The 106,696-nt window shown below is 66.4% G+C and carries 90 protein-coding genes and 1 pseudogene; 59 read left to right on the top strand and 32 right to left on the bottom strand.

The annotated features are described in order from the left end of the window. Nucleotides 1-110 precede the first annotated feature (110 nt). Nucleotides 111-671 (top strand): annotated as a pseudogene (locus BM115_RS25685) (helix-turn-helix domain-containing protein); the annotation flags it as partial. Between the two features lie 609 nt (nucleotides 672-1,280). On the opposite strand, the gene BM115_RS25680 reads toward BM115_RS25685, so the two are convergent. The 3 genes from BM115_RS25680 to BM115_RS25670 all read right to left on the bottom strand — a co-directional run bounded on the left by BM115_RS25680 (nucleotide 1,281) and on the right by BM115_RS25670 (nucleotide 3,746). Beyond that, on the bottom strand, nucleotides 1,281-2,354 hold the full coding sequence (locus BM115_RS25680) for a LacI family DNA-binding transcriptional regulator (RefSeq protein ID WP_092301307.1): 1,074 nt from the start codon (nucleotides 2,352-2,354) through the stop codon (nucleotides 1,281-1,283). A 79-nt stretch (nucleotides 2,355-2,433) separates the two neighbouring features. Beyond that, nucleotides 2,434-3,210 (bottom strand): SDR family NAD(P)-dependent oxidoreductase, encoded by a 777-nt coding sequence (locus tag BM115_RS25675; protein ID WP_092301304.1) that lies wholly within the window; start codon nucleotides 3,208-3,210, stop codon nucleotides 2,434-2,436. After that, nucleotides 3,207-3,746 (bottom strand): VOC family protein, encoded by a 540-nt coding sequence (locus BM115_RS25670; RefSeq protein ID WP_092301301.1) that lies wholly within the window; start codon nucleotides 3,744-3,746, stop codon nucleotides 3,207-3,209. Before BM115_RS25670 ends, BM115_RS25675 begins: the two co-directional genes overlap by 4 nt. Before the next feature lie 195 nt (nucleotides 3,747-3,941). Here BM115_RS25670 and BM115_RS25665 point away from each other — a divergent pair, with 195 nt between their 5' ends. The 4 genes from BM115_RS25665 to BM115_RS25650 all read left to right on the top strand — a co-directional run bounded on the left by BM115_RS25665 (nucleotide 3,942) and on the right by BM115_RS25650 (nucleotide 6,833). Then, a complete protein-coding gene (locus BM115_RS25665; RefSeq protein ID WP_092301298.1) occupies nucleotides 3,942-4,904 on the top strand; it encodes a Bug family tripartite tricarboxylate transporter substrate binding protein in 963 nt (320 codons plus the stop codon). A gap of 68 nt (nucleotides 4,905-4,972) precedes the next feature. Then, nucleotides 4,973-5,407 carry an ester cyclase gene (locus tag BM115_RS25660; protein WP_092301295.1) on the top strand — a complete coding sequence of 145 codons (435 nt, stop codon included), beginning with the start codon at nucleotides 4,973-4,975 and terminating at the stop codon, nucleotides 5,405-5,407. An 11-nt stretch (nucleotides 5,408-5,418) separates the two neighbouring features. After that, nucleotides 5,419-6,234 carry an SDR family NAD(P)-dependent oxidoreductase gene (locus tag BM115_RS25655; RefSeq protein WP_092301292.1) on the top strand — a complete coding sequence of 272 codons (816 nt, stop codon included), beginning with the start codon at nucleotides 5,419-5,421 and terminating at the stop codon, nucleotides 6,232-6,234. Nucleotides 6,235-6,326: 92 nt separating this feature from the next. Beyond that, nucleotides 6,327-6,833 carry a 2,4'-dihydroxyacetophenone dioxygenase family protein gene (locus BM115_RS25650; RefSeq protein ID WP_092301290.1) on the top strand — a complete coding sequence of 169 codons (507 nt, stop codon included), beginning with the start codon at nucleotides 6,327-6,329 and terminating at the stop codon, nucleotides 6,831-6,833. A 239-nt stretch (nucleotides 6,834-7,072) separates the two neighbouring features. On the opposite strand, the gene BM115_RS25645 is transcribed toward BM115_RS25650, so the two are convergent. The 3 genes from BM115_RS25645 to BM115_RS25635 form a co-directional block, all read right to left on the bottom strand. Continuing rightward, nucleotides 7,073-8,728, bottom strand: a complete 1,656-nt coding sequence (locus BM115_RS25645; RefSeq protein ID WP_092301287.1) for a hypothetical protein — start codon at nucleotides 8,726-8,728, stop codon at nucleotides 7,073-7,075. Beyond that, on the bottom strand, nucleotides 8,725-11,364 hold the full coding sequence (locus BM115_RS25640; protein WP_143093941.1) for a hypothetical protein: 2,640 nt from the start codon (nucleotides 11,362-11,364) through the stop codon (nucleotides 8,725-8,727). Before BM115_RS25640 ends, BM115_RS25645 begins: the two co-directional genes overlap by 4 nt. Nucleotides 11,365-11,952: 588 nt before the next feature. Beyond that, complete coding sequence (locus BM115_RS25635; protein WP_177220015.1) at nucleotides 11,953-12,753, bottom strand: SDR family NAD(P)-dependent oxidoreductase; 801 nt, start codon at nucleotides 12,751-12,753, stop codon at nucleotides 11,953-11,955. A 44-nt stretch (nucleotides 12,754-12,797) separates the two neighbouring features. On the opposite strand from BM115_RS25635, the gene BM115_RS25630 reads away from it, so the two are divergent. Beyond that, a complete protein-coding gene (locus tag BM115_RS25630) occupies nucleotides 12,798-13,421 on the top strand; it encodes a MarR family winged helix-turn-helix transcriptional regulator (protein WP_255370984.1) in 624 nt (207 codons plus the stop codon). Nucleotides 13,422-13,461: 40 nt separating this feature from the next. On the opposite strand, the gene BM115_RS25625 is transcribed toward BM115_RS25630, so the two are convergent. Beyond that, complete coding sequence (locus BM115_RS25625; protein WP_092301275.1) at nucleotides 13,462-13,854, bottom strand: carboxymuconolactone decarboxylase family protein; 393 nt, start codon at nucleotides 13,852-13,854, stop codon at nucleotides 13,462-13,464. A gap of 150 nt (nucleotides 13,855-14,004) precedes the next feature. Between BM115_RS25625 and BM115_RS25620 the strand changes: the two genes are divergently transcribed. Beyond that, entirely contained in the window at nucleotides 14,005-14,895 is an 891-nt protein-coding gene (locus BM115_RS25620; RefSeq protein ID WP_092301272.1) for a LysR family transcriptional regulator, read from the top strand. A gap of 16 nt (nucleotides 14,896-14,911) precedes the next feature. After that, nucleotides 14,912-15,253 (top strand): DHCW motif cupin fold protein, encoded by a 342-nt coding sequence (locus tag BM115_RS25615; RefSeq protein WP_092301269.1) that lies wholly within the window; start codon nucleotides 14,912-14,914, stop codon nucleotides 15,251-15,253. A 68-nt stretch (nucleotides 15,254-15,321) separates the two neighbouring features. On the opposite strand, the gene BM115_RS25610 is transcribed toward BM115_RS25615, so the two are convergent. The 4 genes from BM115_RS25610 to BM115_RS25595 all read right to left on the bottom strand — a co-directional run bounded on the left by BM115_RS25610 (nucleotide 15,322) and on the right by BM115_RS25595 (nucleotide 24,154). Continuing rightward, on the bottom strand, nucleotides 15,322-16,725 hold the full coding sequence (locus BM115_RS25610) for an amidase family protein (RefSeq protein WP_092301265.1): 1,404 nt from the start codon (nucleotides 16,723-16,725) through the stop codon (nucleotides 15,322-15,324). A gap of 12 nt (nucleotides 16,726-16,737) precedes the next feature. Next, complete coding sequence (locus tag BM115_RS25605; RefSeq protein ID WP_092301262.1) at nucleotides 16,738-17,601, bottom strand: alpha/beta fold hydrolase; 864 nt, start codon at nucleotides 17,599-17,601, stop codon at nucleotides 16,738-16,740. A gap of 78 nt (nucleotides 17,602-17,679) precedes the next feature. Continuing rightward, nucleotides 17,680-22,860, bottom strand: a complete 5,181-nt coding sequence (locus BM115_RS25600; protein WP_092301259.1) for a trifunctional serine/threonine-protein kinase/ATP-binding protein/sensor histidine kinase — start codon at nucleotides 22,858-22,860, stop codon at nucleotides 17,680-17,682. Between the two features lie 127 nt (nucleotides 22,861-22,987). Next, complete coding sequence (locus tag BM115_RS25595) at nucleotides 22,988-24,154, bottom strand: mandelate racemase/muconate lactonizing enzyme family protein (protein ID WP_092301256.1); 1,167 nt, start codon at nucleotides 24,152-24,154, stop codon at nucleotides 22,988-22,990. Between the two features lie 111 nt (nucleotides 24,155-24,265). Here BM115_RS25595 and BM115_RS25590 point away from each other — a divergent pair, with 111 nt between their 5' ends. Further along, the gene (locus BM115_RS25590) at nucleotides 24,266-25,159 is read left to right on the top strand and encodes a LysR family transcriptional regulator (protein ID WP_092301253.1); all 894 of its coding nucleotides are present in this window, start codon (nucleotides 24,266-24,268) and stop codon (nucleotides 25,157-25,159) included. On the opposite strand, the gene BM115_RS25585 is transcribed toward BM115_RS25590, so the two are convergent. Next, the gene (locus BM115_RS25585; protein ID WP_092301250.1) at nucleotides 25,125-25,733 is read right to left on the bottom strand and encodes a TetR/AcrR family transcriptional regulator; all 609 of its coding nucleotides are present in this window, start codon (nucleotides 25,731-25,733) and stop codon (nucleotides 25,125-25,127) included. The two genes, BM115_RS25590 and BM115_RS25585, sit on opposite strands and share 35 nt — an antisense overlap. 69 nt (nucleotides 25,734-25,802) lie before the next feature. Between BM115_RS25585 and BM115_RS25580 the strand changes: the two genes are divergently transcribed. Continuing rightward, nucleotides 25,803-26,606, top strand: a complete 804-nt coding sequence (locus BM115_RS25580) for an SDR family NAD(P)-dependent oxidoreductase (RefSeq protein WP_255370983.1) — start codon at nucleotides 25,803-25,805, stop codon at nucleotides 26,604-26,606. 8 nt (nucleotides 26,607-26,614) lie between these two features. Here BM115_RS25580 and BM115_RS25575 read toward each other — a convergent pair whose 3' ends face one another. Both BM115_RS25575 and BM115_RS25570 read right to left on the bottom strand, forming a co-directional pair. Next, the gene (locus tag BM115_RS25575) at nucleotides 26,615-27,001 is read right to left on the bottom strand and encodes a hypothetical protein (RefSeq protein WP_092301334.1); all 387 of its coding nucleotides are present in this window, start codon (nucleotides 26,999-27,001) and stop codon (nucleotides 26,615-26,617) included. 117 nt (nucleotides 27,002-27,118) lie between these two features. Continuing rightward, a complete protein-coding gene (locus BM115_RS25570) occupies nucleotides 27,119-27,958 on the bottom strand; it encodes a hypothetical protein (RefSeq protein WP_143093940.1) in 840 nt (279 codons plus the stop codon). Nucleotides 27,959-28,394: 436 nt separating this feature from the next. Between BM115_RS25570 and BM115_RS25565 the strand changes: the two genes are divergently transcribed. Next, complete coding sequence (locus tag BM115_RS25565; RefSeq protein WP_092301331.1) at nucleotides 28,395-29,333, top strand: VirK/YbjX family protein; 939 nt, start codon at nucleotides 28,395-28,397, stop codon at nucleotides 29,331-29,333. 40 nt (nucleotides 29,334-29,373) lie between these two features. Here BM115_RS25565 and katG read toward each other — a convergent pair whose 3' ends face one another. Then, on the bottom strand, nucleotides 29,374-31,626 hold the full coding sequence (katG, locus tag BM115_RS25560; RefSeq protein WP_092301241.1) for a catalase/peroxidase HPI: 2,253 nt from the start codon (nucleotides 31,624-31,626) through the stop codon (nucleotides 29,374-29,376). 289 nt (nucleotides 31,627-31,915) lie between these two features. Between katG and BM115_RS25555 the strand changes: the two genes are divergently transcribed. From BM115_RS25555 to BM115_RS25535, 5 genes are all read left to right on the top strand, one after another. Then, nucleotides 31,916-32,389: an aminoacyl-tRNA deacylase gene (locus BM115_RS25555; protein ID WP_092301238.1), complete on the top strand. Its 474-nt coding sequence runs from the start codon at nucleotides 31,916-31,918 to the stop codon at nucleotides 32,387-32,389. A 147-nt stretch (nucleotides 32,390-32,536) separates the two neighbouring features. Then, a complete protein-coding gene (locus BM115_RS25550) occupies nucleotides 32,537-33,589 on the top strand; it encodes an alpha/beta fold hydrolase (RefSeq protein ID WP_092301235.1) in 1,053 nt (350 codons plus the stop codon). A 252-nt stretch (nucleotides 33,590-33,841) separates the two neighbouring features. After that, complete coding sequence (locus BM115_RS25545) at nucleotides 33,842-34,549, top strand: SDR family NAD(P)-dependent oxidoreductase (protein WP_092301232.1); 708 nt, start codon at nucleotides 33,842-33,844, stop codon at nucleotides 34,547-34,549. A gap of 91 nt (nucleotides 34,550-34,640) precedes the next feature. Beyond that, complete coding sequence (locus BM115_RS25540; RefSeq protein WP_092301229.1) at nucleotides 34,641-35,549, top strand: LysR substrate-binding domain-containing protein; 909 nt, start codon at nucleotides 34,641-34,643, stop codon at nucleotides 35,547-35,549. Between the two features lie 14 nt (nucleotides 35,550-35,563). Next, complete coding sequence (locus BM115_RS25535; RefSeq protein ID WP_092301226.1) at nucleotides 35,564-36,667, top strand: NAD(P)H-dependent flavin oxidoreductase; 1,104 nt, start codon at nucleotides 35,564-35,566, stop codon at nucleotides 36,665-36,667. Nucleotides 36,668-36,681: 14 nt separating this feature from the next. On the opposite strand, the gene BM115_RS25530 is transcribed toward BM115_RS25535, so the two are convergent. Next, nucleotides 36,682-37,605, bottom strand: coding sequence for a LysR family transcriptional regulator (locus BM115_RS25530; RefSeq protein WP_092301223.1), 924 nt, complete (start codon nucleotides 37,603-37,605; stop codon nucleotides 36,682-36,684). A 116-nt stretch (nucleotides 37,606-37,721) separates the two neighbouring features. Here BM115_RS25530 and BM115_RS25525 point away from each other — a divergent pair, with 116 nt between their 5' ends. The 6 genes from BM115_RS25525 (at nucleotide 37,722) to BM115_RS25500 (ending at nucleotide 45,434) form a co-directional block, all read left to right on the top strand. Continuing rightward, entirely contained in the window at nucleotides 37,722-38,810 is a 1,089-nt protein-coding gene (locus BM115_RS25525) for a tartrate dehydrogenase (protein WP_092301220.1), read from the top strand. A 144-nt stretch (nucleotides 38,811-38,954) separates the two neighbouring features. Further along, a complete protein-coding gene (locus BM115_RS25520; protein WP_092301217.1) occupies nucleotides 38,955-40,319 on the top strand; it encodes a dicarboxylate/amino acid:cation symporter in 1,365 nt (454 codons plus the stop codon). Between the two features lie 22 nt (nucleotides 40,320-40,341). Next, entirely contained in the window at nucleotides 40,342-41,616 is a 1,275-nt protein-coding gene (locus BM115_RS25515; protein WP_177220014.1) for a glycerate kinase type-2 family protein, read from the top strand. 13 nt (nucleotides 41,617-41,629) lie between these two features. Beyond that, on the top strand, nucleotides 41,630-43,048 hold the full coding sequence (pyk, locus tag BM115_RS25510) for a pyruvate kinase (RefSeq protein ID WP_092301214.1): 1,419 nt from the start codon (nucleotides 41,630-41,632) through the stop codon (nucleotides 43,046-43,048). A gap of 25 nt (nucleotides 43,049-43,073) precedes the next feature. Then, nucleotides 43,074-44,417, top strand: a complete 1,344-nt coding sequence (gene eno / locus BM115_RS25505; protein ID WP_092301211.1) for a phosphopyruvate hydratase — start codon at nucleotides 43,074-43,076, stop codon at nucleotides 44,415-44,417. Between the two features lie 78 nt (nucleotides 44,418-44,495). Continuing rightward, the gene (locus BM115_RS25500) at nucleotides 44,496-45,434 is read left to right on the top strand and encodes a tripartite tricarboxylate transporter substrate binding protein (RefSeq protein WP_255370985.1); all 939 of its coding nucleotides are present in this window, start codon (nucleotides 44,496-44,498) and stop codon (nucleotides 45,432-45,434) included. A 21-nt stretch (nucleotides 45,435-45,455) separates the two neighbouring features. On the opposite strand, the gene BM115_RS25495 is transcribed toward BM115_RS25500, so the two are convergent. Genes BM115_RS25495 through BM115_RS25475 form a run of 5 tightly spaced genes read right to left on the bottom strand, consistent with a single transcriptional unit; the run spans nucleotide 45,456 to nucleotide 51,797 of the window. Then, on the bottom strand, nucleotides 45,456-45,668 hold the full coding sequence (locus BM115_RS25495) for an acyl-CoA carboxylase biotin carboxyl carrier protein subunit (RefSeq protein ID WP_092301205.1): 213 nt from the start codon (nucleotides 45,666-45,668) through the stop codon (nucleotides 45,456-45,458). After that, nucleotides 45,668-47,089, bottom strand: coding sequence for an acetyl-CoA carboxylase biotin carboxylase subunit (locus tag BM115_RS25490; RefSeq protein WP_092301202.1), 1,422 nt, complete (start codon nucleotides 47,087-47,089; stop codon nucleotides 45,668-45,670). Before BM115_RS25490 ends, BM115_RS25495 begins: the two co-directional genes overlap by 1 nt. Then, on the bottom strand, nucleotides 47,086-49,203 hold the full coding sequence (locus BM115_RS25485) for an acetate--CoA ligase family protein (protein ID WP_092301200.1): 2,118 nt from the start codon (nucleotides 49,201-49,203) through the stop codon (nucleotides 47,086-47,088). The genes BM115_RS25490 and BM115_RS25485 overlap by 4 nt, the downstream gene beginning before the upstream one ends. 3 nt (nucleotides 49,204-49,206) lie before the next feature. Continuing rightward, the gene (locus tag BM115_RS25480) at nucleotides 49,207-50,193 is read right to left on the bottom strand and encodes a tripartite tricarboxylate transporter substrate binding protein (protein WP_092301197.1); all 987 of its coding nucleotides are present in this window, start codon (nucleotides 50,191-50,193) and stop codon (nucleotides 49,207-49,209) included. A gap of 56 nt (nucleotides 50,194-50,249) precedes the next feature. Next, nucleotides 50,250-51,797 (bottom strand): acyl-CoA carboxylase subunit beta, encoded by a 1,548-nt coding sequence (locus BM115_RS25475; RefSeq protein ID WP_092301194.1) that lies wholly within the window; start codon nucleotides 51,795-51,797, stop codon nucleotides 50,250-50,252. A gap of 165 nt (nucleotides 51,798-51,962) precedes the next feature. Here BM115_RS25475 and BM115_RS25470 point away from each other — a divergent pair, with 165 nt between their 5' ends. Then, the gene (locus tag BM115_RS25470; protein ID WP_092301191.1) at nucleotides 51,963-53,675 is read left to right on the top strand and encodes a sigma-54 interaction domain-containing protein; all 1,713 of its coding nucleotides are present in this window, start codon (nucleotides 51,963-51,965) and stop codon (nucleotides 53,673-53,675) included. Nucleotides 53,676-53,691: 16 nt separating this feature from the next. Here the strand turns inward: BM115_RS25470 and BM115_RS25465 are convergent, their stop codons facing one another. After that, the gene (locus BM115_RS25465) at nucleotides 53,692-54,117 is read right to left on the bottom strand and encodes a DUF1801 domain-containing protein (RefSeq protein WP_092301188.1); all 426 of its coding nucleotides are present in this window, start codon (nucleotides 54,115-54,117) and stop codon (nucleotides 53,692-53,694) included. A 208-nt stretch (nucleotides 54,118-54,325) separates the two neighbouring features. Here BM115_RS25465 and ybaL point away from each other — a divergent pair, with 208 nt between their 5' ends. Together ybaL and BM115_RS25455 are read left to right on the top strand one after the other, a co-directional pair. Beyond that, nucleotides 54,326-56,044 carry a cation:proton antiporter domain-containing protein gene (gene ybaL / locus BM115_RS25460; RefSeq protein ID WP_092301184.1) on the top strand — a complete coding sequence of 573 codons (1,719 nt, stop codon included), beginning with the start codon at nucleotides 54,326-54,328 and terminating at the stop codon, nucleotides 56,042-56,044. Nucleotides 56,045-56,220: 176 nt separating this feature from the next. Further along, nucleotides 56,221-56,970 (top strand): metalloprotease LoiP, encoded by a 750-nt coding sequence (locus BM115_RS25455; RefSeq protein WP_092301181.1) that lies wholly within the window; start codon nucleotides 56,221-56,223, stop codon nucleotides 56,968-56,970. Nucleotides 56,971-57,000: 30 nt separating this feature from the next. Here BM115_RS25455 and BM115_RS25450 read toward each other — a convergent pair whose 3' ends face one another. Then, entirely contained in the window at nucleotides 57,001-57,924 is a 924-nt protein-coding gene (locus tag BM115_RS25450; protein WP_092301178.1) for a LysR family transcriptional regulator, read from the bottom strand. A gap of 119 nt (nucleotides 57,925-58,043) precedes the next feature. On the opposite strand from BM115_RS25450, the gene BM115_RS25445 reads away from it, so the two are divergent. After that, complete coding sequence (locus BM115_RS25445; RefSeq protein ID WP_092301176.1) at nucleotides 58,044-58,472, top strand: VOC family protein; 429 nt, start codon at nucleotides 58,044-58,046, stop codon at nucleotides 58,470-58,472. Between the two features lie 101 nt (nucleotides 58,473-58,573). Here BM115_RS25445 and BM115_RS25440 read toward each other — a convergent pair whose 3' ends face one another. After that, complete coding sequence (locus BM115_RS25440) at nucleotides 58,574-59,569, bottom strand: LacI family DNA-binding transcriptional regulator (RefSeq protein WP_092301173.1); 996 nt, start codon at nucleotides 59,567-59,569, stop codon at nucleotides 58,574-58,576. Between the two features lie 214 nt (nucleotides 59,570-59,783). Here BM115_RS25440 and BM115_RS25435 point away from each other — a divergent pair, with 214 nt between their 5' ends. The 21 genes from BM115_RS25435 (at nucleotide 59,784) to BM115_RS25335 (ending at nucleotide 83,291) form a co-directional block, all read left to right on the top strand. Further along, the gene (locus BM115_RS25435) at nucleotides 59,784-60,914 is read left to right on the top strand and encodes an L-talarate/galactarate dehydratase (RefSeq protein ID WP_092301170.1); all 1,131 of its coding nucleotides are present in this window, start codon (nucleotides 59,784-59,786) and stop codon (nucleotides 60,912-60,914) included. 167 nt (nucleotides 60,915-61,081) lie between these two features. Next, entirely contained in the window at nucleotides 61,082-61,240 is a 159-nt protein-coding gene (napE, locus tag BM115_RS25430; RefSeq protein ID WP_092301325.1) for a periplasmic nitrate reductase, NapE protein, read from the top strand. Between the two features lie 86 nt (nucleotides 61,241-61,326). Beyond that, nucleotides 61,327-61,710, top strand: coding sequence for a chaperone NapD (locus BM115_RS25425; protein WP_092301167.1), 384 nt, complete (start codon nucleotides 61,327-61,329; stop codon nucleotides 61,708-61,710). Next, a complete protein-coding gene (gene napA, locus BM115_RS25420) occupies nucleotides 61,682-64,177 on the top strand; it encodes a periplasmic nitrate reductase subunit alpha (RefSeq protein WP_092301164.1) in 2,496 nt (831 codons plus the stop codon). Before BM115_RS25425 ends, napA begins: the two co-directional genes overlap by 29 nt. A gap of 30 nt (nucleotides 64,178-64,207) precedes the next feature. Next, nucleotides 64,208-64,681: a nitrate reductase cytochrome c-type subunit gene (locus tag BM115_RS25415; protein WP_255370982.1), complete on the top strand. Its 474-nt coding sequence runs from the start codon at nucleotides 64,208-64,210 to the stop codon at nucleotides 64,679-64,681. 19 nt (nucleotides 64,682-64,700) lie between these two features. Beyond that, nucleotides 64,701-65,291 carry a cytochrome c3 family protein gene (locus BM115_RS25410; protein ID WP_092301158.1) on the top strand — a complete coding sequence of 197 codons (591 nt, stop codon included), beginning with the start codon at nucleotides 64,701-64,703 and terminating at the stop codon, nucleotides 65,289-65,291. A 57-nt stretch (nucleotides 65,292-65,348) separates the two neighbouring features. Then, nucleotides 65,349-65,984, top strand: coding sequence for a cytochrome c biogenesis heme-transporting ATPase CcmA (gene ccmA / locus BM115_RS25405; protein ID WP_092301155.1), 636 nt, complete (start codon nucleotides 65,349-65,351; stop codon nucleotides 65,982-65,984). Then, nucleotides 65,984-66,649 carry a heme exporter protein CcmB gene (ccmB, locus tag BM115_RS25400; RefSeq protein WP_092301152.1) on the top strand — a complete coding sequence of 222 codons (666 nt, stop codon included), beginning with the start codon at nucleotides 65,984-65,986 and terminating at the stop codon, nucleotides 66,647-66,649. Before ccmA ends, ccmB begins: the two co-directional genes overlap by 1 nt. A 4-nt stretch (nucleotides 66,650-66,653) precedes the next feature. After that, the gene (locus tag BM115_RS25395) at nucleotides 66,654-67,415 is read left to right on the top strand and encodes a heme ABC transporter permease (protein ID WP_092301149.1); all 762 of its coding nucleotides are present in this window, start codon (nucleotides 66,654-66,656) and stop codon (nucleotides 67,413-67,415) included. An 18-nt stretch (nucleotides 67,416-67,433) separates the two neighbouring features. Continuing rightward, on the top strand, nucleotides 67,434-67,586 hold the full coding sequence (gene ccmD, locus BM115_RS25390; protein ID WP_092301146.1) for a heme exporter protein CcmD: 153 nt from the start codon (nucleotides 67,434-67,436) through the stop codon (nucleotides 67,584-67,586). Next, on the top strand, nucleotides 67,583-68,038 hold the full coding sequence (gene ccmE / locus BM115_RS25385; RefSeq protein ID WP_092301143.1) for a cytochrome c maturation protein CcmE: 456 nt from the start codon (nucleotides 67,583-67,585) through the stop codon (nucleotides 68,036-68,038). Before ccmD ends, ccmE begins: the two co-directional genes overlap by 4 nt. Continuing rightward, the gene (locus BM115_RS25380; RefSeq protein ID WP_092301140.1) at nucleotides 68,035-70,044 is read left to right on the top strand and encodes a heme lyase CcmF/NrfE family subunit; all 2,010 of its coding nucleotides are present in this window, start codon (nucleotides 68,035-68,037) and stop codon (nucleotides 70,042-70,044) included. The genes ccmE and BM115_RS25380 overlap by 4 nt, the downstream gene beginning before the upstream one ends. Further along, nucleotides 70,041-70,580 (top strand): DsbE family thiol:disulfide interchange protein, encoded by a 540-nt coding sequence (locus BM115_RS25375; protein WP_092301137.1) that lies wholly within the window; start codon nucleotides 70,041-70,043, stop codon nucleotides 70,578-70,580. The genes BM115_RS25380 and BM115_RS25375 overlap by 4 nt, the downstream gene beginning before the upstream one ends. Next, nucleotides 70,573-71,586 (top strand): cytochrome c-type biogenesis protein CcmH, encoded by a 1,014-nt coding sequence (locus BM115_RS27595; protein ID WP_369823542.1) that lies wholly within the window; start codon nucleotides 70,573-70,575, stop codon nucleotides 71,584-71,586. The genes BM115_RS25375 and BM115_RS27595 overlap by 8 nt, the downstream gene beginning before the upstream one ends. A gap of 133 nt (nucleotides 71,587-71,719) precedes the next feature. Then, the gene (locus BM115_RS25365; RefSeq protein ID WP_092301134.1) at nucleotides 71,720-72,427 is read left to right on the top strand and encodes a FadR/GntR family transcriptional regulator; all 708 of its coding nucleotides are present in this window, start codon (nucleotides 71,720-71,722) and stop codon (nucleotides 72,425-72,427) included. A 28-nt stretch (nucleotides 72,428-72,455) separates the two neighbouring features. Further along, entirely contained in the window at nucleotides 72,456-73,868 is a 1,413-nt protein-coding gene (locus BM115_RS25360) for an FAD-binding oxidoreductase (protein WP_092301131.1), read from the top strand. Between the two features lie 76 nt (nucleotides 73,869-73,944). After that, entirely contained in the window at nucleotides 73,945-75,153 is a 1,209-nt protein-coding gene (locus BM115_RS25355; protein WP_092301128.1) for an efflux RND transporter periplasmic adaptor subunit, read from the top strand. 25 nt (nucleotides 75,154-75,178) lie between these two features. Continuing rightward, nucleotides 75,179-75,892, top strand: coding sequence for an ABC transporter ATP-binding protein (locus BM115_RS25350; RefSeq protein WP_092301323.1), 714 nt, complete (start codon nucleotides 75,179-75,181; stop codon nucleotides 75,890-75,892). Between the two features lie 34 nt (nucleotides 75,893-75,926). Beyond that, nucleotides 75,927-77,081, top strand: coding sequence for an ABC transporter permease (locus tag BM115_RS25345; protein WP_092301125.1), 1,155 nt, complete (start codon nucleotides 75,927-75,929; stop codon nucleotides 77,079-77,081). Between the two features lie 22 nt (nucleotides 77,082-77,103). Then, nucleotides 77,104-78,270 carry an ABC transporter permease gene (locus BM115_RS25340; protein ID WP_092301122.1) on the top strand — a complete coding sequence of 389 codons (1,167 nt, stop codon included), beginning with the start codon at nucleotides 77,104-77,106 and terminating at the stop codon, nucleotides 78,268-78,270. A 146-nt stretch (nucleotides 78,271-78,416) separates the two neighbouring features. Beyond that, nucleotides 78,417-83,291: an ESPR-type extended signal peptide-containing protein gene (locus BM115_RS25335; protein ID WP_092301119.1), complete on the top strand. Its 4,875-nt coding sequence runs from the start codon at nucleotides 78,417-78,419 to the stop codon at nucleotides 83,289-83,291. Between the two features lie 74 nt (nucleotides 83,292-83,365). On the opposite strand, the gene BM115_RS25330 is transcribed toward BM115_RS25335, so the two are convergent. Next, entirely contained in the window at nucleotides 83,366-84,256 is an 891-nt protein-coding gene (locus tag BM115_RS25330; RefSeq protein WP_092301116.1) for a LysR family transcriptional regulator, read from the bottom strand. Between the two features lie 135 nt (nucleotides 84,257-84,391). On the opposite strand from BM115_RS25330, the gene BM115_RS25325 reads away from it, so the two are divergent. Further along, complete coding sequence (locus tag BM115_RS25325; protein WP_092301113.1) at nucleotides 84,392-86,398, top strand: FUSC family protein; 2,007 nt, start codon at nucleotides 84,392-84,394, stop codon at nucleotides 86,396-86,398. Nucleotides 86,399-86,431: 33 nt separating this feature from the next. Here BM115_RS25325 and BM115_RS25320 read toward each other — a convergent pair whose 3' ends face one another. The 3 genes from BM115_RS25320 to BM115_RS25310 are packed head-to-tail and all read right to left on the bottom strand — an operon-like array spanning nucleotide 86,432 to nucleotide 88,415. Continuing rightward, on the bottom strand, nucleotides 86,432-87,397 hold the full coding sequence (locus BM115_RS25320) for an SRPBCC family protein (RefSeq protein WP_092301110.1): 966 nt from the start codon (nucleotides 87,395-87,397) through the stop codon (nucleotides 86,432-86,434). Further along, nucleotides 87,381-87,737: an ArsR/SmtB family transcription factor gene (locus tag BM115_RS25315; RefSeq protein WP_092301107.1), complete on the bottom strand. Its 357-nt coding sequence runs from the start codon at nucleotides 87,735-87,737 to the stop codon at nucleotides 87,381-87,383. The genes BM115_RS25320 and BM115_RS25315 overlap by 17 nt, the downstream gene beginning before the upstream one ends. A 54-nt stretch (nucleotides 87,738-87,791) precedes the next feature. Continuing rightward, a complete protein-coding gene (locus BM115_RS25310; protein WP_092301320.1) occupies nucleotides 87,792-88,415 on the bottom strand; it encodes a TetR/AcrR family transcriptional regulator in 624 nt (207 codons plus the stop codon). A gap of 151 nt (nucleotides 88,416-88,566) precedes the next feature. On the opposite strand from BM115_RS25310, the gene BM115_RS25305 reads away from it, so the two are divergent. From BM115_RS25305 to BM115_RS25265, 9 genes are all read left to right on the top strand, one after another. Next, nucleotides 88,567-89,871, top strand: coding sequence for an alkaline phosphatase family protein (locus BM115_RS25305; RefSeq protein ID WP_092301104.1), 1,305 nt, complete (start codon nucleotides 88,567-88,569; stop codon nucleotides 89,869-89,871). A 64-nt stretch (nucleotides 89,872-89,935) separates the two neighbouring features. Beyond that, nucleotides 89,936-91,198 (top strand): cytochrome-c peroxidase, encoded by a 1,263-nt coding sequence (locus BM115_RS25300; protein ID WP_092301101.1) that lies wholly within the window; start codon nucleotides 89,936-89,938, stop codon nucleotides 91,196-91,198. Nucleotides 91,199-91,403: 205 nt separating this feature from the next. Beyond that, the gene (locus BM115_RS25295) at nucleotides 91,404-92,078 is read left to right on the top strand and encodes a CDP-alcohol phosphatidyltransferase family protein (protein WP_092301098.1); all 675 of its coding nucleotides are present in this window, start codon (nucleotides 91,404-91,406) and stop codon (nucleotides 92,076-92,078) included. Nucleotides 92,079-92,085: 7 nt separating this feature from the next. After that, a complete protein-coding gene (locus tag BM115_RS25290; protein ID WP_092301095.1) occupies nucleotides 92,086-92,913 on the top strand; it encodes a HalD/BesD family halogenase in 828 nt (275 codons plus the stop codon). Next, a complete protein-coding gene (locus BM115_RS25285) occupies nucleotides 92,910-93,911 on the top strand; it encodes a flippase-like domain-containing protein (RefSeq protein ID WP_092301090.1) in 1,002 nt (333 codons plus the stop codon). Before BM115_RS25290 ends, BM115_RS25285 begins: the two co-directional genes overlap by 4 nt. A 24-nt stretch (nucleotides 93,912-93,935) precedes the next feature. Then, nucleotides 93,936-94,721, top strand: coding sequence for a phosphocholine cytidylyltransferase family protein (locus BM115_RS25280; RefSeq protein WP_092301087.1), 786 nt, complete (start codon nucleotides 93,936-93,938; stop codon nucleotides 94,719-94,721). Continuing rightward, nucleotides 94,718-96,415 carry a phosphoenolpyruvate mutase gene (gene aepX, locus BM115_RS25275; protein WP_092301084.1) on the top strand — a complete coding sequence of 566 codons (1,698 nt, stop codon included), beginning with the start codon at nucleotides 94,718-94,720 and terminating at the stop codon, nucleotides 96,413-96,415. Before BM115_RS25280 ends, aepX begins: the two co-directional genes overlap by 4 nt. Continuing rightward, on the top strand, nucleotides 96,412-97,617 hold the full coding sequence (gene aepY / locus BM115_RS25270; protein ID WP_092301081.1) for a phosphonopyruvate decarboxylase: 1,206 nt from the start codon (nucleotides 96,412-96,414) through the stop codon (nucleotides 97,615-97,617). Before aepX ends, aepY begins: the two co-directional genes overlap by 4 nt. Beyond that, a complete protein-coding gene (locus tag BM115_RS25265) occupies nucleotides 97,604-98,671 on the top strand; it encodes a 2-aminoethylphosphonate aminotransferase (RefSeq protein WP_092301078.1) in 1,068 nt (355 codons plus the stop codon). The genes aepY and BM115_RS25265 overlap by 14 nt, the downstream gene beginning before the upstream one ends. 137 nt (nucleotides 98,672-98,808) lie before the next feature. Here BM115_RS25265 and BM115_RS25260 read toward each other — a convergent pair whose 3' ends face one another. Next, nucleotides 98,809-99,144 (bottom strand): helix-turn-helix transcriptional regulator, encoded by a 336-nt coding sequence (locus BM115_RS25260; RefSeq protein WP_177220013.1) that lies wholly within the window; start codon nucleotides 99,142-99,144, stop codon nucleotides 98,809-98,811. A gap of 62 nt (nucleotides 99,145-99,206) precedes the next feature. Then, nucleotides 99,207-100,814 carry a phospholipase D family protein gene (locus BM115_RS25255; RefSeq protein ID WP_255370981.1) on the bottom strand — a complete coding sequence of 536 codons (1,608 nt, stop codon included), beginning with the start codon at nucleotides 100,812-100,814 and terminating at the stop codon, nucleotides 99,207-99,209. Nucleotides 100,815-100,944: 130 nt separating this feature from the next. On the opposite strand from BM115_RS25255, the gene BM115_RS25250 reads away from it, so the two are divergent. Then, entirely contained in the window at nucleotides 100,945-102,024 is a 1,080-nt protein-coding gene (locus tag BM115_RS25250; RefSeq protein ID WP_092301073.1) for an alkene reductase, read from the top strand. Nucleotides 102,025-102,049: 25 nt separating this feature from the next. Here the strand turns inward: BM115_RS25250 and BM115_RS25245 are convergent, their stop codons facing one another. Beyond that, nucleotides 102,050-103,189: an aromatic ring-hydroxylating oxygenase subunit alpha gene (locus BM115_RS25245; RefSeq protein ID WP_092301070.1), complete on the bottom strand. Its 1,140-nt coding sequence runs from the start codon at nucleotides 103,187-103,189 to the stop codon at nucleotides 102,050-102,052. A 243-nt stretch (nucleotides 103,190-103,432) separates the two neighbouring features. Here BM115_RS25245 and BM115_RS25240 point away from each other — a divergent pair, with 243 nt between their 5' ends. Beyond that, nucleotides 103,433-105,379, top strand: a complete 1,947-nt coding sequence (locus BM115_RS25240) for a PAS domain-containing hybrid sensor histidine kinase/response regulator (protein ID WP_092301313.1) — start codon at nucleotides 103,433-103,435, stop codon at nucleotides 105,377-105,379. 19 nt (nucleotides 105,380-105,398) lie between these two features. On the opposite strand, the gene BM115_RS25235 is transcribed toward BM115_RS25240, so the two are convergent. After that, nucleotides 105,399-106,484, bottom strand: coding sequence for a flavodoxin family protein (locus tag BM115_RS25235; RefSeq protein WP_255370980.1), 1,086 nt, complete (start codon nucleotides 106,482-106,484; stop codon nucleotides 105,399-105,401). Nucleotides 106,485-106,696: the final 212 nt, after the last annotated feature.

Below are 106,696 nucleotides of genomic sequence, written 5' to 3'. Positions count from 1 at the left end.
GATGTAGCGGCTACATGCTAATGTCGGACTGCAGCTAGATAGAAATGTCGCCCCCTTAGCCAAGGCTGGCATTCTGGCGGTTTCCCGTCTGCGCAAGACCGGAGGCCGCCATGCCGATGCCCGAGTCCATCACGATGACGATGCGCGAATTCGACCGATTCAAGGTGATTCAGGCCGTGGTCGAACAAGGCCTGCCGATATGGCGCGCGGCCGAGAAGCTTGGCCTGTCGCGGCGACAGATCGAACGGCTGGCGCTCCGATATCGCAAGGACGGGCCCTGTGGGTTGGGTTCTCGCAAGCGTGGATGCAGCAGCAATCGGCAGCTTCCTCCTGGTCTGGAATCCCGCGTGCGCGGCCTGATCCGCGACAGCTACGCGGACTTCGGACCCACGCTAGCTGCCGAGAAGCTGCGGGAGCGCCATGGGATCGACCTGGCCAAGGAGACGGTGCGGCGGATCATGATCGACGCCGGCTTCTGGGTGCCGAGGAAGCTGCGCCCGCCCAAGGTCCACCAGCCGCACAACCGCCGGGCCTGCCTGGGCGAGCTGGTGCAGATCGACGGCAGCGATCACGCGTGGTTCGAGGACCGGGCGCCGGCGTGCACGCTGCTGGTGTTTGTCGACGACGCCACCGTCCGGCTAATGGAGCTGCTGTTCACGACGGCAAGTACACCAACTCGCTCGCCTTCTTCAGCCGCTTGCAGTCCGTCCTCGAAAGCGTAGTGAAGCTGAGATTCGCGCTTGGTTGGCAAGCCGGACTGGCTGACAATCGGCCAGGAAATCACAACAAGTGCTCCGTGCGAGGATCTGTGAACCCAGTCAGGCAGCTCGCTTCTGTAGCGAATAATTCGGCGAACGCCTCCAGCCGAGTCCTTGGTAGCGGTGACCTCCCAAGCCCTGACTCGCGTGTGAAAACGAGGTGACTGCGACCATCGTGACGAAAAACCATTTTGAGAAGCGCATCTGGATATGTAGGATTGATTTAGATGGAACTGTTGCGGCGGCAAATCCAAGCGGCCTCCTGGAGGTCTTATTCTTTTTGAAGTGTCGCGGGATGGCTCGATTTGTTCCAGATTCGTTGAGAGGCGTTGTTGCGCGGCCTCAGCCCTGGTGGCGCCCGCTGCAGTCGGCGCGATCCAGCAGCAACCGGCAGCTTTACGCTCAGCCCCTACCTGCTGAGCCTGCCGCTGGTACTGGCGGCGGTCATTCTGGTCGCGTGGTTCCGGCCACGCGATACGGGCCCGATGGTCGTGGCTTCGTCGAGGCACGCTGCGTGCCCCCTCAGGCCTTGGCTGCGGGAGGCGGTGCGCAGGACTCGCGCATAACGACTTGCGTGGTCAGCCGTACTTCCTGCCCCCCCTGCTCCTTCGCCTGTGCGCGCTCCGCGGCGCCGCCAATCGCTCGCAGCAGAATTTCAGCGGCGGCCGTGCCCACGGCCTCGAGGTCCCAACTGATCGCGGTGATCGCGGGCGAATACAGTTGGGGCAGATCGCCGTCGCCGACGCAGATCAGGCTGACATCGTGCGGCACCCGATGGCCGGTTTGTCGCGTTGCCTGCAGTACACCCGACAGGATGCGCGTGCCCAGGCAAATGAATGCCGTCGGCCGGGACTTTGCGGAAAGCAGGGCCAGCGCGTCGCTGAACGACAAATCCATGGCCGAGCGGCTGGCTCGGACGAGCGTTTCATCCACCGTCAGGCCACGCTCGGCCATCGCCGCGCGATATCCATCGATACGCTCGCGTCCGGGTCGCAAGGCACCGTCGGAGGTCATCAGCGCGATGCGCGTATGACCCAGGTCAAGCAGATACCGGCAGGCTTCGTATGCGCCGCGGAAGTGGTCGACGTGAACGCCCGATCCCTGCTCGCCGAAGTCGCGGTCCATGGCAACCACGGCCAGATCACGCGAGATCTGTTCAAGATAGTCGGCACGCTCTACTTCACAGGGCCCGAGAATCAGTCCATCGACGCGTCGCCGGCGGAACAGGTCCACCATCAGCTCTTCCTGCGCCTTGCTATTGTGAGTGTTTCCAACCACCATGGCGTAGCCTTCGCGCTGCAGGCGCATCTCCACCGCGGTAATGATGCGGGCATACAGGGGGTTGGCCAGATCGGAAACCAGCAGTCCCACCACGCCAGAAGTACCTGTGCGCATGCTCTGCGCGATCGGATCTGGTGCATACGCCAGCGCCTTCGCTGCGCGTTCGACGGCCTGGAGAGCCGCTTCGCTTACGGGACCGCTACGATTTAACGCCCGCGAGGCCGTGCCCAGCGACACGCCGGCCGCCCGCGCCACGTCACGAATCGTGACGCGGGCGGGCGTATCGGAACTAGGGGTGCGCGTTCGGCTGCTCATTTTTGATCCCGGGGCTTGCTAGCGGATGGCGGCAGTGCGGCCGGCTTCGCTCGCGATTATCGCCCAAATCCGCCCACATCTAGTACATCGCACGGCCGCCACTGATGTCGAAAACCGCCCCGGTGCTGAAGCTGCAACGCGCGGAGCACAGCCAGGCCGCCATCTCGGCGACCTCCTCGACGCGGACGAAGCGTTTCATCGGCACGCGCTCCAGCAGTCGCGCCTGCAGTTGCGCACGCTGGCTATCGTCGTAGACGCCGAAGATATCGGTGTCAGCCGCGCTAGGCGTGATGCAGTTGACCAGCACACCGGTTTCGGCCAATTCCTTGCCCAGGCTTTTGGTCATCGATATCAGCGCTGCCTTCGATGCAGCGTAGGCGCCGGCGAAGGGGTTGCCCTCCTTCCCGGCAATCGACGCCACATTAACCACGCGGCCATAACCGTGACTCACCATGAGGGGAACCACAGCCTGCGCGCACAGCAACCCGCCAAAGACGTTCACGTCGAAGACGCGCTTCCATTCATCGAGAGAGGCCTCGATCGTCGGGCCGCTGCGCCCCAGAATCGCGGCATTGTTGACCAGCGCCGTGGGCGCTCCCAGCGCTGCCGTGGACTGTGCCAGCGCGCGGTCGACCTGAGCGCGATCCGTGATGTCAACCGCGACAGACATCGCGTTTGCGCCACTTGCACGCAGCGATTGCACAGCCTCGTTGAGTTGCCCGGCATCGCGATCCCACAATGCTACGGAAAAACCCTCTGCGGCCAGACGGGCACCAATCGCCAATCCAATGCCACGCGCAGCGCCCGTCACCACCCCGACGCGTCGCCCCGCTTCCCTGCTTTCGTTGGCGGTCATTGCGGCGCTCCGATCCGGCGGATGGGATCAGCGCCGTCCCAGCCTTTGGCAGCGGCGGCAATCGACGCGAAATACTCGCCCTTGCCGCCCGCCATTTCCGAAATCTCCACGATGTTGCCCGGCAAGTCCGCGTGGACGTAATAGGCAAATCGGCCGCGCATGCCCATGCGGCCGCCGTGCCCCTCTACGTAGCCGCGCCCACGTAAGGCTTCCGCGTACTCGTCGAACCGGTCGTCTGTCCAGTAGGCGATATGCTGCATGCCCTCTCCTGCCCGCTTCAGGGAATCCAGATACAGCGACGGCGCTTCGTTGCGTTGCTGGATCAGCTCGATCTGGACGCCCCCTGAATTGGCAAGGGCGATAGACAGGTCTGGCAGTGCCGATGTCTTGCCGTAGTAACGGAACTCGGTGGTACCAACGGCTTCCTTGTAGAACCAGGGGCCGACGCCCAACACGTCGCTCCAGTGCCGCATGGCCTTCTCAATGTCGCGCACGACATAGCCAATCTGGCAAACGCCACCAAACAGCAAACTCATTGCCTCCCTCCCCAAAATTGGAAACGTTTCCAGTTCCAACTCTAGTCTGCGTTGCATTCAGATGCGACATAGAGTTTACCATGATTGCCGTGCCCCACATGGTCTACCAAACTTTCATGGAAACGTTTCCACATCGATTGGAACGCACTGAAGACGTCTGCATCGCAGAACGGACGGATACCCACGGAGACAGCCATGAACAGATTTCTCGCCAGCGCCCTGCTCGCCCTTGCCACCACCGCCGCCCAGGCCGGCGATGTCGCCACTTATCCCGATCGCCCTATCCGCATGCTGTTGCCCTTCTCCGCCGGCGGCGGCGGCGACATTCTCGGCCGCCTGCTCGCCGAACGCTTCGCGGCGCAACTCAAGCAGCCGGTAGTGGTGGAGAACAAGCCGGGTGCGGCTGGCACGATCGGTACCCACGCCGTCGCCACCGCAGCACCGGACGGCTACACGATCATGATCGGCGGCATGTCGACCCACCAGCTTGCGCCGGCCACGTACACGAAGCTGCCCTACGACCCGGTGCGCGACTTCCAGAGTCTGGGGGCGATAGGGAATTCGTCAATCGTGATGATTGCTGCCAATCAGTATCCAGCGAACAACCTCAAGGAACTGATTGCGCTGTCGCGCAAGGACAAGACGCCGATTCAGTATGCAAGCTGGGGGGCGGGATCCACGGGCCACTTCTGTGGCGAGGTCCTGAGCCAGAAGTCCGGCATACCGATGCAGCACGTGCCATACAAGGGCACGTCGCAGATTGTGACCGACATCCTCGGCAACCACATCTCTGTGGGCTTCGTCGATATGGTGACTGCCACCCCTTTCGTCAAGGAAGGCAAGGTCAAGGCGCTCGCTGTATGCACGCGACGTTCGCCTAGCTTGCCAAACGTCGCCAGCTACCAGGAACAGGGGGTGGACTTCGACCGCGAACTGACCTGGGTCATGTACGTGCCAGCAAAGACGCCAAAACCCATCGTGGAGAAATTGTCTCGCGTCCTGGAAACCACGCTCAAGGAGCATGACGTCGTCAACAAGCTGCTCTCGCTGGGTATCACTGCAAAGTATGTGCCCGGACCGGAGCAACAGGCTGTCAATGCCCGCGATATTCCCATGTGGAAGGCAATCGCGACGCAAGCGAACATCAAGCTGGATTGAGCGACCGGCCTCACACACAGCACCCGATCACCATTCGAATTCTCATCATCTACCACAGGAGATTTTTAATGTCAGCTACGCTCGACGCCGCACGCATCAAGACCGTGCGGGACCACATGGCTCTGGAATGTGTCCATGACTGGGATGCCGTCATCGATACGTTTGCCCACCCCCGCTACGAAATGCATGGCAGCGGCGTTGTCTTTGACGGCGAAACCGAGGTGCGCGGCTACTTTGATTCGTCGCGGATTCCCTTCCCCGACCTCAAGAACGAAATTATCGCCATTGCTGCCGTCGACCAAACGGTGCTCGTAGAGTTCTGGTTGCAGGGCACGCATCTCGGTCCGCTCCAGGCCAACGGCAAGACCTTCGCACCGACGGGCCGCACCTTCCGGGTTCGAATGGCCGCCACGTTCGAGTTTGCGCCGGGCTCGGACAAGATCATCTGCGAGCGCCCATACTCGGCGCCCGACGCCAAGCTGCGCGCGCTCGGCCTACGCTAAGGGACGCCGGCATGGGAGATTCAGCACTTGCAATCGCCAGTGGGCATGGCCGGCTGGCCGGTAAGGTCGCCATCGTCGTGGGCGCTGGCTCCAGTGGCGCGGACGTCAGCAATGGCTCTGCCGCGGCCATTGTCTATGCGCGGGAAGGCGCGCGCGTCCTCTGCGTAGACCGCGACACCAAAGCCGCGCAACGCGTTGTTGAGCAAATCCGCGAAGCCGGCGGCGATGCACTGCCGTTCGAGGCCGACGTATGCAGTAAGGCCCAGCTTGCAGCCATGGCCAGCTATTGCGCATCCGAGTTCGGACGCATCGATGTACTACATAACAATGTCGGTATCGAGATCGTGGCGGAGCTCGAGGATATCCGCGAAGAAGATTGGGATCGCGTCTTCGACATCAATCTCAAAGGCGTCATGCTGGCATGCCAGCAGGTAGTCCCTCGCATGGTGAAACAGGGCGGTGGTTCGATCGTAAACATTTCGTCGATCGCCAGCCGAAAATGGAGCCCGATGCCGTTTCTGGCTTACAACACGTCAAAGGCGGCGCTCAACCATATGACGCGTGTGCTCGCGCGCCGCTACGCTTCTGATCGTGTTCGGGCTAACGTCGTGGTCCCCGGATTGATCGACACACCACACGCCGCGCACCTGACCAAGGGTGACGCTGCGGCGGGACAAGCCGCACGCGACGCGCGAAATCTGCGTTGCCCGATGGGCCACCAAGGCACTCCATGGGACATCGCCTATGCGTCGCTGTTCTTGGCAAGCGATGAATCTCGCTACATCACCGGCACCGAGATTGCAGTCGATGGCGGACTTTATCTCTGAGCCACCCGGACTTCCGGACACTTTCAACATACCGGCGACGAGACACATCTATATCCGCGCGATTCGACTCGTCGCCTCAGGAGATTTGCATCATGGCATTGCCCAAGGTCTTTACCCATCAGGATCGACTGCTGTCCCTCAACATTCACGATGCAGTGGCGTTCCCAGGCTCGGAATCCGGCTCCACCATCGTCCCGCTCTTCCTCGATCGTGAGAGCGGTGTCTGGGTCCTGTACGGAAAATTCGAGCCAGGCACGACACTGCCGCCCCATTTCCACACCGGGACCGTCCACTTCTTCACGACGAAGGGCGAATGGAACTATGTCGAGTACCCAGAGGACCCGCAAACAGCCGGTAGTTACCTGTATGAACCGGGCGGCTCCATTCACACGTTCTCGGTACCGGCCGATGCCAAAGAGCCCGCTGAGGGCTTTATGGTCGTCTATGGCGCCAACGTAATCTTCAAGGACGGCGAATACCAGTCCGTGCGTGACGCCGGTGCGATCGAGGACGGCATTCTCAATGCCGCCAAGGCCATGGGGCTGCCAACCCCACGGTATATCCGGCCAACCGGCGGAGCCACGTTCTCGCGCGACTGAATTTTCACGCCCGTATGCTGTGTAGGAGTGTCTCAAGGGGCACGCCTCAAAAAAACTAACTTGATGGAGACAGAGCCCAGCAGCAATTCTGGTCCGATGCGCATTTCGTGGATGGCGAGAGCGGAAATCGATGCAGCGCAGCATGCGCCGAGCATAGGATGTCTTTCACTTGTTGCCATGCTACTCACGGCTTACCCCGTTCGGAGCACGCACACTCTGCTGCGATCGGCGCCGCCTCTCTACTTCGTCAACGCGTCGCGCCGTTTGCGCCAGTAACGGTCGAACAGGGTCGAGAGGTCCCCTTCCACCGCGCCGATCGAACACGCCTCACCCTGCGGCCGATGTGTGCCGAAGATGTCCCGCCCATTGATCGGAGCCGCCATGCATAGCGCATTGTCGCCACCGTTGCCGGCCGGACTCAGTGGACGCAGCGGTGCATAAAACGGCCCCAGTATCGGGAAAACACTGGGAATCGTGCTGCCGCAGGCATTGCCGGGAAACTGGAGGTTATGGCCAAGGTCGCGGAATGTGCGCTGCGCATCCGCGCCCCCGCAGGCGCCATTCCAGTTACCCAGCACGATGGTGTTGGCGAACTCGATGGCCGATGTATCACCACAAAGCTGGGCGTGCTGTACGGGACGGCTGCCATTACCGGCGATGGTGACGTTCAGGAATCGCACGTTGCCGCCATGGAACGCGCCAGCGCCCTGCTTTGCCGAGTTGTCGACAAGGATCGTGTTCGCAATCTGCCCCATGGCCGGCATGCACAGCGTCTGAATAGCGGCGCCGGTATTGGCGGTGTTCTGGCGAAACAGGCTGCCTCTGCTGTCGAGCCGCGCCTGCCGCGCGTAGATGGCGCCGCCCGCCGTACCGGCCGTGTTACCGACAAAGCCATCGACGCTGATCTCCACCAGCGCAGACTCTCCCGCATAGATTGCGCCGCCGGCACGGGTGGCGACGTTGCGCTCGAATCGGCTGTTTCGCACGCGCAGGCTGCCCTGCCGTTGCAAATCCCAGACGGCCGCGATGGCGCCCCCGCTGCCGGCCGCCTGGTTGGCGCGGAACGTCACCTTGCGCATGACCGCCGTGGCACCGTGTGTCTGGCGGATAGCGCCGCCATCGCCGCCGGCGCGATTGCGCTCGAACTGGCTGTCTTCCACGGTCAGCGCGCAGCGCGACAGGATGGCGCCGCCGTCCTGTGTATCGGCGTTATCGGCAAACCAGGCATTCCGGATGGTGACTTCGCAGTTTCCCGCCGCGCTGCCGCCAAAGCTGGCGTGGCCATTGCGCAGGAATTGGGTATCCGCAATGCGCACCGTGGTGCCCGGCCCCGTGGCCAGCACCTCGCCACCCTTGTTGTCGGTCAGACGACTGTTTTGCGAGATATCGAGTTCTCCTTCGGACACCACCAGCACGGGACCGGTATTCTCGGCAATCCAGGCATCGCGCAAGACGAGATTGCCCGCCAGCAGCCAGATCGGACGATCCGAGTTGCGGATGGTGGTCCCTGCCAGCAACGATACCGCTCCTTCCCCCGAAATCACGCTGCCTGGGTTGCCGCCCGATGTGCCACCCCCACGGATCGTGATACGTGTGAACGAGGCGTGTACACCGGCGCGGATCCCGAACATGCGGTGTCCGTTGCCATCGAGCGTGACCTTGCCCTCGCCGTCGATCACCACGTCCCGGCTGAGCGCATGCGTGGTGGTGAAGGCGATGGTCCCGGCGCAAGCAAACGTGATACGCCCGCCGGCCTGAAGCGCCTCGCTCAGGTCCGTGCGTGCATCACCAGGCCAGACGTCCTGGCCGCAGGCCGTGACGGTGGCATCGGCATGGGCCAGGCCCGCGACGAGCATTGGCACGATACCGTGCAACCACTTCGTAATCAGGTTCATGGCGGACCCAGCAGGATGAACATCGGGTTATCCAGCCGCGTGAAATCGAGCACGATCCTGCGCCGCGTCACCGGACTGGTGATCTCGACGCGGCCGTCGCCGCCCGATGTCATGGGCGCCACGCCCAGCGCGCCCGGGGCGGCGCCCGCGTGAGGCCAGTCATCGCGGTCCGGCTGTGCGGTGCCGTTGACGGACGTCACCTGTACGCAATCGAAACCGATACGCTGGCCGGTCGTGCCTCGCACCGACACGTATTCACCATTGCAGGCGGAGCCCGTGCCCATCAGCGGACCGGGCCCCGGATTCCGTTGCCGCGCGCGCGTGCTGAATGTCTCGAAGTCCATCTCCGCGCCGTCGACGATCTCGATCAGGCCGACGTTATCGAACGGGCCGAAACGCGAGTCGTTCCCTGCGCGCGGCTCGTTGTAGATGGCCATCCAGAACGTGGGACCGGCGTTGTAACCCGGGCACGCGGGATCGTCGGACCGGACCAGGAACCAGTTCGGGCGCTGGTCATCCGGCTTCATGCACGCTCTCAGGTCGTCTGGAATCATGAGATTGACGCCGCAAGCGAAGCCGTCCCAGACGCACAGGTTCTGGTCGTAGCTGGGGGCATGGCCCCCCACCTCCGCCCGCCTGCCATCGAAACGCAGGAAACGCTCCAACGAAGAACGGCGTGTATCCGATTCCCGAACGCGTTCCTTGCGGTCGAACAGCGGTGCGACGTGCGGGGGGCCGGCCAGCATCAGCGTCGTCGGCACCGCCGCGCCCAGGCCGTCTTGCGTGTCCTTGAGGATGGTGCCGTCAAGTCCATCGGTGGTCGTGTTCATCGGCATGCCCGTGGTCACGCCGCCGGCCGTGATCGTGAAACTGGCCCCGCTGGAAACGATCTCCCAGCCATCGTGGTGAATGCGCTGATGCACGAGCGGCGCATGGCCGCGTTCCATCGCCAACGAGAAGATGGCTTCGTCGGGCCGCCAGTATGACGTGGCCGCATAGATCGCCTGCGACGCGTACGCGCTGGTGGCCGCATAGGAATTGCCGCCGCCTGCCGGCAGGTTCAGCGATGGGCCGAAGTACAGCAGTCCCAGGGCGTGCAGGTAGTCGGCGCCCTCGCTGAGGTCGAACAATCCGTTGAACGGCCATTTTTTGGGATCGTGAGGCAGGCCATCGACGTGAAACAGGTACTCGCGCTTGCGGCGATATGGCACGATGCGCCGCCCTTCGTTGCTCGATATCGCATACTTCGCCACCGCATACTCAAGCGCAAGCTGCGCGCCAGTTCTGACATCGGGGTCCTTGGCAAAATCGGCAAGGTTCATGATCGCGGCCAGGCTGTATCGCTGATAGGGCCGGCTGTTGTATTCGAGGAAGTCGGCCTTCACCACGCGTTGGGTATGTTCCAGCAGCCATTCGCGTAGATTCTTCTGGTCGCTCGCATAGCCGGTGCCCCCATTCGACATGATGTACTGGTTGTTGAGGTACTTCGTGGTGTTGATCAGGAAGAGGTGATTCTCGGTTTCCGGAATCGTGAGCACCAGCGCGAGGGCAGCTGCCGTGGCGACCCCCGCGGCCACCACGCTTACCAGCACCAGCAGGAGCACGCCGCCAAGACCGGCAGTGAAGATGGTCACCGCCACCGCCGCAGCGATCAGGAAGATGATCAGCAGAATCCAGGCGAGGTCTTCCAGCGTGTTCGCCAGGTCTTCCATGAACCCGTCGAAGCCGTCGCGGTCGTCCGATCGCTCCTGCGGGCTGCCGACACTGCGCTCCTCGTTGCCGCATTCCCACAGGTGATAGCGCTCCTGCGCGGGGCCGCCATCGATATCGATCAATTGATCGTTGAGCCTGGTCCTCGCTTCCTGTGACAGGATGGGCCGCGCGCGGTCCAGCTCGGCTACGCGGATCAGGTCCTTCAACGTGGCGTCCCAGTCGCCGTGCGTCTTGCCCACGCGGCCCGCGCACAGCATCCCGTCCGTCCCCACCTGCTGGGTGCCCCGCGACATATTGAGCAGCGCCGTGTTGGCCTGCGCAATCAGACAGGCCGTGGCAATGCGGAAGGTCAGGTGTACGCGTCCGAAGTCTGTCGGAATGCTCGGGTCCGGTGGATCCTGCAGGACAGCCGATACGTTGTAGAAACCGGGCGTTGCGCATACGGGCGGCGCGAATCCCACCAGCTTCTGCTGCAGTGGCGCCACATCGGGCAGGCTGCCTTCTGGCGGGCTCACCAGCGCTTTCCAGATGGGATCGTCGAGGAACTTGTCTGCGGCAGCGATGCGGGTCGCTTCGTCAGTGGACCTGCACTCGTCCTCGAACAGCCGGCAGATCACGGTACGGTCGAACGTCACCGTTGCCGTACACCAGCCCGGTTCGAACTCCGCCAATGGCAAACGACGCCTGCCGAGCTGGCTCCACACGACCTTGCCGAGGACTTCGGCGGCCATGTCCTCGCTGCTGTCGTGCGCGCGGAAGCGATTGACGAAGTCGAGTTCCATCCCGCACGCCATCACCGAGATCACCCGGGTGCCGCGCACCGGCAACGTGTCGATGGCCTGCGTGACAAAGACCGGTGCCTCGGCCATCGGCACCTGATACTGCACCGTGTCGGGTGCCGCCTGCGTCAGGCCAGGTGCCACGGCCCACAACAAGCCGAGCGTCAGCCGTACAAGCCTTGAGCATCTTCTTTTTATCATTGGCGCCTCATCGTTCGGCACGCGGGGACGCGCGCGGCAAACGCCTGAGGGCCGCAGGCAATGAGAGCAGCTTAGAAGGTGGCGGCGAAAGCGCAAATTCGCGCGATTTCAGCCTGATCTGCGTGGAATTTTCGTCTAACGTCAGATTCTGATGTCATGCCCCGCGCGTTTCACGGGTCCCGGTTTGCAAGTTTCCCCTCTAGACGGACAAGGCCGATCCACCCCACAAATGACTGCTAAAGGCGAGGCCGATGCCCGCTATGGGTCGATCGCTGCCCGTGACTGCGAGCCTGGCTCCGCCGTGGCACCTCGTCATGCAACTGCCCCGCCCTGCTCCGGCTCAGGCGCCCCTGGCCAGCCCCACCACCCCATCCCCCTCGAAAGATCAACACCCCGCACAAAAAAACACGCTCGGACTGCATTGGCCGCTTTTTTTAATGTCGCACCCCTCCCCCACATCCTCCCAAGCTGACGGCCCTGCCGCCAAGCCAGGAGCGAAACTGCCCATGTCCGCGCAGACTGGTCCCCCGGTCAAGTCTTCTGATAGCGCGGGGCAGGCGTGCCAACCTGCGTTGCCGCGAATAACGCGGAACGTGCCGCATCGTACTTCGCCCACAGGCTCTCGTCGGCGACAGAGGGCCAGGTGACGGCTTCCCCGTTATCGAGGCCGACCAGCGCGGCGTCGACCATATCTTCCGCGCTCATCACGCTTTCCGGGCGGAGCGCGGACAGCGGCACGCCGGAGACACCTTCCGTCCAGATTTCGGTCGCGGTCGACGCCGGCAGCACCACTTGCACCTTCACGCCAGTGTTCGCGAGTTCGTCCTGAAGACCGCGAGTGAAAGCCAGCACGTATGCCTTCGTGCCGCTATAGACCGAGCTCACCGGCAGCGAGTGGACCGCCAGCACCGAAGCGATATTGATGATGACCCCATCGTTGCGCGATAGAAATCCGGGCAGCGCGGCGTGCGTAAGGCGCGTCAGCGACGTGATGTTCAACGCGATCTGCGACGTTGAATCGTTCACCGACGATTGCGCGAGCGGACGCAGTCGAGCGAAGCCGGCATTGTTCACGAGGACGCGCACGCGGGCATCGTTCGCCAGCACCGCCTCGACCTTGACGACGTCGGCCTCGTTCTCGAGGTCGGCAACCAGAACCTGAACTTTGACCCCGTGAGTCTCAGACAGCTTCTCCGACAGTGCGGCCAGTCGGTCGGCGCGCCGTGCGACCAGGACGAGGTCGTAGCCGCGAGCGGCCAGTCGATCGGCATAGATGGCACCGATGCCCGATGATGCGCCGGTTACGACGGCAGTTTTTCTGGAAGTGGACATGCATATCTCCGTTGAATTGAATGAGTGCTCAAGTATTTAATTGAGTGCTCAAGCTTATAGCGGCATCGCTGCTACTTGTCAACGGTGCTGTACTCAACCATTCTTACGGGATGGGAAAGAAACGTGATGAAGCCGCTACCGCGATTGCGGACGCAGGCGGTATGCCAGGTGAAGAAAAGAGCATTTTCGAGAAGCTGGTTTGCACCAACACCTCGCTCAGGCGCGCGGCACGCCGTCTGGGCAACCTCTATGACGATGCACTTGCGCCTCTTGGCCTGAAGGCAACGCAGGTGGGGCTATTGGCTGACATCGAGCGGCTGGCCTCCGCAGACGGGGGGCGGTCACCAACCTTGCAGGACCTCGCGGGCAAACTCGCGATTCAGATGTCCGCGGTGACGCATGCGCTCCGGCCTCTGATTCGGGATGGTCTTGTGGAATTGCATACGGACGAGCAAGACAAGCGGTCCAAGCGTGCATCCCTGACAGGCGTGGGTACCGCCCGCTTGCATGAAGCCATCGTCTATTGGGCGAAAGCGAACCAGCGTGTGGAGGAGGTATTGGGTAGTGATTCAGCTGCCACCCTGCGCGCACTCGCCGACCATGTCGCTTCCGATGCTTTCCTCGATGCGTATGTCGATGACCAGAATGCGACCGTCAAGCGTGCCTAGGCACGGTCGGTGTGCGGAACTCCGAGTCGGCGCCGCGACCTCAATCCAGTGGTAGCGGAATCCCAGTCTCCGCGAAGACCTCACGTACGACGGACAAACCGTTCAGTGCCGCCGGAAATCCCGCATATACCGCCATCTGCATCACAACCTCCACCACCTCTCGCGGTTTGCAGCCGACGTGCAATGCAGCTTGTACATGCACGCGAAGCTGCGGTAATGCACTGCCGAGTGCGCAAAGCGCTGCGACAGTTGCCAGTTCCCGCTCGCGCAAGCCGAGGCCGTTTCGGGCGTAGATGTCGCCGAACGGAAACTCAACCACGTAGCGCGCGAAGTCCGGAAACGATTGCGCCAGCGTTTCGACCACGTTCTGACCGGCAACCCCATCCACTGCAGCCAGCATCTGCAAGCCACGCTCGTAACGTTCTGGGTTCATAGGTCACCCCGTTGACAATTGCGCCGGGAAACAGCGGCCAGGGCAGCATGGTGAGTCAGGTTCATTGATCTTCTCCAGAAGAGTTGGTGCGGCAAATGTAGGGCACGCACCCGGGATGCGGAATGACCAAGTTTGTGATACCTTTTTGATATGTCTGATCGCCTCGATTCCCGATCCCTTTTGCTTTTCCTTGCCGTGGCGGACGCACTGAGCTTCCGGCAGGCGGCCGAGACGCTGCATCTTTCCCAGCCGCCACTGAGCCGGGCAATTCGAGAACTCGAAGAACGGTTGGGAACGCGGTTGTTTGACCGCAATACGCGGGGCGTGACGCTTACCGTCGCTGGGGAGAAGCTGCTCCCTTATGCGCGCAGCATTGCCAAATTGCTTCGCGAGGCTGAGGCAGCGCTCACGATTAAGGGTCTGCCGGCCAACCTCCGGCTTGGACTGACTAGCGCCGTGGAACCAGCCTGGTTCCACGGGCTGGCACAACGGGTGCAAGCCCGTCATCCCGGAACCATCGTCTCGACCTTCTCCGATACATCGCCCCGGCTCGTACGCCAGCTTCGCGCTGGCAAACTGGACGCAGCGTTCATCGCGCTGCCTACGGAAACGCACGAACTGGAGGTCCGGGAACTCGACCAACTGCCGATGGTCGTCGCGATACCGTCACGCCATCTTTTAGCCAAGCGCAGAAGAATTGGTCTCGCGGACCTGGCACGTGAGAAGGTCTTCTGGTTCGAGCGTGCGCGACAGCCCGCGTTCTTCGATCACTGCCAGACAGTTTTCTCCCGCCATGGTTTCGCCCCATCCAAATTGAGGGAGCCATCGGACCATCACGTTCTACTTGCTGATGTGGCGAATGGAAAGGGCATAGCCCTGCTGCCGAAATCGTTCACCGCATTACGACGCGCTGGCGTCGTCTACAGGTCATTGGTCGAGGGCGAGGAACTATCGGTTTGCATCGGCCTCGCTTCGCCCGCTGATCGGCAAGGCGTACGTGAAACTCTGGTAGAGGCGGCAATTGTGAACCGACACTCCTAGTACAAGGAACAACAGCATGAAGATGGATGCATTTGCATTTGGGACGACCAACTGGGCGGAAGTCGAAAAGACAGCGCACCAGGGGGAAACCGGCATGGCCTATTGGCGCACGCGATGCTTCGGTGAAAAGCCGAATCAGATTCGGGTGCGGATGGTGGAATACACCCCTGGCTACCTCGCGGACCATTGGTGCCAAAAGGGGCATGTCCTCTTCTGCATGGAAGGTGAGTTGGAAACAACGCTCGAAGATGGACGGAAATTTGTTTTGACGGCGGGCATGAGCTATCAGGTGGGCGACAACGCGGAGCCACATCAGTCTTATACCAAGACAGGCGCCAAGCTCTTCATTGTGGATTGAGCCACAGCAGGTTGACGGCGTCATTCGCATTTTCCGCGAATGTGGCTACCACGCGGGGCTCTCCTCCATCACTTGGTAAAGGGATCGATCGGCGAAGGCGGCGTGCCGCGCGCCTCGATCGCCTTGCCTGCCAGCAGGCACAGGTCCTCCCGAAAATGGCTGGCCACGATCTGTACGCCGACGGGCACCGAGTCGACCAGATTCGTGGAGACGACGAGCCCCGGCAGCCCCATCGCCGGGAGTGCCCGCATGGTCAGCTGCGCTTCCCAAACGCGCTGAAAGCCCGCCGCGCCCTGCATGTCGAGCCCGTCCGGGAACGGCAGCTCTCCCGATACAGGAAGCAGCAGCACCGGGTATTTGGCAAGGAAGGCGCGCCAATGACGCACCAGCGTGGTCCGGCGCACCAGCGAGCTGTTGACGACGTCACCGGGCATCGCACTGACCTTGGCACGCACGCCCTCGACCACGGCCCGCGCCCCGGGATCGCCATCCCGGGTAACAGCGTCGACGAGCGCCGGGAATCCATCGCCGAGCCACAGTCGCTCCTGAACTTCGGCCGCATCACGGATCAGCGGCGTGTCGTCGATCTCTTCGACCGTCCACCCCGCGTCCACCAGCCGCCGCGCCGCATCGCGCAGCGCAGCTTCCACTTCCGGGGCGATCTCCATGCCACCCGGGCGCAAACAGAGCGCCGCCCGCAACGCCGTCTCGGGACCCTGTAGCGGCACGGGCACCCACCACGGATCACGCACATCGGGCGCGGACATGGCCATCAGCGCAACTTCAAGATCCGCCACCGTACGCGCCATGGGCCCCGTCGCGGACATCAATTGGGCGCCGATCGGACGCTCGGGCGACGAGGCGTTGAACGCCGGCACCCTGCCGAACGACGGCCGCAATCCGTGGATGCCGCATGCGTACGCCGGGTAGCGGATAGAGCCGCCGATGTCGGTACCGAGCGCGATACAGCCGATCCCCGCGGTTACCGCCGCCGCCCCTCCCCCGCTCGATCCTCCAGGCGTAAGCGCAGGACTGCGCGGATTGCTTGTATGACCGTGGACCCGATTGTCGGTGAACCAGCGCAGCGCGAACGTGGGCGAGTTGCTGCGGCCAAGCAGGACGGCGCCCGCCCGCGCGAGGTTCTCGACGGCCGGACTGTTGTGCTGCGCAACCAGCCCCTCTTGCAGGCGTGTGCCGTTCGTCGTCGCAAATCCCGCGTGGTCGGTATTGATCTTCGTGGTGACGGGTACACCCGCCAACGGCCCCGGGTCCTCCCCGCGCGCCAACGCCGCGTCAACGGCATCCGCCTGCGCCAGGACCGACTCCGGGCGATGTGCGACCACCGCGTTGATCAACGGATTGACGGCATCCAGGCGTTCGAGCGCGGACGTTGCTGCCTCGCGGGCAGACACCTCACGATGCCGAATACGCGAGGCCAGTTCAGTTGCCGATAGGCGCCAAAGTTCAGTCATGATCCCTCCGTATTAGCTCGCGAAATAATTCGCCATTGCGTCGATGAACGCCGTCGGTGTCTCGGAAAATGGAAAATGGCCCGCGTCATCGAACTCCACCAGCACCGCGCCTGGAATGCCCCGGGCGAGGGCACGGCTGGCGCGCGGCGGGCACACCCAGTCGAACTTGCCGACCAGTACGAAGGTTCGGGCGGAGATGCTGCCCAGGAGAGGCCGCAAGTCATAGGACGGCGCAATCACCGTCATGAAATGCCGCATGATGTCGACCGAAGCGATGCTGAGCGCGGTGAGCGCAGGCGGCACGTCCATGTGGGACGGCGCCGCATAATAGGGACCGACCTCGCGGAAGAAGGCCTCGACGCTTTCGGCGGTAATGTCACCGGAAAACACCCGCGCCGCTACCGCCATCGTTTCGGGCCCGGCGCGCGAGGCCAGCGTCGGCGCCGGCTCTCCGTTATCGTCCGTAATCGGCTGCACGGTTGGCGAGCTGCTGCACAGTACCAGCCCCCGTACCAGCGCAGGATGGCGCAACGCCAAATGCATGGCGACAAAGCCGCCGGCCGAATGGCCAAACACATGAACCTGCCCCACGCCGAGATACGCGCACAGCGCCGCGACATCATCGGCCATCTGCTCAAGCGTGCAGGTATCCAGCGGTGGGCGTCCCGAGCGCCCCTGCCCTCGCAAGTCGACGTAAAGCAGTTGCACCTGATCGCGCAGCGCGGACAGCCCGGGCTTCAGGTAGCCATGGTCGAATCCAAGTCCCCCATGGATGACCACCAGCACCGGCTTTTCCACCAGTGTGCCCTGCTCCGGGCGAAATCCTTCGCCATCCACGTCAAAGAAGAGTTCGGTGCCGTTAAGCGTGGCCTGCATGCGTCCTCACAGTCGTTGCTGAATCAACGCACACAGCTTGACGGTTATCGACGCATCACCTTGTCGGGATAGACCGGATTATTTGAAATTGCACCAGATTGGGACGGAGAAGCGGAAGCTGGCGCCTGCTGCGCCGGCACTACAAACTTCAATCTTCCCGTCGTGAGCCTCCACAATCGACTTGCAAATGGAGAGGCCCATGCCCATCCCATATCCTTTTGTGGTGGCCAGAGAGTCGAAGATGTGCGCTGCGATCTCATCCGAGATGCCCCGGCCGGTATCGCTGACTGACACCCAGACCATATGGTGTTCATCAATATGGGTCTGGACTGCAATGCACTTCTCCCGCTCTTCCATGTCACTCATTGCCTCGAGTGCGTTGGTCAAGAGATTCATCACTACTTGCTGCAGCAATATGCGATCACCAGAGACAATCAAGGCATCCGTTGCGAAGGTGCTCGATAGCATTACCTTCTCAGCATCAATGCGCTCCCGCAAGACGTTGAAGACCTCGAGTATTGCCTCGTGGATATCCATGCTCGATTTATTCGGACGAGACTCCTTGACCATCGCTCGAATGCTTCCGATGATATTCGTCGCACGCTCGCTGCTTGCGGAGATCATCTCGAGCGCCGCCACGGCCTCCGAAAGGTCCGGAATCTCTCGATTCAGCCATCGAATTGCGGCGCGGGCACACGTGCTCACCGTGGAGATGGGCTGACTGACTTCGTGCACGATGAATGCCGCGAGTTCACCCAATTCTGTCAACCGCGCAGCCCGTGCCAATTTTTCCTGTGTCTCTCGGGCGTAACGGTCGGCTTCCGCGCGCCGAATATGCTCGGCTTCAACGTTCTCATACAACTTCGCGTTTTCCAGGGAAAATGCCACCTGAGATGCGAGAACCTCAAGGGTCCTCACACGCGTCGCATTGAAGACGCCTGCGATCAACGCATTCTCCACATACAGCAATCCTGTGAGTGAACCCTGCTTGAGGAGTGGGACACACATAATCGACCGCGATCTGTGTGCCCGAACATAGCTGTCGAGTCCGTATTGCGGGTCATCGCGCGCATCCTCAAGCACGACAGACTCCTTGCTGCGCAGCGTCAGGTAGGCGATGGGCGTCGCAATCAACTCCGGCGAGAGGACCGTCCGTACGAGATTCATTTCCAACTGTCCCTGTGCCAATTTTGCACGTGCCGCCACATACAACACGCCGTCTTCGAGCAAGCACAGCACCGCCCGCTCCGCGCCGGCATATTGCAGGGCATTCTGGAGGATGATCTTCATGACCTGTTGTAACGAGAACTCCCCCGACAAGGCCCGGACCGACCTCAGTACAACTTCCGTTTCGAAACGATCCTCGCTCCATAACAGTGAGTTCCCGAGTTCGCGAAACTCCGTGCTCCTTCCTGCTCTAAGCGCGGGAAACTCCACATCGAGGTGCCGAACCTTTGCATCCGCCCCCCAGCAAGCGTATGCACTCCTCGCCTGCTCCAGGTATCCCTGTTGCGCGGAGCGGAGCCCACAACGCGCTGCGAAACGAGATGCCAGCTCTCTGGCGACGCTCTGAATGTGCATATCGCGCGACTGATCCGCCAAGGCTATCGCCTCTTCATAGAGCGCGAGACTATTCGCCTTGTCCTCCATCAGCTCAGAAAGCTCCGCGGCGAGCAATTTCTCGCGCGAGAGAAAATTCTCGGGACAGGCCTCCGCCCAACACTGCATCTGCCGAACCCGATCTCGCACAAGACGCGTGTGAGCTTCGCGATCGGCAGGTGCGGCTGTCCTCGCCATGGCGATGCGCAATAGTCCGCTATAGAAAACAAAATCAGCATTCTCCAGAAAGGCGGGAGACGCCCATGCGGATGCGCTGGCGCGCGCTTCAGCCTCCATTGCCTTGGGCAGGTCTCCCCACAGGACCGCGACCTGCAGGCGGTACGTCCAAAATGCAAAAGCGGCAATGTCCCGATGGAACTTTCCACTGATACAGTCGCTCAGCAAATCGAGATACTCGACATTTGGATCGTGCATCCCGATATCGACGGGAACCCCCCTGAGCTCGCGGATCAACCACGCCTGTGCCATGAACGCGTCAACGACTAGCGCAAACGCAGCATCCCGCGCGAGTTTCAAACCGTCCTCGGCGATTTGTTGAGCCTCCGACAACGCACCACCACTGAACAGTAAATTCGTGACAATGTGCCGTCGGGAATAGACGGCGAACGTCATGTCACCCTGGCGGTCGGTGAGTGCCGTCGCCTCCTCCAGATGCCGCCTCGCCTCCGTGGCGGAGCCCGTCCAAGGAAGGCTGAGCGCACCGAAGCACATCTGAACACGACCGGCGTATAGATTCAGCCCTCGCTCCGCCGGGAGCCGCATCGCGAGTTCGCCGAAAACAGCGGTCGTCGCATAGTCCTCAAATCTGGCTCCAGCAATGAAGCTTAGACAGACGTAGGCATAACATGACGCATCGCAGTGTCCATATTCAAGACTGAGGTTGATCATTCGAAGAATGATCAATTCGGCGAGGTCCTGACTGGAAAACATCACCGCCGGTATGAGATCCGTCATCACGTCCATCGCATTTCGAACGCGTTCGTCGACCATAAGCTTCAGGTTGACGAGATCTTGAACACTACGGCTTCCGTAATGCTCTAGAAGTCGCCGATAGTCGGCCTCGACGCCTTCCAATCGATTGTCCTTCGAGAAGACGATGCCGGCCTCCTCTTCGAGATACCGGAATCCAACTTCCAGACCTTTATCGGGCTGGTCCAACGTCACATACATTGCGAGGCGTAGTCGAATAAGCTCTGCCCGGTGCCTGGAATCCAGTAGATCTTTCGATATCGCCGCGATTCGCTCTGATGCTTCAATAGTTCGCATACACACGAACTCGCACTCTCCAAGCCTCAATTCGATAACCGCGAGCAAGTCACCGTCGAGGTCGGCCCGATCTTTCAACAAATCCCGGGCATTGGCGAGGTACGCAATCGCCGCCTCATAGGCCGTCGCTTCCCTGGCCTTATTGGCAGCGTCAAGAATGATCAACGCGAACTGACGCCGTCGATGATCGGAAACCGGCAGCCTCGCCCTGGTCAAATGGTTCGCGACAACAAAAACACTGACCTTCAATCCATTCTTGACAACGTTTTCCCAAAGGTTGCTGCCAACTTCCAGATGTTTCTCCTGCCGTTCGAGATCGCCGAATGTTTCGTATACAGCGTCGCGAACCCGATCGTGCGTGAAGGAGTAGAGACCGTCGCTCAACACAATGAACTGCTTTTCAAGGGCTTCTCGCAGCGAAAGCTCGACCAGATTTTGTGGGCGGCACATCGCCGTAGACAGGATTTCAAGCGATGACGGCTCTGCGAGAATCGCCAGGTATTGCGTTGCCATCAGCGCGTCCTGGGCCAGACTCCCAACCCTTGTTGACAACAACTCGACCACGCTTGAGAGGTCTGATCTTGCTTCAAGTGCCGGCAGGGATGCCACCCATTCGCCGTTGCCCTCGTCGTAGACCATGACCTCATCGTCGATGAGTGATCTGACCAGCTGTATCGTGTGAAGCGGATTACCGCCGCCGCCGCGGTAAATGGCGCCCTCGAGTGCGGTGAGATTCCCGACATCATCTTCGTCCAGGACTGCACGCAGGAGCCCGCCCACTTCCCGTCCAGAGAGAGGTCCGAGTGTCATCCGCTCAACCATATCGGTCAGAACAAAGGGGCGCACGTGAGCCCCCTCGCTCTCGACTTTCCCGTCGCGCATTGCGCCGACCAACAAGACATGACCACAGAGCGGGTTCTGCAGCACATATTCAACAACCTCGAGCGTTGCTTCGTCGACCCACTGCAAGTCATCCAGAAACAATAAGAGCGGGCGCTCTTTCGAGGCGAACGCACGCAATAGCTTTGCGATGGCATCGAGGAAACGATGCCTTTCTGCGTGCGCCGACACAGCGGGATGGTGCGTGTGTTCTCCCAGGAGTCGGCTGAAATCCGGGAAAATGGTCGTGATGATCGATGATTCGTCGGCAAAGGCCTCGCGGAGCCTTCGCTGCAGTTGCGCATACTGCAGCGGAGGATATCCAAGCGCCGCTCTCAAGAGTGCGTGAAGGGCCCGGGACAAGCTGGCATAGGGTGTGACACCATCCCCAAGCTCGCATTTGCCTTGCGCAAACTCACAGGTTTTGCCGCCGACCTCCAACCTGAGACGATTGACTAAAGCGGTCTTGCCAATGCCCGCCGGGCCTTCCACTAACCATAATCTCCGCTTCTGGTCATCCGGCGTGCTTTGAATGGCATCGCGAAGACGCTCAAGCTCCGCCAGGCGACCCACCAGCCTTCCGGATCGGAACAGACTTGCACCCGATCGACGCCTTTGTCCCAAGGTTGCTGTTCGCGGATGATTCACTGTGGTCAGGGCAACCAGATCGTCAACAACATCGGAAGCCCGTTGATACCGCTCGCTTGGCTCCTTGGCCAGCAGTCGACATACAAGCTCAACGAGGCGCGCGTTGAAACTTCGTTTCAGATCAAGGAGCACATCTTCGTCAGGACGACGAGCGATATGCGCATGGATGAGCTCCGATGGCGAAACGCCAGGGAAAAGCACGCGGCCGGTCAGCATGTGGAAGAAAATGCAGCCCAGTGAATATAGATCTGAGCGTTCGTCGAAGACTCGATTGACCCGCCCAGTCGCTTCCGGGGCCATATAGTGCAGCGCCTCGCGGTCCATTTCCCGTTCCGTTCCGCCAGCGAATGCGGACAGCGTCGGCATCAAGGCTAGCGCACGAAAACCCGTCAACCTTGCACGTAGCTCGCCTGGATGCACCATGATGTTCGAAGGCGTCAATCCCCCGTGGACCAGGCCTGCGTCATGGACGGATGCCAGCGACGACGCCACGAGCAGTGCGTGGCGAATGAAAATCTCCGGCGGCGTGGCGCCTGAGATCAGGTCTTTCAGCATCTCGCCACCAGAATCGTGCAGCAGCAGAGCCGGGTTTTGATTATGTACGGTGAACCTTAAAGGGCGCAGTGCAATGCCGCCATCGAACTTGTCTCTGATGCTGTATTCGTAGCGCAGCTGCTCGAGGGAGGTTTCGGACACCGGGGCCACGGGTATCGCAGCGATTACCGACGAATCCACAAACTGTGCGCGGTAGAGTTCGATCGGACCATCGCGAAGCAACGTCAGCCTCGCGCCAGCCAGGCCTTCCGTCTCATTAATGAAATCTTTCAGAATCCTCTCCCGAGCCAATTGAACCCCTGAAGGGGCTGGGGCGCACCAACGCTTGTGGAGCGATGATACCCCCCAATCTCACCCGGTCACGGGCCGATTACTGATCCGCTCGGTTGCCTCCGTTTCGTTTATTTAACCGTGCGGCTTACGCCGACAGTTGCCGCATCACGCTGTACAGGTCCGACTTACCCTCGAAGCCGATACCCGGCAAGTCAGGCATCGTGAGGTAGCCTTTCTCTACCTTGACGCCGTCCGGAAAGCCGCCAAACGGTTGGAAGAGGTCCGGATAGCTTTCATTGCCGCCGAGGCCCAGGCCAGCGGCGATATTCAGCGACATCTGGTGTCCCCCGTGCGGAATGCAGCGGCTGGCCGACCAGCCGTGTTGCTTGAGCATGTCGAGCGTGCGCAGATACTCGACCAGGCCATAGCTCAGTGCACAGTCGAATTGCAACCAATCACGATCTGGACGCATGCCGCCATAGCGGATCAGATTGCGGGCGTCCTGCATCGAGAACAGGTCCTCACCGGTGGCCATGGGCTTGTCGTAGTAATTGCGCAGCGTGGCCTGGAGTTCGAAGTCCAGCGGATCGCCCGGCTCCTCGTACCAGAACAGGTCGTATTGCGACAGCGCCTTCGCATATTGAATAGCGGTGTCGAGGTCGAAGCGGCCATTCGCGTCCACCGCGAGTTTCTGGCCGTCCTGCAGCACGCTCAGGATCGAATCGATGCGGCGCAGATCTTCGTCCAATGACGCACCGCCGATTTTCTTCTTCACCACGGTATAGCCACGGTCGATATAGCTGCGCATCTCGTCCTTGAGCCTGCCGTGATCCTGGCCGGGATAGTAATAACCGCCGGCGGCATAGACGAACACCTTGCGGTCAGGCTGGCCGTTGCCATAGCGGTCCGCCAATAACTGGAACAGCGGTTTTCCTTCGATTTTCGCCACGGCATCCCAAATGGCCATGTCGATGGTGCCGATGGCCACGGAGCGCTCGCCATGCCCGCCGGGCTTTTCGTTCTTGAACATCGTGTCCCAGACCTTGTGCGGATCCAGGTTGTTGCCGGTGGCGTCCACCAGCGAATCGGGATCGGCTTCCATCAGGCGCGGGATAAACCGCTCGCGCATCAGCGTGCCCTGGCCGTAGCGGCCGTTCGAGTTGAAGCCGTAGCCCACCACCGGTTTGCCGTCACGGATCACGTCCGTAATGACCGCCACCAGGCTGAGGGTCATTTTGCTGAAATCGATATAGGCGTTGCGGATGGGCGAGCTGATGGGGAGCGTCTTCTCCCGGATTTCAACGATTCTCACGATGTGTCTCCTGATGCACAGATAGCACACGCATACGCGTGGGGAATCCGTAGCGTAGGCGGAGAACCATGCTCTAGAATTGAATCCAATTCAAAACATTATTAAATCCAAGTGAAAACTGACGTTGCCTCGGAGCTTGAGTTCTTTGTCCTGGTGGCCAAGCTGGGCAGCCTCTCGGGCGCGGCGCGGGAGCTGGATCTCACGCCTCCCGCGGCGACCAAGCGGCTTGCCATAATGGAGAGTCGCCTGGGCGTACGGCTGGTGAACCGCACGACCCGCAGCATCAGCTTGACGAACGAAGGCGAGACCTATCTCGCCTATGCCACACGCATCCTGGCGGACCTCAGGGAAATGGAGAACGTCGTATCGAGCAGCGGCGCCGAGCCACGCGGGCTATTGAAAGTGAATGCCTCACTGGGCTTCGGTCGAACCACCATCGCACCGCTGGTCTCGGAATTCGCACGGCGCTATGCGCACGTCGAAGTCCAGCTGGAAGTGACTGACCGCCCGGTGGATCTCGTCGAAAGCGGTTTCGACCTGGCGATCCGTTTTGGGACCCTGCCGGACACCCGCCTGGCCGCGCGGCGCATTATGTCGAACCGACGATTCCTTTGCGCGTCGCCGGGCTACCTGGAGCGGCATGGCACCCCAAAATCGCCGGCGGACCTTGCCCACCACCGCTGCATTGTCCATCGACAAAATGACGACGCCTACGGCGTATGGCGTCTGGAACATGACGGTCGTCAGGAGACCGTCAAGGTGGATGGCGCGCTATCGAGTAATGACGGAGATATTGTCCTGGGGTGGGCGCTGGACGGTCACGGCATCCTGATTCGCTCGGAATGGGATCTGGCCAAGTATCTCGAGAGCGGACGCCTCCGCGTCGTCCTGCCCGATGACAAGATCCCCGCCGCTGACCTGTTCGTGTATTACTCCCAGCGCCGGAATCAAACCGCCCGAGCCAGGGCCTTTATCGATTTCCTGGTCGAACAGTTTCAGGCGTAATCCCGGCCAGCAAGCAGAAAATCCCCTCCAGTTGGACGGCAAGGTCCTCCGGATCCGCTTCAGTCAGCCCCGCCATCTCAACCACCTGGCGCATGAGTTGAACGCCCGCAATCACGGCCAGCAGCATCGCGGCGCGTTGGCCAGCCTGGGGCCCGGGTAGCCGCGCGGCCAGCGGCTGTGCGAAAACCTGCTCGAACTTGCCGCGCAGAATCGCCGAAGCCTTCGGACTATTTGCCGAACGCAGCATGATCAGGAAACCGTCCATCGGCGTGACCTCGGGCATGGTCCGCGTCACCAAGCCGCGCGCCAGCGCCCTGCAAAACGCCTGCATGGCGGGCCGATCGTCCATGACCTCCGCCGTCACGATGCCGGGCGCGGCCAGCACCGTATCCACCACCTCCTCGAACAGTTGGTCTTTCGATCCGAAGTAACGATTGACCAGCATGGCCGTCACGCCGGCAGCCTCGGCGATCTCCCGAACCCCCACGTCATAGCCCGATGCCGTAAACGACTGTCGCGCGGCATCCAGGATGACCTGTCGCGTTGCAGCGCCCTTCTTGCCCAGTGCCTTCATAATTTCTACACTCGTAGACTTTCACGAAACAAAATTATACACTTGTAGAACTTTAGCCCACTGGAGTGGATGATGGATTTGCAAATCAAGGGAAAACGCACCCTGGTAACGGGCGCAACCGCAGGGATCGGTGAAGCGATAGCAAAGATGCTGGCCGCTGAAGGGGCGACCGTGATCGTGCACGGCAGGAACCGGGAGCGGGCGGATGCGGTGATCGCGGAGATCGAGGCCAGCGGCGGGATGGCCGGGTTGGCCCTGGGCGACCTCTCCACCGATGCCGGCGCCGATGCCGTCGCCACGCAGGTCCGCAAAGGCGGCCCTGTCGACATCCTGGTCAACAACGCGGGCCGCTACCAGCATTTGAACTGGACGACTGCCGTGCCCGACCAATGGACCGAGACCTTCGAGGCTAATGTCCTGTCCGCCGTGCGGATGATCCAGCGGTTCGTCCCCGCGATGCGCGAGCGCGGCTGGGGGCGCGTGATCCAGATCGGCGGCGGCCTGGCGGGCCAACCGGGGGCCGGCCTGCCGGACTACAACGCGTCGCTCGCCGCGCGCCATAACCTCGCGGTATCGCTGGCTCGCGAACTGAAGCGTACCGGTGTGACGTCGAACATCGTCGCCCCCGGGGCCATCCTTGTGCCGGCGGTCAAAAGCCTGCTCGAATCGATCGCGCCGCACCACGGCTGGGGAGTCAGCTGGGAAGAGATCGAGCGGGGCTGCGTCCGCGACATGGTGCCCAACGATGTCGGGCGCCTGGGCCGCCCCGAGGAGATCGCCGCCGCCGTCGCCTACCTGTGCAGCCGATACGCCGACTATGTCAACGGCGCCACGATCCGCGTCGACGGCGGCACGATCCGTTCGGTATCGTGAGACCTCCCCTAACCGTTCTTCGGCAGCATCGATCCCTTCCGCCGCCGGGAGGGCTTCGGCTCTACGCCCACGCGTGCATCCCGTTCGAACACGCGTGCCACCAGCCATTCGGCAGCTTCCTCGAACGCCGGATCGGTCTGGGGCACATACAGCCATTTGCCTAGCACCGGGTGCGGCCGCAAGGCCGGCATGTCCGCGATCAGCGCGGCGTGGTGCTCGTGGGAGGTGCAAACCAGCAGCCCGTTCCACGGGTCGTCGCGATCCGCCGCGATCAGGCACAGGTTCCCGTCGATGTAGGCGGCATCGCTGCCAAACATCCGTTTGCAGACGTAGGTGGGATCCCGCTCGAATGCATCGAAGATCCAGACAAGCGCGTTGCGGATGGCGGTGGGCATGGCGTGGGCGGTCAGGCGGGCAGGTGTGCCCGGCATAGGCTACCTGAGAATCCCCGGGCGGTGATCAGGCTCCCCGTTGCGGGGAGCCCTACTACTTTGTGCTTCGTCAGCGAGCGATCAACGGAGGCTGGTCAGCGTCTGCGTGTACGTCGTCATATACGTCGGATTTGCGAAACCCGTTGCATAGGAATAGTTCGACTGCCACTTGACGACGCGGCCCAGGTCCGGCGCCCACCAGCCCAGGATCGTCTCCTTGTAGGTGGCGTTGCCCGCGGCGCCATTGGGCAGCTGGGTGTCGTTCGAGTTGCTGTACGTGATCGTGAAAGCGAGACGCATGGCGTTGAACGTGCCAGCCGGCGTCGTGATGCTTTCATACGTTTCCACCTTGCCGACCACCGCGCCCTTTTCGGTGTAACCCATCTGGCAAGCGTAGTCCCACGCGCCGGTCCAGGTCTTGCCGATGTAGAGCGGCAGCTCATAGAGCGTGCGTTTGGGCGAATACGTGCACACATTGCCGTTGGTGTACGTGCGCGACAGGCGGTTGCGATCCAGGTCCTGCACGTAGCTGGTGTCCGGCGCGTTCGTGATGGCGTCGGCGCTGGTGATCATTGGCCGCCCGTTGCTCACGGAGGCGATGGTATAGGCCAGGTTCTCGGTCGTCGTGGTGCCGTTGAAGCGGACTTGCGTCTCCGCAAACGTCGCCACCTCGCCCACCTTGTACGCCACGCCGTTGTAGCGCTGCGGCGCCACGGCGATCTTCAGCGTGAACACCTTGGATGGATCGCTGACCTGCGTCGCCGTCAGGGTGATGGCGTCGCCCGTGGGGCTGACCAGATTGCCGGACCACTGGGTCTCGGTCAGCACCTGGTTGGTGACCGTCGTCTTGTCGCTCGTGATCACTGCCTGCCAGCGCACCGGCTGGCTGGTTTGCAGACGAATAAAGTCGCTCGACTGCACGTTCAGCGTGGTGCTTCCCCCCGCGCCGACGCTGGTGCGGCGGCGAGGATTTTAACGCTGTGTGTCCGATTTATGTCTTAAGCGACACATCCCCCCGAAGGAGGATTGCCGGAGGTATTCCCCAAAAGAAGGCATCCCCCGGGTATCCCCCTGTCAACCGGCAATATTTCAAAGCGTTACGAAATATTACGAGCTGGCCTGCACACCCCGCACGACAAGAAAAAAGTGACGGGCTAGCCATACCTGGCGCTCATTTTGGGCGTTGCGGACAGGGAAGCCATATGCGCAGCCAGTTCCCATCGAAGGAACGGCGCGTGAATCAGGGGAGCGTTAAGTCGTGCAAGCAACATTTTTGACCTTGCGGGGGCTTTCCCAAGCCGACGCAGCGGGACGTTTTGAGCATTTTCCGGCCCGGTATCTGAAATATTTGACTGCCGTGGCCTCGGTGTCGTCGATCTGTTACCCGTCGGGCAGCCGAAAGTGGCTGTCTCGACGTCTGCGGCTGCTGGCCGTGGCGGCCACGCGTGGCAATGCCGCCCGCCTGTGGTTGGGCGCAGCGGCGTCCTGCGTGCTGCTGCAACGGGTGGCCACGGCCCGGCCGTTGGTGCTGGAGAAGCCGTTCCGCCCGCTCGGCGCGCTGGGCCTGTGTTTCTACGAGCGCGCCCGGCTGATGATCGAGCACTACGCCGTCATGGCCGCGATGGTGCCGGCCTGCGTCTGCGACCGTATCTATATGTCAGGCGGCCTGACCTGGACCTCGGCGGACGGCGGCTACCAGCTGCGCCTGGCCGATCCCGGTCCCAATCCCAAGGAAGGCGAACTGGCGTTCTACTGGATCGACCAGGAAGCCGGCATCTGCCTCGCCCAACTGAGTTTCTACCTGCGCCAGGGCCCGGCCGGCCCCGAGGTGTTCATCGGCGGCCTGCAGGGCACGATGGGCGAGACCGCCCGGGAGCGCATCCGCATCGCCACGCGCGCCTGCGAGGGCCTGCGCCCCAAGGACGTGGTCATGGAAGCGCTGCTGGCCTTCGCCGGCCATATCGGCGCGCGCCGCGTGACGGCGGTGTCCCGGGCGAATCACGTCGGCCGCCAGCGCCATACGCCGCGCGAGATCCAGTGCGACTACGAGGGATTCTGGATGGAGTACCACGGCACGCCAGACGCCGCCGGCAATATCGAGATCCCCGTGCGGCAGCCCGAGCGCGACATCGCCGAAATCGCCTCGAAGAAGCGTTCCGCCTGGCGCCGCAAGCAGGCGCTGGCACAGACGGTACGGGGGGCGGTCAGCCAGTGGCTTGATGTCGATGGTGCCGAGGCGGCGAATACGCCGGCGGTGGCGGAATCGATGGGGCTTGCCGTGGGCGTGGCAGCCTGAGGCGGGGGCGCCGGACCCTTCGTCCGGCGCCCTTCCCCCCTTACTTCTTCAGGTCAAACCGGTCCAGGTTCATCACCTTGACCCACGCCGCCACGAAGTCCTTGGCGAACTTCTCCTTGCCGTCTTCACTGGCGTAGACCTCGGCCAGCGCCCGCAGCTGCGAGTGCGAGCCGAACACCAGATCCACGCGCGTGCCGGTCCAGCGGACCTTGCCGGACTTGTCGCTACCCTCGAACACATTCCGTGACACCGGCTTCCACTGCACGCCCATATCGAGCAGGTTGCGGAAGAAGTCGTTGGTCAGCGTTTCCGGGCGATCGGTGAACACGCCGTGGGCATCCTTGCCGCTCTGCACCTTCAACACGCGCAGGCCGCCGACCAGCGCCGTCATTTCCGGGGCGGTGAGGGTCAGCAGTTGCGCCTTGTCGATCAGCATGGCTTCGGCCGGTGCTTGCACCTTCGCGTCGAGGTAGTTGCGGAAGCCATCGGCCTTCGGCTCCAGGGCGCCCACCGACTGGACGTCGGTCTTGTCCTGCGACGCATCCATGCGGCCCGGCGTGAACGGCACGGTCAGTTTCTGGCCGCCCGCCTCCGCCGCCTTCTCGATGCCGGCGCCGCCCGCCAGCACGATCAGGTCCGCCATCGAGATCTTCTTGCCGCCCGACTGCGCACCGTTGAACGCGCTCTGGATGCCTTCCAGCGTCTTCAGCACCTTGCCGAGTTGATCCGGATTGTTGGCCGTCCAGTCCTTCTGCGGCGCCAGGCGGATGCGCGCCCCGTTGGCCCCGCCGCGCTTGTCCGAACCGCGGAAGGTCGACGCCGACGCCCAGGCCGTGGACACCAGTTCCGAGACCGACAGCCCCGAAGCCAGGATCTTCTGCTTGAGCCCCGCCACATCCTGGTCATTGACCAGCGGATGGTCCACCGGCGGGATCGGGTCCTGCCAGAGCAGTTCCTCGGCCGGAACTTCCGGGCCGAGATAGCGCGCGCGCGGGCCCATGTCGCGGTGGGTCAGCTTGAACCACGCACGGGCGAAGGCATCGGCAAACGCCTGCGGGTCGTCCTTGAAGCGCCGCGAGATCTTCTCGTAGATGGGGTCGAAGCGCAGCGACAGGTCCGTGGTCAGCATCGTCGGCTTGAGCTTCTTGGCCGGGTCATAGGCGTGCGGCACCGACTCCGGTGCGTCCTTGGCGATCCACTGATTGGCGCCGGCCGGGCTCTTGGTCAGCTCGTATTCGAAGTTGAAGAGGTTCTCGAAGAAGCTGTTCCCCCACTGCGTCGGCGTATTCGACCAGGTGACTTCCAGGCCGCTGGTGATGGTGTCCGGGCCGCAGCCAGTGCCGAACTTGTTGCGCCAGCCCAAACCCTGCAGTTCCAGTTCGGCGGACTCCGGTTCGTCGCCCACGTTCTCGGGGTGCGCGGCGCCGTGGGTCTTGCCGAAGCTGTGGCCGCCGGCGATCAGCGCCACGGTTTCCTCGTCATCCATGGCCATCCGGCCGAAGGTATCGCGGATGTCATACGCGGCGGCGATGGGGTCCGGATTGCCGTCGGGCCCTTCCGGATTGACATAGATCAGGCCCATCTGCACCGCGCCGAGCGGATTCTCGAGGTAGCGGCCGGGATCGGTCCGGCTGGATTCCTGGCCGTGCTTCTCGACGTCAGCCACCAGTACGCCACCATCGTCATCCTTGCCCGCCGCGCCCTTGCCATAGCGGACTTCGCCGCCCAGCCAGGTCTTTTCATTCCCCCAATACACGTCCTGGTCCGGTTCCCAGGTATCTTCGCGGCCCCCGGCGAAGCCGAAGGTCTTGAATCCCATGCTTTCCAGGGCGACGTTGCCGGACAGGATCATCAGGTCCGCCCAGGAAAGCTTCTGCCCGTACTTCTGCTTGATCGGCCAGAGCAGCCGGCGCGCCTTGTCCAGGCTCACGTTGTCCGGCCAGCTGTTGAGCGGGGCGAACCGTTGCTGGCCGCGCCCACCACCCCCCCGGCCATCGCCGATGCGGTAGGTGCCGGCGCTGTGCCAGGCCATGCGGATGAACAACCCGCCGTAGTGACCGAAGTCCGCCGGCCACCAGTCCTGCGAGTCGGTCATCAGTGCCGTCAGGTCTTTCTTGACCGCGGCGAGGTCGAGGGTCTTGAACGCCTCGGCATAGTTGAAGCTCTTGTCCAGGGGATTGGACTTGTCCGAGTGCTGGCTGAGCAGATCCAGCCGCAACTGCTGGGGCCACCAGTCCTTGTTGGTGGTGCCGCCTCCGGCGGCATGGTTGAAGGGACACTTTTCGTAAGACATGCGATCTCCTTTGGGGGGTACCCAACGCTAGTTCTAGTCTTTCCGCGTCGACGCTTCCACGTGGGCCTGCCTCGGCAAGCCTGCCGCACACAAAATATAGTTGAGAGCCGCCGTCAACCAAATGTGACGATTGCAATCGTCGCGATAGCGGCTTGCTATGGGCCACCCGGGTCACCTCCCCGGCCCCCCGCCATGCTCGGGTTAGCCCCAACCAAATGCCGTTCGGCGCTTGTCCTATAGTTCCCGTACTCCAGACAACTGTAGCGCCCCACGCTCGGAGGTTGCCCTCATGACCATGTCCACCGCCCTCGCAAGGTGCCTGAGCAAGACGCAGAGCGAGTTCGAGACCGTGCACCGGCACGGCAGCCCCGATGGCGCGGCGCCAGCCCGGCCGATATCGATTCCCGGCGACCGGCTGGCCCGCACGGTGCTGCTGGAGGACAACCGGGGCTACCTCGCCGCCGTGATCCCCGCCACCCATCACCTGAAACTCTCGGAAATCTGCGAACAGACCGGCCGCCAGTTGGCCCGGGCGCGTACGGAAGGCGTGCACGAGGTGTTCCGGGACTGCGACCCTGGCGCGCTGCCCCCGGTCGGCATGGCCTACGGCACGCAGACCTGGCTCGATGACAGCCTGATGACCCATCCCGATGTCTACTTCGAAGCCGGGGATCGCGACGAGGTAGTGCACATGAGCACCGAGCAGTTCGCCACCCTGATGGCCGGGGCCCGGCGCGGGCATTTCGCCCATCGACGGCTCTAGGGGAGCCCCGGTTTCTGCATCCGCGTGTCAGTCTGGCATCGCCATATACACAGCGATACAAAAACCGTGCATTCCGACACATGGCACTTGCCATGGCCTCATAGACTTCGTGTCAGTTCATCACTGACCCGAGGAGAGAGGAACAATATGTCGGAAAAAATCGATTTGCCCCGTCGTGGTTTCCTGGGCGCCGCCGCCGCAACGCTGGCCGCCGCGCAACTGACGCTGTCGCAGGCCGCACAGGCGCAGTCCGCCATCACCAAGGCCGCCACGCTGCCGGCCTCCAAGCCGGGCAGCCACACCAGCTTCGCTCCGCTCAAGCAGATCCAGGCCGGCGTGCTCAACGTAGGCTACGCCGAAGCCGGCCCGGCCAATGGCCCCGTGGCCCTGCTGCTGCACGGCTGGCCGTACGACATCTACGCCTTTGTCGATGTGGCGCCGCTGCTGGCCTCGCGCGGCTACCGGGTGATCATGCCCTACCTGCGCGGCAACGGGACGACCACTTTCCTCTCGCCGGACACCATGCGCAACGGCCAGCCGTCGGCGATTGCCGCCGACATGATCGCGCTGATGGACGCCCTCAAGATCCAGACCGCCGTCGTCGCCGGCTTCGACTGGGGCGCGCGTACCGCCGACATCATGGCCGCACTGTGGCCGGACCGTTGCCGGGGCCTGGTCTCCGTGAGCGGCTACCTGATCGGTAGCCAGGCGGCGGGCAAGGTGCCGCTGCCGCCCGAAGCCGAGCTGCAATGGTGGTACCAGTTCTACTTCGCCACGGACCGTGGCGCCGCCGGCTACCAGAAGTACACGCACGACTTCGCCAAGCTGATCTGGAAGCTGGCCTCGCCGAAGTGGGATTTCGACGACGCCACCTTCAACCGCAGCGCCACCGCCTTCAACAACCCCGACCACGTGGCCATCACCATCCACAACTACCGCTGGCGGCAGGACCTGGTCAAGGGCGAGCCGAAGTTCGACGATCTCGAGAAGCGCCTGGCCACGGCGCCGACCATCAGCATCCCGACCATCACCATGGAAGGCGACGCCAACGGCGCCCCCCATCCCAAGCCCAGCGCCTATGCCAGCAAGTTCACGGGCCGCTACGAGCACCGCGACCTGACCGGCGGCATCGGCCACAACCTGCCGCAGGAAGCGCCGGTGGCCTTCGCCCAGGCTGTGCTGGACGTGGACAAGCGCTAAGCGCTAAACGCCCAGCCCAGACATCAAGTAGTTCGATCTCCTAAGCTCCCCCTAAGCTCCCCTAAGCTCCCCTAAGCGCGCGCGTCCGGCTCCCCGCCGGCGCGCGTTTTTTTTGCCGTCCACCGCCCGTCCTCCCGACTTGTTCCCGCCACGCAAAACTGTTGATGTGGGCGATGCCTTCTTCGTTGGGGCCGGCTCCACTAGATTTGAGCCCAAGGCAAACACGCCGAACCCCTACCAGGAGAATCTGAAATGTCCTCGCAAAAAGTTGTCATCGTGACTGGCGCATCCCAAGGCATCGGCGCCGAATTGGTCAAGGCCTACCGTGCACGCGGCTACCGCGTGGTGGCCACGGCGCGCAATATCAAGCCGACCGACGATCCCGATATCGCCATCGTCCCCGGCGACATCGGCGACCCCGACACCGCCCGCCGCGTGGTGGCCACGGCGCTGGAAGCCTTCGGCCGCATCGACTCGCTGGTCAACAACGCCGGCATCTTCGTCGCCAAGCCGTTCACGCAGTACACCGCGCAGGACTACGCCGCCGTGACCAATGTGAACCTGTCCGGCTTCTTCCACATCACCCAGCTGGCCATCGCCGAGATGGAAAAGCAGCGCAGCGGCCACGTGGTCAGCATCACCACCAGCCTGGTCGATCACGCCATCGCCGGCGTGCCGTCGGTGCTGGCTTCGCTGACCAAGGGTGGCATCAACGCCGCCACCAAGTCCCTGGCCATCGAGTACGCCAAGACCGGCATCCGCGTGAACGCCGTGTCGCCCGGCATCATCAAGTCCCCGATGCATGCGCCGGAAACCCATGAGGCACTCGGCGCACTGCACCCGGTGGGCCATATGGGCGAAATGGGCGATATCGCCAACGCCGTGCTGTTCCTGGAGACCGCCCCGTTTGTGACGGGCGAGATCCTGCATGTCGATGGCGGCCAGAGCGCCGGCCACTAAGCGGCTGGTTACCCCAAGTCATTCCCTTGACTTGACGTTCTTCATTCACGATACTTCATCTACTTTCATTCTTGTTTGAAGAACGTAAATCGTGGAACTGGCAGAATTAGAGATCTTCCGGGCGGTGGCGCGTGAGCAAAGCATCACACGCGCCGCCAAACGGCTAGACCGGGTGCAGTCGAACGTGACCACCCGCGTGAAGCAGCTCGAAGAGAGCCTCGGTGTCAGCCTGTTCCAGCGCGATAGCAAGAAGATGTTGCTCACCCCGGAAGGCCTCCGCCTGCTCGACTATGCCGACCGCCTGCTGGCGCTGGCCGACGAGGCGCGGCAGTCGATGCGCACGGATGCGCCAAGCGGCCCGCTGCGGCTTGGTTCGATGGAAAGCTCGGCAGCCACGCTGCTGCCCCGCCCGCTCGGCGCCTTCCACGCGCGCTGGCCGGACGTGGCGTTGAAGCTGACCACGGGCACCTCGCAGGCGCTGGTCGATGCCGTGCTCGGCCATCGGCTCGACTGCGCCGTGGTGGCACATCCGGGCACGGGCGCGCCAGCCGACATCGAACTGACCGAAATGGGCGACGGCCTCGACGGCACCTACCTGCAAACCGAGGAACTGGTGCTGGTGCTGCCCGCCACGCACCCGCCGGTGCGCCAGCCGCAGGACGTCACGCTGCACCAGCTCGCCGCCTTCGCGCGCGGCTGCACCTACCGCCAATGTGCCGAAGACTGGCTGGAGCAGGCGGGCGACGACATGCGCCGCCGGCTCTCGGTGATCGACCTGCCGTCCTACCACGCCATCCTGGCCTATGTGGCCGCCGGGTCGGCGGTGGGCATCGTGCCGCGCTCGCTGCTGGCGGTGCATCGCGAAATGGCCCACCTCCAGACCGTGCCGGTCCGCACCGTCCACACTTTCCTGGTGAAGCGCGCCGGCTTTGCCACCTCGGCCTACACGGCGTTCCTGCGGGAATTGCAGCAAGGCCCATCCCCTTCATCGCCCACCTAACCTGAAGCCCAGCCATGAACACCGCCGCCCGCAATCTGGTTTCCCTCCTCAACCTCGCCACGCCGATCATCCAGGCGCCGATGGCTGGCGTCAGCACGCCGGCCATGGCCGCCGCCGTGTCCGAAGCCGGCGGCCTGGGCTCGCTCGGCGTTGGGGCGATGGACGCCGAAGGCGCCCGCAAGGTCATCCGCGAGACCCGCGCGCTGACCGCCAAGCCCTTCCATATCAACCTGTTCTGCCACGCCCCGGCCCAGGCCGATGCGGCGCGGGAGGCCGCCTGGCTGCAATACCTGACGCCGCAGTTCGCCGAATTCGGCGCCACGCCGCCTGCCGGCCTGCGCGAGATCTACAAGAGCTTCGTGGCCGACGAGGCGATGTATCAGATGCTGCTGGAAGAAAAGCCGGCGGTCGTCAGCTTCCATTTCGGGCTGCCGGCGCAGGAGAAGATCGATGCGCTGCGGGCCGCCGGCATCCTCCTGCTGGCCAGCGCCACCTCGCTGCGGGAGGCGCGCCAGATCGAAGCGGCGGGCATCGACGGCATCATCGCGCAAGGCATCGAGGCCGGCGGGCACCGTGGCGTGTTCGATCCGGAGGGCGATGACGAAGGACTGGGCACGCTGGCGCTGGTGCGGGTGCTGGTGACGCGTACCAGCCTGCCGGTGATCGCCGCCGGCGGCATCATGGACGGCGCCGGCATTGCCGCCGCGCTGGCACTGGGCGCGCAGGCCGCGCAACTGGGCACCGCCTTCGTGGCGTGCGATGAATCATCGGCAGACGCCGCCTACCGCGCCGCCCTGACCGCCGCCGAGCCGCGCGCCACCACGCTGACGCGGGCGATTTCCGGCCGCGCCGCGCGTGGCTTCACCAGCCGCTTCACCGCCCTCGGCGTGGCGCCGGGCGCCCCCGCGATTCCCGACTATCCCGTCACCTACGACGCCGGCAAGGCCCTGCACGCCGCCGCCAAGGCCAAGGGTGTCAGCGAGTTCGCCGCACAATGGGCCGGCCAGGCCGTACCGCTCGCCCGCGCCCTGCCCGCCGGCGCGCTGGTCGCCGAACTGACCGCCGAATTGCGCCAGGCGCTGGACCGGTTGAGCAGCCTGCGGGCATCGATCGAGTAGTCAAGCAAGCCTGATCAGGTTCCAAACTCGCTGAACTTCGAGCCGAGGAACTCCACGAACAGGCGGATGCGCGACGACAACTGGTGCCGTTGCTGGTAGACGGCATAGATGTTCGCCTCGGGGGTGGCGTAGTGCGGCAACACCTGCACCAGCCGCCCGCTGCGCAGGTAGCGCTCGATATCCCATTCGGCGCGCATCACGATGCCATGGCCCTCCAGCGCCCACTGCACGGCGATTTCGCCGTCATTGGTCGTCAAATTGCCACGCACATGGATCGCCTCGGTGCGCTGCTTGGCGCCCTTGCCCGAGGTCAGCCGCCACACCCCGTAGGCATCGCTGCCCTGCCGGATGCCGATGCAGTTGTGCCGCGCCAGATCCCCCGGCGTGGCCGGCACGCCGTGCTCGCGCAGGTATTTGGGCGAGGCGCACAGCAGGCGCCGGTTCGGGGCCAGGAATTTGGCGATGATCCGCGCGTCGGGCGGCTCCCCGAACCGCACGCAGACATCGAAGGCATCCTCCGTCAGCGGCGGCGGATCCGCCGACAGCTGGAGCTGCACATCGACATCGGGGTAGGTCCGGCTGTACTCGGCGATGACCGGCGCCACATGCATGCGGCCAAAGCCCAGCGTGGCGTTCACGCGCAGCAGGCCGCTCGGCCGCCCCTTGGCGCTGGTCAGCAACTGGCTCAGGTCGTCGATCTCGCCCAGGATGCGCCGCGCGTGCTCCAGGAACACCTCCCCCTCGGGCGTCAGCCCCATCCGGCGCGTGGTCCGCGTCAGCAGCGGCATGCCGATGCGCGCCTCCATCTGGGCCAGCCGCTTGCTGACCGCCGCCGTCGAGATCCCAAGATCCCGCGCCGCCGCGCTCAGGCTGCCCGCCGTGGCCACCGCCGCGAAAAAACCCAGTTCGGACGGTTGAATGCCGCTCATCGCGCTCATGGCATTGTTAATGTCAGGTTAAAGATGGTTTAACTTTAGCGTCGATCCAACACCGCGTCCACGGTCAAGAATCCGTCCCACGCACTACAGCGATGATTCTGACCAGGAGACACAAGATGAAGACGTACAAGATCGCCACGATCCCCGGTGACGGCATTGGCAAGGAAGTGGTTCCCGCCGGCCGTGAAGTGATGGAAGCGCTGGCCGCTGGTGGCGCCGGCTTCCAGTTCGAATTCGAAAACTTCGACTGGGGCGGCGACTACTACCGCCAGCACGGCGTGATGATGCCCGCCGATGGCCTGGACGCGCTGCGCGGCAAGGACGCCATCCTGTTCGGCTCGGCCGGCGACAACCAGATTCCCGACCACATCACGCTGTGGGGCCTGCGCCTGAAGATCTGCCAGGGCTTCGACCAGTACGCCAACGTGCGCCCGACGCGCATCCTGCCCGGCATCGACGGCCCGCTCAAGCGCTGCGCCCCGGAGGACCTGAACTGGGTGATCGTGCGTGAAAACTCGGAAGGCGAGTACTCGGGCGTGGGCGGCCGCGTGCACCAGGGCCACCCGATCGAGGCGGCCACCGATGTGTCGATGATGACCCGCGTGGGCGTGGAGCGCATCCTGCGCTACGCCTTCAAGCTGGCGCAATCGCGTCCGCGCAAGCTGCTGACCGTGATCACCAAGTCCAACGCCCAGCGCCACGCCATGGTGATGTGGGACGAGGTGGCCGTGGAAGTGGCCAAGGACTTCCCGGACGTGACCTGGGACAAGGAACTGGTCGATGCCGCCACCGCGCGCATGGTCAACCGCCCGAAGACGCTGGACACCATCGTCGCCACCAACCTCCACGCGGACATCCTGAGCGACCTCGCCGCCGCGCTGGCCGGCAGCCTCGGCATCGCGCCCACCGGCAATATCGACCCGGAACGCCGCTACCCGTCGATGTTCGAGCCGATCCACGGTTCCGCCTTCGACATCATGGGCAAGGGCCTCGCCAATCCGGTGGGCACCTTCTGGTCCGTGGTGATGCTGCTCGAACACCTGGGCGAAGACGCCGCCGCCAAGCGCGTGATGGCCGCCATCGAGGCCGTGACCGCCAACCCGGCCCTCCACACCGGCGACCTCGGCGGCAAGGCCACCACGGTCCAGGTGACCAAGGCGGTCTGCGACTACCTGGCCGCCAACAAGCAGGCCAAGGCGGCTTAACCCTCCCGCCCCCTCGCCGTCCCGGCATTTGGCCGGGCGGCCCTTGCGAGCCGGATCGCGGCTCGCGCTGCCCTGCGGACGCTAAAAAACGGCCATCAGAGCCGGTCCGCAGGCGCGCCAGATTCGAATGTGCAGGAGACAGCCATGATTCGAAAGCTACTGGGAAAGCTCTACGTCCAGGTGTTGATCGGCGTTGCCGCCGGTGTGGCACTGGGTGTCTGGGCACCCCAACTCGGCAGCGACCTCAAGCCGCTCGGCGACGTATTTATCAAGCTCATCAAGATGGTCTTCGCGCCGATCATCTTCGCCACCGTGGTGCTGGGCATCGCCCGCATGGAGAACATGAAGGAGCTGGGGCGGGTGGGCGTGCGCGCGCTGCTGTACTTCGAACTGCTGTCGACTTTCGCGCTGGTGCTCGGGCTGATCGTGGTGAATCTGGTGCAGCCGGGGCGCGGCATGAATATCGACCCGGCGCACCTCGACACCAAGGCCATCGCCACCTACACCCATGCGGCTGAAAAGTCACATTCGTTTATCGATTTCCTGATGAACCTGGTGCCGACCAGCATCATCGACGCGCTGGCCCGCAACGACATCCTGCAGATTCTGGTCTTCGCCACGCTGTTCGGCATCGCCCTGTCCCATATCGGCCCCCGCGCCAAGCCGGTGGTCGATTTCCTCGATTCCTTCGTGCACGGCATCTTCAGCGTGGTCGGCATGGTCATGCGGCTGGCCCCGCTGGCCGCCTTCGGCGCCATGGCCTTCACGGTCGGCAAGTACGGGCTGGGCTCGGTGGTCTCGCTCGGCAAGCTGATGGGGACGATGTACATCACGTGCTTCCTGTTCGTGGCCATCGTGCTGAACGGCGTGGCACGGCTCTCCGGCTTCAGCCTGTGGAAGTTCCTGCGCTATATCCGCGACGAGCTGTTCACGGTGCTGGGCACCAGTTCGTCCGAATCCGTGGTGCCGCAGCTGATGGGCAAGCTGGAGAAGGCCGGGGTGTCCAAGCCGGTAGTCGGGCTGGTGGTGCCCGCCGGGCTGACCTTCAACCCGGACGGCCAGTGCATCTACTACACCATGGCCGCCATCTTCATCGCCCAGGCCACCAACACGCCGCTCTCCCTGACCGACCAGTTCGTGGTGCTGGGGGTGCTGCTGCTGACCTCGAAGGGCTCCGCCGGCGTCACCGGCTCCGGCTTTATCACGCTGGCGGCGACGCTGGCCTCGCTGGGCACGATCCCGGTGGCCGGCATGGTGCTGCTGCTCGGCGTGGACCGCTTCATGTCCGAGGCGCGCGCCATTACCAACACCATCGGCAATGCCGTGGGCACGGTCGCCATCGCCCGCTGGGTGGGCGCGGTGGATCAGCAGCAGTTGCAGGACGCGCTGGACGGCAAGCTGTCCGATGACCCCGACGCGCTGATCCCTGACCAGCCCGAGCCGGCTACCTCCACGGTCGGCGCCCGGCTGGCCCGCATCGGCGATGCCCATGCCTCGCTCCTCCATTGATCCGATGACCCCGAGCCCCGCCATGGACACCCCCCAGGCCCGCCAACTGCTCCGCGAGATGTTCCAGGCGGCCATCCACGCCGCCCAGCCCGCGCGCACGCTGGCCGCCCACCTGCCCCCGCCGCCACCGTCTCCTGGCCGGACCATCGTGATCGGGGCCGGCAAGGCGTCGGCGGCCATGGCCCGCGCGCTGGAAGATGCCTGGCCCCATCCGCTGGAAGGGCTGGTGGTCACGCGCTACGGCTACGCGGTGGAGTGCGCGCGCATCGAGATCGTCGAGGCCGCCCATCCGGTGCCGGACGCCGCCGGCTTCCACGCCGCGCAGCGCATGCTGGAACGGGTGTCCGGGCTGACCGAGGACGACCTCGTCATCTGCCTGATCTCGGGCGGCGGCTCCGCGCTGCTGCCGCTGCCGCTGGCCGGCATGTCGCTCGCGGACAAGCAGGCGGTCAACCAGTCGCTGCTGAAGTCCGGCGCGACCATCACCGAGATGAACACCGTGCGCCGGCACCTGTCGGCGATCAAGGGCGGGCGCCTCGCCGCGGCCTGCCATCCGGCGCGGGTCTGCAACCTGCTGTTGTCCGATGTGCCCGGCGATGACCCCATCGACATCGCCTCCGGCCCCACCGTGCCGGACCCGACCACCCGGGCCGACGCGCTGGCCATCGTCCGGCGCTACGGCATCGACGTGCCGCCGCATGTGCTGGCCGTGCTCGATTCGGACGCGTCCGAGTCCATCAAACCCGGCGATGCCCGCCTGCCGCCCATCGACACCACGCTGATCGCCACGCCCCGGCTGGCGCTGGAAGCTGCCGCCGCCGTGGCACGCCGCGCCGGCCTGCGCGCCTACCTCCTGGGCGATGCCATCGAGGGCGAGGCGCGCGATGTCGGCAAGGTCATGGGCGGTCTGGCGCTGGAAGTGGCGCGGCACGGCCAGCCGTTCACGGCGCCCTGCGTGCTGCTCTCGGGCGGCGAGACGACCGTCACCGTGCGCGGCAACGGGCGCGGCGGGCGGAATGTGGAATACCTGCTCTCGCTGGCGCTGACGCTGCGTGGCGAACCGGGCGTGCATGCCATTGCGGGCGATACCGATGGCGTGGACGGCCAGGAGGAAATCGCCGGCGCGCTGGCCGGCCCGGACACGCTGGCGCGCGCCTGGCAACTCGGCATCCGCCCGCAGGACGCGCTGGCGGCCAACGATGGCCACGGTTTCTTCGAGGCGCTCGGCGATGCGGTTGTCACCGGGCCGACCTTGACCAATGTCAATGACTTCCGCGCCATCCTGATCGCGCGGTGAAGGGAGTAACAAGATGAGACGCACCCGCAATGCCAAGATCGTGGCCACACTGGGCCCCGCGAGCACGTCGCCGGAAGTCATCGACGCGCTGTTCGAAGCCGGCGCCGACGTATTCCGGCTCAACTTCAGCCACGGCAGCCACGCCGACCACAAGCAGCGGCTGGACACCATCCGCGCCGTGGAACGGGACCGTGGCCGCCCCATCGGCGTGCTGCTGGACCTGCAAGGCCCCAAGCTGCGCATCGGCACGTTTGCCGATGGCCCGATCCAGCTGGCCGCCGACGCCAGCTTCCGGCTCGACCTCGACGCCACCGTGGCCGGCACCGCCAGCCGGGTCAGCCTGCCCCACCCGGAAATCTTCGCAGCGCTGCAGGAAGGGACCGAGTTGCTGCTCGATGACGGCAAGATCCGCCTGCGCGTGGAGCGCTGCGGCAAGGACTTCGCCGAGACCACGGTGGTCAATGGCGGGACGCTGTCCGACCGCAAGGGCGTCAACGTGCCCGGCGTGGTGCTGCCCCTGTCGGCCATGACCGAGAAGGACCGGCGCGACCTGGAGTTCGGCCTGACGCTCGGCGTGGACTGGATCGCCCTGTCCTTCGTGCAGCGGCCCGAGGACATCCTGGAGATCAAGGACATCGTCAAGGACCGCGCGGGCATCGTCGCCAAGCTGGAGAAGCCGGCGGCCATCCAGAGCCTGGAGGCCATCGTCGCCGAATCGGATGCCGTGATGGTGGCGCGCGGCGACCTTGGCGTGGAGATGCCGGCCGAGCTGGTGCCCTCGCTGCAGAAGCAGATCCTGCGGGCCTGCCGCAAGGCCGGCAAGCCGGTGATCGTGGCCACGCAGATGCTGGAATCGATGATCGCCTCGCCGGTGCCGACCCGCGCGGAAGCCTCGGACGTCGCCACGGCCGTGTACGACGGCGCCGATGCGGTGATGCTGTCCGCCGAATCGGCCTCGGGCAGGTATCCGGTGGAGGCCGTGCGGATGATGAACAGCATCATCTCGCGCACCGAGTCGGACCCGCTCTATCACGATGCCATCCAGGCCTCCCACACCCCGCCGCGCGCGGAGGCCGCCGACGCCATCGGGCTGGCGGTGCGCCATGTGGCCGGGCTGCTGAAGTCCCCGGCGACGGTGGCCTACACCAGTTCCGGCTACTCGGCGCTGCGCATGGCGCGCGAGCGCCCCGAGGTGCCCATCCTCGGCATGACCCCCCGCATGGCCACCGCGCGCCGGCTGGCGCTGGCCTGGGGCGTACACGCGGTGCTGTGCCACGAGGTGGTCGATGTGGTCGAGATGACCGAATTAGCCAGCCAGACCGTGCGCAAGGAGGGCTTCGGCGCGGCCGGCGACTCGATCGTGATTTCCGCCGGGCTGCCCTTCGCGGTGGCCGGCACCACCAATCTGCTGCGGATCGCGCAGGTCCAGTAAGTTGCTATTTCGTTAGGAACCCCCCATGCCCATCATTCAGGACATTCGCGGCTACGAGATCCTCGACTCGCGCGGCAACCCCACCGTGGCGGCGCAGGTGCGGCTGTCGGACGGCTCGCAAGGCTTTGCAGCGGCGCCGTCGGGCGCCTCCACCGGCGCCCGCGAGGCGCTGGAGCTGCGCGACGGCGACAGCGACGGCAAACCCCGGCGCTACTTCGGCAAGGGCGTGCGCAAGGCCGTGGCCCATATCGACGTCGATATCGCCCGCACGCTGGCCGGCATGCCGGCGGCAGACCAGGCGGCGGTGGACGACTGCCTGATCCGGCTCGACGGCACGCCGGAGAAGTCCCGGCTCGGCGCCAACGCGCTGCTGGCGGTGTCGCTGGCCACCGCGAAGGCGGCGGCGGCTTCGGCCGGCGTGCCGCTTTATCGGACCATCGGAGGCCAGCGCCGCGACGCCCGCCTGCCGCTGCCGATGATGAACATCATCAATGGCGGGGCCCATGCCGACAACAGCGTGGACATGCAGGAGTTCATGATCCTGCCGGTGGGCGCCCCGTCGTTCTCCGAGTCCCTGCGTTGGGGCGCGGAGATCTTCCACACGCTCAAGGCGGTGCTCAAGGCGCAGGGGCTTTCCACCGCCGTGGGCGACGAAGGTGGCTTCGCGCCGGACCTCGCCTCGAACGAGCACGCGCTGGAGATCATCCTGCGCGCCATCGAACAGGCCGGGTTCCAGGCCGGGCGGGACATCGCGCTGGGGCTGGACGTCGCCAGTTCGGAGTTCCATCGCGACGGGCGGTACGAGTTGCAGTCCGAAGGCCGGTCCTATTCGGCGGACGGTTTTGTCGACCTGCTGGCCAAGTGGGTCGATCAGTACCCCATCGTCACCATCGAGGACGGCATGGCCGAGGGCGACTGGGCCGGCTGGCAGTTGCTGACCGAGCGGCTGGGCCAGCGCGTGCAGCTGGTGGGCGACGACCTCTTCGTCACCAACACGGCGATCCTGCGGCAGGGCATCGACTGCGGGGCCGCCAACGCGATCCTGATCAAGCCCAACCAGATCGGCACGCTGACCGAGACGCTGAACGCCATCGACATGGCGGAGGCGGCCGGCTACGCCTCGGTCATCTCGCATCGCTCCGGCGAGACCGAGGACACGACCATTGCCGACCTTAGCGTCTGCACGGCAGCCACGCAGATCAAGACCGGCTCGCTGTGCCGCTCCGACCGCGTCGCCAAGTACAACCGCCTGCTCTATATCGAGGCGGAACTGGGCTGCGCGGCCACCTTCGCGGGACGCGCCGCGCTGCGCGTACCGGGTTTGCAGGTGTTGCCGTCAGCGAGTGATCTCGCTATTAGTGAGCAATAAATCACAAATCATAAATACAGGAGACAGACCATGCCGACTTCCCAAACGCTTCCCCGCTTCCTCCGTGCCGCGCTGCTGATGCTGGGCGCCGGGGCCTCCGCCCTGTGCGTGGCGCAGGAATGGCCGACCAAGCCGATCAGCCTGATCGTGCCGTTCCCCTCCGGTGGCACCACCGACGTACTCGCGCGCGCCATCGGCGACCAGCTTTCCAAGAAGCTGGGCCAGCCCGTGATCGTGGAGAACCGGCCCGGCGCCGGCGCCACGGTGGGCGCGGACTACGTGGCCAAGGCCCGCCCGGACGGCTACACACTGTTGATGGGCGCCGTCCACCACACCATCGCCACCAGCGTCTACAAGAAGCTGCCGTACAACTTCCAGAAAGACCTGGCGCCGATCTCCACCGTGGCGATGGTGCCCAATGTGCTGGTGATCAATCCCGCCAAGACCCCGGCCAAGACCGTGGCCGAGCTGGTGGCGCTGGCCAAGAAGTCGCCCACCGAGTTCGCCTACGGCTCCAACGGCAACGGCACCGCCCAACACCTGATCGGCACGCAGTTCCAGACCGCCACGGGCGCCCCGCTGCTGCACGTGCCCTATAAAGGCAGCGGCCCGCTGACCACCGACCTGCTGGGCGGACAGGTGACGATGTCCTTCGACACGCTGACCCCGGTGCTGCCGCACATCAAGGCCGGCAAGCTGCGCGCGCTGGCCGTGACCACGGCCAAGCGTTCCAGCGTGCTGCCGGACGTGCCGACCATGGAAGAAGCCGGCCTGAAGGGCTTCGATATCGGCACGTGGTTCGGCATCCTGGCGCCGGCGGCCACGCCCAAGCCCATCGTCGCCCAGCTCAGCGCGAAGATCGTGGAAATCGTCAATTCGCCGGACTTCCAGCAGCGCATGCTGGCCGCCGGCGCCGAGCCGATGCCCAGCGATTCGGCAGCGTTCGCCAAGCGCATCGATGACGAGACCGCCAAGTTCGCCAAGCTGGTCAAGGATGGCAAGGTGACGATCGAGTAAGGCCCCCGGAGCCTTGGCGCGTTACTCGACCTCCACCACCGGCTGGCCCTCGGTCACGGCGTCGCCGGGCTGGACCAGGATGGCCTTGACCACGCCATCCGCCTCGGCTTCGAGCGGGATTTCCATCTTCATCGACTCGATGATCATCAGGACATCCCCGGCGGAGATGGTGGCGCCGGCTTCGATGGCGATGGAGGACACATGGCCGCTGACTGCGGCGTCGATCTGGGGCATCAGGCTGCTCTTTCGGTAAGGGTTTCGGGTTGCTTCGGCGTAGGCGTCTGGAGCGGCGTGGCCAGCACGCGCTGGGTCAGGGCCGTGTCGATGCGGGCATCGGCGAAATCGGGGTGGGCCAGCACGCGCAGCAGGAACGGCAGGTTGGTCTTGACCCCGGCAATCTGGAACGCCTCCAGCGCGGCACGCAGGCGCCGGATGGCGTCGGCGCGGTCGCTGCCGGTGGCGATGACCTTGGCGATCATCGGGTCGTAGTACGGCGTCACGCGCTGGCCCTGCGCGTAGCCGGTCTCCACGCGGATGCCGGGCGCCTGCGGCGGCACGAAGGTGTCCAGCGGCCCCGGCGACGGGAAGAAGCGCACCGGGTCTTCGGCGTAGACGCGGGCCTCGATGGCGTGGCCCTGCTGGCGCGTGGGGGCCGGCAGCACGGCGTCGATCCGCTCGCCGCAGGCCAGCCGGACCTGCGCGGCCACGATGTCGATGCCGGTCACCTGCTCGGTCACCGCATGCTCCACCTGGAGCCGCGTGTTCATCTCCAGGAAGACAAAGCCGGTCTCGGGTGTGTGCAGCATCTCCACGGTGCCGATCACGTCGTAGCCGACGTGGCCCAGCAGCGTGGCCAGCCGCTCGCGCATGGCGGCCACCGCCTCGCCCGACAAGCCCGGCGCGGGGGCTTCTTCCAACACTTTCTGGTGACGGCGCTGCACCGAGCAGTCACGCTCGCCCACAATGCGCACGCCGCCGTAGCGGTCCGCCAAGACCTGGAATTCGATGTGGCGCGGCTGCTCCATCAGCTTTTCCAGATACAGCTCCGCCTGCCCGAAGCTGCGCTGCGCCACCGAGCGGGCCTGCTGCCAGGCGGCAGCCAGCCCCTGCGCATCGCGCACCGGCAGCATGCCGATGCCCCCGCCACCGCCAGCCGGCTTGATCAGCACCGGGTAGCCGATCTGCTCGGCGGCGGCAGCCACGACGGCCATGTCGTCCGGCAGCACGCCGGAACTCGGCGCCATCGGCATGCCGTGGCCGGCCATGAAGTCGCGCGCCTGCGTCTTGTGGCCCAGACGGCGGATCCAGGCGGGCGACGGGCCGATAAAGCAGAGCCCCGCCGCCTCCACCCGTTCGGCGAAGTCGGCGTTTTCCGACAGGAAGCCATAGCCGGGGTGCACGCCGTCCGCGCCGGTCTCCCGGGCGACATCGAGCAGCTTTTGCTGATGCAGATAGCTGTCCAGCGGCGCCGCCTCGCCGATGCGCACGGCCATATCGGCCTCGCGCAGGTAGGGCAGGCCCGCGTCGGCGTCCGAGTAGACCGCCACCGAGGCGATGCCGAGCTGGCGCAGCGCGCGGATCACGCGTGCTGCCACGGCGCCCCGGTTGGCCACCAGCACGCGGCGCAGCGTGCGGACCTTGATGGTGTCGTTCATGCCGTCTCTCCTGCGCGGATCACCACCGCATCGACCAGCACCGGCGCCACCGCCCCACGGGCGACGATCACCGGGTTGGCATCGACCGAATGCACCGTGCCGCGCGCCGCGACCATCCAGTCGCCCAGACGAACCAGCATGTCGGCCAGTTGGTCGAGGTCCACCGCTTCCATGCCGCGCAGCGCGGCGAACGCCGGGGCGATGCGCAGCCGGCCGATGGCGGCCCGCGCCTGACTGGCCGTGAACGGCGCGACGAGGAATTGCACGTCCTGCAGCGCTTCCACCAGCACGCCACCCTGCCCGACCATCACCACCGGGCCGTAGGCCGGATCGATATGGGCGCCCACGGCCAGTTCGAACGCGCCGCGTTGCTGGCGCGCCAGCAGCACGCCGCCGTGGCGGACTTCCATCCTGTGCAGGATCTGGTCGATCTCGTCGAAGGCAGCCACGGCGGCGGCCTCGCCGGACAGGTTCAGCTTCACCAGCCCGTGCTCGGATTTGTGCGTGATGTCCGGGGACACACCCTTGGCGACCACCGGCGCGCCCAGTTCTGCCACGGCACGGCGTACGTCATCGGCGCTCTGGCAGAGGCGATGCGCCACCACGGGCAGGCCCGCCGCCGCGAGTTCGGCCAGGCTGCGGACTTCATCGAGGGCATGGGCGGGGGACGCGTGCGTCAGTACTCCTGCCGGCACGCCAGCCGGCAAGGGCGCGGCCAGCGCCGCCTCGCGGCGTTCGCCATATTCGGCCAGCAGCGCCAGCGCCTGCATGGCGGAGCGCTCGCTGTCGAACACCGGCACGCCCTGCGCGCGGAACGCCTGCGCCACCCACTCCTGATTGGCGCTGACCGCCACCGGCACGCCGCTGGCCGAAGCAAAGCGCCCGGTCTGTGCGGAGAAATCGTCGAAGTCGTAGCCTTCGCCGCCAATCGGAAAGCCGACGAAGATCAGGTCGGCCTGCCGCTGGGCCGCCACGGCGTCGAGCGTCTGGCCATAGATCTGCGGCTGGCCGAGCAACGCGGTGGTCATGTCGATGGGATTGCGCGCCGAGACATAGCCGGGCAGCACGGTGCGCAGCGCGGCGGTGCCGGGTTCGTCGAACTGGCACAGGTCCAGCCCGTGGGACTCCGCCGCGTCCGCCGCCAGCACGCAGGTGGCGCCCGAGTTGCTGATCGCCACCACCTTGCGGCCACGCGGCCGCTGGCCGCCCGCGAAGATCTGCGCGTACTCGGACAACTCCCGGAAATCGTTCACGCGCAGGATGCCGTGCTGACGCAGGAAGGCATCGGCCAGCGCGTCCTCGCCGGCCATCGCCCCGGTGTGGGAGCTGGCGGTCAGTTGCCCGGCGCGGGTCCGGCCGGCCTTGACGGCGAGGATCGGCACATCGCGCGCATGGGCGATCCGTGCGGCCTGCGCCAGCACGTCGGGGTCGCGCAGGGATTCCACGTACAGCAGCATCACGCGCACGGCGTCATCCTCGGCAATCGCGCGCAGCGTTTCGGCGGCGGTCACGTCGGCCTCGTTGCCCGTGGCCACCATGTAGCGCACGCCGATGCCCTTGCGGCGCAGCCCGCCATAGACGATGGACGAGCCCGCGCCGCTCTGGCTGACGATGGCCACCGGGCCGTCCTGCGGCGCTTCCTCGTTGATCATGGTCGAGAAATGCAGCACGGCGCCGGTGGCGAAGTTGGCCACGCCCTGCGTGTTCGGCCCGAACAGCCGCAGGCCGCCGGCGCGGGCCCGCGCCACGAGCCGCTGCTGCTGCGCCGCGCCGGCCTCGCCCAGTTCGGCAAAGCCCGACGAATAGATCACCGCGCCCTTGGCCCCCACGGCGATGCATTGCTCGATGGCCTGCTCGGCCTCGGTGCCGGCCACGCTGATGACGACCACATCGGGCGAGTCCGGCAGCGCGGCCAGGTCGGGGTAAGCCGCCAGGCCCTGGATCTCGGCCCGCTTGGGGTTGACCGGGTAGATGCGCCCGGCATAGCCGTGGCGCCGCATATAGTCGATGGGCCGGCCGCCGGCCTTGATCGGGTTGTCGGACGCGCCCAGCACCGCCACCGAGCGCGGCGCCAGCAATGACAACAACGAAGCTTGCTCCTTGGTATCCGCCATCGCTCAGTCCACCTTGACCTTGGCCTCGATGGCCACGCGCTTCCATTTGTCGAGTTCGGCCTGCACGAAGCTGCCGAACTGCTCGGCGTTGAGCGCGCCGGGGCTGGTGCCGTTCTGGGTCAGGTAGGTCTTGGCCTCGGCGCTGTTCATGCTCTTGACCGCTGCGTGGTTCAGCTTCTCCACCAGCGCGCGCGGCAGGTTGGCCGGGCCGTAGAAGCCGATCCACGTGGTGGCTTCGTAGCCGGGCACGCCCTGCTCGGCAATGGTCGGCACGTTGGGCAGCGCCTCGCTGCGCCTGGCCGAGGTCACGCCGATGGCCTTGACCTTGCCGTCCTTCACGTACGGCGCCATGGTCATCACGTCATGGAACAGCGCGGGGATCTGGCCGCCCAGCAGGTCGGCCAGCGCCGGGGACGCGCCCTTGTACGGAATGTGCGTCATCGGCACCTTCGTCATCAGCCGCAGCAGCTCCCCGGACATATGCGTGGCGCCGCCAATGCTCGACGAGCCGTAGGACAGCCCCTCGGTCTGCTTCTTCGCATAGGCCAGGAACTCGGGGAGATTGTTGGCCGGCACCTTGTTGTTGACCACCAGCACGTTGGGCGTGGTGGCCAGCAGCGCGATGTTCGTGAAATCCTTCGACGCGTTGTACGGCAGCTTGGGCCGGATGGCCGGGTTGATCACGTGGTGCGTGGCCGAGACCAGCAGCGTGTAGCCGTCCGGGTTGGCGCGCGCCACGATCTCGGTGCCGATCTGCCCGCTGGCGCCGGCGCGGTTGTCCACCACGAAGGGCTGCTTCAGCTCGGCCTGCATGTCACGGGCGATGCGGCGCGCCAGCAGGTCGGTCATGCCGCCCGCCGGGAACGGCACGACGATGGTGACGGGCTTGGCGGGCCAGTTCTCCTGCGCGAAGGCCGGCGCGGCCAGCGTGGTGGCCAACGTGGTGGCCATCAGGCCGAGACACAGCGAAGGTAGGGATCTGCGTTGCATGCGGTTTGTCTCCTGATTCTTTTTTTAGGATTTTGGCTAGGGGTTGCCGAACGCTTTCAAGGCCGGATGCCGAACTTGCGCACCCCCGCCTCGCGCAGCGGCGCGGCGAGGTTGGCGAACTCGCACAGCAGCGCCCGCGTGTCGCGCGGGTCGATGATGTCCTCGATCACGAAGGCTTCCGCGCTGCGGAACGGCGAGGTCAGGCTGCGCACCCGCTGCTCGATCTCGGCCCGCTTCTGCACCGGGTCGTCGGCGCCCTCGATCTCGGCCTTGTAGGCCACCTCCAGCCCGCCCTCGATCGGCAGCGAACCCCAGTTGGCGGACGGCCACGCATAGCGGAAGTTGAAGCGACCCATGTGCTGGTGCCCCGCCGCCGCCACACCGTAGGCGCGGCGCACGATCACCGAGCACCACGGCACGGTGGCCTGATAAACCGCCGCCAGCGCGCGCACGCCGTAACGCATGATCCCGGCCTTCTCGGCCTCCAGCCCGATCTGGAACCCGGCGATATCGACGAGGTTGACCACCGGCAGGTGGAAGGCCTCGGCCATGTCCAGGAAGCGGGTGAATTTCTCGGCCGTGGGGCCGTCCCAGCCGCCGCCGTAGTAGTACGGGTCGCTGGCGACCACGGCCACGGGCCAGCCATCCAGCCGCGCCAGCCCGGTGACGATGGCGCGGCCCCAGTGCTTGCCGATCTCGAAGAACGAGTCCTGATCGACCAGCGCCTGCACGATCGGCCGGATCTTGTAGACCTGGCGGCTTTCGCGCGGGATGGCGGAGAGCAGCCATTCGTCGCGGCGGCGCGTGTCGTCGGCGGGCGCGGCGCGCGGCGGCAGCTCATACACGGACGGCGGCAGGTAGGACAGGAAGCGGCGGGCCCGGTCGAAGGCCTCTTCCTCGCTCGCCACCTCGTCATCGACCACGCCGTTGCGGGTGTGGATCTGACTGCCGCCCAGCTCGTTCTTTTCCAGGATCTGGCCGATGCGCGCCACCACGGGCGGGCCGGCGTTGAACAGTTGCGTCGTGCCCTTGACCATCACCGAGTAGTGGCTGGCCGCCACGCGCGCCGCGCCCATGCCGGCCACCGAGCCCAGCGCCAGCGACACCACCGGCACCACCGACATGTTCTCCACCACGTGCTGCCACACCTTCATGGTGGGGATATTGGTGTAGCCACGGTTCTCGATATTGCGCACCGAGCCGCCGCCGCCCGTGCCATCGACCAGCCGCACCATCGGCAGGCGCAGGTCGTGGGCCATCTTCTCGGCGTGGATCAGCTTGTCGCCCACCGCGCCGTCGTTGGCGCCGCCGCGCACCGTGAAGTCATCCCCGACCAGCACGGCGGGACGGCCACCCAGATGTGCGCGACCCATCACCAGATTGGCCGGGGTCAGGCCCACCAGCCGGCCATTGCTGTCGTACTGGCCGCTACCGGTGAGCGCGCCCACCTCGCGGAAGCTGCCGGGGTCCGCGATGGCCTCGATGCGCTCGCGCACGGTGAGCTTGCCGGCGTCCTTGTGGCGCTTGACCTTGTCGGGTCCGCCAAGCTCGGCGGCCAGTCGCTTGCGATAGGCCAGTTCGTCGATTTCCGGCTGCCAGGACATGTGTCTCCTCTGTGTCTTCGGGCTTATGGGTATGGGTGTTATCCGAGAGCTAACGCACTACCCGTGCCAGCCATGAAGCACATTGATTTCATTGCGATTTTTTCGACTGGCCGGTAGAGTGTCCGGCACGAGGACACTCAGATGTCCCGCATGGAGACACAATCAATGTCGTCAGTGAAGACACAAAGCCTGGGCGCGCTGGTGCTCGGGCCGGACGGCGAGACCCTCGCCGCCTCGGGCACAGCACGCAATCCGGCCATCGCCCGGGCCGCGCAGGCCGGCGTGGCCGCACTGCCCCCCGCCGAGAACCACCATGCCGGCCGCATTTTCGATATCGAGGTCGATGGCGAGCGCCATATCGGGCTGGCCTTGCTCGATGCCAGCCAACAGACCATCCTGCTGCGCCGCGCGGCGGCCGGGGCGGCGCTGTTCGACTTCCTCGGCGCAGTGCCGTTTGCGGACGCCATCCTCGAACACTTCCTGACCAATCCCTATCAGGCGATCACGGTGGTGGACCACACGGGGTGTATCCGCTTCATCAGTCCCGTCCATGAGGCGTTCTTCGGCCTGCGCACTGGGGAAGGCACGGGGCGCCCCGCCGAGCAGGTCATCCCGAATTCCCGGCTGGGCCACGTGGCGGCGACCGGCAAGGCCGAGATCGGCCAGCTTCAGCGGATGAATGGCGTGACGCGCGTGGTGAACCGGGTGCCCATCGTTGCCGATGGCAAGACGGTCGGCGCGATCGGACAGGTCCTATTCAAGGAGCCGGAGGCCATCGGCCGGATGCACAAGGAGGTGGAGGAACTGCGCTCGCAGCTGGCGCACTACCGGCGCGAACTGCACGGGCTGCGCCAGCGCGACTCGGGAGTGGGCCTGCTGATTGGCGAGAGCGCGCCGATGCAGCGGCTGCGCCGGGAGATCGAGACCGTGGCGCGGCTCGACGTGCCCGTGCTGGTGCTGGGCGAGTCCGGCACGGGCAAGGAACTCGTCGCGCGGGCCATTCACAGTACCGGCCGTGGCGGCCACGGCACGCAAAGCGATGACGAAGGAACGCAGGCCGCGCCGCTGGTCAGCCTGAACCTGGCCGCGTTCCCGGCCACGCTGATCGAGGCCGAACTGTTCGGCCATGCGGCGGGCGCCTTCACGGGCAGCCATCGGCATGGCCAGCCCGGCAAGCTCGAACAGGCAGCCGGCGGCACGCTGTTCCTGGACGAAGTCGCCGATATTCCGATGGAGATGCAGGTCAAGCTGCTGCGCGTGCTGGAAGACCGCATGGTCGAGCGGCTCGGCAGCCGGCAGGCGCGGCGGGTGGATTTCCGGCTCGTGACCGCCACCAACCGCGACATTCAGGCGCTGATCGACGGTGGCCGCTTCCGGCTCGACCTCTACTACCGCCTCAGCGGCGTGGTGCTGCGCGTGCCGGCGCTGGGCCAGCGGCTGGAGGACATTCCCGCCCTGCTCCATCACTTCGTGCAGGCGTTCTGCCAGCGCAACGGCGTGCCGGTGCCGCAGGTCATGCCCGATGTGGCGCGGCACCTGGCCTCGCGGCGCTGGCCCGGCAATGTGCGCCAGCTACGGCAGAAGATCGAGGAAGCGCTGGTGTTCTGCGACGGCAGCCGGCTCCGGGTGCAGGACTTCGCCCGGGGCGAGGAAAACCATATGGCGACCATGGTGGCGCCGGCAACGCACCCGCTCGGGCAGGTCTTCGCGCCCGAGGATGCCCCGGCCCCGGCGGCGGCCCGGCTGCGCGACCTCGCTTATGACGCCGTGCTGCAGGCCATCGCCCGCCATGGCGGCAACAAGAAGCAGGCCGCGCTGGAACTGGGCATTTCCCGCTCCCATCTATATAAGATGCTCGAGCGCGGCGGCGAAGCCTGAACCGGGAATTCCGGAACTAGGCCTTGCCCTGGTTCAGCGCCACGGCGGCACGGATCAGGGCCTTCAGCGCCTTGGCATCGATCTTCTCGCCCTCGCGGAAGTCGATGGCGCGCCGGGTGTTGCCGTCCAGGCTGGAATTGAACAGGCCGGACGGGTCGTCCAGCGAGGCCCCCTTGGCGAAGGTCATCTTCACCGCGCTCTTGTAGGTCTCGCCGGTGCACAGGATGCCGTCGTGGGACCACACCGGCACGCGCCACTTCCATTCCTCCACCACCTCGGGGTCGGCTTCCTTCACCAGCGCGCGCAGGCGGGCGAGGGTTTCGCCGCGCCAGTCGCCCAGTTCCGCGATCCGGGCGTCGATCAGGGCTGCCGGGGACTCGTCCGCTGGCGCGGTGGCCTTGGTTGCGGTCTTGGCCGGGGCTGTGGTCTTCGTCTGGGTCATTCCCGCCTCTCCTCTCGTATTTATCCGCCTTTTGGTGCGTGTATGGTTGTCGAAGTGGCGCACCTTGCCAAGCCCCCGCTGGCGGGCGCTGGCCGGAATCTGCCCGTTTTTTCATGGGCCCCGCCGTCGAGGCCGGGCACCTGCCGTTACAATTGCCCCTCGCCCCAGCATTTCACTGGCCGCTTGCGCAGCACCCCGCAGACGACGCATGGACCACGACTTCACCCTCATCACCACCATCGCCGCCGGCTTCGGCATCGCCCTCGTGCTTGGCTTCCTGGCCGAACGCGTCAAGATTCCCGCCCTGGTCGGCTACCTCGTCACCGGCATCATCATCGGCCCCGGCACGCCGGGCTTCGTCGCCGATGTTCATCTGGCCTCGCAATTATCCGAAATCGGCGTGATGCTGCTGATGTTCGGCGTCGGCCTGCATTTCTCGCTGCGCGACCTGCTCGCGGTAAAACGTATCGCCATTCCCGGGGCAGTGGTGCAGATGGCGATTGCCACCGCGCTGGGCATGCTGGTGGCGTGGATCTGGGACTGGAGCCTGGGCACCGGGCTGGTCTTCGGCCTCTCCCTGTCGTGCGCGAGCACGGTGGTGCTGCTCAAGGCGCTGGAAACCCGCAACGTGCTGGAAACCATGAACGGGCGCATCGCCGTGGGCTGGCTGGTGGTGGAAGACCTCGCCACGGTGCTGGTGCTGGTGCTGCTGCCGCCGCTGGCCGGGCTGCTCGGCGGCACAAACGCCGCGCCAGACCAGGGCGCGCAGGCGCTCGGCTTCACCATCCTCCAGACGCTGCTCCAGGTGGTGGCGTTTATCGCGCTGATGCTGGTGGCCGGGCGGCGCATCCTGCCGTGGCTGCTGTGGCAGGTGGCCAAGACCGGCTCGCGCGAGCTGTTCACGCTGGCCGTGGTGGCCGTGGCGATTGGCATTGCCTATGGGGCGGCCGAACTGTTTAACGTGTCGTTCGCGCTGGGCGCCTTCTTCGCCGGCATGGTGATGCGCGAGTCGGAGTTCAGTCATCGCGCCGCCGAGGAATCGCTGCCGCTGCGCGACGCGTTCTCGGTCCTGTTCTTCGTCTCGGTGGGCATGCTGTTCAAGCCGGCCATCCTGATCGAGCAGCCGCTGCACGTGCTGGCCGTGGTCGCCATCATCGTGTTCGGCAAGTCGCTGGCGGCCTTCGCGCTGGTGCTGGCCTTCCGCTATCCGCTCAATACGGCGCTGACGGTGTCCGCCAGCCTGGCGCAGATCGGCGAATTCTCGTTCATCCTGGCCGGGCTGGGGGTCACGCTGGGGCTGCTGCCGGAGGAAGGCATGAGCCTGGTGCTGGCCGGCGCGCTGATTTCCATCGCGATCAATCCCCTGCTGTTTGCCGGCGTGGAGCCGCTGCGAAAGTGGATTCTCAAGCGATCGGCGCTGGCGCGGCGGCTTGAGCAGCGCGGCGACCCCTACGCCGAGCTGCCGATGACCACCGAGCGCAAGTTTCTGGAAGGCCAGGTGGTGCTGGTCGGCTACGGCCGCGTGGGCAAGCGGATTGCCCAGGCGATGCAGGAGCGCGGCATTCCCTTCGTGATTGCGGACGAGAACCGCGAGCGTGTGGAGTCCCTGCGCCGCGCGGGCTTCGCGGCGGTCTCGGGCAATGCGGCCGACCCGGCGGTGCTGATCCAGGCCCATATCGCCCACGCGGCGATGCTGGTGATTGCCGTGCCGGAGCCGCTCTACGTGCGCCAGATGGTGGAAACCGCCAAGACGCTGAACCCCAACGTGGAGATCGTGCTGCGCACGCATAGCGAGGACGAGTCCGCGCTGCTGCGCAAGGAAGGGCTCGGCACGGTGTTCTATGGCGAGGAGGAACTGGCCAAGGGCATGACCAGCCATGTACTGGGGCGCTTCGTGCCGCGCGGCGCGCATGAGGCCACGGCTTGAGTCGCGTCAGGATCGATTCACGATTACCTCAGGATTGATGCGATTGGCAGAAATCCGATTTCCTTAGCCAGCGTGCGGAAACACGGCGGACCTTGATCTGGATGCGGGTTCGCCCGCGATGAAGTGGCATAGCCTCCCATTCCCGGGAAACTCCCGCCACTACCTCGCGAACCGCTATGAAAGGCTTCCTCGTACTTCCGCTGCTCACCAGTGCCCTGCTCGCCGGTTGCGCCGGCACCGATGTCAACAGCCTGGTCACCGCCGGCACCTCGCTGGCGCAGGCCGCCACCCTGACCGACGCGGAGGTGAAATCGCTGTCGGACCAGGCCTGCGCCGAGTCCGACCAGACCAACAAGACCGCCGGCCCCCGCACCAACTACGCAAAACGCCTCACCAAGGTCATGGCCGGGCTGAAGAACAGCGATGTGCCCAATCTCAACGTGCGGGTGTACCTGACCAAGGACGTCAACGCCTGGGCCATGGCCAACGGCTGCGTGCGGGTCTACAGCGGCCTGATGGACATGATGAGCGACGACGAGGTCCGCGGCGTGCTGGGCCACGAACTCGGCCACGTGGCGCTGGGCCACAGCAAGAAGGCCATGCAGGTGGCCTACGCCGCCACCGCCGCGCGCAGTGCGGTCGGCGCCACCAACGGCGCCATGGCCGCGCTGTCTTCCTCCCAACTGGGTGAACTCGGCGAAAAGCTGGTCAACGCGCAGTTCTCGCAGGCGCAGGAGACCGCCGCCGACGACTTCGCCTTCGACCTGTTGACCAAGAACAAGGCCAATACCAAGGCGCTGGTCACCGCGTTCGAGAAGCTGGCCAAGCTCGATGGCGGCAAGTCGAGCATGTTCGGCTCGCATCCGGGCTCGGAGGCGCGCGCCAAGCATATCGAGGGCCGCATCAGCAAGGTCGCATCGAAGTAAGACCCGTACGATCAATACGAAAAAAGGGGCCTAGGGCGTGGCGATGCCGCGCAACCGGGCCTCCAGCGGGGCGAGCCGCTCGCGCAACAGCGCCTGCAACTGGCGCACCGCCGGCGAGAACTGCTTGCGATGCGGGCAGATCAGGCTGAGCGGCGCGCTCTCGCCCGGCTGGTGCGGCAGCACCACCTCCAACGTGCCCGCTTCCACATCCGCGCAGACATCGAGCCAAGACTTGTAGGCGATGCCCTGCCCCGCCACCGCCCAGCGGCGCGCCACGTCGGCATCGTCGCAGATCATCGCCCCGTTCACCGCCACCAGCCGACGCTTGCCCTCCACCGGGAACACCCATTTGTCATAGAGGCGCCCGCCCAGCAGGTACAGCACGCAGCGGTGGCGCAACAGGTCGTCCAGGCTTGCCGGCCGCCCGTGCGCGGCCAGATAGTCGGGCGATGCCACCAGCACGCGGCGGTTCTCGGGGGCCAGCGGCAGGGCCACATAGCTGGCGTCCTCGGCCAGTCCGTAGCGGATGGCCACGTCGACCGGCTCCCGGAACACATCGCTGACGCGGTCCGAGAGCAGCAGCCGCAGTGACAGGCGCGGATGGCTCGCGCAGAACGCCGTGATCCACGGCAGCAGCACGTTGCGGCCGACATCGGACGGCGCCGACACCTGCAGGACCCCGCTCAGATCCCCCTCCTCGCTCCGGGAACGCTCGTGGCCTTCGTGCAGCAGCGCGAGCACATCGGTGGCGTACGGCAGGTATCGCTCGCCCTCGGCCGTCAGCCGCAGGCTGCGCGTGGAGCGCACGAACAGGCGCAGGTCCAGCTCCCGTTCCAGCCGCTGGATGGCGGCGCTGACCTGCCCAGGCGGCAGATCGGCTTCGCGCGCGGCGCTGGAAAAGCTGCCGAGCGCGGCACTGCGGACAAACAGGGTCAGGTCCTCGAGTCTGAGCATCGGATCATCACGATTTGGGGGCGCGGGGGTGCGGAAAGCGCATTCTGCCGCATCCCCGCTGATTGGGCTGAGGCGGGCGGATCGGAGGTAAGCTGTCGCACCGAAAACGGAGACAGCCCATGAAACCCTATATCACCTTGATCACGCTGGGCGTGGACGATCTGGAACGCTCGCTGCGCTTCTACCGCGATGGCCTCGGCCTGCCGACCGCCGGCATTATCGGGCAGGAATTCGAGCATGGCGCCGCCGTGTTCATCGACCTGCAAGGCGGGACCAAGCTGGCGCTGTTCGCGCGCGAGAACCTCGCCCGCGAGGCCGGCCTGCCGGTGGCGCCGCCCAGTGCCACCGAGTTCTCGATGGCCCACAACGTGCGTAGCGAGGCCGAGGTCGATGCCGTGATGGCACAGGCGAAACAGGCCGGCGCGACCATCACCAAGCCCGCGCAGAAGACCTTCTGGGGCGGCTATGCCGGTCACTTCCAGGACCCGGACGGCCACCTGTGGGAAGTGGCGTACAACGTCCACCTGCTGCCGCCGGACGGGATGTGACAGTGGACCGGCCTAGCGTGCCGGCTGCAAAGGTTGCGCCGGCTGATACGGTTCGAGCCGCGCCGGGCAGAGCACCTTCATCGGCGCACTGATGCAGCGTCTTACGTGGTGCCCCGCTCGATGATGCGGAAGCCCACGTCGATCACCGACTCGGGCACCGGCTCGCCCCGAAAACGCGCCAGCAACTGCCGCGCGGCCAGTTCGCCGATCTGCGCGCCATCCACGTGGACGGTGGTCAGCGGCGGGTTCATATGCGCGGCGAAGTCGGCGTCGCCGAAGCCGCAGATCGCCAGATCCTGCGGCATGCGCAGCCCGCGCGCGTGTGCTTCGATCATCACGCCTTGCGCGAGCTGGTCGGAACTGCAATAGATTGCCTCGATGTCCGGGGCCTGCGCCAGCAGGTCGGCCAGCGCCTTGCGGCCGTATTCAAGGCTGCTCGGGGCGGGCACCACCACGGTCGGCACATCGTGGCCCACCGTGGACAGGAAGCCCTCGCGTCGCACGGCGGCCCGCTGGTCGTCGCCGGTGGCGATGGCCAGCCGGCGCCGCCCCTGCCCGAGGAAGTAGCCGGCGATGGCGCTGCCCACCTTGAGGTGCGAGAAGCCCACCGCCATGTCCACGGGCCGATCGCTCAAATCCCATGTCTCCACCACCGGAATGCCGGCGCGGCGCAACTGGTCGCGCGCGGTCTGCGAATGGATCAGGCCGGTCACCACGATGCCGTCCGTGCGACGGCTGATCATCGTGGCGAGCAGCGCCTCCTCCCGGGCGTGATCGTAGCCGGTCTGGCCGAGGATCAACTGGTAGCCGGCGGCGTCCAGCGCATCGGTCAGCGCCTTCACGGTCGGCAGGAACTGCTGCACAGCGATGTTCGGCACCAGCGCGGCCACCATCAGGCTCTTGCGGGACTTCAGCCCGCCGGCCAGCAGGTTCGGGATGTAGCCGGTCACCGCCACGGCCTCGCGCACGCGCGCGATGGTGGCCTCGGACACCATGCCCGGATTGCTCAACGCCCGCGAGGCGGTAATCAGCGAGACGCCGGCCTGCCGGGCGACATCATGGAGCGTGACGGACTTCGACGCTGGAGCTTGGGGCATGCGGGTTCTGGCGGGTTTAAGCGGATTGGATGGAGATACGATGTCGGCCGACGGGTTGACCCAGTCGTATGACAACGTTAGCATTCTACCGACGATTGCCTGAACTGGCGCGCATCCCGGCCATAAACAACGATCACGTGGCCAATACGACGCATCCCAGCCGGGCATTCCGCCCTTGAATGACAACGTTGTCATACCCTGAAAAGGAACCCGCATGTCTCCCGATTCGATCGCCTGGATCCGCCTCTCTTCCTGCTACCTGCCGCTCGCCACCCCGATCAGCGACGCAAAGGTGCTGACCGGCCGACAGAAGCCGATGACCGAGGTGGCCATCCTGTTCGCCGAAATCCAGACCGCCGATGGCCACGCCGGGCTCGGCTTCAGCTATTCCAAGCGGGCCGGCGGCCCCGGCCAGTACGCCCACGCCTGCGAGATCGCCCCGGCCCTGCTGGGCGAGGACGCCAGCGACATCGCCAGGATCTGGGACAAGCTGTGCTGGGCCGGCGCCTCGGTGGGACGCAGCGGCCTGTCCACGCAGGCCATCGGCGCGATCGACGTGGCGCTCTGGGACCTGAAGGCGAAGCGCGCCGGCCTCTCGCTGGCCAAGCTGCTGGGCGCCCACCGGGACGCCGTGCGCTGCTACAACACCTCGGGCGGCTTCCTGCACACCCCGCTGGACCAGCTCAAGGTGAACGCGGCGGCGTCCGTCGAGCGCGGCATTGGCGGCATCAAGCTCAAGGTGGGCCAGCCAGACCGCGCCGAAGACCTGCGCCGCGTGGCCGCCGTGCGCGAGCACCTGGGCGATGCCCTGCCGCTGATGGTCGATGCCAACCAGCAGTGGGACCGCCCCACCGCGCAGCGCATGTGCCGCACCTTCGAGTCGTTCAACCTGGTCTGGATCGAGGAACCGCTGGACGCCTACGATCACGAAGGCCACGCCGCGCTGGCCACGCAGTTCGACACCCCCATCGCCACCGGCGAGATGCTGACCAGCGCCGCCGAACACTGGGACCTGATCCGCCACCGCGCCGCCGACTACCTGATGCCCGACGCGCCGCGCGTGGGCGGCATCACGCCGTTCCTGAAGGTGATGGCGCTGGCCGACCACGCCGGGCTGATGATTGCGCCGCACTTCGCCATGGAACTGCATGTGCATCTGGCGGCAGCGTATCCGCGCGAGCCGTGGGTCGAGCATTTCGACTGGCTCGAACCGCTGTTCAACGAGCGGCTGGAGATCCGCGACGGCCGCATCACCGTGCCCACGCGCCCCGGCCTGGGCGTCTCCATCAGCGAGCAGGCCCGCGCCTGGACCCGCGCGCAGACGGAGTTCGGCGCCCAGCCCTGAGCCTCGCCCCGGGGCGGTCTCTGACTTATCAGAGATCGCCCGATACACGCCCTCCGCACGACCCACACACATCACGCCGTGCCATATTGGCCCAATGCGCGCTTGACACCACCGGATGCGCTTCCTTAAATGATCCCGTCCCCACGAAATCCATGCCGGACTTTGCGATGGCTGTCGCCGACGATCCGCAGCGCAAGAAAGAAGAACTCCGGAGCTTCCTGTTCCTGACCGCCGTGATGGTGCCGGTGCTGACCGTCATCGTCGTGGCCGGGTACGGATTCATCGTCTGGATGACCCAGCTCGTCAGCGGCCCGCCCACGCATTGATTGGCATGGACCGACGTCGCCCGGTGGGGTGACGCCTGCAGTTCCTGTAGCACTGAACGACGCGGCCTGCTGCCGCAAGGACAGTCATGCCAGGTACCACGCATTCCACCCCCGAGCCGCCACTCCCCACGGCGCAGCCGGGAGACACCCGCGCAGAGAGCCCCGATGACGCCGATGCGCAGCAGTGGCACATCGCCGGCGTGCTCGTGCACACCCAGCCGGCGAGCCTCGATGCCGTGCGCGGCGCCATCGCCGGTTTGGCCGGTGCCGAGATCCACGCCGCCAGCGACGCCGGCAAGCTCGTCGTCACGCTGGAAGCCCCCACCTCACGCGCCATCGCGGCGCATCTGACGTTCCTCCATCAGCTGGACGGCGTGCTGGCGGCCACCCTGGTCTACCAGCACAACGAGGATGCGTGCGACATGGACACGGAGATTGTCGATGAAAGTCACTCGCCGGGACTTTATTAAGCAGACGGCCGTGGCCGCCACCGCCTCGGTGGGCGGCATTCCGCTGGGCGCGGACGCGGCCAACTTCGTCACGGACAGCGACCTGACCCGCCTGAAATGGGACAAGGCGCCCTGCCGCTTCTGCGGCACCGGCTGCGGCGTGACCGTGGCGGTCAAGGAAAACAAGGTGGTGGCCACCCAGGGTGACCCGCTGTGCGAGGTCAACAAGGGCCTGAACTGCGTGAAGGGCTACTTCCTGTCCAAGATCATGTACGGGCAGGACCGGCTGACCAAGCCGCTGCTGCGCATGAAAAACGGACAGTACGACAAGAACGGCGAGTTCCAGCCCGTGACCTGGGACAAGGCGTTCGACGTGATGGCCGCCCAGTTCAAGCGCGTGCTGAAGGAGAAAGGCCCCACGGCGGTCGGCATGTTCGGCTCGGGCCAGTGGACGATCTGGGAGGGCTACGCCGCCTCCAAGCTGATGAAGGCCGGTTTCCGCACGAACAATATCGACCCGAACGCCCGTCACTGCATGGCCTCCGCCGTGGCCGGCTTCATGCGCACCTTCGGCATGGACGAGCCGATGGGCTGCTACGACGATATCGAGGTGGCCGACGCCTTCGTGCTGTGGGGCTCGAACATGGCCGAGATGCACCCGATCCTGTGGACCCGGGTGACGGACCGCCGCCTCTCCGCGCCCAAGACCCGCGTGGCGGTGCTGTCTACCTTCACCCATCGCTCCTACGAACTGGCCGACCTGCCGATCATCTTCACGCCGCAGACCGACCTGGCGATCCTGAACTACATCGCCCACTACATCATCACCAATAACAAGGTCAACAAGGACTTCGTCAACAAGCACACGGTGTTCAAGCAGGGCGTGACCGATATCGGCTACGGGCTGCGCCCGGACCACCCACTGCAGAAGAAGGCCAAGAACGCGGCCGACCCCAACGCCGCCACGCCGATCACGTTCGACGATTTCGCCAAGTTCGTGGCGAAGTACGACGTGGCCACCGTCAGCAAGCTCTCCGGCGTGCCGCGCGACAAGCTCGAACAGCTGGCCGCCCTCTACGCCGACCCGAACATCAAGGTCGTGTCTTTCTGGACCATGGGCTTCAACCAGCACACGCGCGGCAGCTGGGCCAACAACATGGTCTACAACATCCACCTGCTGACCGGCAAGATCGCCACGCCGGGCAACAGCCCGTTCTCGCTGACCGGCCAGCCCTCGGCCTGCGGCACCGCGCGCGAGGTGGGCACGTTCTCGCACCGGCTGCCGGCGGACATGCTGGTGGCCAACCCCAAGCACCGCGAGACCGCCGAACGGATCTGGAAGATCCCGGCCGGCACCATCCCCGAAAAGCCCGGCTACCACGCCGTGCTGCAGAACCGCATGCTCAAGGACGCCAAGCTCAACGCGTACTGGGTGCAGGTGAACAACAACATGCAGGCGGCGGCCAACCTGATGGAGGAAGGGCTGCCGGGCTACCGGAACCCGGAAAACTTCATCGTGGTCTCGGACGCCTACCCCACCGTGACCGCGCTCGCGGCGGACCTGATCCTGCCTGCCGCCATGTGGGTAGAGAAGGAAGGCGCCTACGGCAACGCCGAGCGGCGCACCCAGTTCTGGCATCAACTGGTCGATGCCCCCGGCGAGGCCCGTTCGGACCTGTGGCAGTTGGTGGAGTTCTCCAAGCGCTTCAAGATCGAGGAAGTCTGGCCGGCGGACCTGATCGCCAAGATGCCGGAGGTCAAGGGCAAGACGCTGTTCGATGTGCTCTACCGCAACGGCCAGGTGGACAAGTTCCCGCTCAAGGAAGTCAACCCGGACTACCACAACGATGAAGCCAAGGCGTTCGGGTTCTATATCCAGAAGGGGCTGTTCGAGGAATACGCGAGCTTCGGCCGGGGCCACGGCCACGACCTGGCCCCGTTCGACGCCTACCACGAGGCGCGCGGCCTACGCTGGCCCGTGGTCAACGGACGCGAAACCCTGTGGCGCTACCGCGAGGGCAGCGACCCCTACGTGAAGGCCGGCACCGGCTTCCAGTTCTACGGCAACGCGGACGGCCGCGCGGTCATCTTCGCCCTGCCCTACGAGCCCGCCGCCGAGTCGCCGGACAAGGAATACCCGTTCTGGCTGGCCACCGGCCGGGTGCTGGAGCACTGGCATTCCGGCTCGATGACCCGGCGGGTGCCCGAGCTGTACCGCGCCTTCCCCAACGCCGTGGTGTTCATGCATCCCGAGGATGCCAAGGCGATGGGACTGCGGCGCGGCGTGGAGGTGGAGGTGGTGTCCCGGCGCGGGCGCATGCGCTCCCGGATCGAGACGCGCGGGCGCGACCAGCCGCCGCGCGGGCTGGTCTTCGTGCCGTGGTTCGACGCCAGCCAACTGATCAACAAGGTGACGCTGGACGCCACCTGCCCGATCTCGCTCCAGACCGACTTCAAGAAGTGCGCGGTCAAGATCGTGAAGGTATAGGGGGGCCACGCCATGCGATCAACAGTCTGGATGGGTTGGATCCTCGCCAGCCAGTTCGTGCTGGCCGGCGCGCAGGCCCAGTCCGAGGGAAAGGGGCTGACCGACGCCATGCGCGGTCCCACGCCCATCGGCAGCGAGTCCAAACCGCCCCTGCTCTACCCCACCGAGAACAAGGACGTGCGCCGCACCCGCAACTACACCATGCAGCCGCCGACCATCCCGCACAAGATCGACGGCTACCAGCTCGACAAGGACTACAACCGCTGCATGTTCTGCCACGCGCGCACCCGCACCGAGGAGACCCAGGCGATTCCGGTCAGCATTACGCACTACATGGACCGGAACAACAACGTGCTGGCCGATGTCTCGCCCCGGCGCTACTTCTGCACCCAGTGCCACGTGCCGCAGGCCGACGCCAAGCCGCTGGTCGGCAACACGTTCACGGACGTGGAGACCATGCTGAAGAAACCGGCGGCGCCCAAGGGCACTGCAGCCAAGAAATAAGACCTGGCGGACTAGCGCGATGCTCGACCTGCTCAAACGATACTGGCGCACCATCAACCGGCCCAGCGCGTATTTCAGCCTCGGCTTCCTCACGCTGGGCGGCTTCATCGCGGGCGTGGTGTTCTGGGGCGCGTTCAACACGGCGCTGGAGTTCACCAATACCGAGAAGTTCTGCACCGGCTGCCACGAAATGCGCGACAACGTGTACCAGGAGCTGCAGGGCACCATCCACTTCACCAACCGCAGCGGCGTGCGCGCCAAGTGCTCGGACTGCCACGTGCCGCACAACTGGACCGACAAGATGGCCCGCAAGATGCAGGCATCGAAGGAGGTCTGGGCCAAGATCTTCGGCACCATCGACACCCGCGAGAAGTTCCAGGCCCATCGGCTGGAGCTGGCCCAGCACGAGTGGGCGCGCTTCAAGGCCAACGACTCGCTCGAATGCCGCAACTGCCACGACTACCAGTCGATGGACTTCACGCGGCAGAGCCCGCGCGCCCAGGCCATGCACTCCACCTACCTCGCCAACAAGGAGCGGACCTGCATCGACTGCCACAAGGGCATTGCGCACCGGCTGCCCGATGTCTCCAAGGCCGAGGGCAGCGAATGACCCACGCCGCGCGCGCCCGTTCCCGCTCCCGACCCCGTTCCGGCTGAGGCCCGCCCCATGCTCGCGGCCCACCAGCTCGCCTTTGCCCGCGCCGGCCGCGCCGTGTTCCATGGCATCGACATCGACCTGGCGCCGGGACAGGCCATCGCCCTGACCGGGCCCAATGGCAGCGGCAAGTCCACGCTGCTGCGGGTGCTGGCCGGGCTGCTGGTGCCGCTGGCCGGCGCCGTGACCTGGCAAGGGCGGCCCGTGCGCGGTGGCGATCCGGACTATGGGCGAGCGGTGGCCTACCTCGGCCACCACAATGGGCTCGATGCCGAGATGAGCGCCACCGAGCAACTGGTCTACGCGGCGCGGCTGGCCGGCCACCGGGTCACGCCGGAGGCAGCGCGGGCGGCGCTGGCGGACGCCGGGCTCGCGCGGATGGCCGATGCGCGCCTGCGTACGCTCTCCCAGGGCCAGCGGCGGCGTATGGCGCTGGCGCGGCTGACCCTCACACCGCGCCCGCTGTGGCTGCTGGATGAGCCGCTGGCGGCGCTGGACGCCCCCGCCGCCGACCACTTCCGCACCCGCCTCGACGCCCATCTGGCCGCCGGCGGCATGGCCGTGATCGCCCTGCACGGCCCGCTGGCGCTGCCACTGGCAACGGCGCGCGGCAGGCTGCGCGGGCTCGCGCTGGAGGGCACCGCCTGATGCATGCCTTCGGCGCCACGCTCGTCCATGACCTGAAGCTGGCCTGGCGCCGGCGCGACGGCCTTGTCGCCACGCTGGTGTTCTTCGTCATCGCCGCCAGCCTGTTCCCGCTCGCCATCGGCCCCGATCCGCAGCAACTGCGCGCGCTGGCGCCCGGCATCCTGTGGGTGACGGCGCTGCTGGCGTCGATGCTGTCGCTGTCGCGCCTGTTCGCCGCCGATCATGCCGAAGGCAGCCTGGAGCAGATGCTGCTGTCCCCGGCGCCGCTGGCGCTGCTGGTGCTGGCCAAGATCTGTGCGCACTGGCTGACCAGTGGCCTGCCACTGCTGGTGCTGACGCCGGTGCTGGCGCAGCAGTACTCGCTGCCGGCCGGGGCCACGTGGATGCTGGCGGCGTCGCTGCTGATCGGCACGCCGGTGTTGAGCCTGATCGGCGCGGTGGGCGCGGCGCTGACGCTGGGCGTGCGCGGCGGCGCGGTGCTGCTGTGCATCCTCGTCCTGCCGCTCTGCGTGCCGGTGCTGGTCTTTGGCGCCGGGGCCGGCGCGGCGGCGGATGCCGGGCTCGACGTCATGCCGCAGTTGTCGCTGCTGGGCGCCTGCCTGGCACTGGCGCTGTGCCTGTGTCCGCCGGCCGCCGCTGCCGGCCTGCGCATTGCCATGGAGTGAGACGATGGGACCCTCGGCCGACTTGCCCCGCTCCGCCAGACTGCCCCAGCCCTCCCGGTCGCGCTGGCTGACCTACGCCTCCCCGGCCCGCTTCGACCCGCTGGCCCGGCGGCTGGTGCCATGGTTCGCCGTGGCGGCAGCGCTGCTTCTGATCGCCGGGCTCTACCTCGGCTTCGGCGTGGCGCCGACGGACGCCCAGCAGGGCGAGGTCTATCGCATCATCTTCATCCACGTGCCGGCAGCGTGGATGTCGATGTTCATCTACCTCGTGATGGCCAGCTACTGCGCGCTGGCGCTGGTGCTGCGCACGCGGCTCTCGTCGATGATGGCCTCCGCGCTGGCCCCCACCGGCGCGCTGTTCACCTTTATCGCGCTCTGGACCGGCGCGCTGTGGGGCCAGCCGACCTGGGGCACGTGGTGGGTCTGGGACGCCCGGCTGACCTCCGAACTGATCCTGCTGTTCCTCTACCTCGGCTTTCTCGCGCTGGAAAACGCCATCGACGACCCGCGCCGCGCCGAGCGTGCCTGCGCGGTGCTGGCGCTGGTCGGCGTGGTGAACATCCCCATCATCTATTTCTCGGTGCAGTGGTGGAACACGCTGCATCAGGGCGCGTCGGTGAGCCTGACCGCCGCGCCATCCATGGCGCACCCCATGCTGGCCGGCATGCTGCTGATGACGCTGGCCTGCTGGATGTACACGATTGCCGTGGCGCTGGTGCGCGTGCGCTGCATCCTGCGCGAGCGCGCCGAGCCGCGGCTGATCTAACGAGAACCGGAGCCGATCATGCTGAACCTCCTGCTGTCTTCGCCCCATCTGGGCTATGTGGCCGGCGCCTTCGGGGTGGCATTTGCCGCGCTGGGGCTGGAAATGATGCTGCTGGCGCGGCGCGCGCGGGCCGCGCGGCGGCTGGCGGCTGGCGACGCACCGCGCGCATGACCACCCGGCGCCGTCGCCTCGGCTGGCTGCTGGCCGCGCTGGCCTGCGCCGGCGTGGCCACGGCACTCGTGCTCAACGCGTTCCGGGGCAACCTCGTCTTCTTCTTCAGCCCGACGCAGGTGGCCGCGCAGGAAGCCCCGGCCGGCCGGGCGTTCCGGCTGGGGGGGCTGGTCGAGACCGGCTCGCTGCGCCGCGAGGGCGACGGCATGACCATCCGCTTTATCGTCACGGACACCATGCGACAGGTGCCCGTGGTCTATCGCGGCCTCCTGCCGGACCTGTTTCGAGAAGGCAAAGGCGTGGTGGCGCGTGGCCAGTTGCGCGACGGCGTGTTCCAGGCCACCGAAGTGCTGGCCAAGCACGACGAGAACTACATGCCGCCCGAGGCCGCCGAGGCCCTGAAGCAGGCCGCCCAGACCAAGGCACGCATCCCGGAGACCACGCCACGATGATCGTCGAACTCGGTCACTTCGCCCTGATCCTCGCGCTGTTCGTCGCCGTGATGCAGGCGGTGCTGCCGATTGCCGGCGCCGCGCGGGGTCCCGGCGGCGACGCCACGCTGATGGCCGTGGCCCGCCCCGCCGCCGTCGCCCAGGCGCTGCTGGTGATGGCAGCCTACGGCGCGCTGACGCTGGCCTTCCTCGACAACGATTTCAGCGTGCGCTACGTGGCGGCGAACTCGAACACCGCGCTGCCGGCGATCTATCGCGCGGCGGCGGTCTGGGGCGGGCACGAGGGCTCCATGCTGCTGTGGACGCTGATGCTGGCGCTCTGGACGCTCGCCGTGGCGCGCTTCAGCCGCGGCCTGCCGCCGGCGCTGCGGGCCCGCGTGATCGGTGTGCTGGGCGCCATCAGCGTGGGCTTCCTGCTGTTCCTGCTGTTCGCCTCCAACCCGTTCATCCGCCTGCTGCCGCCGGCCATGGAGGGGCGCGACCTGAACCCGCTGCTGCAGGACCCCGGCATGGTGTTCCATCCGCCCCAGCTCTATATGGGCTATGTGGGCTTTGCCGTGGTCTTCGCCTTCGCGGTGGCTGCGCTGCTGGGCGGGCGGCTGGACGCCGCCTGGGCGCGCTGGGCGCGGCCGTGGACCACGCTGGCGTGGAGCTTCCTGACCATCGGCATCCTGCTCGGCAGCGCCTGGGCCTACTACGAGCTGGGCTGGGGCGGCTGGTGGTTCTGGGACCCGGTGGAGAATGCCTCGTTGATGCCCTGGCTGGCCGGCACGGCGCTGATGCACTCGCTGGCCGTCACCGAGAAGCGCGGCGCCTTCCGCGCGTGGACCGCGCTGCTCGCCATCTTCACGTTCTCGCTGAGCCTGCTCGGCACCTTCCTGGTCCGATCGGGCGTGCTGACCTCCGTACACGCCTTCGCCGTGGACCCGACGCGCGGCGTGTTCATCCTCGCCCTGCTCGGCGCCATCACGGGCGGCGCGCTGGCGCTCTATGCCTGGCGCGCGCCGCGGGTGTCGGTGCGCGCGGCCTTCGCGGCGGTCTCGCGCGAATCCTTCCTGCTCGCCAACAACGTGCTGCTGGCCGTGGCGGCGGCCACGGTGCTGCTCGGCACGCTCTACCCGCTGCTGCTGGACGTGCTCGGCCTCGGCAAGATCTCGGTGGGGCCGGCCTATTTCGAACAGGTCTTCGTGCCGCTGATGGCGCCGGCCGTGCTGCTGATGGGCGTGGCCCCGCTGGTGCGCTGGCGCCACGCCGCCCTGCCCGACTTGGCCGCGCGGCTGCGCTGGGCCGCCCTCGGCAGCCTGCTGGTAGCCCTGGCGCTGCTGGCGACGCTGCGCACGGCCTCCGCGCTGACCGGGCTCGGGCTGTGGCTGGCTACCTGGTGCGTGGCCAGCGGGCTGACCAGCCTCGCCAGCCGGCTGCGCCATCGTGGCCGATCGGCGCTGCGGCAGTTGCCGGCCGGGTATTACGGGATGCTGCTCGCGCATGTCGGCGTGGGCGTGTTTATCGCCGGGGTGACGCTGGTGAAAAGCCAGGAAAGCCTGCGCGAGTTGCCGATGCGCGCCGGCGAGGTGGTCAGCGTGGGCGGCTACACGTTCCGCTTCGAGGGCGTGGCGCCGGTGCGCGGCCCGAACTACGCGGCGTTCCGCGCCAAGCTGGTGGCCAGCCGCGACGGGCAGACGGTGGCCACGCTGGCGCCGGAACGGCGCGTCTACCGCAGCCAGGACATGCCGACCACCGAGGCCGCCATCGATAATGGCTTTACCCGCGACCTCTATGTGGCGATCGGCGAACAGGTGGCCGACGGCCAGTGGGCGGTGCGGCTCCACGTGAAGCCGTTCGTCGGCTGGATCTGGGGTGGCTGCGTGCTGATGGCGCTCGGTGGTCTGCTGGCGGCTTGCGACCGGCGCTATCGACGTCGGACGGCCGAGGTGGAAGCGGAGGCCGCGCCCCCGGCCCCGCGCCCCGCCGTGCCGCTGGCCACCACCCGGGAGCCGCTGCGATGACGCGCTTTCTGCTGCCGCTGGCCGTCTTCCTCGCCCTGGCCGCCGCGCTGGCCGCCGGGCTGCGGCACGATCCGCGCGAACTCCCATCGGCCATGGTCGGCAAGCCCGCGCCAGCGTTGCAGTTGCCGCTGCTGAAGGCTTCCAGCGATGTACGCGCCACATCCGACCTGAAAGGCAAGGTGTGGATGCTGAACGTGTGGGCGTCGTGGTGCACCGCGTGCCGCGTCGAACATCCCGTGCTGACCGACTTCGCCGGGAAGTCCGAGGTGCCGCTGGTCGGCCTGAACTACAAGGACCAGCCCGACGCCGCGCGCGACTGGCTGCGGCGCATGGGCGATCCGTACGTGGCGTCGCTGGTGGACGCGGATGGCAAGGCCGGCATCGACCTGGGTGTGTATGGCGTGCCGGAAACCTATGTCATCGACCGAGCCGGGGTGGTGCGCTATCGACAGGTGGGGCCGGTCACGCCGCAGGTGCTGGAGCAGAAGATCCTGCCGCTGCTGCGCACGCTGGAACGGGAGCCCGGCCATGCGTAGAGTCGCGCTCGCCTGCCTGCTCTGGATGGCGTGCGCCGCCCACGGCGCCGAAGACGCCGCCAAACTGGACGCCCGCGTGCATGCGCTGGCGGAACAGCTGCGCTGTCTGGTCTGCCAGAACCAGACGCTGGCCGATTCCAACGCCGACCTCGCGGTGGACCTGCGCGCCCAGATCCGGGAGCAGCTACGCAGCGGCGCGAGCGAGACCGCCGTGAAGGACTTCCTCGTGCAGCGCTATGGCGACTTCGTGCTCTACGACCCGCCGGTGCGACCATTGACGTGGCTGCTGTGGTTCGGGCCGGCGCTGCTGGTGCTCGGCACTGCGGTGGTTGTGGTGCGGGCGCGGCGGCGGCATCGGGCGGTGTTCCGGCCTCGTACTGATCGGCCAGAATCGTTCGATAGTGGTCCGCCGCCGGGACGGTCCCGTTGGGTGGTCGCCGCCTCGCTGGCCCTGCTGCCAGGCGGGGCGATGCTGCTCTACCTCCACCTCGGCAACCCCGGCATGGTCCGCGCGGCGTGGGCCAGTGCGCCGGCCACGCTGCCGACTGGCGATGGGCATACGGTCGACATGCAGCAAATCGACGCCATGGTGTCCCGGCTGGCCCTGCGCCTGCGGCAGGAGCCGGGCGATGCCAACGGCTGGTACATGCTGGCGAGGTCTTATACGGCGCTGGAACGGTTTGACGACGCGGCGGCGGCCTACGCGAAGGCCGTGGTGCTGGTGCCGGATGCGGCGGCGCTGCGGGCCGACTATGCCGATGCGCTGGCCAGCGCGGCTGGGGGGCAGCTGGAGGGGGCGCCGATGGAGCAGGTGCGGGCGGCGCTGGCGCTGGATGGGGATGAGCCCAAGGCGCTGGCCCTGGCGGGGACGGATGCGGCTGAGCGGGGGGCGCTGCCTGAGGCGATTGGGTATTGGGAGCGGTTGTATCGGTTGCTGCCGGCGGATTCTGAGACGGCTCGGAGGGTTAGGGGGAATTTGGAGGCTGCGAGGGGGGCGGTTCGTTGATGGATGGTGTTGGCTTTTGTTGGCAACGGCATGTTTCACATCGCCCTGCGGGCGCTGCGACTCCAAAAGCCAACACCACATCAGCGTTTACCCCAAGTTTTCATATAACCATAAAAGGGTAACGTCTCACCCCATGCAGACGACCCGCCCGATCACCCTCACCGAACGCGTCATCCAGCAACTCCGCGCGGAGATTGCGGACGGCGTCTACCCGGTCGGCGCCCGCCTCCCCACCGGCAAGCAGCTCGCCGAGCAATACGGCGTCAGCACCGCCGTCATCCGGGAAGTGACCGAGCATCTCCGCTCGCAGGGGATGATCGAAAGCCGTCAGGGGCTCGGCAGCACCGTCCGTTCCCGCGTCAGCGACGCTGGATTCCGCCTGTCCGGCCAGGCTGGCGCCGACGCCGCCGATCTGGCGGCGATCTACGAGCTGCGTCTCGATCTGGAAAGCGCCGCCGCCGCGATGGCCGCGCGTCGCCGGACCGACGACGATCTCCGGCGTATGGCCGACCTGCTCGGTACCCTCGCCGCCCAGTTGCACGACATCGACCGGGGTGCCGAATCCGACACTCAGTTCCACGTGGCCGTGGCCACCGCCACCCACAACAAGTACTACCAGGACCTGCTCCAGTACCTGAACCTGCAGCTCCATCACGCCGTGCGCACCGCGCGCGGCAATTCCCAGCAGCAGCCGGGGCTGCCCGAGCAGGTGCATGGCGAGCATGTGGCGATTTTCGAGGCGATCCGCGCGGCGGACCCCGAGGCCGCCCGGCTGGCCGCCGCCGCCCATCTTCGCAATGCCGCCGCGCGGCTTGGCCTGCCGCTGCGGGCCGCCGCCTGAACCCCCTCTATATATAAATAGGTATCCCATGTCCGACGCCGCCTTCCTGCAACGCCTGACCGACACCCTTGGCCCCGACGTGGTGGCCACCGCGCCCGATGACGTGGCGCCGTGGACCAGCGACTGGCGCGGCCTCTACAAGGGCCAGGCCCAGGCCGTAATCCGGCCGCGCACGACCGAGCAGGTCTCCCGGGCGCTGGCGCTGTGCCAGCAGGCCGGCGTGCCGGTGGTGCCGCGCGGCGGCAATACCGGCCTGTGCGGCGGTGCCGCGCCGGACAACCGGTCCGTCAACGTGATCCTGAGCCTGGACCGCATGGACAAGATCCGGTCGATCGACACCATCGCCAACACCATGGTCGTGGAGGCCGGCTGCATTCTCGGCAATCTGCGCCGTGCCGCCGAGGAGGCCGACCGGCTGTTCCCGCTGTCGCTGGCGGCCGAGGATTCGTGCCAGATCGGCGGCAATCTCGCCACCAACGCCGGCGGCGTGAACGTGGTGCGCTACGGCATGACGCGCGAGCTGGTGCTGGGCGTGGAGGCGGTGCTGCCCGATGGCGAGGTCTTCCACGGCCTGCGCACGCTGCGCAAGGACAACACCGGCTACGACCTCAAGCAACTGCTGATCGGCTCCGAAGGCACGCTGGGCGTGATCACGGCTGCCGCGCTGCGCCTGCTGCCGCGCGCCGACTCGCGCGCCGTGGTGCTGGCTGCCGTGGAATCGTCCGAGCAGGCGCTGAAGCTGTTCTCGCTGCTGTTCGCCCGTTGCGGCGCCCGGCTTCAGGCTTTCGAGTTCTTTACGGGCGACTGCCTGGAACTGGTGCTGACCCATGCCGAAGGCGTGCAGGCGCCCTTCCCGGAGCGCCATCCGGCCTACGTGCTGGTGGAAATCGCCGACACGGCGCCCGAGGACGTGCTCAACGCCCTGCTGGAATCGGTGATTGGCGACGCGCTGGAGCAGGGTCTCTGCCTCGACGCGGCGGTCTCGGCCTCGCTGGCCCAGTTGCAGAGCCTGTGGCGGCTGCGCGAGGAGATCTCCGAGGCCCAGCGCGCCGACGGGCTGCACCTGAAGCACGATGTTTCCCTGCCGATCGAGCGGATTCCGGCCTTCATGGCGTCGATGGAGGCCCGGCTGCTGGCCAGGCACCCCGGCATCCGCCCGTTCATCTTCGGCCATTTTGGCGACGGCAACCTGCACTACAACCTGTCGCGCCCGCTCGGCGCGGACGCCAAATGGGCGCTCAACGAGGGCAAGGCGGTCAGCGAGGACGTGCTGGACGAAGTGGCCCGCTACGACGGCAGCATCAGCGCCGAGCACGGCATCGGCCAGCTCAAGCGCGACGCGTTCCTGGCACTGAAAGACCCGCTCGAACTGCGCCTGATGCGCGCCATCAAGCAGGTGTTCGACCCCAGCGGCATCATGAATCCGGGCAAGCTGCTTTGATTCCGCGCAGGCGCCGGCGTCGGGATCACACGGCGCTATACTGTCAGCCCTTTTCCGCACCCTATCGGTTGAAAAATTGGCTGATCAAGACCTGAGCAGGCTGAAGATCGATCGCAGTGCCATGGCGCCCGCGCCGCGTGGGCGCCGCCGCTGGCTCCGCTACGCGGCCATCGCCGTGGTCGTGCTGGCCGTGATCGGCATTGGCGCCCGGCTGGCCGGGCCGCAGGCGGTGGAGGTGGTCACCGTCTCCAGCGCCTACCCCTCCCAGAACTACACGCTGCTGAACGCCACCGGCTACGTGGTGCCGCAGCGCAAGGCGGCGCTGGCGTCCAAGGCGCAGGGCCGGCTCGAATGGCTGGGCGTGCTGGAGGGTTCGCGCGTCAAGAAGGACGAAATCATCGCCCGGATCGAAAGCCGGGACGTGGAGGCGTCGCTGGCCCAGGCCCGGGCGCAGGTGCAGGTGGCGCAGGCCAACCTGCAACTCCAGCAGGCCGAACTGCGCGATGCCGAGGTGAACCTGCGCCGCTCCGAGACGCTGCTGGCGCCCAAGGCCATCTCGGTGCAGCAGTACGACGCCGACCTGGCCCGCTACAACAAGGCGAAGGCGTCGATCAACAACTCGCAGGCGTCCATCACCTCCGCCCAGGCCAACGCCCGCTCGGCGGAGGTATCCGTCGAGCAGACCGTGATCCGCGCGCCGTTCGACGGCGTGGTGCTGATCAAGCACGCCAACGTCGGCGACAACATCACGCCGTTCTCGGCCGCCTCGGACACCAAGGGCGCGGTCGTGACCATTGCCGACATGGAGACCCTCGAAGTCGAGGCCGATGTGTCCGAGTCGAACATCGTCAAGATCATCGTCGACCAGCCCGTGGAACTGCTGCTGGATGCCCTGCCCGACCTGCGCATGGCCGGCCGGGTGTCGCGCATCGTGCCGACTGTGGACCGCTCGAAGGCCACCGTGTTGGTCAAGGTGCGTTTTGTCGACCGTGACCCGCGCGTGCTGCCGGACATGAGCGCCAAGATCGCCTTCCTCTCCAAGCCTGTGCCGCCCGAGGACCGCAAGGCGCTGGTCGCCGTGCAGCCGGCCGCCATTGTCGAGCGCGACGGCAAGCCGGTGGTGTTCCAGGTGGTGGATGGCAAGGCCAGGCAGGTGCCGGTGACCAAGGGCGCCCGCGTGGGCGAGCTGGTGGCCGTGCAGGGCGTGAAGCCCGGCGACACGCTGGTGCTGGCGCCGGCCGACAAGCTGTCCGATGGCAGCAAGGTCTCCGTGGCGAAGAAGTGACGTGACGACCGACGTGACAACCGCCGTGACAACTAATCCCGCCGCCCCCCGCCCCGCTGAGCCGCTCGTCGCCATCCGCCACCTCGCCAAGTCGTACCGGCGTGGTGCGCAGACGGTGCCGGTGCTGTCCGACATCACACTCGACATTGCCGAGGGCGATTTCATCGCGCTGATGGGGCCGTCCGGCTCGGGCAAGAGCACGCTGCTGAACCTGATCGCCGGCATCGACCGCCCGGACAGCGGCGAGTTGCGCGTGGCCGGGGTGGACATTGCCGGGCTGCCGGAATCCTCGCTGGCCGACTGGCGCGCCGCGCACGTCGGCTTCATCTTCCAGTTCTACAACCTGATGCCGGTGCTCACCGCGTACGAGAACGTGGAACTGCCGCTGATGCTGACGCGCCTGTCGCGCCATGAGCGGCGGGAGCGCGTGGAGATGGTGCTGGGCATGGTCAATCTGGCCGACCGGATGGACCACTACCCGTCCGAGCTGTCCGGCGGCCAGCAGCAGCGCGTGGCGATTGCCCGCGCGCTGATTACCGACCCCACGCTGATCGTGGCCGACGAGCCCACTGGCGACCTCGACCGCACCTCCGCCACCGAGATCCTGGCCATGCTGCAACGGCTCAATGCCGACGCCGGCAAGACCATCATCATGGTCACCCACGACGCCCACGCGGCCGAGGCGGCGCGCTCGCTCGTCCATCTGGAAAAGGGCGAACTGCTGGCCGGCCGGCGCTAGTTTCAGCATTCCAGGACATCAGGACCCCATCGCCATGTACCTGCCCCGGCTGATCGCCCGCAACGCCATGCGCCACAAGCTGCGCACGGCGCTGACCGTGCTCGGGCTGGTCATCGCCGTGCTGGCCTACGGGCTGCTCCAGACCGTGGTGGATGCCTGGTACGCCGGCGCGGCGGCGGCGTCCAACGCGCGGCTGGTCACGCGCAACTCGATCTCGCTGGTGTTTCCGCTGCCGCTGAGCTACGAAAATCGCATCCGTGGCGTGGAGGGCGTGACGCAAGTCGCCCGCTCAAGCTGGTTCGCGGGCACCTATCGCGACCCCAAGAACTTCTTCGCCCAGTTCGCCGTCTCGGACAACTACATCGATCTGTATCCCGAACTGATCCTGCCGCCCGAACAGCGCGCGGACTACCGGCGCGACCGCCGGGGCGCGCTGGTGGGCCGGCAATTGGCCGACCAGTACGGCTTCAAGATCGGCGATGTCATCCCGCTCAAGGGCACGATCTACCCCGGCACGTGGGACTTCGTCGTGCGCGGCATCATGGAAGGCCGCGATGAGTCCACCATCACGCGGCAGATGCTGTTCCACTACGAGTACCTGAACGAAAGCATCCGCAAGAAGGCCGTCGGCAAGCCGGATCAGGTGGGCGTGTTCATCCTCGGCATCGACAACCCGGACAATGCCGCCGCCGTCTCCCGCCGCGTGGACGACGTCTTCCGCAACTCGCTGGCCGAGACCATGACCGAGACGGAGCAGGCGTTCCAGCTCGGTTTCGTGGCGATGTCCAACCAGATCATCGCGGCCATCCGCGTGGTGTCCTACGTGGTGATCGTGATCGTGATGGCCGTGATGGCGAATGCCATGGCGATGAGCGCCCGCGAGCGGACCACCGAATATGCGACGTTGAAAGCACTTGGCTTCGGGCCGGGCTTCCTGGCGATGCTGGTGTTCGGGGAGTCGATGGTGCTGTGCATGATCGGCGGCGCCATCGGCATATTACTGACCCCACCGGCCGCCAATCTGTTCAAGTCGACGGTCGGCAATGTGTTCCCGGTGTTCACCGTGTCGCACGAAACCGCCGCGATGCAGGCGGCCTGCGCACTCGTCTGCGGCGTGGCGGCGGCCATCGTGCCGGCCGTGCAGGCGGCGCGCGTGCGCATCGTCGAGGGCCTGCGGGCCATCGGCTGACCGGCCCGGCCCCCTCCCCCACATGGTCATCCCACTCCACTACATCGCACGCAACGTCTGGGCCCGGCGGCTCACCACCGCGCTCACGGCGGGCGGGCTGGCGCTGGTGGTCTTCGTCTTCGCGGCGATGCTGATGCTCGACGCCGGCCTCAAGCAGACGCTGGTGACCACCGGCGAGGCGGACAACGTGGTGCTGATCCGCAAGGGCGCCGAAACCGAGATCCAGAGCGCGATCACCCGCGACCAGGCGGCGGCCATGGAGATGCACCCGGCCGTGGCGATGAACAAGGAGGGTCGGCCGATGGCCTCGCGCGAGGCCGTGGTGCTGATTTCGCTGACCAAGAGCGGCGCGGCCTCCCCGGCCAATGTGGTGATCCGGGGGATATCGCCGCAGGGCGTGACGCTGCGCCCGCAGGTACGTATCACGGCCGGGCGCGTGTTCCGGCCGGGTTCGTCGGAGATCATCGTCGGCAGCAGCATCGCCAAGGGCTTCGGCAACGTGCGCATTGGCGACCACCTGCGCTTTGCCCAGCGCGACTGGACCGTGGTGGGCCATTTCGACGCCGGCGGCAGCGGCTTCGACTCCGAGATCTGGGGCGATGTAGACCAGCTCATGCAGTCGTTCCGGCGCACCAGCTATTCGTCGATGGTGGTGCGCCTGGGCCAGGCGGACGGCTTCGACAAGTTCCGGGCCGACATCGACGTGGACCCCCGCCTCGCCAACGAGGCCAAGCGCGAGCAGCAGTTCTACAGCGACCAGTCGCGCGCGCTCTCCACCTTCATCAACATCCTTGGGCTGACGCTGACCACGATCTTCTCCGTGGCGGCGATGATCGGCGCCATGATCACGATGTACGCCTCGGTGGCCAATCGCGTGGGCGAGATCGGCACGCTGCGCGCGCTGGGCTTCCAGCGCACCAATGTGCTCGCGGCGTTTCTTATCGAGGCGGTGCTGCTGGGCTTTGTCGGCGGCGTGGCCGGGCTGGCCTGCGCGGCGCTGATGCAGTTTGCGTCATTTTCGACGACGAACTTCCAGACCTTCGCCGACCTGTCGTTCCGTTTCCTGCTCACGCCGGGCATCGTCGTCAAGACGCTGCTGTTCTCGATGGCGATGGGCTTCATCGGCGGATTCCTGCCAGCGCTGCGCGCGTCGCGCCTGAATATCGTGGATGCGCTGCGCGCGCGTTGAACGGAAACCCGTTCGGGTGATCGGATAGATCCGGATCGAAACCGGGTCGGGGGGGCCCCCCCGGCGTCTCCCGGTTTCTAAAGTTTCTACCATTCAGCGCAGACCGCTTCATTTCTACCCTCCATGCACACTCATGGAGAGCAGAAATGAACACCACCTATCGCGCAGTCTTTAACGAATCCCTTGGCACCTGGGTTGCCGTTTCCGAAATCGCCAAGTCCCACGGCAAGCGCAGCAGCGTGCGCAAGGCACTGACTGCCTTGGCCGTGGCGGCAAGCCTGATGGGCATGCAAGGCATGGCCAATGCCGGCGAGATTGACGCGGAAGCGGCCGTGCTCGCCCAGCCCACGACTTCCCAAGACATCCAGTCGGCCGACGCGGCCGCCTGCGAGCCCGAACTCGACGCCGCCGGCCTGCCGATTGTCGATACTTGCAAGGAAACTGCGACGTCTGGCGATCAGAAGCTCGTCATCGGCGCTGGCGTTGTCACCGGCCTCGGCGGCCTCGCGGCCCTGCTCAATGGCGGTGGCGGCAGCCACGCCAGCGCACCGGCCCCGGCGATCGCTCCCGACATCGCCCCGGTGATCGCTCCGGTCGTCGCCCCCGACGCCGAGCCCGCACCCAGCCCTGCCCCGCTTCCCGGCGTTCGCATCGTCAATGCCACAGACACCCAGGTCTCTGCCGGCCAGATCGGCACGGAAATCGAGAGCGACAACGCCACGGTCATCAACGCCGGCCAGGTATCGGCCACCGGCGAGGGCGCCGTCGGGACATCGGTGACCGGCGACGGCGCAACGGTGGTCAACGAAGGCAGCGTGACGGTCGCCGAAGGCGGCACCGGGACTCGCGTCGACGGCTCGAACGCCACGATTACCAATACCGGCAACGTTTACACCGCGGGTACCGGTTCGATCGGGACGCTTGTCAATGGCGACGACGCCATCGTCACCGACGCCGGACAGAACACCATCACGGACGGCGCCACGGGCGTCTCCGTGAACGGCGACCGTGCCGAGGTCAACCTGATTGGACAGATGACGGTGGGCAACGATGCTACCGGCGCGCAGCTGAACGGCAACGAGGGCCATATCGTCATCGGCAGCGCCGGTCAGGGCGCGGCTACGACAAACGTCACGGTAGTCGGTGGTAACGCCACCGGCGTCAAGGTGGCCGGCACCGGTAATACGATCACGCTGCACGGCGGCATCACCGTAGACAAGGACCAGAGCGCCCCCGATGCGGCCGAGCGGTTTGCGGAAACCGCCACGGGCCTGGCCGTCACCGGGAGCAGCAACACCGTGATTCTGAACGGGCAATTGCACGTCGTGGCCGATGGCGAAGAGATTGAAGCCTTCGTTGCCCGTGGTGGAAGTGGCGCGGCGGAGTCGCTCAACGGGGTGATCGTGTCCGGAGACGTGGCCGGCGCAGAAAACACCAACAAGGTGTTCCTGAATGGTGGCGTGTCCTTGACGGGCGAAAAAAATGCCTTGACCGGGGCAGCCGGCAGTGCGCAGTCCGCAGGCAGCAGCATCTACGCGCCGCTCGTTACCGTCGACGGCAACAGCGAACTGCACATCTCGGGTCACTCCAGCATCGAGGGCAGCGGCACGTTCTCCCCGAAACTGATCACGGCCAGCAACGGCGCCCGCATCATCTGGGAGAACGGCGACCTTAACGCCGATACCAGCCGGTACAGCACCCACGAGATGTATGACAACGGCGGCACGGCCCTGATCGATGTCCGCAGCGGCGCCAGCCTGGACATCAAGGATTCAGCCCATGTCCAGGCTGGCACCCAGACCCACTTCATCGAGGCACGGGGCACGGGCAGCCGGGTCAACAACGAAGGTACGATCGACCTGACGAAGGTAAACGAGGATGCCCCGGTCACGGGCACAGGTACCCACGTCTCCACGGTCGCCCTCTTCGCTTATGAAGGCGCCAGCGCAACAAATAGCGGCACGATCTCGCTCAACAGCGATGATGCCGAAGCCGTCCTCGAAGGCAACGGCGACTGGGAGTGGGTCAACTATCATGCCGTTCAGAGCGGCATGATGGGGATGATCGCGAGCAATGCGGGCAGCACCGCCGTCAACACCGGCACGATCACCGGCCATGGCTACCGGCTCTACGGCATGGGTGCCATCGAGGGCGCCGTGCGCAACGAGGGCAAGATCGACCTCCAGCCGAAGTCGGATATCGCCTTTGCTCGCGCCGACGACTACGGCGCCGGCATGTACGCAGGCACCGACCGCGTCAGTCTGGGCACGGCCACCAATGCGCCCGGAGGCACCATCACCATGCATAACGCTGGCATCGGCATGGTTGCCCAGAAAGGTGCGACTGTTGTCAACCAAGGCGCCATCAACCTCGTCGCGGACGAGGGCGCAACGGCGCGCGATGGACAGTTGATCGGCATGGCCGCCTACAACGGTGGCACCGCCATCAACGACACCACGGGCGTCATCAACATCGAGACCGGTGCGGGCCGGGCCTTCGACGTTGACGGCACCAGCCTGATCGTCAATCGGGGCAGCGTGAACTTCAACGGCCAGACCATGGACCCGAGCGACTCGCATATGGGGGCGACGCCGAACACGGCCACGCCACTTGCCGGCGTCATTGCCGGAACAGGCCAGTCGGTTACGCTGGATGACCCCCTGGGTTATGTCGCCGCCAACCATCTCACCAACTATGGCGCAGTGACCAACGCCGCCACGCTGGACATGCGCGGCAAATGGCTGCTCAACCAGCAAGGCGCCAGCTTCTCGTCGCCGTCGAACTCGCTGGCGCTGGGTTCTTTCGAGAACAAGGGCACGCTGGCGGCCGGCGCGGTGCGGAGCGGCACGGGGTACAACCGGGCCGGTGCCACGATGAATGTGGAACTGCTGACGCTCGCTTCGAACGCCACCTTCTTTAACGAAGGCAACTTCCACGGCAGCGCAACGGCGGCGTCCTATACCAACAACATCGTCAATACCGGCGATTGGACAGTGAGCGCGGGCAATGCCATCCAGGGCCGCCTCAACGTCTTCAATCAACAGGGCGGCACGCTGCGCAATACGGCGCCGGGCACAGGCGCGCTGGTCAACATCAGCTCCCTGCCTGGCGGCCAGCCGTTCAACAACGCCGGCACGATCACGGCCACCGACGGCTACAGCGCCCTCAAGACCGCCAATGGCGACGCGACCGCCAATCCGAACAACTGGCTGGTCAACCGTTCGACGGGCGTGATCAACGGCATGATGAACGGCACCGAGAAGGCACTGATCAGCATGGGCCGCGCCACCAGTTTCGGCAACGAAGGCACGATCAATGTGCAGGGCAACGGGGCGGTGGGCATCCTGGGCGTCAATTCGGGTTACACCACCCACATCATCAATGCCGGCACCCTCAACGTCGGCACCGAAGCCGGCAAGGCGGACGGCACGAACGGCACCGGTCTGGTCGGCATCAAGGGCACCAACACCGCGAACCAGATCTACAACAACACCACGGGCGTCATCAACGTCTACGCCAACAATTCGTACGCCTTCGGCGGCAATGGCAAGGTCGTCAACAACGGCACCGTGAACCTCGAGTGCGACACCGGCTGTGCGATCTTTGCGCCGGGCAGCGCCGCGGCCATCACTGGCAGCGACAAGGCCATCGTGGCCCAGACCACAGCGCCCTCGCAGGGCACCGTGCCCACGCCGGCAGCCGAAGCGCCCCGCATGGTGCTGCGCGGCTACCAGGTCGGCACCAATGCCAACGGTACGGCCGGCACCCTGCGCGGCAGCCATCTGGACGTCTCCGAGGTCAAGGTCGACACCGCCTTCGCCGCCGGCACCGCCGCCAAGGCGGTCACCTTCGACAACGTGTTCCAGGGCACTGATATCACCGGCGCCCAGAGCATTCAGTCCGACAGCGCCGTCTGGACCGCCAACGCCGCCCAGGACGCCAAGGGCATCGACGTGACGATGACCAAGAACGCCTACCAGGACGTGGTGACCGACGCCAAGCTCAAGGACGCCGCCGCCGCCCTCGAAGGCGCCTACTCCAACAACGCCGTGTTCCAGAGCCTGAACCTGGCCACCGCCGCCGAAGTCACCAAGGGCGTGAGCCAGCTCACCGGCCAGGGCTTCGGCCAGGCCATGAACCAGGCCAAGGTGCTCAGCAACCGCTTCAACGTGCTGGCCGACAACGTCAAGGAAACCCCGAGCGGCCTGGGCTTCAACATGGTCACCCGTGGCACCCCCGGCGCCCGCCTGGCTGGCTCCGAGTACGACATGGCCGTGCTGTCCTCGCGCTTCAGCGTGGGCGACCAGGGCAAGGTGGCCGTGCGCTACGGCGTGGCCAACCTGGCCAGCATCGACGCCGGCTCCAACGCCGCCGCCAGCAACGGCCTCTCGGGGGTGAGCCAGTTCGCCGGCGTGCAGTACGTCAACCCGATCGCCGCCGGGCTGGAACTCTCCGGTGACCTGCAGTTCGAGCAACATCGGCTGGAATCGAGCCGCTCGCTCAACTACGGCAGCGTCAACGAGACCGCTTCCTCGAAGAACGGCCAGGACAAGTACCGCGCCAACTTCGTGGTGGGCAAGCCGGTGGAAGTGGCGAAGGGCTTCACCGTCACGCCGATGATGGGCCTGGACATGCGCCAGACCCGCGACCACGCGGTGAACGAGCAAGGCGCCGGGGCCTACAACCTCAACGTCTCGGGCGCCACCACCACGGCGATGGACGCCATCGGCGGTGTGAAGCTGGGCTATCAGCACGCGAACGGCCTGAACGCCAGCGTGCGCCTGCAGGGCGGGCCGAACCTGTTCTACGGCGCCGGCCAGCGCCAGGCCAGCCTGGCTGGTGCCCCGGATGCGCGCTTCGCGCTGCCGGATGCCACCCAGCGCAGCCGCTTCAACTACAACAGCACGGTCAGCGTGGGCTACGCCAAGAACCTGCTCAACCTGTCCGCCAACGGCTACACGGCCGACCAGGACGGCGTGAAGGACTACGGCGTGATGTTCAAGGTGGTCAAGCAGTTCTAAGACGGATCCGAATCCGCCTCTCCATGCGGTGACTTCGGCCGGGCGCCTTGCCCGGCCTTTTTTCGTTTACCCGATTACCCGATCACCTCTTCGCAGACCGCCAGCCACGCGCGCGCCGCGTGAGACAGGTAGCGGCCCGGCGGCCAGACGTGGGCCATCGCCCAGTCCATGGTCGGCTCGGTCAGCCGAGCCATGGCGAGGGTGTCGGCGGCATCCAGCCGCGCCAGCAGCGGTTCGGGCAGAAAGGTGGTGCCGAGGCCGGCGGCGGCCATCGACACCAGGAAGTCCCAATGGCCGCTCTGCGCCACCACGCGCGGCGCCATGCGGGCCGTGGCAAACGCCTGGCGCAGCTTGCGGGTCAGCGAGAACTCGTCGGTCAGCAGCACCAGCGGCGTCTCGCGCAGCGCGTCGAGCTTCACCGTCCGGCCGCCCGCCCAGGGCGCGCCGCGCGGGCCCACCACCCAGATCGGATACCGCGCGAACTCGCGCGTGGCGAGATCCAGCCCGCTGTCGCCGGGCAGCACCGTGGCGCCCACTTCAAGTTCGCCCTTCGCCACTTGCTGCTCGACCACCTGCCCGCCATGCTCGGACAAGGTCAGTTCGAGATTCGGATACCGCTGACGGAACGCGCTGACCGCAGGCGAGAAGAACAGGTTGACCATCGGCGGCAGGCCCACGGTCAGCTGCCCGCGCCCGAGTGACGACAGATCCGCCACTTCCAGCGTCAGCCGATGCACCACGCCAAGCGCCTCCTGCCCACGGTCGTAGACCACCCGGCCCACATCGGTCAGTCGCACGGACTTCCCTTCGCGGATCAGCAGCGGCTGGCCCACCTCGTCCTCCAGCTGACGCACCATCTTGCTGATGGTGGACTGGGTGACGTACAGCGACGCCGCCGCCTGCGTGAAGCTCTTGAGCCGCGCGGTTTCCACGAAGTAGCGCAGCGCGCGGATGTCGATGGGCATGGCATTCCCCGGGATCGATTGATATGAAAATTCCGACTGGAGCGACGAATTTTAAATCATGCAGGGAATGATCGCCAGTTCGCTACACTGCCCCGCAACGCTCCCACACACTTCCGCCCCCGGACGATTCCCATCATGGCTGGCTGGCCGCATGCCCGACAGTGGCTGTTCTCGCTGAAGGCATTCGCGGCCGCGATGCTGGCGCTCTATATCGCCCTGTCCTGCGGCCTGCCGCGCCCCTACTGGGCCATGGCCACGGTCTACTTCGTCTCGCATCCGCTCACGGGCGCCACGCGCTCCAAGGCTGCCTATCGCGTGACCGGTACGGTGCTGGGCGCCACCGCCGCCGTGGTCACGGTGCCCGCGCTGGTCAATATGCCGATTGTGCTGACGGGCGCCATTGCGCTGTGGATCACGGGGCTGGTCTACCTCTCGCTGCTGGAGCGCGGCCCGCGCAGCTATGTGTTCCTGCTGGCCGCCTACACGCTGCCCATCGTGGCGCTGCCGGCCGTGAGCCATCCGGGGGAGATTTTCGATGTGGCGGTGGCGCGCATCGAGGAGATTGTCATCGGCATCGTCTGCGCGGGGCTGGTCGGGGCGATCGTGCTGCCGGCCAAGGTGGCGCCGGCGCTGCGCGAGCGCGCCGGGGAGTGGATTCGCGATGCCCGGGCCTGGGCGGCCGACATCCTCGCTGCCGACCCGCACGCCAGCGCCAGCCGCCACCGGCTGGCGGCGGACATGCTCGCGCTGGACCAGATGATCGCGCACCTGTCGTTCGATACCGAGAGCCGGCACACGCTGCACCACGCGCGGGCGCTGCGCGAGACCATGTCGCGGCTGATGCCCACGCTCGCCGCGCTGGACAGCGTGCTACGGGCCAAACCGCGCGCGCCGCACGCCAACCGCGCCCTGCAAGACACGGCCGATTTCCTGCGCGGCCGGATGGACGACTTGCTAGCCACCTGCGACGCCCTCCAGCACGGCATCGGCGACCGTCCCACGCAAGCCGTCCCGCCAGCCTCGGCGCGCATCGCCCCGTCAGAAAGCCCCACGGCAAGCCGCTATCACGATCACGGCATGCTGCTGTTCGGCGCGGCCTCCACGGGTCTGGCCGTGTTCTGCGCGGGGCTGATCTGGGTGTTTTCCGGATGGGAGGATGGGGGCGGACCGGTGGCGGTGGCGGCCATCGCGTGCTGCTTCTTCGCCACCCTCGACGAACCGCGCCGCGTGACGCCGGTGTTCGCGCGTTGGAGCCTGGCGTGCCTGGGCGTGGCGTCGTACTACCTGTTTCTGGTCGTGCCGCACGCGCAGACCTTCGAGGCGCTGGTCGGCATGCTCGCCCTGCCCTACCTCGGCATCGGCCTGCTGATCGCGCGGCCCGGCTTCCAGTTGATTGCGATGCTGCTGTCGGTCAACACGGCCTCGTTCGCCAATATCCAGAGTATTTACGATGCCAACCTGCTCGGCGCCTTCAACACGAGTCTGGCGAACGCGGCGGCGATGCTGTTCGCGCCGCTCTGGGCGACGCTCGCGCGGCCGTTCGGGGCGCATGTGGCCGCGCACCGGCTGATCCGCGCGAGCTGGCAGGATCTGGCGCAGGCCGCCACGTGGCGCGGCGACCCCGCGCCGGTGGGCGCGCGCATGCTGGACCGCTTCGGGCAACTGATGCCGCGCCTCGGTGCCAGCGCGGACCGGCTGGCCTCGGACGGCTTTACGGAATTGCAGGTGGGCTATTGCACGCTGACGCTGCAGCAGGCGCTGCCGACCTTGCCGCCCGCCGCGCGCAAACCCGTGCGGCGCGTGTTGAGCGGGGTGGCGCGGCACTATCGCGGACGGCTGCGGACGGGCGAGGCGGTGCCAGCGCCGGCGCAGTTATCGGCTCGGATCACGGAAGCCCTCGGCGCGGTTGCGGATGTACGTGACAACGCTGCCGTAATCAGCGCGCTGGTGGTGTTACGCGTGACGCTTGTCCACGGTGAGGACGAGGTGATATCGCGCATTCCGCGCAATCCCTCTCCCCCGGCCCCTCTCCCGCAAGCGGGCGAGGGGAGCAAACCGCCGTCCGTTGACGGGCCGAGGGGGTGCTCCCCTCTCCCTCCGGGAGCGGGGCGGGGGAGAGGGCAGGCGGCTCAAGATGCGTGATCGCATCGAGAAAGCGTGCGAGAGAAAACCCCTTCACACAACCGCCCCCGCCAGATACTGCGCCAGCGCGTCGAGCAGCAGCCCTGAGCCATGCTCCCGCGAACCCGCATCGTCATAGCCATCGAGAAAAGCGCCCTGCTCCGTCATGACGAGCCGCGTGCCATCGTCGACCGGCTTCATCTCGAAGGTGGCCAGCGAGACGGAAATCTTGCGCTCGCCCATATGCATCTCGTAGGCGTAGACCAGACGCTCGCCGGGCACCACATCGTAATAAATGGCATCGAAGGTCGAGACCAGCCCGTTGGCCCAGCCGCCCTTCAGGTGCTCGCGGCCACCGGGGCGGGCATCCATGGTCCGCGCCAGTTCCTGATAGCCATCGCCACCCCGGAACCATTGCGCCTTGGCCTTCGGGTCGGTCAGCGCCCGGAACACCTGCGCCGGCGTGGCCTTGAAGGTGCGCTCGATGCGGAAGATGCCGTGCACCACCGAGCGCTCGGCGGGCGGCGCATCGGCCATACGGGCCACTTCCACCTCCAGGCGGTCCAGCGTCTCGGCCCAGCCCTGCGCGGCGCCGCGCGTGAAATTGCCGGCGACCGGGTCCAGCAGCGTGTAGCGCTGCTCGACATCGAGCTGCGTGCCGCCGCAGACGTTCTCGAACGACACCGTGGTCAGGGCGTTGAACAGTGCGGCGCCGTCGCCGTCGACCACGGTCATGTCGATCACCAGCCGCGCGTTCGGCAGGATTTCGACAAAATGGCCGCGCACCCAGTGCGATTGCCCATCCGGCGCGCGCATGCAGTAGTCGAACTTGCCGCCCACGCGGGGCTCGACCTCGGCCTCGGGAATCGTGAACCCTCGCGGGCAGAACCAGTGCTTGACGTGCTCGGCGGACGTCCACGCCTGGAACACGAGTTCCTTGGGTGCGTTGAACGCGCGCGAGACCGTCAGTGGGCGCGGTTGCGCCAATTGGGTTGCCGTATCTTCAGTTGCCGTCGCCATCGGGGGTTGCCTCCTTCTTCATGGTTTCCAGGTATTCGCCCAGGCGGTCGAAGTGGCCTTCCCACTCGGCCCGCCGGGCGCTGATCCACTGCTCGGCCTGACTCAGCGCGTTCGGCGCCATCCGGCACGTGCGTACCCGCCCGACCTTCTGCGACTGCACCAGCCCGGCCTGTTCCAGCACGGCCAGGTGTTGCATGACGGCCGGCAAGGACATCGCCAGCGGCCGGGCAAGGTCGGTCACGGACGCGGGGCCGCGTGACAGTTGCACCAGCAGGGTCCGGCGCGTGGTGTCGGCCAGCGCCTGGAACGTCATATCGAGAGGATCGGATTGGTTAAGCATGTGCTTTAGTATAGCGACGGCAAATAGTTAAGCAAGGACTTTAGCAATAAATCTTCAGGCGGGTTGGCGAGAAGCTTGCTGCGCCTGTAGCGCGGCGATGCGCGCCAGCACGGCGGGCAGTTCGGGGGGCGGCGTGAGCTGGCCGATCAGCCACTGCACGGCATCGGCGACCTTGTCGGCGTCGTAGTCGGCGGAAAAGCTGTGGAGGGTCGCGCCGTGGAGGAACAGCCGGAGCGCGAGCAACTCCGGCTGCGACGGGTCGTTCGGGCCCTGCCCGAACAGCCGCGCCGGCACGGTGGCCAGCAGCGGGCCGATGGCCTCGGCCAGCCGGGTATCGCCACGCGCGGCCATCCAGACTTCCAGGATGGCCAGCGAGGTGTGGCGCTGGCGGCGGTTCACCAGCGCATGGAGCATCAGGTGCAGGCGCACGCGGGATGGCATCGGCCCGAGCGCGGCCAGGCGCGCGGCCTCGGTATCGATCAGCTGCTCGACCATCGCCGGCAGCAGCGTGTAGCGCCCTTCCGGGAACTGATGCCGCAGCGAGCCGCGGCTGATGCCAGCCATTTCGCAGACGCGCGCCTCCCCAAAGGCGGCATAGCCCTGTTCGATCAACAACTGGGTGGCGGCATCGATCAGCGCCTGTCTGGTGGACGCGCTGCGCTCGGCTTGGGTCGGCATGGCCGCGATTGTAGCCACATCGCCCTGCGTCGCCATTGATTCCTCAACTGTCACAAAACAAACATACAAGTTTGTTTATATCTGGCCCGCGCGCGGCAAGAGAGCCCATGGTCCGGCCGCGCGCGCACCCACGACAACAAGGAAATTCCGAATGATCAAGCTCCCCCGAGCCGGCTGGCTGGCCGCCTTGCCCGCCGCCGCCTGCGCCGCGCTGGCCGCGTTGGCTATCTCCGCCTGCGGTTCCGACGACAACAAGAGCACCACCACCACGCCGCCTGCCGCCGAAGTCCCGGCCCCGGTCGTGCCGAGGACCATTCAGTCGGTGCGCCACGTGTTCGTGATCACGCTCGAGAACCAGAACTACGCCACCACCTTCGCGGCGGACTCGAAGGCGCCCTACCTCTCCAAGACCCTGGTTGCCCAGGGCGCGCACCTCCAGCAGTACTTCGGCACCAGCCACGTCAGCCTGGGCAACTACATCGCCATGATCAGCGGCCAGTCGGTCACCGCCGACACCCAGATGGACTGCATGGTCTACAAAGACTTCGCGCTGACCGGCATGGCCGACCACGGCCAGGCCATCGGCACGGGCTGCGTCTATCCGGCCTCGATCAAGACGCTGCCTGACCAGCTCAAGGCCGTGAACCTGACCTGGAAGGGCTATATGGAGGACATGGGCAACGACCCGGCCCGCGAATCCGCCACGTGCGGCCACCCGGCGCTGAACGCCACGGACGCCACCCAGTCGCCCCAGGCCGCCACGGCCGGCGGCGTGCCGGCGGACCAGTACGCCACGCGCCACAACCCGTTCGCCTACTTCCACTCGATCACCGACTCGCCGGACTGCGCGACCAGCGTGGTCAACCTGAACAAGCTGACCGACGACCTGAAGACCGTGGCCACCACGCCGAACTTCACGTTCATCACGCCCAACCTCTGCAACGACGGCCACGACTCGCCGTGCGTGGACGGCGCGCCGGGCGGCCTGGTCTCGGCCGATGCCTTCCTGCAGAAGTGGGTGCCGATCATCATGGCTTCGCCGGCCTACCAGCAGGACGGCCTGATCATCATCAATTTCGATGAAAGCTCGTACTCGTCGCAGGCCATCGACACTACCACCACGCCGCCGACGCTGAACATGATCTTCTCCGGCCAGACCTGCTGCAACCAGCAACCCGGCCCGAACGTCACGTTCCCGATCACGCAGAGCTTCCCGGCCTCGGTGTCGCACTATCCGTACGACATCAACCTGGTCACCCAGAGCCATGGCGGCGACCGCACCGGCGCCGTGCTGCTCTCGCCGTTCATCAAGCCGGGCACGGTGTCCACCACGCCGTACAACCATTACTCGATGCTCAAGAGCCTGGAAGACATCTTCCAGGTGGGCGGCTACCTTGGGTACGCGGCGCAGGACGGGCTGGTGAGCTTCGGCACCGATATCTTCACCAACCTTTGATCGTCATCTGATCGACCACTGACTGCCGCCGGGTTGCGCAAGCGCCCGGCGGCTTGCCGTTGCCATGACCCTCGATACCGGATTGCCGCGCCGCCTGGGCGCCCTGCTGTGGCTGGCTATGTGTGTGAGCCTGCTGGCTGCCTGCCAGCCGCGTGATGTTGCCACCCCGGCCGCCGCCGCGTCAGCCCCCGCCCCCGCCAAGCCCGACGCCGCCACGCTGGCCAGCCTCGGCAAGGCGATTTTCTTCGACCCCACGCTGTCTGCCTCGGGCCGGCAATCGTGCGCGAGTTGCCACGATCCCGCCCACGGCTACGGCCCGCCCAATGCGCTGGCCGTGCAGCTTGGCGGCCCGGACCTCACCCGCCAGGGCAAGCGCGCCACGCCCTCTCTGGCGTACACCCTCAATCGCACGCCGATCTGGCACAAGGTGCAGGTCGCCAGCCTCAGCGAGCGCCTGACCGAGACCGATAGCCCGCCCACGGGTGGCCTGATGTGGGATGGCCGCTTCAACAGCCTGCGCGAGCAGGCCGGCGGCCCGCTGCTGGATCCGGACGAGATGGCGAACCCGGACCGCGAAGCCGTCGTAGCCAAACTACGACGTGCTGCCTATGGCGACGCCTTCCGCGCCGCCTTCGGCGCCAATGTGTTCGACGATCCCCAGCGCGCCTTCGATGCCGCCACCCAGGCCCTCGAGCGCTTCCAGCTCGACGACCCCAGCTTCCATCGCTACAACAGCAAATTCGACGCCTTCCTCGATGGCGAAACCACCCTCAGTGCCGCCGAGACACGCGGTTTGCGGCTGTTCTCGGCCCCGGCGAAAGGCAACTGCGCGGCCTGCCATCGCATCGACAAGGGCGCCGACGGCTCCCATCCGCTGCTGACCGATTACCAGTTCGCCGCGCTCGGCGTGCCGCGCAACCCGGAGATCGCCGCCAACGCCAATCCGCAGTATTACGACCTCGGCCTGTGCGGCCCGAAGCGCACCGACCAGGCCGCCCAGCAGGGCTACTGCGGCATGTTCAAGACCCCCACGCTGCGCAACACGGCGCAGCGCGGCGCGTGGTTCCACAACGGACGCTTCCACAATCTGGAAGACGTGGTGCGCTTCTATGTCGAGCGCGACCTGAAACCGGCCAAATGGTATGGGCGCGATGCGCGTGGCCGCACCGTGGCCTATGACGACCTGCCGCCCGCGCTGCGCCAGAATATCGACGACTTCGACCCGCCGATGGACCGCAAGCCCGGTGCCCGCCCGGCGCTGGACGACCGAGAGATCCGCGACGTGGTGGCGTTCCTGCGCACCCTCGACGACGGCTTCCGGCCCTAGCCCGCTTTTCGCCCGCCATCGTCCGCCCCGGGGCGGCGCCAGCGCCACATTGCAGGTGCTGCCCCCAGCGCCCGGCGGGCCCGTCCTCAGTGCGCCGTCCCGCAAAAAGGCGTATTCTGGTGCGCTTGTCATTCCCGCGCCACCGGCGTAGTGTTGCGCATCGCCCGGCCCCTCCGCGCCGGGACGCGTTCCAGATTGTTGACGGATGAACCAGAAATCCCCGAATTTCCCGGATGAGCCGCCCATGCCGCCCACCTGGGATGCCCGCCTTGCCCGCCGCCTTGTGCGGCCCCTCCGGAATACCCGAGTCACCCCGAACCACCTGACCACGCTGCGCCTGCTTATCGGGCTGGCCGGCGTTGCCTGTCTGGCGCAGGGGGGTTACGCGTGGACCAACTACGGCGCCCTGCTGGTCGTGCTGTCCAACTTCATCGATCACACCGATGGCGAACTGGCGCGAATCAGCGGCAAAGGCAGCAAGATCGGGCATTTCTACGATCTGGCCAGCGACGCCCTGATTACCGTGTTGTTGTTCGTCAGCATGGGCATGGCGATTGGCGCGACCGCGCCCGCGACCACCGAGGCGATCGGCCCCGTGGGCCGCGGCACCGTGGCCGGGCTGGCGGTGGCCCTGATCTTCTTCCTGCGCATGCGTATAGAATCGCGGGTTGGCAAGAGTGGCACCAAGCAGGCTTCCGCCGCCGGGTTCGAGACCGAGGACGTGCTGTACCTGTTGCCGCTGGTCACGCTGACCAGCAGCATCGGACCGTTCCTGGCGCTGGCCTCGGTTGGCGCGCCGCTGTTTGCCCTGCTTGTGATCATCGACTACTGGCGCGTCATGCGGCGCCCCCAGGCGGTCGGCACCCCAACGAAACATTGAGGCAGCCATGACGGAACAGGCTACCCGCGACATCGCGCTCGATTCCCCGCTCGATCCAGTCATCGACGCTCCCGCGCCGCCTCCGCGTCATGCGGGCCACCCGGATGCCGCCGTGGCACGCGCGGCGGCCGGGCTGGACACGCCCGCGCTGCGCGCCGACTTCGACCGCCAGGGCGCGTTCCTCTACCTCGACACATTCCTGCCGCCCGAGCAGTGCGCCGAGCTGGAGGCGCTGGCCCGCGCGCTCCAGCCGGGGCTGAACCGCAACTACCTGCCCGGCCACAAGCAGGGTGGCAGCGTCAGCCGGCACACCATCGACGAGCAGGCGCCCTTCATTGCCGAACTCTATCGATCGCCCGCGCTGATTCATTGGCTTGAACAGGTCACCGGCGACAAGCTCCAGGTCTGCCCGCCCACCGACCCGCACGCCTACGCGCTCTATTACTACACGCGCCCGGGCGACCATATCGGCTGGCACTACGACACCTCCTATTACGACGGCCGGCGCTACACGCTGCTGATCGGCGTGCTGGACGAGTCCTCGTGCCGGCTCGAATACGAACTCCACACCCGCAACCCCGAGGTGCCCGACGAACCGGGCGCGGTGCAGATTCCGCCGGGCGGCATCGTGCTGTTCGATGGCGACAAGCTGCGCCACCGCATCACCCCGGCCGGCCCGAACGAGATCCGCGTGTCGCTGACCTTCGAATACGTGACCGATCCGGGCATGCGGCCGTGGCTGCGCTTTATCTCCAATATGAAAGACGCGGTGGCCTATTTCGGCTTCCGGCAGGTCTTCAAGCGCCTGCTATCAGGCGGGAAGTCTGGCAAGTGACGCGTGCCGCATTTATTCTGCTGACGATTGGCGCGGCGCTGTTTGTCGCGCTGTTGGCGTGGCAGGGCTTTGGCGCGGTCACGACCACGCTGATGTCGGCCGGCTGGGGCCTGGCCGTGGTCGCCGCGTTCCACGTGGTACCGCTGGCGCTGGACGCCGCCGCCATCGCCGTGCTGGTGGACCGCACCGCGCACCATGGCTCGTTCTGCACCGCGCTGCGTGCGCGCTGGGCCGGCGAGTCGGTCAACAGCCTGCTGCCGGCTGGCCAGATCGGCGGCCCGGTGCTGATGGTGCGCTACCTCGCCCATCATGGCGCCCGCATGCGCGACGCCGCCGCGGCCATCACCGTCAGCACGACCACGCAGGCGCTCTCCCAAATGCTGTTCGCACTGCTCGGCATTCTGCTGTTCGGTGCGCAAGGCAACCTCTCCGACCAGCGCACGCCGATCATCGCCGTGACGGTGGTCCTCGCCCTGTGCGTGCTGGCCTTCTGCATCCTCCAGCGGCGCGGCATGTTCGGCCGGGTGATGCGCGTGGCCGCGCGCGTGTTCGGCAAGCGCAACTGGGATGATCTGGCGTTGCGCGCCGATGCCGTGGACGAGGCCATCCGCGCCCTCTACCGCGACCGCCGCAAGGTAGCCGCCAGCTTCATGCTGAATCTGGCAGGCTGGATCGTTGGCACCGGCGAGGTCTGGCTGATTCTTTACTTCCTGGGCCATCCGGTGAGCTGGCACGAGGCGTTGCTGCTGGAGAGCGTGGGTCAGGCGATTCGTGGCGCGGCGTTCGCCATTCCCGGCTCGCTCGGCGCGCAGGAAGGCGGCTATCTGCTGCTGGCGCCGCTGGTGGGCCTGCCGCCCGATGCCGCGCTGGCGATGTCGCTGGCCAAGCGCGTGCGCGAACTCGTGCTCGGCATTCCGGGGCTGCTCTACCTGCATCACAGCGAGCGTCGATACCAGCGCCGGCGCACCCGGCAGGCCGCGTGGCAGGGCTCCGAATAACTCAAGCAAGGTGAAAAGACAATAATGCGAGCAATCATTCTCGCCGCGGGCCTGGGCCTGCGGCTTCAGCAACAGCCGGGCAAGCAGTTTCCGAAGTGCCTGCTGCGCTTTGACGGTATCACCCTGCTCGAGCGCCACCTGCGCATGCTCGACGCGGCCGGCGTCACGGAAGTCGTGCTGGCGCTGGGCTTCGAGCCCACTCAAGTGCAGGCCGAACTGGCCCAGATCGAGCGCCCGGCCGGTCACCCGCCCGTGGAAATCGTGCTGAACCCGCGCTTCGACCTCGGCAGCGTGCTGACCGTGCACACCGTGGCGGACGCCCTCGCGCGCGGCGGCGACGTCCTGCTGATGGACGCCGACGTGCTCTACGATGAGCGCATTCTCAACGCACTGGTGGCCGGCGAGACGGTCAACCGCCTGCTGATCGACCGCGATTTCGAGGCCGGCGACGAGCCCGTCAAGCTCTGCCTGCGCGACGGCGTGCCGGTAGAGCTGCGCAAGCAGCTGATGGCCGACCTCCAGTACGACACCATCGGCGAATCCGTAGGATTTTTCCGATTCCAGGAACACACGGCACGCCGGCTGGCCGAGATCGTCAAGGGTTACGTCGATTCGGGCCGCGCCAACATGCCGCACGAGGAAGCCGTCCGCGACCTGCTGCTCGAGTCGCTGGCCCAGCGTAGCCACCAGTTCGACACGGCCGACGTAACCGGCGCGCCGTGGATCGAGATCGATTTCCCCGGCGACGTCGAACGCGCCGCCAATGAAGTCCTGCCCCAACTTCTGCCCATCGTGGGATTCGCACAATGAACGCCATCGACCCGAACCTGCTCGCCACCTCCCGCGCCGCCCGTCTGCGCCAGATGCTGGTGTCCAACCAGCTCGAATTCATCATGGAAGCCCACAACGGGCTGTCCGCGCGCATCGTGCGCGAGGCCGGCTTCAAGGGCATCTGGGCCTCCGGGCTGGCCATTTCGGCCCAGTTCGGCGTGCGTGACAACAACGAGGCCAGCTGGACTCAGGTGGTGGACAACCTCGAGTTCATGGCCGATGCCAGCGACCTGCCGATCCTGCTCGACGGCGACACCGGCTACGGCAACTTCAACAATGTGCGCCGTCTGGTGCGCAAGCTCGAGCAGCGCGGCATTGCCGGCGTCTGCATCGAGGACAAGCAGTTCCCGAAGACCAACAGCTTCATCGACGGCGAGCGCCAGCCGCTGGCGGAAATCGACGAATTCTGCGGCAAGATCAAGGCCGGCAAGGACTCGCAGACCGACGACAATTTCTCGATCGTCGCCCGCGTGGAAGCCCTGATCGCCGGCTGGGGCATGGAAGAGGCCCTGCGCCGCGCCGAGGCCTACCGTCAGGCCGGCGCCGACGCCATCCTGATCCACAGCAAGCTGTCCAAGCCGGACGAGATCCTGACCTTCGCGCGCGAATGGGCGGGCCGGGGTCCGCTGGTCATCGTGCCGACGAAGTACTACAGCACGCCGACCGAGGCCTTCCGCAAGGCGGGCATCAGCCTCGTGATCTGGGCCAACCACCTGGTGCGCGTGGCGGCCTCGTCAATGCAGGCCGTGGCCCGCGAAATCCACGACAGCGAAACGCTGGTGAACGTGGAAGACCGCATTGCCTCCGTCAACGAGATCTTCCGCCTGCAGGACGCCGACGAGTACTCGGCCGCCGAGAAGATCTACCTGTCCGGCGCGCAGGTGCCGGGCGCCGCCGTGGTGCTGGCGGCGGGCCGTGGCAAGGGCCTGGAGGCGCTGACCGAAGACAAGCCCAAGATCATGCTGCCGGTGGCCGGCAAGCCGCTGCTGCGCTGGCTGGTCGATGGCTTCAAGAAGCAAGGCATCAACGACATCACCGTGGTGGGCGGCTACCAGGCGCAGGCCATCGACACGGCCGGCATCAAGCTGGCGGTCAACGAGCGCCACGCCCAGACCGGCGAACTGGCCTCGCTGGCCTGCGCGGCCGATGCCATGCAGACCGACACCGTGATCGCCTACGGCGACCTGCTGTTCCGCAGCTACATCCTGCGCGACCTGCTCGAATCCGACGCCCCGTTCAGCGTGGTGGTGGATTCCTCGCAGACCGCACCGTCGAACCAGAGCGTGCGCGACTTCGCCTGGTGCTCGGGCGGCGACGACCGCGACCTGTTCGGCCAGACCATCACCCTGAAGAAGGTCTCGGACACCCTGCCCGCCGCCGGCGAAGCCCAGCCCAATGGCCGCTGGATCGGCCTGTTCAGCGTGCGTGGCGAAGGCCGCGCCAAGCTGCAGGCGCTGCTGGCCAAGCTGCGCGAGCGGCCTGACTTCGACCAGCTCGACCTGCCCGACCTGCTCAACGCGCTGGTCGAAGCCGGCGAGAAGGTCGAGGTCAAGTACGTGCACGGCCACTGGCGCGGTGTGAACGATCTGGACGATTTCCGCCGTGCCGGTGACTTCGCCCATACGCAGACGCCCTACGCACTCGGCAACGCCGACGGCGAGGCGGCCCGATGATCGAGGCGGTCCAGTTCGTGGAAGCCGCGCGCGCGCGCGGCTTCCAATGGTATGCAGGCGTGCCCTGCTCGTACCTGACGCCGTTCATCAACTACGTGGTGCAGGACAACTCGCTGCATTACGTGTCGGCGGCCAATGAGGGCGATGCCGTGGCCTTTATCGCCGGCGTGACGCAAGGCGCGCAAAACGGCGTGCGCGGCGTGACGATGATGCAGAACTCGGGCCTCGGCAATGCCGTCAGCCCGCTGACCTCGCTGACGTGGACGTTCCGCCTGCCGCAGTTGCTGATCGTGACGTGGCGCGGCCAGCCCGGCGTGCATGACGAGCCCCAGCACGCGCTGATGGGCCCGGTCACGCCGGCCATGCTGGAAACCATGGAAATTCCATGGGAGCTGTTCCCGACCGAGCCAGCCGATGTCGGCCCCGCGCTGGACCGCGCCGTGGCCCATATGGACGCCACCGGCCGGCCCTACGCGCTGGTCATGCAGAAAGGCAGCGTGGCGCCCTATCCGCTGACGGCCCAGACGCCGCCGCAGGCACGGCCCAAGGCCACGCCGCAGGTGTCGCGCCGCAACGTGCCGGCCGCCGAACTGCCGAGCCGCCGCGACGCACTGGCCCGCGTGATCGCCCATACGCCGGTCGACGGCACCGTGGTGCTGGCCTCCACCGGCTTTTGCGGTCGTGAGCTTTATGCGCTCGATGATCGGCCGAACCAGCTCTATATGGTCGGCTCGATGGGCTGCCTCACGCCGTTCGCGCTCGGCCTCGCGCTGGCGCGCCCGGACCTGCGCGTGGTGGCCATCGATGGCGACGGCGCCGCGCTGATGCGCATGGGCGTGTTCGCCACGCTGGGCGCCTACGGCCCGGCCAACCTCACGCATGTGCTGCTGGACAACAACGCGCACGACTCCACGGGCGGCCAGTCGACGGTGTCGCACAACGTGTCGTTCGCCTCGGTGGCGGCTGCATGCGGCTACGCGTCGGCAGCCGAGGGCGATCACCTCGACCTGCTCGACCAGGTCCTGCAAGGCGCCGCCACGGCCAAGGCCGGCCCGACCTTCGTCTGCCTGCAAACCCGCGCCGGCACGCCGGACGGCCTGCCGCGCCCGACCGTGACGCCGGTGGAAGTCAAGACCCGCCTCGGCCGCCAGATCGGCGCCGATCAAGGCACAAGCCAAGGCACCGACCATGCTGCTGCTTAACCCGGGCCCCGTCACGCTCTCCGAGCGTGTGCGCCAGAGCCTGCTGCAAACCGACCTGTGCCACCGCGAAAGCGAGTTCTTCGACCTTCAGGACGAAGCCCGCGCGCGGCTGCTGAAGATCTACGCGCTCGACGCCGCCGCATGGTCCACCGTGCTGATGACGGGCTCGGGCACCGCCGCGCTGGAAAGCATGATCGCCGGCCTCGTCCCCGAGCAGGGCAAGCTGCTGATCGTGCAGAACGGCGTCTATGGCGAGCGCATCGCGCAGATCGCCACGCAGTACCGCATCGCGCACACGCTGGTGAAGCACGACTGGATGGACGCGCCCGACCTCGACCGTATCGCCGCCGCCCTCAAGGCTGACAAGGCGATCACGCACGTGGCGGTGATCCATCACGAGACCACCACCGGGCGGCTCAACGACATCGCCGCCGTGGACCGGCTCTGCCAGGAACACGGCGTGCGCCTGCTGGTGGATGCGGTGAGCAGCTTCGGCGCGGAGGCCATCGATTTCGGCGGCAGCATCGACGCCGTGTCCGCCACGGCCAACAAGTGCCTGCACGGCGTGCCCGGCGCGGCCTTCGTCATCGCCCGGCGCAGCGCGCTGGCGCAGGCGGCCAGCCGCACCTACTACCTGGACATCGGCCGTCTGGCCAAGCTCCAGGACCAGCGCAACACGCCGTTCACGCCGTCCGTGCACGCGTACTACGCGCTGGTGGAAGCGCTGCGCGAGCACGAGGAAGAAGGCGGTTGGCAGGCACGGCATCAGCGCTACGCCGCACTGGCCGAACAGGCCCGCGCAGGGCTGGCGGCACTCGGCATCGAACCGCTGTGGCCCGCCACCCAGTCGTCCGTGGTGCTGCGCGCGTACAAACTGCCGCAAGGCGTGACGTACGAGCAACTTCACGACGGCCTGAAGGCGCGCGGCTTCGTGATCTACGCCGGCCAGGGCGGCCTGTCCGCGCAACTGTTCCGCATCTCCACCATGGGCGCGATCACCCCGGCCGACATCGACCGGCTGGTGGACGGCTTCAAGGCGCTGACGCAGCGTTAGTCGGCTAGTCGGTCGGCTAGTCGGTCGGCTAATCGATCATAGGGAATCCGGCAGCGGGGTAAAGCAGACGGCCCAGTCGTCGGCTTCCTGCTCGCCGATTCCCTCGTCCATCAAACCCTGTTTCCAGCGGCCCTGCCTCAGAAGTCATTGTCGAGTGCCCTTCGAATGCGCACGCGGCGCTCGCCGGGCTGGTATTCGAGTGCGGCGCCTTCCTGGTCGAACGCGGCGTCGGCCACGACGTCCAGTTCGCGGTCGAGGCCCATGACCCAGAGGGCGCGGGCGAAGGCGCCGATGGCGGTGTCGGGGCTGCCGCGCTCGATGGCCTCGATGGTCGAGCGGGACAGGCCGGCGCGCTGCGCCAGATCGACCTGGCGCAGCTTGCGATGCTGCCGGGCGTCCCGGATACGGGAGCCGAGCGCGGCGAGGCGCAATCCGACTTCAGGGGGCAGTGGCGAGGCGATCGGGCGTGTCATAACAAGCATTATTGGCGTTACTGCTTGTTATAGCAAGCACAGACACGCATGTGCCTCTGTCATCACAACTCCGACTCCACCGGCAGCAGGCGCATGAAGCCTTGGCCGATACGGTTCCAGGTGCTCATGTCCGGCTCGCTGGTGTAGGTGCGCAGCACGCCGTCCTCCCGGGTGATCCAGGCCAGTTGGAGGTTGCCGGTCTGGGGGTCGGGCAGCAGCACGACCTGGTAGGCGGCGTCGAGCAAGGCATCGTCGAGCCGCTTGCCAAGCATGTCGCACAGCGGCGCGCTGTCCACGACGATGCCCATCTCGGTGTTGAGCCGCGCCGAGCGCGGGTCCAGGTTGAGGGAGCCGATGAACAGCAGGCGCCGGTCGACCATATAGGTCTTGGCGTGCAGGCTGGCCCGGCTGCTGCCGCCCATGCCGTGCCCCTTTTTCTCCTTCGCCATTTCCGCGTAGGCGCTGGGCTTGAGTTCATAGAGCAACACGCCAGCCCGGAGCAGCGCCTCGCGGCGCGGGGCGTAGCCGGCGTGCACCGCCGAGACATCGGTGGCGCCGAACGAATTCGTGAGGATGTGGACCTGCACGCCGCGCTGTTGCAGCCCGGTCAGCCACGCCATGCCGGCATCGCCGGGCACGAAGTACGGGGAGACCAGCGTGAGGTCGTGCTGCGCGCTGCCCAGCACCTTGGTGAGCGCCGGAATCGCGTGGGTCGAATCGTCCTCGGGCGGCAGCGTGACCTTGGCGGCGCGGTCGGCGATGACCGTGGCGCGGCCCCAGTAGGCCGGCAGCGCCTCCTGCTGGATGGCGCGGATCACGCCGGACTCCAGCACGGTCTTGCCGTACGGCGTGGCGCGCAGCTTGACCTTGCGGTCGTCCAGGTACTGGCGCACGCGCTGCTGGAAGGCCACGGTCTCGGCGTCCGACTGGGGCTTCGCCAGGGTGGCGAGCGGATAGGTGGCCTCGGCATTCCAGTAATCGTCGAACACGGCCGAGACCTGCGGCACCACCGGGCCGGCCGCCAGCAGGTCCAGATCGCTGAAATCGACATCGGACTTGGCCGCGAAGTAGGCATCGCCGATATTGCGGCCGCCCACCACGGTGAGCTGGTTGTCCGCCGTCATCGACTTGTTGTGCATGCGCCGGTCCACGCGGCGGAAATCAGTAGCGAACTCGAACATCCGCACGCCCCGGTTGGCAAACGGATTAAACAGGCGCACTTCGACGTTGGGATGGGCGTCCAGCGCGGCCAGCGCCTGGTCCTGGCCATCCGTGTGGAGGTCATCCAGCAGCAGCCGCACGCGCACGCCACGGTCGGCGGCAGCCATAACCTCGGCGAGCAGGGTCAGGCCGGTGTCGTCGGCATCGAAGATGTAGTACTGGAGGTCCAGGCTGCGCTGGGCGGTGCGGGCCAGCGCGAGGCGCACGGCGAAGGCATCGGCGCCGGCGGTGAGCGGATAGAACACCGATTCGCCGGGATGCTGCGCCAGGCGCGGCGCCAGTGCCCGGCCGAGTGCGGTATCGGCGGTATCGGCGGTATCGGCGGAATCGGCCAAGGCCAGGGCCTGTGTCGGTGGCTGGGCCGGATGCGGCGGCAGGTTGGCGCAGCCCGCCCCCAGCATCGACATCACGATCACTCCTGCCGCCATCAGCCAGTTTGCAACGCGCATCGGACCGCTCCTGGATTGTTCCACCCGCAACAATTGAGTGGGTCGAAATCGACGTTTGCGATCTTACCGCGCGCTGCTAAGCTTGCGTTACTTGCAGTTTGCAAGCTTTATAACCGTGACGGATATGCTTATGCCCACCCTGTTCGATCCCCTGCAAATTGGTGACCTGGCGCTGCCGAACCGCATCGTCATGGCGCCGCTGACCCGGCTGCGCGCCGCCGAGCCCGTGCATGTCCCCAACGCGGTCATGGCCGAGTACTACGCCCAGCGCGCCTCCGCCGGCCTGCTGATTTCCGAGGGCGTGCCCATCTCCGAAGACGGCGTGGGCTACCCGAACGTGCCGGGCCTGTGGTCCGGCGAGCAGGTAGCAGGCTGGAAACAAGTGACGGATGCCGTACACGCCGCCGGCGGCCGCATCGTGGCCCAGCTGTGGCACGTTGGCCGGATTTCCGACCCGAGCCTGCTCAATGGCCGCGAGCCTGTGGCGCCGAGCCCGATCGCGGCCGGGGGCAATGTGAGCCTGCTGCGTCCGCAGCGTCCCTTCGTAGTGCCGCGTGAACTCACGCGTGACGAGATCCGCACCGTGGTGGCCGACTTCGGCCGCGCCGCCGCCAACGCCAAGGCGGCCGGTTTCGATGGCGTGACCATCCACGCCGCCAACGGCTACCTGCTCGACCAGTTCCTGCAGGACGGCAGCAATGTGCGGACGGATGAATACGGCGGATCGATCGAGAACCGCGCGCGCATCCTGCTGGAAGTGGCGGATGCCGTGACGGCCGTGTGGGACGCCAAGCGCGTGGGGGTGCATCTGGCGCCGCGTTCGCCCAGTCATTCGATGGCCGAAAGCCAGCCGGCCGAGACCTTCGGCCATGTGGCGCGGGCGCTGGGCCAGCGCGGCCTGGGCTTCCTGTTCGTGCGTGAGACGCCGGGCGAAGGCGCCCTGCTGCCGCTGCTGAAGCGCGAATTCGGTGGCGCGATCATCGCCAACGATGGCTTCGACCAGGCCGCCGCGACGGCTGTGCTGGCGACGGGCGATGCCGACGCCGTGGCGTTCGGCCGCGCGTACATCGCCAATCCGGATCTGGTGGAACGGCTGCGGCTGGGCGCCGACCTGAACGCGGTCGACCCGGCCACGATGTACGGCACGGGCGGCGTCGAGACGCGCGGGTATACGGACTACCCGACGCTGGAAACCGCGTCGGCGTCGTAATGGCGTAGGGCGGCTGGGACGGGGTTCAGATCTTCTGGATCGGAATCACCGTCCGGCCGCCGCACTCGCGCAGCAGGTCGCGCAGGTCGCGGATGACCGGGAACACCTCGTGGTTCCAGTCCGCGCCCTGCTTGTCGTGGGCGGCCTGTTCCATCTCCACGATCTCGCGGTCTTCCTTGAAGATCCGTTCGGTGAACCAGACCAGCAGCGGCCACGCCAGGTCCAGCGCGAACGGCAGCCCCGGGCGACGAATCGACAGCATGCCGAAGGTCCGGTTGGTGCGCTGCGCCGCGTCCAGCGGCACGTAGGCAATCCACAGGTCCATCACCAGCGTCCCGCTGCCCGAGCGAATCTGCAGTGTCTGATAGGGATAGACGGTACGTACCGTCATCACATCCTTGCTGTTCTCCCCGCCGTCCTTGCTGAACACCAGCGCCTCGCCCACGGGCTGCTTGCCGCCCTCGCGGGTGAAGGTGTAATCGACCTCGACGAAGCCCTCACCGCGCCTGCGCCCGACCGAGCGCGCGCGCATCATGCCCATCTGGCGCCGATGCAGGAACTGATGGTTCATGTCCATCAGGTTTTCATGCATGAACGAGTAGTGGCACTTCACCGCGCGGCCCAGGCGGCGGGTCTTGTACTGCTTGTCCGCCACGGAGGCGAAGGCCGGCAGCGGCTTGCTGTCCGCCAGGGCGGGGTCCCCGGGGAAGACGAAGATCAGGCCAGCCACTTCCTTGCAGGGGTAGGCGCGCACGCCGTTGGGCAGGCGTTCCTTGCCGAGGTAGGGCACGTCGATGCAGCGGCCAGTGCAGTCGTAGGTCCAGCCGTGGTAGCAGCAGCGGATCGATTCGCCATCGACCACGCCCGCGTGCAGCGGCACCTGTCGATGGGCGCAGCGGTCTTCGAGCGCGAACACGTTGCCGCTCTCGGTGCGCACCAGCACGATCGGGTCGCCCGCGAAGCGCACGCCGTGCGCCTTGCCGCGCTTCACTTCCTTGGACCAGGCTAGCGGATACCAGTAGTCGGGGTGGATCGGCACGCGCCGCAGGTCCCGCACGCCGACATCACCGGCCAGTGGCTGCGGCGCCGCCATGGCGGCTGGCGGCGGCTCCGCCTGCACGGCTGAATCGATGGTTCGGCGGTCAAGCGCGGACTCGGCATACATGCGTGGCGTCTCCGTGGAGCCAGGACTGGCAGGGAAGCGATCGAGTCTACCCCATTGCGCCCCCCCGGTATGTCGGCATTTCTCCGACGTTACCCCACCCCGGCACGCCCCGCGCCACGTGTTGCGGAGCGGCGACAGCCCCGGCCTGCCCGATGGGTGGGAATCTCCTGCCTGCGGGTAGCCACCGGGCCAGAAATGGTCGAAATCTATGTATCCTTGGAGGATCTGAAGCCAGCCAACACGATGCCGCGCCCCGCATCCCCACCCTCCCCGCCCCCGCCGCCTTCGCAGCCTTCGGGGCCCTCGCCAGCCGCCTCGCCCAACGATGTGGATAGCGAACGCCTGCGCACGCTGGTGGAGGCCGTCACGGACTACGCCATCTTCACGCTGGACGCCGAGGGCCACGTCACCAGCTGGAACACCGGCGCGCAACGGATCAAGGGCTATGCGCGCGACGAGATCGTCGGCCAGCATTTCTCCCGCTTCTATACCGACGAGGCGCGCGCGCGTAACTGGCCGGGCATGGAGCTGGAGACCGCCGCGCGCATCGGCCGCTTCGAGGACGAAGGCTGGCGCGTGCGCAAGGACGGCACCCGCTTCTGGGCCAACGTGGTCATCACGGCGCTGCGCGACCCCAAGGGCCACCTGCTCGGCTTCGGCAAGGTCACGCGCGACATGACCGAGCAGCGCCTCGCCGCCGAGGCCCTGCGCCAGAGCGAGGAAACCTTCCGGATGCTGGTGGAGAGCGTCAAGGACTACGCCATCTTCATGCTCGACCCGCACGGCCGGGTGATGAGCTGGAACGCCGGCGCCTCCTATATCAAGGGCTACCGCCGCGACGAGATCGTCGGCAAGCACTTCTCGGTCTTCTATCCCGCCGAGGACCTGGCGGCGGACAAGCCCGGCCGCGAGCTGGCCATCGCCCGCGCCACGGGCCGCGTGGAGGACGAGGGCTGGCGCGTGCGCAAGGATGGCTCGCTGTTCTGGGCCAACGTGACCATCACGGCGGTCTATGACGAGCGCCAGAACCTGCGCGGCTTCGCCAAGGTCACGCGCGACATGAGCGAGCGCAAGCGGCTGGTCGAACTTGAACAATCGGAGCGCCGCATGAACGAGTTCCTGGCCACGCTCTCGCACGAGTTGCGCAACCCGCTCGCGCCGATCCGCAACGCACTGACCGTGATGCGGCTGCGCCCGCAGGAGCCCGCCGTCACCGAAAAGAGCCTGAGCCTGATCGACCGGCAGATGACCCACCTCACCCGGCTGGTGGACGATCTGCTCGACGTGGGCCGCATCGCCGCCGGCAAGATCGAGCTGCGGCGGGAGCCGATGCAGGCGCGCGAGATCATCGCGCTCGGCATCGAGGCCGCCGAGCCGACGCTGGCCGCCAAGTCCCAGCCGGTGGGCGTAACCGCCGCCACCGAGGACATCCCGCTGTTCGCGGACCGCACGCGGCTGGTGCAGGTGATCCAGAACCTGCTGCTCAATGCCTCCAAGTTCTCGCCACCGGGCGCGTCGATCTCGATTACGTCGATGGTGCGCCACCGCACGCTGGTGATCCAGATCATCGACCATGGCCGGGGCATCGCGCGCGAGTCGCTCGACACGATCTTCAACCTGTTCGTGCAGGAAGACCGCCCCGGCAGCACCGCGCAGGGCGGGCTGGGCATCGGCCTGTCCCTGTGCCGCTCGCTGGTGGAGATGCACGGCGGCTCGGTCTCGGCCACGAGCGAGGGGCCCGGGCTGGGCGCCACCTTCACGGTGCAGCTTCCGCTGGCCGCGGCGTTCAATCCGGCCGGCGAGAACGCCGATGCCGCCGCCGGCACGCCCCGGCCGCTGCGCGTGCTGCTGGTGGATGACAACCGCGACGCCGCCGACAGCATGGCAATCCTGCTCGAGATGTCCGGCCACGCCGTGACGATTGCCTACGATGGCATGGAAGCCGTGCACGCGGCGGCGCGCGTGCGCCCGGACGTGGCGCTGGTAGACCTGGCCATGCCGGGCATGGACGGCTTCGCGGTGGTCCACGCGCTGCGCCAGATGCCCGCGCTGGCCAACACGCGCTATATCGCGATGACCGGCTTCGGGCAGGCCTCGGACCGCCAGCAGACCCAGGAGGCCGGCTTCCACCGGCATCTGGTCAAGCCGGTGGAGCTGGAAGCGCTGCTCCAGGCCATCGACGCCGGCTAGCATCGCCGGCCTCATCCCCCTACTTCACGCGCGGCGCCGGCAGACCCTCGTCCGCCTGCGGGAGGCCGCCGGACCGGCGCAGCCGCACCGCGCTGGCCACGGCCCCGGCCACGGTTTCCACCTCGCGCTGCACGTCCCCATCGACATCGAGTTCACGGTGCGACGTCGCGTAGGGCTTGTAATAGCCGATGAAACGGTCGAGCCGGGCCTTCTGCCCCGCATCGACCAGCCCCATCCAGTCGAGCCAGTCAGACAGCGCGCGCCGCACGCCTTCGATGCCGGCCACGTCGCCATGCACCGCGAGGCCGTAGACCCGGCCCGCGAGGTGCTTCGGGTAGTCCCAGCCCTTCAGTTCCAGTGCCTTGGCCTCGGGCACGGTCTTGCCGTGTGTGCTACTCGGGTCCGGGTTACCGCCATCGGCGCAGACCAGCCGGTCCATCATCAGCTTGAGCGGGCTGGTCACCTGATACCAGTACACCGGCGTGATGATCATCACGCCGTGCGCGGCGGCCCAGCGCGGGTAGAGGTCGTTCATCCAGTCGTTGACCTGCCCGAGCGCGTGGTTCGGATAGCAGCTGCACGGCCAGTGGCATAGCGGCATGGCGGTGGAGACACAGCCCTTGCAGGGGTGGATCTGGCGGTCCGGGTCCGAGGTCAGCACGCTGAGGTCGAGCACATCGACGGTCATGCCGTCGTGTTCGAGCCGCGCCCGGGCCAGTTCGGCGAGCCGCCATGACTTCGACATCTCCCCCGGGCAGGTGAAGTCGTTGCGCGCGGCAGCCACCACCAGCAGCACGCGGGGCGGCGTGGCGGGGTCTGACTGCCGTTGCTGCGCTGCCGCGATGGCGTCCCGGGCGGCGAGCCATTCCACGGAGACGTCGTAGCCGGGGTCCGCCGCGCCCGGGCCGGCCTTGGCGGTCAGCGGCGCCTTGCGGCTGTCGGCGTAGGCGGCCCAGGCGATGGCTTCGAGCCGGTCGATCGCGGCCTCTTCGGCGCGGAACGCCGGGTCGTAGAAGCGCGCCCGGAAGCGCTCGCGAAACGCCTCGCGCGGCATTTTTTCGGTGACCTGCCCCTTGCGCACGTCGTGGGCGGCGTCTTTGTCCATGGCGTTCCCCCTCTGTGGTGACGCATAGGTCTCTGCAAGATAGGCGCCACCCCGCAGCGCCCGCCAGTGGGGCGGCTTGGCAAGTCTTACAAGGGGATGCATGGAGAACGATGCAGGTTTTGCGCGCGGCGTCGCCCGTGGATACGCCGTCCCTCTCCCCCGCCCCTCTCCCGGAGGGAGAGGGGAGAAAACCAGGGGCCCATCAAAGCCTG

It is taken from the genome of Cupriavidus sp. OV096 (genome assembly GCF_900115455.1).
Lineage (GTDB): Bacteria > Pseudomonadota > Gammaproteobacteria > Burkholderiales > Burkholderiaceae > Cupriavidus.
This window is presented reverse-complemented; position numbering and strand designations above follow the sequence as displayed.

What these genes read in the sequence shown, in the direction of transcription:
- BM115_RS25530 (WP_092301223.1), bottom strand. Translation starts at nt 37,605, where the DNA reads ATGAGCGCGATGAGCGGCATTCAACCGTCCGAACTGGGTTTTTTCGCG.
- BM115_RS25260 (WP_177220013.1), bottom strand. Translation starts at nt 99,144, where the DNA reads ATGACACGCCCGATCGCCTCGCCACTGCCCCCTGAAGTCGGATTGCGC.
- BM115_RS25335 (WP_092301119.1), top strand. Translation starts at nt 78,417, where the DNA reads ATGAACACCACCTATCGCGCAGTCTTTAACGAATCCCTTGGCACCTGG.
- BM115_RS25660 (WP_092301295.1), top strand. Translation starts at nt 4,973, where the DNA reads ATGTCAGCTACGCTCGACGCCGCACGCATCAAGACCGTGCGGGACCAC.
- BM115_RS25575 (WP_092301334.1), bottom strand. Translation starts at nt 27,001, where the DNA reads ATGCCCACCGCCATCCGCAACGCGCTTGTCTGGATCTTCGATGCATTC.
- BM115_RS25485 (WP_092301200.1), bottom strand. Translation starts at nt 49,203, where the DNA reads ATGGCGGATACCAAGGAGCAAGCTTCGTTGTTGTCATTGCTGGCGCCG.
- BM115_RS25440 (WP_092301173.1), bottom strand. Translation starts at nt 59,569, where the DNA reads ATGCCCCAAGCTCCAGCGTCGAAGTCCGTCACGCTCCATGATGTCGCC.
- ccmB (WP_092301152.1), top strand. Translation starts at nt 65,984, where the DNA reads ATGCATGCCTTCGGCGCCACGCTCGTCCATGACCTGAAGCTGGCCTGG.
- ybaL (WP_092301184.1), top strand. Translation starts at nt 54,326, where the DNA reads ATGGACCACGACTTCACCCTCATCACCACCATCGCCGCCGGCTTCGGC.
- BM115_RS25300 (WP_092301101.1), top strand. Translation starts at nt 89,936, where the DNA reads ATGACCCTCGATACCGGATTGCCGCGCCGCCTGGGCGCCCTGCTGTGG.
- BM115_RS25475 (WP_092301194.1), bottom strand. Translation starts at nt 51,797, where the DNA reads ATGTCCTGGCAGCCGGAAATCGACGAACTGGCCTATCGCAAGCGACTG.
- aepY (WP_092301081.1), top strand. Translation starts at nt 96,412, where the DNA reads ATGATCGAGGCGGTCCAGTTCGTGGAAGCCGCGCGCGCGCGCGGCTTC.
- BM115_RS25545 (WP_092301232.1), top strand. Translation starts at nt 33,842, where the DNA reads ATGTCCTCGCAAAAAGTTGTCATCGTGACTGGCGCATCCCAAGGCATC.
- BM115_RS25670 (WP_092301301.1), bottom strand. Translation starts at nt 3,746, where the DNA reads ATGAGTTTGCTGTTTGGTGGCGTTTGCCAGATTGGCTATGTCGTGCGC.
- BM115_RS25550 (WP_092301235.1), top strand. Translation starts at nt 32,537, where the DNA reads ATGTCGGAAAAAATCGATTTGCCCCGTCGTGGTTTCCTGGGCGCCGCC.
- BM115_RS25340 (WP_092301122.1), top strand. Translation starts at nt 77,104, where the DNA reads ATGGTCATCCCACTCCACTACATCGCACGCAACGTCTGGGCCCGGCGG.
- BM115_RS25470 (WP_092301191.1), top strand. Translation starts at nt 51,963, where the DNA reads ATGTCGTCAGTGAAGACACAAAGCCTGGGCGCGCTGGTGCTCGGGCCG.
- BM115_RS25450 (WP_092301178.1), bottom strand. Translation starts at nt 57,924, where the DNA reads ATGCTCAGACTCGAGGACCTGACCCTGTTTGTCCGCAGTGCCGCGCTC.
- BM115_RS25635 (WP_177220015.1), bottom strand. Translation starts at nt 12,753, where the DNA reads ATGTCCACTTCCAGAAAAACTGCCGTCGTAACCGGCGCATCATCGGGC.
- BM115_RS25235 (WP_255370980.1), bottom strand. Translation starts at nt 106,484, where the DNA reads ATGGACAAAGACGCCGCCCACGACGTGCGCAAGGGGCAGGTCACCGAA.
- BM115_RS25645 (WP_092301287.1), bottom strand. Translation starts at nt 8,728, where the DNA reads ATGAACCTGATTACGAAGTGGTTGCACGGTATCGTGCCAATGCTCGTC.
- BM115_RS25465 (WP_092301188.1), bottom strand. Translation starts at nt 54,117, where the DNA reads ATGACCCAGACGAAGACCACAGCCCCGGCCAAGACCGCAACCAAGGCC.
- BM115_RS25520 (WP_092301217.1), top strand. Translation starts at nt 38,955, where the DNA reads ATGATTCGAAAGCTACTGGGAAAGCTCTACGTCCAGGTGTTGATCGGC.
- napE (WP_092301325.1), top strand. Translation starts at nt 61,082, where the DNA reads ATGGCTGTCGCCGACGATCCGCAGCGCAAGAAAGAAGAACTCCGGAGC.
- BM115_RS25345 (WP_092301125.1), top strand. Translation starts at nt 75,927, where the DNA reads ATGTACCTGCCCCGGCTGATCGCCCGCAACGCCATGCGCCACAAGCTG.
- BM115_RS25320 (WP_092301110.1), bottom strand. Translation starts at nt 87,397, where the DNA reads ATGGCGACGGCAACTGAAGATACGGCAACCCAATTGGCGCAACCGCGC.
- katG (WP_092301241.1), bottom strand. Translation starts at nt 31,626, where the DNA reads ATGTCTTACGAAAAGTGTCCCTTCAACCATGCCGCCGGAGGCGGCACC.
- BM115_RS25365 (WP_092301134.1), top strand. Translation starts at nt 71,720, where the DNA reads ATGCAGACGACCCGCCCGATCACCCTCACCGAACGCGTCATCCAGCAA.
- BM115_RS25680 (WP_092301307.1), bottom strand. Translation starts at nt 2,354, where the DNA reads ATGAGCAGCCGAACGCGCACCCCTAGTTCCGATACGCCCGCCCGCGTC.
- BM115_RS27595 (WP_369823542.1), top strand. Translation starts at nt 70,573, where the DNA reads ATGCGTAGAGTCGCGCTCGCCTGCCTGCTCTGGATGGCGTGCGCCGCC.
- BM115_RS25625 (WP_092301275.1), bottom strand. Translation starts at nt 13,854, where the DNA reads ATGAACCCAGAACGTTACGAGCGTGGCTTGCAGATGCTGGCTGCAGTG.
- BM115_RS25310 (WP_092301320.1), bottom strand. Translation starts at nt 88,415, where the DNA reads ATGCCGACCCAAGCCGAGCGCAGCGCGTCCACCAGACAGGCGCTGATC.
- BM115_RS25395 (WP_092301149.1), top strand. Translation starts at nt 66,654, where the DNA reads ATGGGACCCTCGGCCGACTTGCCCCGCTCCGCCAGACTGCCCCAGCCC.
- ccmE (WP_092301143.1), top strand. Translation starts at nt 67,583, where the DNA reads ATGACCACCCGGCGCCGTCGCCTCGGCTGGCTGCTGGCCGCGCTGGCC.
- BM115_RS25265 (WP_092301078.1), top strand. Translation starts at nt 97,604, where the DNA reads ATGCTGCTGCTTAACCCGGGCCCCGTCACGCTCTCCGAGCGTGTGCGC.
- BM115_RS25615 (WP_092301269.1), top strand. Translation starts at nt 14,912, where the DNA reads ATGAAGATGGATGCATTTGCATTTGGGACGACCAACTGGGCGGAAGTC.
- pyk (WP_092301214.1), top strand. Translation starts at nt 41,630, where the DNA reads ATGAGACGCACCCGCAATGCCAAGATCGTGGCCACACTGGGCCCCGCG.
- ccmD (WP_092301146.1), top strand. Translation starts at nt 67,434, where the DNA reads ATGCTGAACCTCCTGCTGTCTTCGCCCCATCTGGGCTATGTGGCCGGC.
- BM115_RS25325 (WP_092301113.1), top strand. Translation starts at nt 84,392, where the DNA reads ATGGCTGGCTGGCCGCATGCCCGACAGTGGCTGTTCTCGCTGAAGGCA.
- BM115_RS25240 (WP_092301313.1), top strand. Translation starts at nt 103,433, where the DNA reads ATGCCGCGCCCCGCATCCCCACCCTCCCCGCCCCCGCCGCCTTCGCAG.
- BM115_RS25665 (WP_092301298.1), top strand. Translation starts at nt 3,942, where the DNA reads ATGAACAGATTTCTCGCCAGCGCCCTGCTCGCCCTTGCCACCACCGCC.
- BM115_RS25280 (WP_092301087.1), top strand. Translation starts at nt 93,936, where the DNA reads ATGCGAGCAATCATTCTCGCCGCGGGCCTGGGCCTGCGGCTTCAGCAA.
- BM115_RS25245 (WP_092301070.1), bottom strand. Translation starts at nt 103,189, where the DNA reads ATGTATGCCGAGTCCGCGCTTGACCGCCGAACCATCGATTCAGCCGTG.
- aepX (WP_092301084.1), top strand. Translation starts at nt 94,718, where the DNA reads ATGAACGCCATCGACCCGAACCTGCTCGCCACCTCCCGCGCCGCCCGT.
- BM115_RS25610 (WP_092301265.1), bottom strand. Translation starts at nt 16,725, where the DNA reads ATGACTGAACTTTGGCGCCTATCGGCAACTGAACTGGCCTCGCGTATT.
- BM115_RS25380 (WP_092301140.1), top strand. Translation starts at nt 68,035, where the DNA reads ATGATCGTCGAACTCGGTCACTTCGCCCTGATCCTCGCGCTGTTCGTC.
- BM115_RS25605 (WP_092301262.1), bottom strand. Translation starts at nt 17,601, where the DNA reads ATGCAGGCCACGCTTAACGGCACCGAACTCTTCTTTGACGTGGATGGC.
- BM115_RS25650 (WP_092301290.1), top strand. Translation starts at nt 6,327, where the DNA reads ATGGCATTGCCCAAGGTCTTTACCCATCAGGATCGACTGCTGTCCCTC.
- BM115_RS25330 (WP_092301116.1), bottom strand. Translation starts at nt 84,256, where the DNA reads ATGCCCATCGACATCCGCGCGCTGCGCTACTTCGTGGAAACCGCGCGG.
- BM115_RS25620 (WP_092301272.1), top strand. Translation starts at nt 14,005, where the DNA reads ATGTCTGATCGCCTCGATTCCCGATCCCTTTTGCTTTTCCTTGCCGTG.
- BM115_RS25585 (WP_092301250.1), bottom strand. Translation starts at nt 25,733, where the DNA reads ATGAAGGCACTGGGCAAGAAGGGCGCTGCAACGCGACAGGTCATCCTG.
- BM115_RS25255 (WP_255370981.1), bottom strand. Translation starts at nt 100,814, where the DNA reads ATGCGCGTTGCAAACTGGCTGATGGCGGCAGGAGTGATCGTGATGTCG.
- BM115_RS25535 (WP_092301226.1), top strand. Translation starts at nt 35,564, where the DNA reads ATGAACACCGCCGCCCGCAATCTGGTTTCCCTCCTCAACCTCGCCACG.
- BM115_RS25410 (WP_092301158.1), top strand. Translation starts at nt 64,701, where the DNA reads ATGCTCGACCTGCTCAAACGATACTGGCGCACCATCAACCGGCCCAGC.
- BM115_RS25425 (WP_092301167.1), top strand. Translation starts at nt 61,327, where the DNA reads ATGCCAGGTACCACGCATTCCACCCCCGAGCCGCCACTCCCCACGGCG.
- BM115_RS25315 (WP_092301107.1), bottom strand. Translation starts at nt 87,737, where the DNA reads ATGCTTAACCAATCCGATCCTCTCGATATGACGTTCCAGGCGCTGGCC.
- eno (WP_092301211.1), top strand. Translation starts at nt 43,074, where the DNA reads ATGCCCATCATTCAGGACATTCGCGGCTACGAGATCCTCGACTCGCGC.
- BM115_RS25555 (WP_092301238.1), top strand. Translation starts at nt 31,916, where the DNA reads ATGACCATGTCCACCGCCCTCGCAAGGTGCCTGAGCAAGACGCAGAGC.
- BM115_RS25500 (WP_255370985.1), top strand. Translation starts at nt 44,496, where the DNA reads ATGCTGGGCGCCGGGGCCTCCGCCCTGTGCGTGGCGCAGGAATGGCCG.
- BM115_RS25495 (WP_092301205.1), bottom strand. Translation starts at nt 45,668, where the DNA reads ATGCCCCAGATCGACGCCGCAGTCAGCGGCCATGTGTCCTCCATCGCC.
- BM115_RS25360 (WP_092301131.1), top strand. Translation starts at nt 72,456, where the DNA reads ATGTCCGACGCCGCCTTCCTGCAACGCCTGACCGACACCCTTGGCCCC.
- BM115_RS25580 (WP_255370983.1), top strand. Translation starts at nt 25,803, where the DNA reads ATGATGGATTTGCAAATCAAGGGAAAACGCACCCTGGTAACGGGCGCA.
- BM115_RS25415 (WP_255370982.1), top strand. Translation starts at nt 64,208, where the DNA reads ATGGGTTGGATCCTCGCCAGCCAGTTCGTGCTGGCCGGCGCGCAGGCC.
- BM115_RS25295 (WP_092301098.1), top strand. Translation starts at nt 91,404, where the DNA reads ATGAACCAGAAATCCCCGAATTTCCCGGATGAGCCGCCCATGCCGCCC.
- BM115_RS25490 (WP_092301202.1), bottom strand. Translation starts at nt 47,089, where the DNA reads ATGAACGACACCATCAAGGTCCGCACGCTGCGCCGCGTGCTGGTGGCC.
- BM115_RS25675 (WP_092301304.1), bottom strand. Translation starts at nt 3,210, where the DNA reads ATGACCGCCAACGAAAGCAGGGAAGCGGGGCGACGCGTCGGGGTGGTG.
- BM115_RS25480 (WP_092301197.1), bottom strand. Translation starts at nt 50,193, where the DNA reads ATGCAACGCAGATCCCTACCTTCGCTGTGTCTCGGCCTGATGGCCACC.
- BM115_RS25525 (WP_092301220.1), top strand. Translation starts at nt 37,722, where the DNA reads ATGAAGACGTACAAGATCGCCACGATCCCCGGTGACGGCATTGGCAAG.
- BM115_RS25435 (WP_092301170.1), top strand. Translation starts at nt 59,784, where the DNA reads ATGTCTCCCGATTCGATCGCCTGGATCCGCCTCTCTTCCTGCTACCTG.
- BM115_RS25305 (WP_092301104.1), top strand. Translation starts at nt 88,567, where the DNA reads ATGATCAAGCTCCCCCGAGCCGGCTGGCTGGCCGCCTTGCCCGCCGCC.
- BM115_RS25375 (WP_092301137.1), top strand. Translation starts at nt 70,041, where the DNA reads ATGACGCGCTTTCTGCTGCCGCTGGCCGTCTTCCTCGCCCTGGCCGCC.
- BM115_RS25655 (WP_092301292.1), top strand. Translation starts at nt 5,419, where the DNA reads ATGGGAGATTCAGCACTTGCAATCGCCAGTGGGCATGGCCGGCTGGCC.
- BM115_RS25250 (WP_092301073.1), top strand. Translation starts at nt 100,945, where the DNA reads ATGCCCACCCTGTTCGATCCCCTGCAAATTGGTGACCTGGCGCTGCCG.
- BM115_RS25455 (WP_092301181.1), top strand. Translation starts at nt 56,221, where the DNA reads ATGAAAGGCTTCCTCGTACTTCCGCTGCTCACCAGTGCCCTGCTCGCC.
- BM115_RS25515 (WP_177220014.1), top strand. Translation starts at nt 40,342, where the DNA reads ATGGACACCCCCCAGGCCCGCCAACTGCTCCGCGAGATGTTCCAGGCG.
- ccmA (WP_092301155.1), top strand. Translation starts at nt 65,349, where the DNA reads ATGCTCGCGGCCCACCAGCTCGCCTTTGCCCGCGCCGGCCGCGCCGTG.
- BM115_RS25445 (WP_092301176.1), top strand. Translation starts at nt 58,044, where the DNA reads ATGAAACCCTATATCACCTTGATCACGCTGGGCGTGGACGATCTGGAA.
- napA (WP_092301164.1), top strand. Translation starts at nt 61,682, where the DNA reads ATGAAAGTCACTCGCCGGGACTTTATTAAGCAGACGGCCGTGGCCGCC.
- BM115_RS25290 (WP_092301095.1), top strand. Translation starts at nt 92,086, where the DNA reads ATGACGGAACAGGCTACCCGCGACATCGCGCTCGATTCCCCGCTCGAT.